General features: G+C 74.0%; 95 protein-coding genes, 1 tRNA gene and 3 pseudogenes (2 of these 99 running past the window's edge). 38 read left to right on the top strand and 61 right to left on the bottom strand.

Features of this window, described 5'->3' with window-relative positions; translation table 11 throughout:
* Nucleotides 1–372 carry the 3' portion of an alpha/beta hydrolase gene (locus ACZ7BZ_RS20395; RefSeq protein ID WP_470359514.1) on the top strand. The gene continues 1,305 nt to the left of window position 1, outside the view, so only the last 372 of its 1,677 coding nucleotides appear in the window; its start codon lies off the left edge, out of view; the stop codon is at nt 370–372.
* Nucleotides 373–448: 76 nt separating this feature from the next.
* Here the strand turns inward: ACZ7BZ_RS20395 and leuE are convergent, their stop codons facing one another.
* Complete coding sequence (gene leuE / locus ACZ7BZ_RS20390; RefSeq protein WP_470359472.1) at nt 449–1,105, bottom strand: leucine efflux protein LeuE; 657 nt, start codon at nt 1,103–1,105, stop codon at nt 449–451.
* Nucleotides 1,106–1,288: 183 nt separating this feature from the next.
* Here leuE and ACZ7BZ_RS20385 point away from each other — a divergent pair.
* A tRNA-Thr gene (locus tag ACZ7BZ_RS20385) sits at nt 1,289–1,362 on the top strand.
* Between the two features lie 79 nt (nt 1,363–1,441).
* On the opposite strand, the pseudogene ACZ7BZ_RS20380 reads toward ACZ7BZ_RS20385, so the two are convergent.
* Nucleotides 1,442–1,902 (bottom strand): annotated as a pseudogene (locus ACZ7BZ_RS20380) (tyrosine-type recombinase/integrase); the annotation flags it as partial.
* Between the two features lie 2 nt (nt 1,903–1,904).
* Between ACZ7BZ_RS20380 and ACZ7BZ_RS20375 the strand changes: the two are divergent.
* The 3 genes and pseudogenes from ACZ7BZ_RS20375 to ACZ7BZ_RS20365 all read left to right on the top strand — a co-directional run.
* A pseudogene (locus ACZ7BZ_RS20375) lies at nt 1,905–2,213 on the top strand (mobilization protein); the annotation flags it as partial.
* A gap of 18 nt (nt 2,214–2,231) precedes the next feature.
* A pseudogene (locus ACZ7BZ_RS20370) lies at nt 2,232–2,468 on the top strand (penicillin acylase family protein); the annotation flags it as partial.
* 4 nt (nt 2,469–2,472) lie between these two features.
* Nucleotides 2,473–2,946 (top strand): hypothetical protein, encoded by a 474-nt coding sequence (locus ACZ7BZ_RS20365; protein ID WP_470359471.1) that lies wholly within the window; start codon nt 2,473–2,475, stop codon nt 2,944–2,946.
* Between the two features lie 107 nt (nt 2,947–3,053).
* Here the strand turns inward: ACZ7BZ_RS20365 and ACZ7BZ_RS20360 are convergent, their stop codons facing one another.
* The 13 genes from ACZ7BZ_RS20360 to sbnA form a co-directional block, all read right to left on the bottom strand.
* Nucleotides 3,054–3,698 (bottom strand): LuxR C-terminal-related transcriptional regulator, encoded by a 645-nt coding sequence (locus ACZ7BZ_RS20360; protein WP_380461879.1) that lies wholly within the window; start codon nt 3,696–3,698, stop codon nt 3,054–3,056.
* Nucleotides 3,662–4,981 (bottom strand): sensor histidine kinase, encoded by a 1,320-nt coding sequence (locus ACZ7BZ_RS20355; protein WP_380461880.1) that lies wholly within the window; start codon nt 4,979–4,981, stop codon nt 3,662–3,664. Before ACZ7BZ_RS20355 ends, ACZ7BZ_RS20360 begins: the two co-directional genes overlap by 37 nt.
* A gap of 91 nt (nt 4,982–5,072) precedes the next feature.
* Complete coding sequence (locus ACZ7BZ_RS20350; RefSeq protein WP_470359470.1) at nt 5,073–5,555, bottom strand: MaoC family dehydratase; 483 nt, start codon at nt 5,553–5,555, stop codon at nt 5,073–5,075.
* Nucleotides 5,556–5,782: 227 nt separating this feature from the next.
* Nucleotides 5,783–6,859, bottom strand: coding sequence for a 2,3-diaminopropionate biosynthesis protein SbnB (sbnB, locus tag ACZ7BZ_RS20345; RefSeq protein ID WP_470359469.1), 1,077 nt, complete (start codon nt 6,857–6,859; stop codon nt 5,783–5,785).
* Between the two features lie 41 nt (nt 6,860–6,900).
* Nucleotides 6,901–8,622, bottom strand: coding sequence for a phytoene desaturase family protein (locus tag ACZ7BZ_RS20340; RefSeq protein WP_470359468.1), 1,722 nt, complete (start codon nt 8,620–8,622; stop codon nt 6,901–6,903).
* Between the two features lie 23 nt (nt 8,623–8,645).
* A complete protein-coding gene (fabG, locus tag ACZ7BZ_RS20335; RefSeq protein ID WP_470359467.1) occupies nt 8,646–9,374 on the bottom strand; it encodes a 3-oxoacyl-ACP reductase FabG in 729 nt (242 codons plus the stop codon).
* Nucleotides 9,371–10,534, bottom strand: a complete 1,164-nt coding sequence (locus ACZ7BZ_RS20330; RefSeq protein ID WP_470359466.1) for a beta-ketoacyl synthase N-terminal-like domain-containing protein — start codon at nt 10,532–10,534, stop codon at nt 9,371–9,373. Before ACZ7BZ_RS20330 ends, fabG begins: the two co-directional genes overlap by 4 nt.
* Nucleotides 10,534–11,808, bottom strand: a complete 1,275-nt coding sequence (locus ACZ7BZ_RS20325) for a beta-ketoacyl-[acyl-carrier-protein] synthase family protein (protein WP_380461886.1) — start codon at nt 11,806–11,808, stop codon at nt 10,534–10,536. The genes ACZ7BZ_RS20330 and ACZ7BZ_RS20325 overlap by 1 nt, the downstream gene beginning before the upstream one ends.
* A 47-nt stretch (nt 11,809–11,855) precedes the next feature.
* Nucleotides 11,856–12,104, bottom strand: a complete 249-nt coding sequence (locus ACZ7BZ_RS20320; RefSeq protein ID WP_380461887.1) for an acyl carrier protein — start codon at nt 12,102–12,104, stop codon at nt 11,856–11,858.
* A gap of 262 nt (nt 12,105–12,366) precedes the next feature.
* Nucleotides 12,367–12,570, bottom strand: coding sequence for an MbtH family protein (locus ACZ7BZ_RS20315; RefSeq protein WP_380462201.1), 204 nt, complete (start codon nt 12,568–12,570; stop codon nt 12,367–12,369).
* 46 nt (nt 12,571–12,616) lie between these two features.
* The gene (locus ACZ7BZ_RS20310; RefSeq protein WP_470359465.1) at nt 12,617–19,855 is read right to left on the bottom strand and encodes an amino acid adenylation domain-containing protein; all 7,239 of its coding nucleotides are present in this window, start codon (nt 19,853–19,855) and stop codon (nt 12,617–12,619) included.
* Nucleotides 19,852–27,852: an amino acid adenylation domain-containing protein gene (locus tag ACZ7BZ_RS20305; RefSeq protein WP_470359464.1), complete on the bottom strand. Its 8,001-nt coding sequence runs from the start codon at nt 27,850–27,852 to the stop codon at nt 19,852–19,854. The genes ACZ7BZ_RS20310 and ACZ7BZ_RS20305 overlap by 4 nt, the downstream gene beginning before the upstream one ends.
* Before the next feature lie 83 nt (nt 27,853–27,935).
* Nucleotides 27,936–28,967, bottom strand: a complete 1,032-nt coding sequence (gene sbnA / locus ACZ7BZ_RS20300) for a 2,3-diaminopropionate biosynthesis protein SbnA (RefSeq protein WP_470359463.1) — start codon at nt 28,965–28,967, stop codon at nt 27,936–27,938.
* 256 nt (nt 28,968–29,223) lie between these two features.
* On the opposite strand from sbnA, the gene ACZ7BZ_RS20295 reads away from it, so the two are divergent.
* The gene (locus ACZ7BZ_RS20295; RefSeq protein ID WP_470359462.1) at nt 29,224–36,480 is read left to right on the top strand and encodes an amino acid adenylation domain-containing protein; all 7,257 of its coding nucleotides are present in this window, start codon (nt 29,224–29,226) and stop codon (nt 36,478–36,480) included.
* 79 nt (nt 36,481–36,559) lie between these two features.
* Here ACZ7BZ_RS20295 and ACZ7BZ_RS20290 read toward each other — a convergent pair whose 3' ends face one another.
* From ACZ7BZ_RS20290 to ACZ7BZ_RS20210, 17 genes are all read right to left on the bottom strand, one after another.
* A complete protein-coding gene (locus ACZ7BZ_RS20290) occupies nt 36,560–37,267 on the bottom strand; it encodes an AfsR/SARP family transcriptional regulator (protein WP_470359461.1) in 708 nt (235 codons plus the stop codon).
* Nucleotides 37,268–37,454: 187 nt separating this feature from the next.
* On the bottom strand, nt 37,455–37,757 hold the full coding sequence (locus tag ACZ7BZ_RS20285; protein WP_470359460.1) for a helix-turn-helix domain-containing protein: 303 nt from the start codon (nt 37,755–37,757) through the stop codon (nt 37,455–37,457).
* Nucleotides 37,758–37,978: 221 nt separating this feature from the next.
* Nucleotides 37,979–40,204: an MMPL family transporter gene (locus tag ACZ7BZ_RS20280; RefSeq protein ID WP_470359459.1), complete on the bottom strand. Its 2,226-nt coding sequence runs from the start codon at nt 40,202–40,204 to the stop codon at nt 37,979–37,981.
* Between the two features lie 215 nt (nt 40,205–40,419).
* Nucleotides 40,420–40,878, bottom strand: a complete 459-nt coding sequence (locus ACZ7BZ_RS20275; RefSeq protein WP_470359458.1) for a 4'-phosphopantetheinyl transferase family protein — start codon at nt 40,876–40,878, stop codon at nt 40,420–40,422.
* 287 nt (nt 40,879–41,165) lie between these two features.
* Entirely contained in the window at nt 41,166–42,326 is a 1,161-nt protein-coding gene (locus tag ACZ7BZ_RS20270) for an acyl-CoA dehydrogenase family protein (protein ID WP_470359457.1), read from the bottom strand.
* Entirely contained in the window at nt 42,323–43,150 is an 828-nt protein-coding gene (locus ACZ7BZ_RS20265) for a hypothetical protein (RefSeq protein ID WP_470359456.1), read from the bottom strand. The genes ACZ7BZ_RS20270 and ACZ7BZ_RS20265 overlap by 4 nt, the downstream gene beginning before the upstream one ends.
* Nucleotides 43,147–44,091 (bottom strand): hypothetical protein, encoded by a 945-nt coding sequence (locus ACZ7BZ_RS20260; protein ID WP_470359455.1) that lies wholly within the window; start codon nt 44,089–44,091, stop codon nt 43,147–43,149. The genes ACZ7BZ_RS20265 and ACZ7BZ_RS20260 overlap by 4 nt, the downstream gene beginning before the upstream one ends.
* Nucleotides 44,092–44,093: 2 nt before the next feature.
* Entirely contained in the window at nt 44,094–44,357 is a 264-nt protein-coding gene (locus ACZ7BZ_RS20255; RefSeq protein ID WP_380461437.1) for an acyl carrier protein, read from the bottom strand.
* A 158-nt stretch (nt 44,358–44,515) separates the two neighbouring features.
* A complete protein-coding gene (locus ACZ7BZ_RS20250; RefSeq protein ID WP_470359454.1) occupies nt 44,516–45,799 on the bottom strand; it encodes a type III PLP-dependent enzyme in 1,284 nt (427 codons plus the stop codon).
* Nucleotides 45,800–45,801: 2 nt separating this feature from the next.
* Complete coding sequence (locus ACZ7BZ_RS20245) at nt 45,802–47,274, bottom strand: preATP grasp domain-containing protein (RefSeq protein ID WP_470359453.1); 1,473 nt, start codon at nt 47,272–47,274, stop codon at nt 45,802–45,804.
* A gap of 85 nt (nt 47,275–47,359) precedes the next feature.
* A complete protein-coding gene (locus ACZ7BZ_RS20240; protein ID WP_470359452.1) occupies nt 47,360–48,292 on the bottom strand; it encodes a 3-oxoacyl-[acyl-carrier-protein] synthase III C-terminal domain-containing protein in 933 nt (310 codons plus the stop codon).
* Between the two features lie 201 nt (nt 48,293–48,493).
* Entirely contained in the window at nt 48,494–49,060 is a 567-nt protein-coding gene (locus ACZ7BZ_RS20235) for a hypothetical protein (RefSeq protein WP_470359451.1), read from the bottom strand.
* 152 nt (nt 49,061–49,212) lie between these two features.
* Nucleotides 49,213–50,856 (bottom strand): hypothetical protein, encoded by a 1,644-nt coding sequence (locus ACZ7BZ_RS20230; RefSeq protein ID WP_470359450.1) that lies wholly within the window; start codon nt 50,854–50,856, stop codon nt 49,213–49,215.
* Complete coding sequence (locus ACZ7BZ_RS20225; RefSeq protein ID WP_470359449.1) at nt 50,850–51,791, bottom strand: ABC transporter ATP-binding protein; 942 nt, start codon at nt 51,789–51,791, stop codon at nt 50,850–50,852. Before ACZ7BZ_RS20225 ends, ACZ7BZ_RS20230 begins: the two co-directional genes overlap by 7 nt.
* 104 nt (nt 51,792–51,895) lie before the next feature.
* Nucleotides 51,896–52,489, bottom strand: a complete 594-nt coding sequence (locus tag ACZ7BZ_RS20220) for a TrmH family RNA methyltransferase (protein WP_465739580.1) — start codon at nt 52,487–52,489, stop codon at nt 51,896–51,898.
* On the bottom strand, nt 52,486–53,130 hold the full coding sequence (locus ACZ7BZ_RS20215; RefSeq protein WP_470359448.1) for a class I SAM-dependent methyltransferase: 645 nt from the start codon (nt 53,128–53,130) through the stop codon (nt 52,486–52,488). Before ACZ7BZ_RS20215 ends, ACZ7BZ_RS20220 begins: the two co-directional genes overlap by 4 nt.
* Before the next feature lie 158 nt (nt 53,131–53,288).
* A complete protein-coding gene (locus tag ACZ7BZ_RS20210) occupies nt 53,289–53,759 on the bottom strand; it encodes a carboxymuconolactone decarboxylase family protein (RefSeq protein ID WP_470359447.1) in 471 nt (156 codons plus the stop codon).
* A 187-nt stretch (nt 53,760–53,946) separates the two neighbouring features.
* Here ACZ7BZ_RS20210 and ACZ7BZ_RS20205 point away from each other — a divergent pair, with 187 nt between their 5' ends.
* Entirely contained in the window at nt 53,947–54,141 is a 195-nt protein-coding gene (locus ACZ7BZ_RS20205; RefSeq protein ID WP_380461447.1) for a hypothetical protein, read from the top strand.
* A gap of 17 nt (nt 54,142–54,158) precedes the next feature.
* Here the strand turns inward: ACZ7BZ_RS20205 and ACZ7BZ_RS20200 are convergent, their stop codons facing one another.
* Both ACZ7BZ_RS20200 and ACZ7BZ_RS20195 read right to left on the bottom strand, forming a co-directional pair.
* On the bottom strand, nt 54,159–56,963 hold the full coding sequence (locus ACZ7BZ_RS20200; protein ID WP_470359446.1) for a lysylphosphatidylglycerol synthase transmembrane domain-containing protein: 2,805 nt from the start codon (nt 56,961–56,963) through the stop codon (nt 54,159–54,161).
* A 57-nt stretch (nt 56,964–57,020) separates the two neighbouring features.
* Nucleotides 57,021–57,782, bottom strand: a complete 762-nt coding sequence (locus tag ACZ7BZ_RS20195; RefSeq protein ID WP_470359445.1) for an SDR family oxidoreductase — start codon at nt 57,780–57,782, stop codon at nt 57,021–57,023.
* Between the two features lie 166 nt (nt 57,783–57,948).
* On the opposite strand from ACZ7BZ_RS20195, the gene ACZ7BZ_RS20190 reads away from it, so the two are divergent.
* The 4 genes from ACZ7BZ_RS20190 (at nt 57,949) to ACZ7BZ_RS20175 (ending at nt 60,712) form a co-directional block, all read left to right on the top strand.
* A complete protein-coding gene (locus ACZ7BZ_RS20190) occupies nt 57,949–58,878 on the top strand; it encodes a helix-turn-helix transcriptional regulator (protein ID WP_470359444.1) in 930 nt (309 codons plus the stop codon).
* 37 nt (nt 58,879–58,915) lie between these two features.
* A complete protein-coding gene (locus ACZ7BZ_RS20185) occupies nt 58,916–59,182 on the top strand; it encodes a UBP-type zinc finger domain-containing protein (protein WP_465739573.1) in 267 nt (88 codons plus the stop codon).
* A 131-nt stretch (nt 59,183–59,313) separates the two neighbouring features.
* A complete protein-coding gene (locus ACZ7BZ_RS20180) occupies nt 59,314–59,583 on the top strand; it encodes a hypothetical protein (RefSeq protein WP_470359443.1) in 270 nt (89 codons plus the stop codon).
* A gap of 151 nt (nt 59,584–59,734) precedes the next feature.
* Nucleotides 59,735–60,712, top strand: coding sequence for a sigma-70 family RNA polymerase sigma factor (locus ACZ7BZ_RS20175; RefSeq protein WP_470359442.1), 978 nt, complete (start codon nt 59,735–59,737; stop codon nt 60,710–60,712).
* Here the strand turns inward: ACZ7BZ_RS20175 and ACZ7BZ_RS20170 are convergent.
* Complete coding sequence (locus tag ACZ7BZ_RS20170) at nt 60,620–60,973, bottom strand: hypothetical protein (protein ID WP_470359441.1); 354 nt, start codon at nt 60,971–60,973, stop codon at nt 60,620–60,622. The two genes, ACZ7BZ_RS20175 and ACZ7BZ_RS20170, sit on opposite strands and share 93 nt — an antisense overlap.
* 221 nt (nt 60,974–61,194) lie before the next feature.
* Here ACZ7BZ_RS20170 and ACZ7BZ_RS20165 point away from each other — a divergent pair, with 221 nt between their 5' ends.
* Nucleotides 61,195–61,686 carry an NUDIX domain-containing protein gene (locus ACZ7BZ_RS20165; RefSeq protein ID WP_470359440.1) on the top strand — a complete coding sequence of 164 codons (492 nt, stop codon included), beginning with the start codon at nt 61,195–61,197 and terminating at the stop codon, nt 61,684–61,686.
* Between the two features lie 67 nt (nt 61,687–61,753).
* Here the strand turns inward: ACZ7BZ_RS20165 and ACZ7BZ_RS20160 are convergent, their stop codons facing one another.
* The 4 genes from ACZ7BZ_RS20160 to ACZ7BZ_RS20145 all read right to left on the bottom strand — a co-directional run bounded on the left by ACZ7BZ_RS20160 (nt 61,754) and on the right by ACZ7BZ_RS20145 (nt 65,197).
* The gene (locus tag ACZ7BZ_RS20160; RefSeq protein WP_470359439.1) at nt 61,754–62,512 is read right to left on the bottom strand and encodes a Clp protease N-terminal domain-containing protein; all 759 of its coding nucleotides are present in this window, start codon (nt 62,510–62,512) and stop codon (nt 61,754–61,756) included.
* A 134-nt stretch (nt 62,513–62,646) separates the two neighbouring features.
* Entirely contained in the window at nt 62,647–63,393 is a 747-nt protein-coding gene (locus ACZ7BZ_RS20155; RefSeq protein ID WP_470359438.1) for a tyrosine-protein phosphatase, read from the bottom strand.
* A 150-nt stretch (nt 63,394–63,543) separates the two neighbouring features.
* Nucleotides 63,544–64,368: a VC0807 family protein gene (locus ACZ7BZ_RS20150; protein WP_470359437.1), complete on the bottom strand. Its 825-nt coding sequence runs from the start codon at nt 64,366–64,368 to the stop codon at nt 63,544–63,546.
* Nucleotides 64,369–64,525: 157 nt separating this feature from the next.
* Nucleotides 64,526–65,197: a hypothetical protein gene (locus ACZ7BZ_RS20145; RefSeq protein WP_470359436.1), complete on the bottom strand. Its 672-nt coding sequence runs from the start codon at nt 65,195–65,197 to the stop codon at nt 64,526–64,528.
* 398 nt (nt 65,198–65,595) lie between these two features.
* On the opposite strand from ACZ7BZ_RS20145, the gene ACZ7BZ_RS20140 reads away from it, so the two are divergent.
* From ACZ7BZ_RS20140 to ACZ7BZ_RS20130, 3 genes are all read left to right on the top strand, one after another.
* Entirely contained in the window at nt 65,596–66,489 is an 894-nt protein-coding gene (locus ACZ7BZ_RS20140) for an RNA polymerase sigma factor (protein WP_470359435.1), read from the top strand.
* Entirely contained in the window at nt 66,486–67,466 is a 981-nt protein-coding gene (locus tag ACZ7BZ_RS20135) for a hypothetical protein (RefSeq protein ID WP_470359434.1), read from the top strand. The genes ACZ7BZ_RS20140 and ACZ7BZ_RS20135 overlap by 4 nt, the downstream gene beginning before the upstream one ends.
* Nucleotides 67,467–67,850: 384 nt before the next feature.
* Nucleotides 67,851–69,452: a protein kinase domain-containing protein gene (locus ACZ7BZ_RS20130; RefSeq protein ID WP_470359433.1), complete on the top strand. Its 1,602-nt coding sequence runs from the start codon at nt 67,851–67,853 to the stop codon at nt 69,450–69,452.
* A 24-nt stretch (nt 69,453–69,476) separates the two neighbouring features.
* Here the strand turns inward: ACZ7BZ_RS20130 and ACZ7BZ_RS20125 are convergent, their stop codons facing one another.
* Nucleotides 69,477–70,220, bottom strand: coding sequence for an MBL fold metallo-hydrolase (locus ACZ7BZ_RS20125; RefSeq protein ID WP_470359432.1), 744 nt, complete (start codon nt 70,218–70,220; stop codon nt 69,477–69,479).
* Between the two features lie 80 nt (nt 70,221–70,300).
* On the opposite strand from ACZ7BZ_RS20125, the gene ACZ7BZ_RS20120 reads away from it, so the two are divergent.
* Complete coding sequence (locus tag ACZ7BZ_RS20120) at nt 70,301–70,903, top strand: CGNR zinc finger domain-containing protein (RefSeq protein WP_470359431.1); 603 nt, start codon at nt 70,301–70,303, stop codon at nt 70,901–70,903.
* 7 nt (nt 70,904–70,910) lie between these two features.
* Entirely contained in the window at nt 70,911–71,285 is a 375-nt protein-coding gene (locus ACZ7BZ_RS20115; RefSeq protein WP_470359430.1) for a VOC family protein, read from the top strand.
* A 52-nt stretch (nt 71,286–71,337) separates the two neighbouring features.
* On the opposite strand, the gene ACZ7BZ_RS20110 is transcribed toward ACZ7BZ_RS20115, so the two are convergent.
* The 6 genes from ACZ7BZ_RS20110 to ACZ7BZ_RS20085 all read right to left on the bottom strand — a co-directional run bounded on the left by ACZ7BZ_RS20110 (nt 71,338) and on the right by ACZ7BZ_RS20085 (nt 76,156).
* Nucleotides 71,338–71,547 carry a hypothetical protein gene (locus ACZ7BZ_RS20110; RefSeq protein ID WP_470359429.1) on the bottom strand — a complete coding sequence of 70 codons (210 nt, stop codon included), beginning with the start codon at nt 71,545–71,547 and terminating at the stop codon, nt 71,338–71,340.
* A 321-nt stretch (nt 71,548–71,868) separates the two neighbouring features.
* Nucleotides 71,869–72,393 (bottom strand): potassium channel family protein, encoded by a 525-nt coding sequence (locus ACZ7BZ_RS20105; protein WP_470359428.1) that lies wholly within the window; start codon nt 72,391–72,393, stop codon nt 71,869–71,871.
* Between the two features lie 147 nt (nt 72,394–72,540).
* Nucleotides 72,541–72,822 carry a Sec-independent protein translocase subunit TatA gene (gene tatA / locus ACZ7BZ_RS20100; RefSeq protein WP_470359427.1) on the bottom strand — a complete coding sequence of 94 codons (282 nt, stop codon included), beginning with the start codon at nt 72,820–72,822 and terminating at the stop codon, nt 72,541–72,543.
* A gap of 186 nt (nt 72,823–73,008) precedes the next feature.
* The gene (locus tag ACZ7BZ_RS20095; protein ID WP_470359426.1) at nt 73,009–73,578 is read right to left on the bottom strand and encodes a methyltransferase family protein; all 570 of its coding nucleotides are present in this window, start codon (nt 73,576–73,578) and stop codon (nt 73,009–73,011) included.
* Nucleotides 73,579–73,685: 107 nt separating this feature from the next.
* A complete protein-coding gene (locus ACZ7BZ_RS20090) occupies nt 73,686–74,321 on the bottom strand; it encodes a class I SAM-dependent methyltransferase (protein ID WP_470359425.1) in 636 nt (211 codons plus the stop codon).
* A gap of 278 nt (nt 74,322–74,599) precedes the next feature.
* Nucleotides 74,600–76,156 carry an MFS transporter gene (locus ACZ7BZ_RS20085; protein WP_470359424.1) on the bottom strand — a complete coding sequence of 519 codons (1,557 nt, stop codon included), beginning with the start codon at nt 76,154–76,156 and terminating at the stop codon, nt 74,600–74,602.
* Nucleotides 76,157–76,291: 135 nt separating this feature from the next.
* Between ACZ7BZ_RS20085 and ACZ7BZ_RS20080 the strand changes: the two genes are divergently transcribed.
* The gene (locus ACZ7BZ_RS20080; RefSeq protein ID WP_470359423.1) at nt 76,292–76,885 is read left to right on the top strand and encodes a TetR/AcrR family transcriptional regulator; all 594 of its coding nucleotides are present in this window, start codon (nt 76,292–76,294) and stop codon (nt 76,883–76,885) included.
* 39 nt (nt 76,886–76,924) lie between these two features.
* Here ACZ7BZ_RS20080 and ACZ7BZ_RS20075 read toward each other — a convergent pair whose 3' ends face one another.
* Complete coding sequence (locus ACZ7BZ_RS20075) at nt 76,925–77,242, bottom strand: cupin domain-containing protein (protein ID WP_380463254.1); 318 nt, start codon at nt 77,240–77,242, stop codon at nt 76,925–76,927.
* A gap of 140 nt (nt 77,243–77,382) precedes the next feature.
* Between ACZ7BZ_RS20075 and ACZ7BZ_RS20070 the strand changes: the two genes are divergently transcribed.
* Complete coding sequence (locus ACZ7BZ_RS20070; RefSeq protein ID WP_470359422.1) at nt 77,383–77,649, top strand: hypothetical protein; 267 nt, start codon at nt 77,383–77,385, stop codon at nt 77,647–77,649.
* Between the two features lie 176 nt (nt 77,650–77,825).
* Here ACZ7BZ_RS20070 and ACZ7BZ_RS20065 read toward each other — a convergent pair whose 3' ends face one another.
* Nucleotides 77,826–78,983 carry an acyl-CoA dehydrogenase family protein gene (locus tag ACZ7BZ_RS20065; protein ID WP_465739545.1) on the bottom strand — a complete coding sequence of 386 codons (1,158 nt, stop codon included), beginning with the start codon at nt 78,981–78,983 and terminating at the stop codon, nt 77,826–77,828.
* Nucleotides 78,984–79,191: 208 nt separating this feature from the next.
* Between ACZ7BZ_RS20065 and ACZ7BZ_RS20060 the strand changes: the two genes are divergently transcribed.
* Entirely contained in the window at nt 79,192–80,364 is a 1,173-nt protein-coding gene (locus ACZ7BZ_RS20060) for a TetR/AcrR family transcriptional regulator (RefSeq protein ID WP_470359421.1), read from the top strand.
* Nucleotides 80,365–80,472: 108 nt separating this feature from the next.
* Here ACZ7BZ_RS20060 and ACZ7BZ_RS20055 read toward each other — a convergent pair whose 3' ends face one another.
* Entirely contained in the window at nt 80,473–80,796 is a 324-nt protein-coding gene (locus ACZ7BZ_RS20055; protein WP_470359420.1) for a hypothetical protein, read from the bottom strand.
* Between the two features lie 262 nt (nt 80,797–81,058).
* On the opposite strand from ACZ7BZ_RS20055, the gene ACZ7BZ_RS20050 reads away from it, so the two are divergent.
* From ACZ7BZ_RS20050 to ACZ7BZ_RS20015, 8 genes are all read left to right on the top strand, one after another.
* Entirely contained in the window at nt 81,059–83,029 is a 1,971-nt protein-coding gene (locus ACZ7BZ_RS20050; protein WP_470359419.1) for an ATP-binding protein, read from the top strand.
* Nucleotides 83,030–83,084: 55 nt separating this feature from the next.
* Entirely contained in the window at nt 83,085–85,442 is a 2,358-nt protein-coding gene (locus ACZ7BZ_RS20045) for a hypothetical protein (protein WP_470359418.1), read from the top strand.
* Nucleotides 85,443–85,594: 152 nt separating this feature from the next.
* Entirely contained in the window at nt 85,595–86,248 is a 654-nt protein-coding gene (locus ACZ7BZ_RS20040; protein ID WP_470359513.1) for a DedA family protein, read from the top strand.
* Nucleotides 86,249–86,366: 118 nt separating this feature from the next.
* Nucleotides 86,367–88,289 (top strand): threonine/serine exporter family protein, encoded by a 1,923-nt coding sequence (locus tag ACZ7BZ_RS20035; protein ID WP_470359417.1) that lies wholly within the window; start codon nt 86,367–86,369, stop codon nt 88,287–88,289.
* A gap of 126 nt (nt 88,290–88,415) precedes the next feature.
* Nucleotides 88,416–89,501 (top strand): hypothetical protein, encoded by a 1,086-nt coding sequence (locus ACZ7BZ_RS20030; RefSeq protein WP_470359416.1) that lies wholly within the window; start codon nt 88,416–88,418, stop codon nt 89,499–89,501.
* Between the two features lie 244 nt (nt 89,502–89,745).
* Nucleotides 89,746–90,999, top strand: a complete 1,254-nt coding sequence (locus tag ACZ7BZ_RS20025; RefSeq protein ID WP_470359415.1) for a C40 family peptidase — start codon at nt 89,746–89,748, stop codon at nt 90,997–90,999.
* Nucleotides 91,000–91,410: 411 nt separating this feature from the next.
* Complete coding sequence (locus ACZ7BZ_RS20020; RefSeq protein WP_470359414.1) at nt 91,411–91,956, top strand: GNAT family N-acetyltransferase; 546 nt, start codon at nt 91,411–91,413, stop codon at nt 91,954–91,956.
* Nucleotides 91,957–91,997: 41 nt separating this feature from the next.
* Nucleotides 91,998–93,278, top strand: coding sequence for a GNAT family N-acetyltransferase (locus ACZ7BZ_RS20015; protein WP_470359413.1), 1,281 nt, complete (start codon nt 91,998–92,000; stop codon nt 93,276–93,278).
* An 81-nt stretch (nt 93,279–93,359) separates the two neighbouring features.
* Here the strand turns inward: ACZ7BZ_RS20015 and ACZ7BZ_RS20010 are convergent, their stop codons facing one another.
* Together ACZ7BZ_RS20010 and ACZ7BZ_RS20005 are read right to left on the bottom strand one after the other, a co-directional pair.
* Nucleotides 93,360–94,160, bottom strand: coding sequence for a TetR/AcrR family transcriptional regulator (locus ACZ7BZ_RS20010; protein WP_470359412.1), 801 nt, complete (start codon nt 94,158–94,160; stop codon nt 93,360–93,362).
* A 10-nt stretch (nt 94,161–94,170) separates the two neighbouring features.
* Nucleotides 94,171–94,320 (bottom strand): hypothetical protein, encoded by a 150-nt coding sequence (locus ACZ7BZ_RS20005; RefSeq protein ID WP_380462226.1) that lies wholly within the window; start codon nt 94,318–94,320, stop codon nt 94,171–94,173.
* 32 nt (nt 94,321–94,352) lie between these two features.
* Between ACZ7BZ_RS20005 and ACZ7BZ_RS20000 the strand changes: the two genes are divergently transcribed.
* Entirely contained in the window at nt 94,353–94,934 is a 582-nt protein-coding gene (locus ACZ7BZ_RS20000) for a GNAT family N-acetyltransferase (protein WP_470359411.1), read from the top strand.
* Nucleotides 94,935–94,937: 3 nt separating this feature from the next.
* On the opposite strand, the gene ACZ7BZ_RS19995 is transcribed toward ACZ7BZ_RS20000, so the two are convergent.
* Together ACZ7BZ_RS19995 and ACZ7BZ_RS19990 are read right to left on the bottom strand one after the other, a co-directional pair.
* The gene (locus ACZ7BZ_RS19995) at nt 94,938–95,417 is read right to left on the bottom strand and encodes a macro domain-containing protein (RefSeq protein WP_470359410.1); all 480 of its coding nucleotides are present in this window, start codon (nt 95,415–95,417) and stop codon (nt 94,938–94,940) included.
* A 9-nt stretch (nt 95,418–95,426) separates the two neighbouring features.
* Nucleotides 95,427–96,731, bottom strand: coding sequence for an MFS transporter (locus ACZ7BZ_RS19990; protein ID WP_470359409.1), 1,305 nt, complete (start codon nt 96,729–96,731; stop codon nt 95,427–95,429).
* Nucleotides 96,732–96,848: 117 nt separating this feature from the next.
* Between ACZ7BZ_RS19990 and ACZ7BZ_RS19985 the strand changes: the two genes are divergently transcribed.
* Nucleotides 96,849–97,907: a LysR family transcriptional regulator gene (locus tag ACZ7BZ_RS19985; RefSeq protein ID WP_470359408.1), complete on the top strand. Its 1,059-nt coding sequence runs from the start codon at nt 96,849–96,851 to the stop codon at nt 97,905–97,907.
* Between the two features lie 31 nt (nt 97,908–97,938).
* Here ACZ7BZ_RS19985 and ACZ7BZ_RS19980 read toward each other — a convergent pair whose 3' ends face one another.
* Nucleotides 97,939–98,544, bottom strand: a complete 606-nt coding sequence (locus ACZ7BZ_RS19980) for a YceI family protein (RefSeq protein ID WP_470359407.1) — start codon at nt 98,542–98,544, stop codon at nt 97,939–97,941.
* Nucleotides 98,545–98,758: 214 nt separating this feature from the next.
* Here ACZ7BZ_RS19980 and ACZ7BZ_RS19975 point away from each other — a divergent pair, with 214 nt between their 5' ends.
* Genes ACZ7BZ_RS19975 through ACZ7BZ_RS19960 form a run of 4 tightly spaced genes read left to right on the top strand, consistent with a single transcriptional unit; the run spans nt 98,759 to nt 104,154 of the window.
* Nucleotides 98,759–101,929 carry a DEAD/DEAH box helicase gene (locus ACZ7BZ_RS19975; protein WP_470359406.1) on the top strand — a complete coding sequence of 1,057 codons (3,171 nt, stop codon included), beginning with the start codon at nt 98,759–98,761 and terminating at the stop codon, nt 101,927–101,929.
* Nucleotides 101,926–102,129: a hypothetical protein gene (locus ACZ7BZ_RS19970; protein ID WP_380462219.1), complete on the top strand. Its 204-nt coding sequence runs from the start codon at nt 101,926–101,928 to the stop codon at nt 102,127–102,129. The genes ACZ7BZ_RS19975 and ACZ7BZ_RS19970 overlap by 4 nt, the downstream gene beginning before the upstream one ends.
* A 26-nt stretch (nt 102,130–102,155) precedes the next feature.
* Nucleotides 102,156–103,037, top strand: a complete 882-nt coding sequence (locus ACZ7BZ_RS19965) for an RNA polymerase sigma-70 factor (RefSeq protein WP_380462218.1) — start codon at nt 102,156–102,158, stop codon at nt 103,035–103,037.
* A 34-nt stretch (nt 103,038–103,071) separates the two neighbouring features.
* Nucleotides 103,072–104,154: a DNA polymerase III subunit beta family protein gene (locus tag ACZ7BZ_RS19960; RefSeq protein WP_470359405.1), complete on the top strand. Its 1,083-nt coding sequence runs from the start codon at nt 103,072–103,074 to the stop codon at nt 104,152–104,154.
* Between the two features lie 193 nt (nt 104,155–104,347).
* Here ACZ7BZ_RS19960 and ACZ7BZ_RS19955 read toward each other — a convergent pair whose 3' ends face one another.
* On the bottom strand, nt 104,348–104,716 hold the full coding sequence (locus tag ACZ7BZ_RS19955; protein ID WP_470359404.1) for a hypothetical protein: 369 nt from the start codon (nt 104,714–104,716) through the stop codon (nt 104,348–104,350).
* A gap of 104 nt (nt 104,717–104,820) precedes the next feature.
* On the opposite strand from ACZ7BZ_RS19955, the gene ACZ7BZ_RS19950 reads away from it, so the two are divergent.
* Nucleotides 104,821–105,618 carry a hypothetical protein gene (locus ACZ7BZ_RS19950; protein WP_470359403.1) on the top strand — a complete coding sequence of 266 codons (798 nt, stop codon included), beginning with the start codon at nt 104,821–104,823 and terminating at the stop codon, nt 105,616–105,618.
* Here the strand turns inward: ACZ7BZ_RS19950 and ACZ7BZ_RS19945 are convergent, their stop codons facing one another.
* The 5 genes from ACZ7BZ_RS19945 to ACZ7BZ_RS19925 form a co-directional block, all read right to left on the bottom strand.
* Nucleotides 105,619–105,834, bottom strand: coding sequence for a hypothetical protein (locus ACZ7BZ_RS19945; RefSeq protein ID WP_470359402.1), 216 nt, complete (start codon nt 105,832–105,834; stop codon nt 105,619–105,621).
* 105 nt (nt 105,835–105,939) lie between these two features.
* On the bottom strand, nt 105,940–106,944 hold the full coding sequence (locus ACZ7BZ_RS19940; RefSeq protein ID WP_470359401.1) for a TniQ family protein: 1,005 nt from the start codon (nt 106,942–106,944) through the stop codon (nt 105,940–105,942).
* The gene (locus tag ACZ7BZ_RS19935; RefSeq protein ID WP_470359400.1) at nt 106,941–107,963 is read right to left on the bottom strand and encodes a TniB family NTP-binding protein; all 1,023 of its coding nucleotides are present in this window, start codon (nt 107,961–107,963) and stop codon (nt 106,941–106,943) included. Before ACZ7BZ_RS19935 ends, ACZ7BZ_RS19940 begins: the two co-directional genes overlap by 4 nt.
* On the bottom strand, nt 107,954–110,041 hold the full coding sequence (locus ACZ7BZ_RS19930; protein WP_470359399.1) for a transposase: 2,088 nt from the start codon (nt 110,039–110,041) through the stop codon (nt 107,954–107,956). The genes ACZ7BZ_RS19935 and ACZ7BZ_RS19930 overlap by 10 nt, the downstream gene beginning before the upstream one ends.
* A complete protein-coding gene (locus tag ACZ7BZ_RS19925) occupies nt 110,007–110,783 on the bottom strand; it encodes a TnsA-like heteromeric transposase endonuclease subunit (RefSeq protein ID WP_470359398.1) in 777 nt (258 codons plus the stop codon). Before ACZ7BZ_RS19925 ends, ACZ7BZ_RS19930 begins: the two co-directional genes overlap by 35 nt.
* 262 nt (nt 110,784–111,045) lie before the next feature.
* Here ACZ7BZ_RS19925 and ACZ7BZ_RS19920 point away from each other — a divergent pair, with 262 nt between their 5' ends.
* From ACZ7BZ_RS19920 to ACZ7BZ_RS19910, 3 genes are all read left to right on the top strand, one after another.
* The gene (locus ACZ7BZ_RS19920; protein ID WP_380462439.1) at nt 111,046–111,453 is read left to right on the top strand and encodes a helix-turn-helix domain-containing protein; all 408 of its coding nucleotides are present in this window, start codon (nt 111,046–111,048) and stop codon (nt 111,451–111,453) included.
* A 2-nt stretch (nt 111,454–111,455) separates the two neighbouring features.
* On the top strand, nt 111,456–111,947 hold the full coding sequence (locus tag ACZ7BZ_RS19915; protein WP_470359397.1) for a hypothetical protein: 492 nt from the start codon (nt 111,456–111,458) through the stop codon (nt 111,945–111,947).
* A 144-nt stretch (nt 111,948–112,091) separates the two neighbouring features.
* Nucleotides 112,092–112,442, top strand: a complete 351-nt coding sequence (locus ACZ7BZ_RS19910) for a DUF2516 family protein (RefSeq protein WP_465739520.1) — start codon at nt 112,092–112,094, stop codon at nt 112,440–112,442.
* Between the two features lie 63 nt (nt 112,443–112,505).
* Here ACZ7BZ_RS19910 and ACZ7BZ_RS19905 read toward each other — a convergent pair whose 3' ends face one another.
* Nucleotides 112,506–113,017, bottom strand: the final stretch of a protein-coding gene (locus tag ACZ7BZ_RS19905) for a PP2C family protein-serine/threonine phosphatase (protein WP_470359396.1). 1,054 nt of this gene lie beyond the right edge of the window; the window shows 512 of its 1,566 coding nt (coding positions 1,055–1,566); the start codon falls outside the window, past its right edge; it ends in the stop codon at nt 112,506–112,508.

The following is a 113,017-nucleotide window of genomic DNA, read 5'->3' as shown; positions in this document are numbered from 1 at the left end:
CCGTTCCGCTCGCCGGAGGACGTCCAGCGGGCGGTGCCGGACTTCGAGAAGGCCTCGCCGCACTTCGGGCGCGACATGGCCTGGATGGCGCTGACCTGCGCCTACTGGCCGGTCCGGGCCACCGGCGCGGCCCACACCATCCGGGCCGCCGGCGCCGCCCCGATCGTCGTCGTCGGCACCACCCGCGACCCGGCCACGCCGTACGACTGGGCCCGGTCGCTGGCCGGCCAACTGGAGTCCGGCCGCCTGCTCACCTACGACGGGGACGGCCACACCGCGTACGGGGGGCGCAGCACCTGCGTGGACGGCGCGGTCAACCGCTTCCTGCTCACCGGGGAGGCCCCGGAGCAGGGCAAGCGCTGCGACCGGTAGCGGGCTCGGGCACCCGCCCCGGGCACCCGTCCTGGGGGTCCGTCCCGGGCGCCTGTCCTGGGGGTCCGTCCCGGGGTCAGACCGAGGAGACCGCCAGCTTCGCCGCGAAGCCCGCGAACAGGACGGCGACGCCGCTGGTCAGGGTCGCGGACAGGCGCTTGCGGCGGCGGAAGGCCGAGGCCAGCGTGGTGCCGGCGAATATCAGCAGGGAGAGGTAGAGCAGGCTGAAGGTCTGCAGGATCCCGCCGAGCAGGGCGAAGGACAGCGCGGGCTGCCCGTAGGACGCGTCGACGAACTGGGTGAAGAAGGACAGCAGGAACAGGATCGCCTTCGGGTTCAGCAGACTGATCACCAGCGCCCGCCGGAACGGCCGCTCGCTCTCCTCCGGCGCCGCCTCCGCGCCGGCCGCCCGGTCGGCCCCGGCCCGGCGCTCGCTCCACAGCTCCCGGGCGGCCCGCAGCATCCCGAACCCGATCCACAGCAGGTAGGCGGCGCCGCCGAACTTGACCACCGCGAACACCGCCGGGTTGGCCTTCAGCAGCGAGGCGGCCCCCAGCGAGGTCAGGCTGATCAGCGTGAGGTCGCCGACGAACACGCCCGCCGCCGCCCGGTACCCGGTCCGGACGCCCTTGCGGGCGGCGACCGACAGCACGTACAGCGAGTTGGGGCCGGGCAGCAGGACGATCACGAGGGCACCGAGGACGTACGTCGCCAGGTCGTTGACACCGAACACGGTGCGCTCCGGGGGTGGGAAGGGGCAGCAGGGGGGCGATCATCCTAACGTCGCACCGGAGACCGGTTGAAGCAGAAACCATCCGCCCCCACCCACCCCGGCCCACCACCCGACCGTCCCGGCTACGGATCACCTGCGAACCTGTGTAGACTGGCCCGCGTTGCCACCACACGTGGCAGCGGTGCCGCCTTAGCTCAGTTGGCCAGAGCAACGCACTCGTAATGCGTAGGTCGCGGGTTCGAATCCCGCAGGCGGCTCAGTGAAGGCCCAGGTCACATAGCCCGTGACCTGGGCCTTTTGTCGTTCCTTGACGTGTGGGCAGGCGTCGGCGGCACGCTACGAGATCGCTTGCGTGAGCGATGCGTGAGCGCGGTTGTTGATCTTGGATTGGCCCTTGGTCTTCTTGGCCTTGGACTTCGCCTTCTTCGCCGCCTCCCGCTTCGCCTTCTCGGCTTCGGCTGCGGCCTTGGCGTGAGCCTCGGCCTTGGTCTTCCGCTGAAGGGGGACGAGCTTCGCGGCAGCCTCGGCCGCGCCTTGGCGATCTCGGGTAGGACGCTGGTGTAAATGTCCGAGGTGATCTTGATGGAGGAGTGGCCGAGCATGTCGGACACCACCTTCATGTCGACCCCGCCCGCGAGCGCGAGGGTGGCCGCGCCGTGGCGGAGGTCGTGCAGGCGGATCGGCGGCAGGCCGGACGCGGTCACGAGCCGCTCGAACATCTCGGTGACCTTGCCGGGGTGGAGCCAGGAACCGTCCTCGTTGGTGAAGACCCGGCCGGTGTCCTTCCAGGCCGGCCCCCGCCATCCCCCACGCGAGCAACGCGGAGGAACTTCTCGCCTACCTCCAGGCCGATGGCGTCGAGGTCAAGATCCTCCGCTTCCCGTCCGGCGACCTTCGGGGCTACTCCGTCGCCCGCCCTGGCGACCTGAAGGCCAACGGGCAGCCGAACTACATCCCCGGCGGGAAGATCGCCCCCGACCTGTCCCTGCCGAAGCTCCAGGCCCTTCTCGCGGCCAGCAAGCCGGAGGAGCACCCCACCGCCCGCCGCAACAAGCCCGCCACCCGCTGGCAGCACGCCACCAACGCCCTCGACACCTTCACCACCGACCAGGACACCACTGCCGCCAAGCGCTCGCCGCCGTACTCGTCGTTCGGACCGAGCTGGCGGATGGTGGTCGGTTGGACCGGCCCGGGGTCGGCTTCGGCCTCGGTGGTCTACCCGGGCGGCCAGAGCGAGAACCCGGCCTCCCCGTGGTACCGGAACTTCGTCGAGGACTGGTGGAACGACAAGCTGCGCCCCATGCCGTGGGCGGACGACCAGGCGAAGGCCGGGGCGTTGTGGACACTGCGAGCGAAGGGCTGAGCTGATGGGCGAGATCGACACCCGGGCCGGATCCGCGATGCCCACGGGCACCCGGGAACGGCCGGCCGGCCGGGCCGGGGCTCCCCGTGCCCGTGCGGTGCTGGCCGCATCGGGCGGGGGCGTGCTGCTCGTCGCCCTGGGCACCGCGGCGCACCTGTGGTTCGTGCCGTTCGTCGTCGGCGGGGTCGTCGGCACATGGGGGTCGCTCCGGTCGGCGCGTGCCGGGACGGGTGTCCTGTGCGCGGGGGTGGCGGCGGCCCTCGGCTGGGCCCTGCCCCTCGCCCTGCGGTCGATCGACGCCGAGCCGGTGCTCGCGACGGCCCGGGTCGCGGCCGCCCTCGCCGGCCTGCCGCCCACCGGCTGGCTCATCCTGGCCGTGACGCTGCTGGTCGCTCTGCTCCAGGGAGTGCTCGGGGCCTGGTCGGGCAGGGCGCTGCACGGCCTGGCGGGCGCCCGGCGCACGAGCCCGGCCGGCTGAGCGGCCAGGTCGCGGGGGCGCGGGTTCGGCTCCCGAAGGCGGCCCAGCAGGCGGAAGGCCCGGTCAGCTGAGCTGGCCGGGCCTTCTGGGTTGCTCCGGGGCGGGGGTCACTGGTCGAGGTAGGCGAGGACGGCCAGGACGCGGCGGTTGTCTCCGTCGGTGGGGAGGAGGTTGAGCTTGGTGAAGATGTTGCTGATGTGTTTGGCGACGGCCTTCTCGGTGATGAAGAGGCCTTGGGCGATGCCGGCGTTGGAGCGGCCCTGGGCGACCCATTCGAGGACTTCGCGTTCGCGGGTGGAGAGGGCGGCGACGGATTCGTCGCGTTCCTTGCGGACGAGGAGCTGGGAGATGACCTCGGGGTCCATGGCGGTGCCGCCGTCGGCGACGCGGCGGATGGAGTCGAGGAACTGGGAGCCGTTGGTGACGCGGTCCTTGAGCATGTAGCCGACGCCGCGGCCGCCGCTGGCGAGGAGTTCGCGGGCGTAGAGGGGTTCGACGTACTGGGAGAGGAGGAGGACGGGGAGGTCGGGGGTGGTGCGGCGGGCGGTGAGGACGGCGCGCAGGCCCTCGTCGGTGAAGTTGGGGGGGAGCCGGACGTCGACGACGGCGACGTCCGGCTGGTGGTCGGTGAGGGCGCGGAGGAGGTCGGCGCCGTTGTCGACGGCGGCGGCGACCTCGTGGCCGTAGGCCTGGAGGAGGCGGATCAGGCCGTCCCTCAGGAGGAAGTGGTCTTCGGCGAGGACAATGCGCACGGGAGCTCCATGGTGACCATGGTGGGGCCGTTGACGGGGCTGCTGACGGCGAGGACACCGTCGAAGGTGGCCAGCCGTCGTTCGATGCCGCGCAGACCGGTGCCGCGGGTGGCGTCCGCGCCGCCGCGTCCGGTGTCCGTGACGGTGATGCGCAGCATGCCGTGATCGTACCGAATGTCGATCCAGGCGCGGTCGGCGTGGGAGTGCTTGGAGACGTTGGTGAGGATCTCCGAGATGGCGAAGTAGGCGGCTGACTCGACGGGCATCTCCGGGCGGCCGGGGAGGTCCACCGCGACCTCGGTCGGGACCGGGCAGACCATCGCCAGCGCCCGGACCGCGTCGGCGAGTCCGCGGTCGGCGAGGACCGGCGGGTGGATGCCGCGGACCAGGTTGCGGATCTCCTCCAGGGCCTTGGAGGAGGACTCCCGGGCCTCGATCAGCAGGGCGCGGACCGCGTCCGGGTTGGTCTCCAGGAGGTGTTCGGCGGCGTCCAGGGTCATGCCCATCGCCACCAGGCGGGCCTGGGCGCCGTCGTGGAGGTCGCGCTCGATCCGGCGGATCTCGGCCATCTGGGTGTCCACCGCGGTGCTGCGGGTGGTGGTGAGGTGCTCGATCCGGCTGGCCATCAGCTCCTGCTCGCTCGGGGCGAGCATCGAGCGGGTGTAGAGGGCGTGCTTGCGCACGGCCCGTGGCGCGACCCAGAGGGCGAGCGGGAGCTGGAGCAGGCCGAGCACGCCGGCCAGTACCGCGGTGGCCTGGCCGTCGATCGGGATGAACTGGTACCAGAGGCCGTCCCACTCGAGCGACAGCGGGACGCCGAAGAAGGCCAGGAAGATGCCCCAGAAGCCGCTGAGCACCAGGGCGATCGGGCCGAAGGCGAGCAGGCCTCCGACGATCGGGTCGGTGAGGACCCAGGTGAACTCCCGCTTGGTCTGCGGGTCGCTCAGGATCCAGCGGTAGCGGGCGACGGCCCCGGAGGCGCCCTCGGGGGCGGGCGGCAGCGGCCCGGGCGGGCCCGGGATGCGGACGCCCGACCAGTCCTCGGCCAGCGCGCGCTGGCGGGCCGCCAGGGCGCGCACCCGCTCCATCGACCGGGGCACCAGGCCGAGGCCCCGGCCGACCAGGGAGATCGCGGTGGAGAGCCCCAGGGAGCGGCCGAAAGCGGCGGCCGAGAGCCAGCAGAGCGTCAACGCGCGCCCCAGCCCGATGAATCCGGCGGAGGCGGAGAAGCCCCTGATCTCGACGGGTGCCGGGTCCGCCCCGAGCTGCATCGTGCGGTCCATGGACACGCTCCTCTCTGGTGCCTTCGCGTTGCCCGGCCGTGGTGGCCGTGGAGACCATTCTGGGGGCGGCGGGAGGTGGAAATCGGTAGTACTAACTCCCCTCTTCGTCCACGGGGGTTGGGTCGGCAAGGAAGAGCGAGAGGGTGTCGGCCACGCAGGCCGCGCGGGACTCGCCCTCGATCTCCACGGTCATCCGCACCGCGGCCAGGTGGCCGACCGGGGTCTCCCGGACGCTGGTCACCCGGGCGCCGCCGCGGACCCGGGCGCCGACCTTGACCGGGTGCGGGAAGCGGACCTTGTCCAGGCCGAAGTTGACGCCCATCGTGACGTCCTCGATCTCGAAGATCGCGCGCATCATCGCGGGCAGCAGGCCGAGCGTCATGTAGCCGTGGACGATGGTGGTGCCGAACGGTCCACCGGCCGCGCGTTCGGGGTCCACGTGGATCCACTGGAGGTCGCCGGTGGCGCCGGCGAACCGGTCCACGTTCTCCTGGGTGACTTCGAGCCAGTCGCTGTAGCCGAGGTGCTCGCCGGCCGCCTCGGTGAACTCGGCCAGGGTGGCAAAGGATCTCATGGGGTGATTCTCCGCCCCGGCTGCTGACGCTCAACTGACGTGCTGCTGACGGGGACGGGCGCGGGGACTGACGCGGGGACGGGGACGGGGACGGGCGCGGGGACGGGGACGGGCGCGGGGACGGACGACGAGGACGGACGACGGACGCCCGCCCCGGGTGCGGGGCGGGCGTCCGGGGCGGGCGTCGGGTCGCCGGGCGTCCGCCGAGGGACGTCCGGTGGCGCAGGTCAGCCGTAGCGCTTGAGCTCGTGGAAGAAGTCCGGGACGGTGTGCAGCCCCTCGGCGGCCCGGACGCGGTCGTAGACGTGCTTGGCGACGGCCAGGTCGAGCACGCCGAGGCCGAACGGGGAGAAGACCACCGGGCGGTCGGCGGGCGGGGTGATCGCCCCGGTGAGCACGTCGTACAGCGTGCCGGCCACGAACTCCCGGTTGCCGACGCGCTGTTCGGCCAGGTGCGGGGAGGTGCCGGCCTTCAGGCAGTGGTCGATGTCGTCGACCACGTTCCAGGCGTCGAGGACGATCTCCGGGGAGAGGTCGCGCAGCGAGACGTGCAGCACGAGCGGGTGGTGGGCGAACCAGTCCGGGTCGGTCACGTGCGGTTCGCCGGCCACGGTGGCGAAGACGACCAGGTCGGCGGAGCGGACCAGGTCCTCGGGCTTCTCGTGGACGGTGACCGCCAGCTCCTCGCCCTCGGCCCGGCGCAGGTAGTCGGCGAAGCCGTGGGCGTGCTCGGCGGAGAGGTCGTGGATGCCGGCCTCGGTGAACTCGAAGCCGTTGGCGGCGAGGTAGGTGTGGATGTAGCGGGCGATCAGCCCGACGCCGAAGAAGCCGACCCGGCGCGGGCGTTCGCCGCGGGCGTCGGCCAGCCGGGCGGCGGCCAGGGCGGCGGACGCGGCGGTGCGGGCCGCGCTGATGATCGAGCTCTCCAGGCAGGCGAAGGGGTAGCCGGTCCGCTCGTCGTTGAGGATCAGCACGGCCGAGGCGCGGGGCAGGCCGGCCGCGACGTTCCCCGGGAAGCTGGAGATCCACTTGACGCCGTGCACCCCGACCTCGCCCTGGACCGAGGCGGGCAGGGCGATGATCCGGTCGGCGGGACGGTCCGGGAAGCGCAGGAAGTACGAGTCCGGGTTGACCGTCCGCCCCTCGCCGTGCAGCCGGTAGGCGGCCTCGACGGTGGCGATGACGTCCTGCTCGTGGCCGTGGAGGGCCTCGTGCACCTGGGCGCCGGAGACCACGGAGAAGGTCGGCGCGGCGGCGGTCGGAACACCCGGGGCGGCGGTGTCTGCCGTGGTGGCACTGGTCATGGGAACACTGCTCCTGGTGGGGCGAGGGCGGGAGGGGAGGTTCAGCCGATCCGGGCGAGACCCTTGGCGCGCCGACGGGCGAGGCCGCGGGAGACCAGCAGGGGGTCCCAGCCCGGACCTCGGTCGGGCAGCCGGGCGGGGTCGCCGAGCACCGTCCCGGCGAGCACCTCGTTCAGCAGCGGGCGGCCGAGGATCTGCCCGGCGGCGACCGTGCCGCCGCCGGCGACGGCGGCCAGGCCGCTGCCGTAGCGGGTGCTCTGGCCGACCACGAAGAGGCCCTCGACGTCGGTGCGCACGTCGGGCCGCTGGTTGCCGTTGCCCCAGTCGGCCATGCCGTACGGGGTGCCGCCGGAGCTGAGGACGTAGCGCTCGTGGCTGAGCGGGGTCGCGGTCTCCAGGTGGGTGACGCGGTCCCGGAAGGGGCCGATCACCTTCTCGGCGCCGGCCACCATCAGCTCGGTGAGCTGCTGCTTGCGGGCCTGGTAGGCGGCTTCGCGGCGGTAGCGGGTGCCGTCCGCCGGGCCGCCCCGGACGCCCCAGAAGCCGTATCCGGGCGGGCTGAGGGTGAGCACCTGGAAGTTGGTGTGGCCGGGCGGGCAGACGGCGCTCGCGCCCGGGTCCTTCTGGGAGGCGAAGGAGAACATCAGCTGGGGCAGTCCGTCCACCGTGCCGCGGCGCTCCCACTCCTCGAGCGTCGCGGCGTGCGCGGCCTCCATGTCGTCGCTGCCGTGCCACCAGATGTTGGCGTTGGGCAGGCCGGACAGCTCGGTGTCGAGGGCGACGTACACCGCGACCATGGAGCCGCGCATGGTGGCCTCGCGGGTGCGCTCGACCACGTCGGCGGGGAAGGCCCGCTCGCCGCCGCACAGGTCGAGCACGGTGCGGCGGTAGTCGGCGTTGGAGATCACCAGGGGGGCGGATATCCGGGTGCCGTCGGCGAGTTCCACGCCGGTGGCGCGGCCCTGGTCGATCAGGATCCGGCGCACCTCGCAGCGGGTGCGCAGCTCGCCGCCATGGGCTTCCAGGGCCTCGACGAAGGCCGCCACCAGCACCTGTCCGCCGCCCTCCGGGTAGTACGCCCCGCGCATGTAGTGGTCGAGCATGGCGGCGTGATCGGCGAAGGCGATGCCGTCCGGCATGGTGCCGTAGTTGCCGGCCTGGGCGGCGAGCAGCGTACGGCCCTTGGGGGAGAGGCGGCAGTGGTCCAGGGCGTCGGCGAGGGTGCGGGTCCGGCGGGCCCAGCGCATGGTGTCCGGGGACTCGCGGAACAGGTCGACCAGGTGCCGGCCGAGCAGGGCCTCCCGGATGGCCGCGGCCACCGTCTCGGAGAGGTGGACGAAGCGGTCGATCCCCTCGGCCTCCTCGGGCAGCGCGGCGCGCAGCCGGTCGCGGTAGGCCGACCAGCCGGCCGGCACGTCCAGGGTGGCGGTGGGGGTGATGATCCGGTCGAAGCCCTGCTCGTTGTCCATCGGGCGGAACGTCACCCGGTCGCGGACGCCGAGTCCGGACAGGATCGCCGGGAGCATCCCGTCCGGGCCGCAGTCACCGACGTAGTGGGTGCCGACGTCGAACTCGTACTTGCGCCGGCGTCGGAAGACGTGGGCGTTGCCGCCGGCCACGTCGTGCTGTTCGAGTACCAGCACGCTGCGCCCGTCGGCGGCCAGGTAGGCCGCGGCGGACAGGCCGCCGAGGCCGCTGCCGACCACGATCGCGTCATAGCGGTCCCTGCCGCCCCTGACCGTCGGACCCTGCACTTCCGGCATTCCCGCCCCCACTCGTCGGACCATCAGAACGTGCCGCCGCCGTGGATCTCGAAGACCGACCCGCTGATGTACGCCGCCCGGTCGGACAGCAGGAAGGAGACCAGGTCGGCCACCTCCTCCGGCTTGCCGGCCCGGCCGAGCGCGACGCTCCCCAGCATCCGCGCCAGCGCGGCCTCGGACATGTCGCCGACCATGTCGGTGGCGATCAGACCCGGGGCGACCACGTTGGCGCGCACGCCGCGCGGGCCGCACTCCTTGGCCAGGGACTTGGTGAAGCCGATGATCCCCGCCTTCGAGGCGGCGTAGTTGGCCTGGCCGACGTTACCGTAAATCCCTGACACGGACGACAGGTTGACGATCGCTCCGCTGCGTCGCTTGCTCATCGCGAAGGCTGCCGCGCGGCACACGTGGTAGACCCCGTCGAGGTTGGTGCGCAGCACCTGGTCCCAGTCGGTCTCGGGCATCAGGATCACCGGGCGGTCCCTGGTGATCCCAGCCGAGGTGACCGCGGCGTCCACCGGGCCGAGTTCGCGCTCGGTGCGGGCGAACCAGTCGCGGACCTCGGCGGAGTCGGCGACGTCGCACCGGGTGGCGGTGATCCGGGTGCCGGCCTCCCCGGCCTCCTTGACCAGGCGCTCCGCGGCGTCGGCGTTGGAGTGGTAGCAGAAGGCGACGTCGTAGCCGTCCCGGGCGAGGCGCAGCACGATGGCCCGGCCGATGCCCCGGGAACCGCCGCTGACCAGGGCGATCATGCCGGGACTCCGTTCGTGGTGGTGGCCGGGGCGGGGTTCAGCAGTCGCAGCACCGCGCAGCCCACCGCGCCGTCCCGGTCGACGGCGGTGACCAGGGCGATCCGGCCCGCCGTGGCCGGCTCGGCCTCGGCGACGCCGAGCAGTGCCTGGATCTGGAAGGTGGCGGCGGCCGCGCTGGTGTCACCGAGCAGGGCCATGGACGGGACGGCGGTGAGCGCCTCGGCCGGCAACAGCGCTTCCAGCGCCGCCCGTTCGGCCCGGCCGGCCGCGGTGGGCGCGGCGCTGGGCACGGCGGCCCAGACCTCCTCGGGGGCGGCGCCGGCCCGGGTGAGGGCGCGTCGCACGCAGGCGGTGACCGCGGCGCCCGGGTCGTCGTCGATGTCGACCCGGGTCTCGACCGCCAGCACGGCGGCCAGCGGCGGGTGCTGGGCGGTGCCGGCCGGTTCGACCACCAGCAGGCCGCAGCCCTCGCCGAGCAGCGGGGAGGGGTCGCCGGGGGCGGCGGCGGCGTGCTCGATCCAGGCGTGCGCGGCGGAGAACTCCTCGGCCGAGCCCACCAGGTACTTGGTCGCCCGGCCCTGACCGAGCAGCCGGCGGGCGTAGTTGAGCGCCAGCAGTCCGCTGACCCGGCCGCCCGCGACGGTGGTGTTGGGGCCGGTGAGCCCGTGCCGGATCGCGGTGGCGCCGGCGGCGTGGTTGAGGCTGCCGAAGGGGATCCGGCCGGCGTCCACGTGGAAGGGCAGCGCGTTGGTGTACGACTGCTTCAGGAAGTTGGTGACGTTCTCCAGGCTGCCCATCGAGATGCCGAGGACCACGCCGGTGCGCTCGTCGGTCGCCACCACCCGGTTGCCCTCGGCGTCGTTCAGCAGGCCGTCGGAGGCGACCAGGGTGAGGGCGGTGAGCCGGTCCATCTTGGCGGTGCCGGTCGGGCCGAGCAGGCCCTTGATGTCGAAGCCGGGCACCAGGCAGACCTCGGGCGAGGGCAGCGGGCCGTAGGCTTCGGCCGGTTCGACGGCGGTCCGGGTGCCGGAGCGCAGGCCCTCCGTGAAGGCCTGGCGGGTCAGGCCGTACGGCGAGACGGCGGACCAGCCGGTGATCACCGGGGTCTCGGGGGCCAGGTGGGCCTCGGCGGCCTCGGGGGCGCGGGTGGTGGTGGTCATCAGCGGACTCGCTCTCCGTACGTGCCCAGGATCAGGATGGCGTTGTTGCCGGCGAAGGCGCTGGAGTTGTTCTCCACGATCCGGACCTCGGCGTCGACCGCCCGGTTGGGGACGACGTCCAGCGGGCACTCCGGGTCGGTCTCCCGGTGGTTGATGGTCGGCGGGATGAACTGGTGCTCGATGGCGAGGCTGCAGGCGATCGCGCCGAGCGCGCTGGCGGCGCCCATCGAGTGGCCGAGCATCGACTTCACGGCGACGGTGCGCGGCGGGGTGTCGCCGTACACGTCCAGGATCGCGGCCGACTCCGTGCGGTCGTTGGCCTTGGTGCCGGTGCCGTGGGCGGAGATGAAATCGATCTCGTCGCGCTCGACGCCGGCGTCGTCCAGGGCGAGCCGGATGCCGCGGGCGATGCCGTCCCGGTTGGGGGCGGTGGCGTGGGCGGCGTCGCAGCTGAGGCCGTAGCCGAGCACCTCGGCGTAGATCCGGGCGCCGCGGGCGAGCGCGGACTCCAGGCTCTCCAGGACCAGGATGCCGGCGCCCTCGCCGGTCAGGATGCCCTGCCGGTCGCGGTCGAACGGCCGGACCACGTCCGGGGTCAGCGCGCCGAACCGCTTGAACAGGGCGAAGGCCTTGCGGCAGACGGCGTCGGCGCCGCCGCACAGCGCGATGTCCACCTCGCCGGAGCGGATCGCGTCCAGGCCGTAGCCGATCGAGTAGTTGCCGGCCGCGCAGGCGGTGGTGATGGTGGTCGGCTCCACGTTCGGCATCCGCAGCTCGCGGGCGATCACCGTGGTCAGCCGGCCGGCGTTGATCCGGCGGGACAGCACCGGGTCGATCGCCTTCGGGTGGCCGGCGGCCAGCTCCTGCTCGACCAGCAGCCCGATGTCGTGGGACTCGCCGTCGGTGGTGCCGACGCTGATCACGGCCTGGCGCTCGCCGAGGTCCGCCTCGGTCAGTCCGGCGTCGTCCACCGCCATCCGGGCCGCGGCGACGGCGAACTGGCCGGCCCGGCCCATCTCCTCGAGCGGGACCCGGCGGATCCAGCGCTCCGGCTCGAAGTCCGGTACCTCGCAGGCGGTGTTCTGGCCGAAGCCCTCGGTGTCGAAGCGGGTGATCGGCCGTGCGCCGGAGCGGCCGGTCCGCAGCCCCTCGGTGTACTCCGCGACGCCCGTGCCGATGCTGGAGATCGCCCCGAGGCCGGTGAGGACGACCCGGCGGCGCCCGGCCGGGGTGCCGGACCGGGGGGCCGCTGGTGACTGTGCGGTGGAGTCCATGGGACCTCTCCTTGAGCGTTGGGTGACGGGAGGGAGGTGCGGGTGGGCTACCAGCCGGCCGCGGCCGCCGTCACCTGGTAGGTGGTCTCCACGTTCACCATCTTCGGCAGCTCGTTCATGTCGATGACGATGGAGTACTCCATCTCCAGCGCGCTCAGCACGTCGATCAGCTTGAGCGAGTCCGCGCCCAACTCGTCGACGAACAGGGCGGAGTCGGAGAACTCGGTGTGAACGTCGATGTTCTCGGCGATGATTTCCCGGATACGGGTGAGGCGCTCCGGCGCAACCGTCGTCATTCTCGTTTCCTCCGTTTTCCAGACACCCGGAATGAGCTTCCGGCCAGAAAACTAATCAGCGCCGATGACGGGTCGATGACGTCCAACTGACTCTTCGCTGACGGAGGTTGGCCGCCGCTGAAAGCCCAGGTGGGGAGGGTGGCCGGGGACGGAACGCGACCGCCCGCCGCACCGCGTGGACGGGGGCTCCACGGGTGCGGCGGGCGGCGTCGGCGGGGCCGGCCGCCGGGGAAAGCGAATTCCCCGGCGGCGGCCTACGGGTTCAGCCCTGCCGTTGCAGGCTGAGCGGGCGCAGATCGGTCCAGTTGGCCTCGATGTGGGCGACGGCGGTGGCCCGGTCGGTGGCGTCCAGCGTCACCGACCAGCCGGAGGGGATGGCGGCGAAGGACGGCCAGAGGGAGTGCTGGCCCTCCTCGTTGACGAGGACGAGGAAGGTGCCGTCTTCGCGGTCGAAGGGGTTCGCCATGCTGGTGCGCTCCTGTCGGTGGTTCGGTGGGTCGGTGGTCGGCGGGTCACTGGTGGTCGGTGGCGGAGAGGGCCGCTTCGAGGACGGCGCCGATCGCGGCGGCCGGTCCGGGGCGCAGCAGCTGCTGGTGGCCGGCGTCCACGTCGTGCGCGTGGACGGCCGAACCGACGTACGGCGCCCAGCTCTTGAGCTTGAGGGCGCGCTCCTCCGGGGTGGGTCGGCGGGGGCCGCCGGTGGCCACGAAGAGGGTCATCGGGCAGTCGTCGAGGCGGTTCGGGGTGAACCGCTGGAAGAGTTCGAGGTTGTTGCGCATGACGGCCAGCAGGCGTTCCAGCAGGTCGGGCCGGAGGCCGGCCAGCGGGCCGGGGGTGCGGGCGAGGTGGGCGGCCACGCTTCGGGGGGTGAGCGGGGCGGAGTCACCGGTGTCGACGGGCTCGGCGCCGGCTTCGGCCAGGAAGTCGGCGAGGAACTCGGCGTCGCTGGGGCGGACGCCCCGGGCGTCGTCGGGGTAGGCGTCCAGGTTGGCCAGCAGGGCCACCGGTTCGTCGGCGGCGCGCAGCCGGACGGCCATCTCGTGGGCGACCACCCCGCCGTAGGACCAGCCGAGCAGGTGGTAGGGGCCGTGCGGCTGGATCGCCCGGATCCGGGCCACGTACTCCTCGGCGACCCCGCCGAGGTCGGTGGGCAGCGGGCCGTCGCCGGACAGCCCGTCGGCCTGGAGGCCGTACACCGGGCGGGCGGGGTCGAGGTGCTCGGCGAGGGCGGCGAAGGGCAGGGCGAAGCCGAGGCCGCCGTGCACGCAGAACAGCGGGGGACGGTCGCCGGTGGGACGGATCGGCAGGACGGGGGCGAGCGGGTCCAGGCCGGTCGCGGAGCCGGAGGCGGGTTCGGCGGTGGCGGCCAGGGCCTCCAGGGTGCGGTGCTCGAAGACCGCGCCGAGGGTGAGCGGCAGGCCGGCCCGGGTGGTCGCGTTGACCAGTCGGATGGCCTTGAGGCTGTCCCCGCCGAGGGCGAAGAAGGAGTCGTCCGGTCCGGCGGCCGGCAGCTCCAGCACCTCCTGGACGGCCGCGCAGAGCAGGCGTTCGGCGACCGTCCGGGGCGGGCGGGACGAGGCGGGGGCGGCGACCGGCGCGGGCAGGGCGCGGACGTCCAGCTTGCCGTTGGCGTTCAGCGGCAGCTCGGGCAGCGCGGCGTAGGCCTCCGGGACGAGGTGGCCGGGCAGCGATCGGGCCAGGTGGCGCCGCAGTTCGGCCGGCCCGGGCGCCGGGCGGCCCGCGGCGGGCACCAGGTAGGCGACCAGCCGGCGCTGGCCGGCGGCGTCGGCGGGGGCCAGCACGGCGGCCCGGGCGACGGCCGGGTGGGCGGCCAGCAGGCGTTCCACCTCGCCGAGTTCGACCCGGTGGCCGCGGATCTTGACCTGCTGGTCGGCCCGGCCGACGTACTCGATCCGGCCGTGCCGGTCCCAGCGGACCAGGTCCCCGGTGCGGTACATCCGGGTGCCGGGAGGGCCGTACGGGTCGGCGGTGAAGCGTTCGGCGGTGGCTCCCGGCCGGTTGAGGTAGCCGCGGGCCAGGCCCGGGCCGGACAGGTACAGCTCGCCGACCACGCCGCGCGGCACCGGTTCGAGCGCCTCGTCCAGGACGTACGCGCCGGTGTCGCCGATCGGCAGGCCGATCGGGACGGTGCCGTCGGAGCGGCCGAGGTCCTGGCCGGTGGCGAAGGTGGTGGCCTCGGTGGGGCCGTAGACGTGGAGGACGGTGGTGCCGGGCAGGGCGGCGCGCAGCCGGTCCAGATGGTCCCGGGAGTGGGCCTCGCCGCCGGTGAGCAGGGCGCGCAGCGGGGCCAGGGCGCGCGGGCGGGTGTCGGCCAGGGTGTTGACCAGTTGGGTGGTGAGGAAGGCGACCGTCACCCCCGCCCGGGCCAGGAAGTCCTCCAGTGCCCCGGGGTCGGCGGGGCCGGGCGGCTGGACGGCCAGCCGGGCGCCGTGGGCGAGCGGGCCCCAGATCTCGAAGGTGGAGGCGTCGAAGGCCACCGGCGCGAAGTACAGGAAGGTGTCCTCGGCGGTGGGGGCGAGCTCCGGCAGGCCCAGCACCAGGCGCACGGCGGCGCGGTGGGTGACCGCGACGCCCTTGGGGCGGCCGGTGGAGCCCGAGGTGTGGATGACGTACAGCAGGTCGTCGGGGTGGACGGTGACCTCGGGGGCGGTGGCCGGCCGGGCGGCCAGGTCGGCCTCCGTCGCCGGGTCGTCCAGGACCAGCGGTCGCACCTGCGGGGGCAGGTCGAGGCCGGTCAGGGAGCGCTCGGTGAGCAGCAGTCGGGCGCCGCTGTCCGCGAGCATGTGGTGGACCCGCTCAGCGGGGTACGAGGGGTCGATCGGCAGGTAGGCCGCGCCGGTGCGGGCGATCGCCAGCAGGGTGCGCACCACGGCCGGGCCGCGCTCCAGGCGCAGGGCGATCAGCTCGCCGCGGCCGGCGCCGTGGGCGGTGAGCAGCCGGGCGAGGCGGTTGGCCTGGGCGTCCAGTTCGGCGTAGCTGGTGTGCCGGAGCCCGTCCGGTCCGGCGTGGACCAGTGCGACGGCCTGTGGGGCGGCGGCGATCCGGCGGTCGACCAGGGCGGTGACGGTGCCGGGAGGCCCGGTCTCGCCGAGCCGGCCGGTGCCGAGGGCGAGCAGTTCGGCCCGCTCCTCGGGGGCGATCAGGGGCAGCCGGGAGAGCGGGGTGGCGGGGGCGGCGAGGGCGGCGGCGAGCAGCCGCAGGTAGCACTCGGTGATCCGCCGGGCGGTGGCGGCCTCGAAGAGGTCGGTGCGGTACTCCAGGGTGAGCCCGAAACCCGGGCCGTCCGGCTCCTCGGTGACCTGGAGGAAGAGGTCCCACTTGGCGGTGCCGGTCGGGACGGGTTCCGCGCTGACGGTGAGTTCCGGATCCGGGGCGGGGGCCGGGCCGGGGCGGTGGTGGCCGATCATCACCTGGAACAGGGGGTGCCGGGCCGTGGAGCGCTCCGGGTTGAGCACCTCGACCAGTTTCTCGAACGGCAGCTCCTGGTGCTGGTGCGCGGCCAGGTCGGACTCCCGCACCCGCTCGGCGAGTTCGCGGAAGGCCGGGTCGCCGGAGGTGTCGGTGCGCAGCACCAGGGTGTTGACGAACATGCCGACCAGGTCGTCGAGCTGCTCGTCGGTACGGCCGGCGATCGGGCTGCCGAGCGGGATGTCGGTGCCCGCGCCGAGCCGGGTGAGCAGCGCGGCGAGGGCGGTGCGCAGCAGCATGAAGGGGCTGAGCGACCAGTCGGCGGCGGTGCGGCGCAGCCGTTCGGCCAGCTCCGGGGGGACGACGGCGTGGTGGGCCGCGCCGCAGTGGTCGGTCCGGGGGCCGCGCGGGTGGTCGAAGGGCAGGGCCAGCTCCGCCGGGAGGTCGCGCAGCCGCTCCGTCCAGTAGTGGAGTTGGCGGGAGGTGCGGCTCTCCGGGTCGTCCTCGGTGCCGAGCAGTGCCTGCTGCCAGAGGGTGTGGTCGGCGTACTGGACGGGCAGCGGGGGCAGTTCGGCGGGCCGGCCGTCGCGGCGGGCCAGGTAGCAGGCGGTGAGGTCCCGGGTGAGCGGGGCGAGCGACCAGCCGTCGGCGGCGATGTGGTGCAGCACCAGGGAGAGCACGTGCTGATCCGGGCCGAGGACGAAGAGCCGGGCGCGCAGCGGCAGTTCGCGGTCCAGCCGGAAGCTCACGGCGGCCTCGTCGGCGAGTGCGGCGGGCAGGTCGGCCTCGGTGCTGCGGCTGACCGGAAGGGCGACGGTGGCCTCGGAGGGCGTGAGCACCCGCTGTTCGGCGGTGGGTTCGGCGCTCCGGCGCGGGAAGACGGTGCGCAGCGCCTCGTGCCGGGCCACCACGTCCTGGAGGGCGGCGGCCAGGGCCGGGGTGTCGAGGCGGCCGGAGAGCCGGACGGCCAGCGGGATGTGGTACAGCCCGGCGGGGGCGCCCAGTTGCTCGACGAACCAGAGCCGCTGCTGCGCGGGGGAGAGCGGGAGGACGGCCGGGCGGGGGCCGGCGGTGAGCGGGGTGCGGCGCGGGCCGGCGGCGCCGGGCAGCCGCCGGGCGAGCCGGGCCGGGGTGGGGGCCTCGAAGAGGTCCCGGACCTGGAGCTCGGCGCCGAGTTCGGCCCGGACCCGGTTGACGATCCGGGCGGCGAGCAGCGAGTGGCCGCCGAGGGCGAAGAACTCGTCGTCGGCACCGACCTCGGGCAGCCCGAGCACCTCGGCGAAGACCGCGCAGAGCAGTCGTTCCCCTGGGCCCTGCGGGGCCCGGGCGGAGGTGGCGTAGACGGGGGCGGGCAGGGCACGCCGGTCGAGCTTGCCGTTGCCGGTCAGCGGCAGCGCGGGGAGGGTGACCACGGCGGCGGGCACCATGTGCTCGGGCAGTCGTTCGGTGGAGAACTTCCGCAGCTCGGCGGAGAGTTCGGCATGGCCGACGGCCGGTTCGGCTCGGTCGGCGGCAGCCGGCACGACATAGGCGACCAGTCGCTGGTCCCCCGGGCGGTCCTCCCGGGCCAGGACGGTGGCCTCGGCGACCAGCGGGTGCCGGCCGAGGACGCTCGCGATCTCGCCCAGCTCGATGCGGAAGCCGCGCAGTTGGACCTGCTCGTCGATCCGGCCCAGGTACTCCAGAGTGCCGTCCGGCCGCCACCGGCCGAGGTCGCCGGTACGGTACATCCGGGCGCCGCCGCCTTCGAACGGGCAGGCGACGAAGCGCTCGGCGGTCAGTGCGGGCCGGTCGAGGTAGCCGCGGGCCAGGCCCGGCCCGGCCACGTACAGCTCGCCGGGCACCCCGGCCGGGACCGGTCGCAGGGCGCCGTCCAGCAGGTACGTCCGCAGGTCGGGGACGGCGCGGCCGATCGCGCTGCCGCTCCCGGTGGGCGCGGCGGTCAGCTCGTGCGCGGTGACGTGCACGGTGGTCTCGGTGATGCCGTACATGTTGACCAGCCGCGGCGCGTCCTCGGGGTGCCGGGCGTACCAGTCGGCCAGCTTGCCGTGGTCCAGTGCCTCGCCGCCGAACACCACGGTGCGCAGGGCGAGTTCGCGCGGGCGTTCGGCGTCGGCGCGGATCAGCTGGTAGAAGGCGGACGGGGTCTGGTTGAGGATGGTCACCCGCTCGGCGGCGAGCAGCTCCAGGAAGGCCTCGGGGGAGCGCGAGACGTCGTACGGGACCACGACCAGCCGGCCGCCGTACAGCAGGGCGCCCCACAGCTCCCAGACCGTGAAGTCGAACGCGATCGAGTGGAACAGCGTCCAGACGTCCCGCGGGCCGAAGCCGAAGCGCCGCTCGGTGGCGTCGAGCAGCCGGACCACGTTGCGGTGCGGGACCACCACGCCCTTGGGGCGCCCGGTGGAGCCGGATGTGAAGATCACGTACGCCGGGTGGTCGGGGCCGACGGAGGTGGCGGGTGCGCCGGTCGGGGCGACGGCGAGGGCCGCGGCGGTCTGCGGGGCGTCGAGGTCGATCCGGGGGAGGCCGTGGGTGTCGGGCAGCAGGCCGGTGGCGGTGAGCAGCAGGGCGGGGCGGGCGTCGGCCAGGGCGTGGCCGGTCCGTTCGGCCGGGTGGGCGGGCTCCAGCGGCAGGTAGCCGGCGCCCGCCTTGAGCACGGCGAGGACGGCGACGACCAGGTCGGTGCCGCGCGGCAGCGCGACGGCGACGAAGGACTCGGGGCCGGCGCCGTGCGCGATCAGCAGGTGGGCCAGCCGGTTGGCGCGCTCGTCCAGTTCGCGGTAGCTGAGTTCGCCGTCCGGCGCGGTGACCGCGACGGCCTCCGGGGTGCGGGCGGCCTGCTCGGCGAACAGTGCGGGGACGGTGGTGTGGCGGACCGGCGGGGTGCGCTCGGCGGGGGTGCCCTGCGGGGCGGCCGCGTCGGGGACGCCTTCGGGGACGCCTTCGGGCGCGCCGAGGTGGGCGAGCAGGGTGTCCGGGTCCTCGGCGACCGTCGCCAGGACGTCCACCAGCCGGTCGAGCAGCCGCTCGGCCTCGTCCGCTCCGAACACCGAGGCCCGGTGACCGAGTCGGAGGTCCAGCCGGTCGCCCGGGAAGACCGTGAGGCTCAGCGGGTAGTGGGTGGCGGAGAGGATGCGGGCCGCGCTGACGGTGCCGCCGGACTCCCGGTACAGCGCCGCCTCGTCCATCGGGAAGCTCTGGAAGGCGAGCACGGTGTCGAACAGCTCGCCGCGCACCCCGGAGGCGGCCTGCACCTCGGCCAGCGGCAGGTGCTCGTGCGGCATCATCGCCAGCTGCTGCGCGGCCAGCGCCGCGAACAGCTCGCTCGCCCGGCGGTCCGGGCGCAGTTCGGCGCGCACCGGCAGGGTGTTGGCGAACAGTCCGATCATCGACTCGACCTCCGGCACCTCGGCCGGGCGGCCGGAGGTGACCGAGCCGAACACCACGTCCTGGCGGCCGGTGAGCCCGCCGAGCAGCAGCGCCCAGCAGCCCTGGACCACGGTGTTCAGGGTCAGGCCCCGGCCGCGGGCCCAGCCGGACAGCGCGGCGGTGTGCCGCTCGCTCAACAACCGCTCGACGGTGGCGGGGAGTTCGGCCGATGGTCCGCTCGGCGGCAGCACCCGGACCGGCCCGTCCAGGTCGCCCAGCAGCTCCGCCCAGGCGGCCCTGGCGGCGGTGTGGTCGCGGCCGTTGAGCCAGGTCAGGAAGGACCGGTACGGCGCGGGCGCGGGCAGCGCGGCGGCGCCGGCCGGGTCGCCCAGCAGGCCCAGCTCCCGCACGGCGAGCGGGAATGACCAGCCGTCCAGGACGATGTGGTGCACCGACCAGAGGAAGCGGTGGCGCCCCTCGCCGAGCCGGATCAGGGTGAACCGCATCAGCGGCGGCCGGGCCAGGTCGAACCGGCGCAGCCGGTCCTCCTCGGTCAGTCGCCGGGCCTCGGCCTCCCGCTCGGCCTCGGGCAGGTGGGTGAGGTCCCGCAGCTCCCACTGCGGCTCGGTGTCCTTGAGCACGACCTGCACCGGTTCGCCGTTCTTGCGGTGGCGGAAGCAGGCCCGCAGGTTGGGGTGGCGGTGCAGCAGGGCGGCGGAGGCGGCGCGCAGCCGGGCGGCGAGCCGCTCGCCGTCGGCCGCGCCCGGGCCGTCCAGTTCGGCGACCAGCTGGAGGGTGTACAGGTCGGGCGCGGTCCGGTCGTAGGAGGAGAGGAACAGCAGGCCCTGCTGGAGCGGGGAGAGGGGCAGGACCTCGCTGATCTTCCCCTTGGTGTCGGGGGCGGCCGGGGCGGGGATGCCGGATGGGCTCGTTCTCAGGCCGGTCGTCACGACAGCTCCTCGTTCAACTCGATTTCCAGATCGGCCAGTTCGTCGTCCGAGAGCTCGATCAGGCTGCCCGCCGGCTCGGCCGGGACCGGCTCGGCGGCCTCCGCTCCGGCCTCCTCCGCGATCCGGGCCAGGGCGGCGGCGGTCTTGTGGGTGAAGACGTCCCGGGTGGTGAGGGCGAGGCCGGCCTTGCGGGCGCGGCTGACCACCTGGATGGAGCGGATGCTGTCCCCGCCGAGGGTGAAGAAGTCCTCGTCGATGCCGACGGTGGCCGTTCCCAGCACCTCGGCGAGGATGGTGCAGAGGATCCGCTCCGGTTCGGTGCGCGGGCCCCGGCCGGCGGTCTGCTCGGCGGTCGCGTCGGGCAGGGGCAGGGCCTTGCGGTCGAGCTTGCCGTTCGGGGTGAGCGGCAGGGCGTCCAGGACCAGCCAGGAGGCCGGGACCATGTAGTCGGGCAGCAGTTCGGCCAGCCGGTCGCGGATCCGCTCGGGGTCGACGCCCGGGCCGGTGAGGTAGCCGACCAGCCGGGGGTTGCCGGAGGCGTCGGGCAGGACGGTGACGGCGGCGTCGGTGACCGGGTCGAGGGTGCGCAGCACGGCCTCGATCTCGCCGGTCTCCACCCGGCGGCCGCGGATCTTGACCTGGTGGTCCCGGCGCTCGATGAACTCCAGCTGTCCGTCGGGGCGTTGGACGACACGGTCGCCGGTGCGGTACATCCGGCTGCCCCGGCCGGCGAACGGGTCGGCGATGAAGGTGGCGGCGGTGCGGGCCGGGTCGTGGAGGTAGCCGCGGCCGACGCCGGCGCCGCCGACGTACAGCTCGCCGGGCACGCCGACGGGTACCGGCTGGAGCTCGTCGCTGAGCACGTACAGCCGGGTGTTGCGGACGGCCCCGCCGATCGGCACCCGGGTGCCGGGCCGGTCGCCCGCGCGCAGCACGGCGTGGGTGACGTCGTCGGAGCACTCGGTCGGGCCGTAGGCGTTCATCATCGGGACGTCGGGGTAGCGGTCGTGCCAGCGGCGGCAGAGGTCGGCGGGCAGTGCCTCGCCGGTGACCACCAGCCAGCGCAGCGAGGGCAGCCGGGGCGCGTCGCCGTCGAGGTCCCAGGCGTCCAGGGCGGCCCGCAGCAGCGAGGGGACGACCTCCAGGACGGCGATGGCCTCGTCCTGGACCAGCGCGAACAGCGCGTTCGGGTCGGCTGCGGTCTCCGTCCCGGTGACCCGGACGCTGCCGCCGACGACCAGCGGCGCCAGCATCTGCCAGACCGAGACGTCGAAGGTCAGCGGAGCGTTCTGGACGACCGCCTCGCCGGCGGCCAGGTCGAGGTCCCCGACCTTGGCCCAGAGGTGGTTCATCATCCCGGAGCGCTGGACCATCGCGCCCTTGGGCCGGCCGGTCGAGCCGGAGGTGAACATCACGTACGCGAGGTCCGCCCCGGTGCCGACCGGCTCGGGCAGGGCCGGGGCGGTGAGCGCCCCCTCCAGGCTGAGGGCGGTCGCCGAGGTGCCGTCCGGCGCGGTGCAGCCGGCGCCGAGCAGCAGGTGGGAGGCGCCGCTGTCGGCCAGCAGGGCGGCGTTGCGGGCGGCCGGGGCGGCCGGGTCCAGCGGGAGGTAGGCGGCGCCGGCACCGAGGACGCCGAGCACCCCGGTGATGAACGGCGCGCCGGGTTCGGCGAGCATCGCGACCACCGAGCCGGTGCCGGCCCCGGCCCCGGTCAGGGCCGCGGAGAGGCCGCCGGCCGCCTCGACCAGCTCCCGGTAGCTCAGCGCGCCGCCGTCGTCCGTGACCGCGACGGCCTCCGGGGTGCGCCCGGCCACCGCCCGGACCCGCTCGACCACGCCGAGGCTCTCCTCGGGGAGCGAAGGGTCCCAGTCGCCGAGCAGTCCGCCGAGCTCGCCGGGGGTGGCGGTGCCGGTGAGGTCGGTCGGGGCGGTGACGTCGATCCGGGCCAGCGGCAGGTCCGGCCGTTCGGCGACGGTGCGCAGCAGGTGCAGCAGCACGGTCGCGAGCCGCTCGACCCCGGCCCGGTCGAACAGCTCCGGGTGGTGGTCCAGGCGCAGGCTGAGCGCCTCGCCGGGGTGCACCACCAGGCTGAGCGGGTGGTGGCGGGCGTCCAGGGCCTCGGCGCGGACCACCCGGGGGCCCCCGTCGCCGGCGGCCAGGTGACGTTCGTCCAGCGGGAAGTTCTCGAACAGCACCACGGTGTCGAAGGCCTCGCCGGTGAGCCCGGCGGCCTGGTGGATGGCGGCGAGTCCGAGGTGCTCGTGCGGCAGCAGCGCGCTCTGCTGCTCCTGGAGCGCGTGCAGCAGCTCGGCGAGGGTGGTGCCGGGGTCCAGCCGGGCCCGGACCGGCACGGTGGTGAGGAACATGCCGATCATCGACTCGACCTCCGGCACCTCGGCCGGGCGGCCGGAGGTGACGGCGCCGAACAGCACGTCCTGGCGGCCGGTGAGCCGGCCGAGCAGCAGCGCCCAGCAGCCCTGGACCACGGTGTTCAGGGTCAGGCCCCGGCCGCGGGCCCAGGCGGCCAGCGCGGCGGTGTGCTCGGGCGGCAGCTCGGTGCGGACCGACTCGGGCAGTGCGGGGACCCGGGACGGGTCGGCGGGGACCACCAGGGTCGGGCCGTCGAGCTCGGCCAGTGCCCCGCGCCAGGCCGTACGGGCGGCCTCGCGGTCCTGGGCGGTGAGCCAGGAGAGGTAGTCGCGGTAGGGGGCCGGGTCGGGCAGCGCGGCGGGGGCCGGGGCGGCGGGCGCGCCGTCCGGGCCGGGCGTGGCCGGGGAGGCGGGAGCGCTGAGCGCGAACAGTTCGCGGACCAGCAGCGGCATCGACCATCCGTCGACCAGGATGTGGTGGCTGGTCCAGACGAAGCGGTGCCGGTTCTCGCCGTGGGTGAGCAGGGCGAAGCGCAGCAGCGGCGGGTCGGCGAGGTCGAAGCGGCGGGTGCGTTCGGCCTCGGTGAGCCGGGCCAGCTCGGCGGCCCGGACGGGCTCCGGGAGTTCGGTCAGGTCGGTGGCCAGCCAGGGCAGCCGGGCGTGCCGGGGGATGACCTGGACGGGTTCGCCGGCGGCCCGGGCACGGAAGGCGGCGCGCAGGTTGGGGTGGCGGTCGAGCAGGGCCTGGCCGGCGGCGCGCAGGGCGGCCGGGTCGAGTTCGCCCTCGAGGTCGGCGACGATCTGCAGGGTGTAGACGTCGACGTCCTGCTCGGTCGTGGCGTCGTGGTCGGCGTGGAAGAGCATGCCCTGCTGGAGCGGGGTGAGCGGCAGGACGTCGGTCAACGCGTTCCCGGCGGCGCGGAGTTCGGCCTCGTACTCGTCGATCTCGGACTGGTCGAGCCGGACCAGCGGCAGGTCGGAGGGGGTGTGGCCGCCGGGGCCGGGGTGGCGGGCGAGCAGCTCCAGGGCGCGGAACCAGGTCCGGGCGATGTCCCGGGCGGTCTCCTCGCTGACGGTGCGGCCGGCCCAGGACCAGTTGGCGACCAGGTGCGGGCCGTCCGGCCGGTCCTCGGTGGCCGGGGTGACGTCCAGCAGGTGCGGCAGCGGCAGGTCGGGGTGGGCGCCGGTACCGACCACGCCGTCCCCGCCGGCCGGCTCCCAGTGGCCGCTGCGCCGGGCGTCGAAGCGGCCCATGTAGTTGAAGCCGAGCTGCGGCCCGGGCCGGTCGGCCAGCAGTCGGGCGGAGTGCGGGTTGAGGTGGCGCAGCAGGCCGTAGCCGACGCCCCGGTCGGGCAGGGCGCGCAGCTGTTCCTTGATCCGCTTCAGGGCGGTGGCCAACGCCGGCCCGCCGGACCACAGTTCGTCCCAGTCGGGCGTGCCGGGGTCGAGCCGGACGGGGAAGGCGGCGGTGAACCAGCCGACGGTGCGGGAGAGGTCCAGTCGGTCGCTGAGCTGCTCGCGGCCGTGGCCCTCCAGCTCGATCAGGGTGCCGGTGCGGTCGGAGTGGCCGTGGCGTCGGCGCCAGTCGGCGACGGCGATCGCGAGGCCGGTCAGCAGCACGTCGTTGACCTCGGCGTGGAAGGCCGCCGGGACATCGGTGAGCAGCGGGCCGGTGATCTCGGGGCCGAGTTCCAGGCGCAGGGTGCGCCGGGTGCCGTACACATCGGTGGCCGGGTCGAGCCGGCGGCTGCCGATCAGCGGGTCCGGGCCGTCCAGGATGCCCTGCCAGAGGGCGAGTTCGGAGCCGCGGACCTGGGTGCGGGCCTGCTCGGCGAGCAGCCGGGACCAGGCCCGGTAGGAGGTGCCCACCGGGTCCGGGGCCGGGGCGCGGCCTTCGGCGAGCGCGGCGCAGGCGTCGGCCAGGTCGGGCAGCAGGATCCGCCAGGAGACGCCGTCGACGACCAGGTGGTGGGCGCCGAGCACCAGGTGGGCGCTGTCGGCGCCGGGCGCGGCGGGGATCAGGACGGCCTGGAGCATCACCGCGTCGGCGGGCGAGAGCCGGGCGAGGGCGGCGGTTGCCTGCCGCTCGGCGAAGGCGAGCACATCGGGGCCGCCGGGCTGGCCGGCCTGGTCGGACTGCTCCGGCTGTACGGAGGGCTCCGCGGTGGTCGCCAGCCGGGTGCCGGCCAGGGCTCCGGTCGGCAGCACCTCCAGCTGCCAGAGTCCGGGGGAGGGCTCGGTGGCCCGGGTGCGCAGCGCGTCGTGGTGGTCGACCAGGGCGTGCAGGGCGGCGTCCAGCCGCTCGACGTCCAGATCGACGGGGACCTTGACCACCACGTACTGGCCGTACGAGGACACCGGGCCGTCCAGGCTGCCGGTGTCCTGGCTCAACTGGGCGCTGATCGGGGTGAGGTCGTACGGGCCGGTGCCGTCCTCGCGGTCCTCCGCGGCGGGCTCGTCGGCGGTGCCGCCGCCCGCGATCCGGGCCAGGGCGGCAGCCGTCTTGTGGGTGAACATGTCCCGGGTGGTGAACAGCAGTCCGGCCTTGCGGGCACGGCTGACCACCTGGATGGAGCGGATGCTGTCCCCGCCGAGGGCGAAGAAGTCCTCGTCGATGCCGACGGTGGTGGTGCCGAGCACCTCGGCGAGGACCTCGCACAGGATCCGCTCGCGCTCGGTGCGCGGGCCGCGGCGCTCGGCCTGCTGGGTGGGGTCGGGTTGGGGCAGGGCCTTGCGGTCGAGCTTGCCGTTCGGGGTGAGCGGCAGGGCGTCCAGGACCAGCCAGGAGGCCGGGATCATGTAGGCGGGCAGCAGCTGGGCGAGTTCGGCCCGCACCTGGTCGGGCCGGACGCCCGGACCGGTGAGGTAGCCGACCAGCCGGGGGTTGCCGGAGGCGTCGGGCAGGACGGTGACGGCGGCGTCGGTGACGGTGTCCAGGCCGCGGAGCACGGCCTCGATCTCGCCGGTCTCCACCCGGCGGCCGCGGATCTTGACCTGGTGGTCCCGGCGCTCGATGAACTCCAGCTGTCCGTCGGGGCGTTGGACGACACGGTCGCCGGTGCGGTACATCCGGCTGCCCCGGCCGGCGAACGGGTCGGCGATGAAGGTCGCGGCGGTGCGGGCCGGGTCGTGGAGGTAGCCGCGGCCGACGCCGGCGCCGCCGACGTACAGCTCGCCGGGCACGCCGACGGGTACCGGCTGGAGCTCGTCGCTGAGCACGTACAGCCGGGTGTTGCGGACGGCCCCGCCGATCGGCACCCGGGCGTCGAGTTCGTCGTCGACCGCGATGACGGCGTGGGTGACGTCGTCGGAGCACTCGGTCGGGCCGTAGGCGTTCATCATCGGGACGTCGGGGTAGCGGTCGTGCCAGCGGCGGCAGAGGTCGGCGGGCAGCGCCTCGCCGGTGACCACCAGCCATTGCAGTTCCGGGAGTTCGGGTGCGTCGCCGTCGAGGTCCCAGGAGTCCAGGGCGGCCCGCAGCAGCGAGGGGACGACCTCCAGGACGGCGATGGCCTCGTCCTGGACCAGCGCGAACAGGGCGTGCGGGTCGGCCGCGGTCTCCGTCCCGGTGACCCGGACGCTGCCGCCGACGACCAGCGGCGCCAGCATCTGCCAGACCGAGACGTCGAAGGTCAGCGGAGCGTTCTGGACGACCGCCTCGCCGGCGACCAGCTCCAGGTCGTGGACCTTGGCCCAGAGGTGGTTCATCATCCCGGAGCGCTGGACCATCGCGCCCTTGGGGCGGCCGGTCGAGCCGGAGGTGAACATCACGTACGCGAGGTCGGATCCACAGCCCAGCGAGGGGAGTTCGGCCGTGCAGTCGGCGTCCGAGGGCTCGGTCAGCGGCAGGACGGTGGCCGAGGTGCCGTCCGGCGCGGTGCAGCCGGCGCCGAGCAGCAGGTGGGAGGCGCCGCTGTCGGCCAGCAGAGCGGCGTTGCGGGCGGCGGGGGCGGCCGGGTCCAGCGGGAGGTAGGCGGCGCCGACCGCCTGGACGGCCAGCACCCCGGTGACGAACGGCACGCCGGGCTCGGCGAGCAGCGCGACAACCGATCCCCGGCCGGTGCCCGCCGCGGTCAGCCGGGCGGCCGATCCGGCGGCACGCGCCAGCAGTCGGCGGTAGGAGACCCGTTCACGTCCGTCCCGCACGGCCGGCGCGTCGGGCCGCTCGGCCGCGACCGCGCGCACCCGCTCCACCAGGTCCTGGTCGGGGGCGGCCGTGCGGTCCCAGTCGCCGAGCAGTCCGAGCGGCTCGCCGTCCGCGCCCAGGCCGATCCGGCCGACCGGGAGGTCCCCGGGCATCGTGGCGAGGGCGCCCAGGAAGGCCGCGAACCGGGCCAGGTGGGTGGCGAGTTCGGCGGCGGTGTAGAGCGCGGGATTGCCGTCGAGGTGCAGTTCCACCGTGCCGTCGTCGCCGTTGAGGACGGTCAGGATGAGATCCTTGACGATGCCGGTGGAGAGGTTGACCACCAGGCCCCGGCAGTCCGGGCCGAAGGCCAGTTCCGGGTCCTGGGCGAGCACGTTGATGAACGGCCCGAAGGAGCGCTGGTCGTCGATCCGCAGCCCGATGTCGCGGCGGATCCGGTCACCGCGGTAGCGCTGGTGCTGGAGCGCCCCGGCGACCTCGCGCCAGGCCGCGCGCAGCAGTTCGGTGCGGGTCAGCTCCGGCCGGATCCGGACGGCCAGCGGCAGGTAGTTGGCGAGCATCCCGGGGATCGCCCGGCTGACCGCGCCGACCCGGCCGGTGACCGGCAGGGTGAGCAGCGGCGCGGCGACGCCGGTGACCCGCTGGGTGTAGGCGGCCATCGCGGCGACCATCAGCACCGGCAGGGTGACCTTGCCGTCCTGGGCCAGGGCGTGCAGCGCGGTGGTGGTCTCCGGGGAGAGCCGGACGCTCTCCCGCAGCGCGACCCGGGCGGGGGCCGGCTCCTGCTCGGAGAGCGAGACCAGTTCTGGCCGCGGGCCGTACCGCTCGGAGGTGAGGCGGTCGGTCCAGTGGTCGCGGTCCTTGCCGACCATCTTGGAGTCGAGGTAGCGGCGTTCGGCCTCCAGCAGCTGGTGGAAGGGCGGCATCGCCCCGTCCTCCGGCGCCCCGGCCTCCGGCTCCGGCGCCCCGGCCCCGGCGCCCAGTCGGTAGTAGAGCCGGGCGAGCTTCGGGTAGAGCAGCCCGCGGCTGAAGCCGTCCGCGAGGATGTGGTGCATGCACAGGTAGAGCAGGTGGTGTTCGGGGCCGAGCCGGATCAGCGCGCCGCGGAACAGCGGGAAGTCGTTGATCTTGATCGGGTCGGCGTGGTCCGCCCGCATCCACCGTTCGGCCGCCGCCAGCGGCTCCGGGTCGCCGGTGAAGTCCATTCGCTTCAACGGGAGTTGGGCGAGCGGGCGAATGATCTGGCCGGGCCCGCCGTCCTCCTCGACGAACTGCACCCGCAGGGCCTCGGCCTCGTGGCCCAGCTGCCCCAGGGCCCGGCCGAGCAGCTCGGGGTCGAGCGGCCCGCGCAGGTCGATGTAGTCCGCCATGTTGTAGGCCAGCGGCCCGGCGGCGAACTGTTCGTCGAACCAGATCTCGGCCTGCGCCGCGGTGAGGGGCAGGACCGCGCCCCGGTTCGTCGTCCTTGCGTCGTGCTCCGTCATCCCTGCCCCAGCCCGCTTCGAAGTCTCTGGCAACTCTCGCTCCACCGGATCCGTGGTGACCCTTCGGACCCGGTCCGCCCGGCTCAGCCCGTCACGGCGTGCAGCCCGGTGTCGAGGCCGAGCCCGCCGCGGGCGACGCCCGGCAGCAGGCCCTCCGGACCGATCGAGCGGGCCACCCATTCGTCGTGGTAGACGGTGTCCAGGTAGCGCTCGCCGAGGTCCGGCGCGATGGTCACGGCCGTCACCCGCGTCCGCACGCCGCCCACGCCGTCGCCGTGGTGCTCGTCCAGCCAGCGCACCGCCCCGCTCACCGCGGTGCCGGTGGAGCCGCCGAACAGGAAGCCCCCGCGCATCAGTTCCCGGCAGGTGCGCACGGTGTCGCGCTCCTCGACGTGGATCGCGGGATCCACCAGCGAGTCGTCCAGCAGCGGCGGGCGGACGCTGGTGCCCAGGCCCGGGATGTGCCGGGGGGCCGGTGGGGTGCCGAAGGTGACCGAGCCGACGCTGTCCACCGGGACGACCCGCACCGAGGGGCGCCGCTCCCGGAAGTACCGGGCGCAGCCCATCAGGGTGCCGGTGGTGCCGGCGCCGACGAACAGCACGCTGAGGTCCGGGAACTGGCGGGCGATGGCGGGCGCGGTGGTGCGGTAGTGGGCCATCCAGTTGCCCGGGCTGAGGTACTGGTTGAGCCAGACGCGCCGCTCGTCCTCGGCCAGCAGCGCCCGGACGTGCCGGATCCGCGCCCCGAGGAAGCCCTCCTCCGGGTGCGGCTCGGTGATCACGTGCACCTCGGTGCCGTAGGACTCCATGATCCGCCGGGTGGCCTCGTTGCAGCGCGAGTCGGTGACGCAGACGAACCGGTAGCCGCGCGCCGCGGCGAGCACGCTCAGCGCCACGCCCATGTTCCCGGAGGAGGACTCCACCAGTGTCGAACCGGGCTGCAGCGCGCCGGACTCCTCGGCCCGGGCGACCATTTCCCGGGCCGCCTTCAGCTTGATGGACCCGGCGAAGTTGAATCCCTCCACTTTCAGGAAGAGGCGGTGCCCGAAGATCGGCTGAAGATTCACGAAGAGGTCACTGACCTCGAATTCGTGTGACGCGGAAATGACCGGCACGGAGAACTCCTGGCCTTCGGTAAGGAATTAGCCTCGACGGCAAGCCTCCCGCCGATCGCTGACGAGGAGCTGACGGAGGGCTGACGGATTGCTGACGGGCCCCGCGCGGCGTTCGACCACGCAGGTGGCGGTCGTGCGTCAGCCGTCCGTCAGCTGCCGGTCAGTTGCCCGTCAGCGCCATCGGAAAACGTTTGTTAATCCGTACGTGCACCGCACCTGCATCGCACTTGTGCGGGCCTTCCGTGAGGAGCCCGGTTTGAATCGGCCGTCCGCCATCAGTGAAGTCCTTCCACTCTCGCCGCTGCAACAGGGACTGCTCTTTCTCTCGGAGTACGACCGCGCCGGGACGGACGTCTACACCATTCAGCTGGTGCTCGACTTCGAGGAGCTGACCGAAGCCGGGGCCGCCGCCCTGCGCACCGCCGCGGGCGCGCTGCTGGAGCGGCACCCCAACCTCAAGGCCTGCTTCCGGCCGCGCCGCAACGGCGAGGTGGTGCAGGTGGTGCCGACCGCGGTCGCGCTGCCCTGGCGGGAGGTCGCGGTGCCGGGCGCCGGGGCGGAGGCCGACGCCGGGTTCGAGCGCCTGGCCGAGGAGGACCGGCTGCGCCGCTTCGACCTGGCCCGCCCGCCGCTGCACCGGCTCACCCTGGCCCGCGCCGGGGACGGGCGCTGCCGGCTGCTGTGGACCGTCCACCACATCCTGCTGGACGGCTGGTCGATGGTCACCCTGCTCGGTGAACTCGCCGAACTGGCCGGCGGATCCGGGGCGTCCGAGCCGCCGACCCGCTACCAGTCCCACCTCGCCTGGCTCGGCTCCCAGGACCGTGCGGCCGCCCGGACCGCGTGGGGAGCGGCGCTGGCCGGGGTGACCGAGCCGACCCGGCTGGTGCCGGCCGGCCGCAGCCGGGGCGAGGGCGCGGACGCACTGCCCCGCTCCGTCCCGCTGGACCTCGACCCGGCGGTGGCGGAGCGGCTGACCGCCTTCGCCCGGGCGCGCGGTCTGACCGTCAACGCGGTGGTGCAGGGCTGCTGGGCGCTGCTGCTGTCCCGGCTGACCGGCCAGTCCACCGTGGTGTTCGGAGCGGTCAGCTCCGGCCGCCCGGCCGGGCTCGCGGACGTCGAGCGGATGGTCGGGCTGTTCGCCAACACCCTGCCGGTCCGGGTGGACGTCGACCCGGAGCGCACCCCCGCCGAGCTGTTCGCCGCCGTCCAGCGGGCCCAGACCGGGCTGCTGCCGCACGAGCACCTCACCCTGGCCGAGGTGCAGCAGCTCACCCCCGTGCGCGGCGAACTCTTCGACACCGCGCTGATGTTCCAGAACTACCCGATGGGCAGTCTGGGGGTCGCCGGCGACTCCAGGGTGACCGGCGTCGACATCCGTTCGGCCACCGACTTCCCGGTCACCCTCACCGTCTTCCCCGGCACGCCCTTCGGCCTCGCGGTGAACCACCTGCCCACCATGGTCGACGCCGCCGAGGCGGAGCTGATCGGACGGCGCTTCGCCCGGCTGCTGGCCGCCGCCGTGGTCGCGCCCGACCGGCCCTGCGGCCGCCTCGACGTCCTGGACGCGACCGAACGGGCCCGGATCCTGGAGGACCGCAACGCCACCGCGACCCCGCCGCCGGGCCCCTGGCTCGCCCCGCTGCTGGCCGCCCAAGCCGCCCGCACCCCGGACGCGCCCGCCGTGCGGTGCGCCGGTCAGCGCCTGAGCTACCGCGAACTGCACCGTCGTGCCGACGAGTTGGCCGAGCGACTGGTTGCCGCCGGGGCCGGCCCGGAGCGGGTGGTGGCGATCGCCCTCGACCGCTCGACGGACCTCGTGGTGGCCGCGCTGGCCGTCCTCAAGTCCGGCGCCGCCTACCTGCCGCTGGACCCGGACCACCCGGTGGAGCGGCTGCGGCTCATGATCGAGGACGCCGCCCCGGTGGTCACCCTCACCCACCGCCGGGTGCGCGAACTGCTCCCGTTCGCCGGTGAGTCGTGGGTCCTGGACGATCCGGACGGCCTGCCGCCGGCGGCCGCGCCCGGCACGCCGCGCGAGCCGTCCGGCGACCACCCGGCGTACGTCATCCACACCTCGGGCTCCACCGGGCGCCCCAAGGGCGTGGTGGTGCCGCACGCCGCCCTGGTCAACCTGGTCCGGGACATGGCCGAGCGCTTCGCCGTCACCGCGGCCGACCGGCTGCTCGCCGTCACCACCTTCGGCTTCGACATCGCCAACCTGGAGCTGTTCGTCCCGCTGGTCACCGGCGCCGAACTGCTGCTCGCCGACCGGGAGACCGTCCGCGACCCGGCCGCGCTGGCCGGGGCCGTCACCGGTCTCGGCGCGACCGTGCTGCAGGCCACCCCCAGCCTGTGGCAGTCGCTCGCCGCCGACCACGCCCCGCGGCTGGCCGGGCTGCGCGCCCTGGTCGGCGGCGAGGCGCTGCCCGAGCCGCTGGCCCGCACCCTCACCGCGCACTGCGCCTCGGTGACCAACGTCTACGGCCCGACCGAGACCACCGTCTGGTCCACGGCCGCCGTCCTGGACGGGGAGCGGTCGGGTCCGCCGCCGATCGGCGCCCCGATCGCCAACACCCGGGCCTACGTGCTGGACGGCGCGCTGCGGCCGGTCCCGGACGGCACCTACGGGGACCTCTACCTGGCCGGCGCCGGCCTCGCCCGGGGCTACCTGGGCCGGCCCGGCCTGACCGCCGAGCGCTTCACCGCGGACCCGTACGGCCCGCCCGGCAGCCGGATGTACCGCACCGGCGACATCGCCCGCTGGGACACCGGCGGCCGGGTGCTGGAGTACGCCGGGCGCAGCGACTTCCAGGTGAAGATCCGCGGCCACCGGATCGAGCTGGGCGAGATCGAGTCGGTGCTGGCCGCGCAGCCCGGCGTCCGGCAGGCCGTCGTCACGGCCGGCGCCGACCGGGCCGGGGACGTCCGGCTGGTCGCCCACGTGGTGCCGGCCGGCCTCGACCTCGACCGACTGCGGGAGCGGGCGGCGGAGGTGCTGCCCGTGTCGATGCGGCCGGCGGTGTACGTGCCGCTGGACGAGCTGCCGCTGACCCCCAACGGCAAGGTCGACCGCAAGGCGCTGCCCGCCCCGGCGGAGGAGCGCGCGGGCACCGGGCGGGCGCCGGTGGGGGAGCGCGAGGAACTGCTCTGCGCGGTGTTCGCCGAGGCCCTCGGGCTGGAGCGGGTCGGTGCGGACGACGACTTCTTCGCGCTGGGCGGCCACTCGCTCTCGGCGACCCGGGTGGTCAACCGGCTGCGCTCCGAGCTGGGCGGGGACGTTCCGCTGCGGGCGCTGTTCGACGCCCGGACGGCCGAGGGGCTGGCCCGGACGCTGTCCGGCGGCGGACCGGCCGATCACGGACCGGCCGGCGAAGGACCGGCCGGCGGGGGGCGGGCCGGCGAAGGACCGGCCGGCGGGTCGCCGGTGCCCACGGCCGCCGGGGGGCGGGCCCGGCCGGTGCTGCGCGCCGTCGAGCGGCCCGCGACCGTGCCGCTGTCGCACGCCCAGGAGCGGCTCTGGTTCCTGGACCGGATGGACGGTCCGACCGGGGCCTACAACATCCCGCTGGCCGTCCGGCTGACCGGTCCGCTGGACCGGGCCGCGCTGACCGCCGCCGTCCGGGACGTGCTGGAGCGGCACGAGAGCCTGCGCACCGTCTTCGCCGAGGCGGACGGCCTGCCCTCGCAGCTGGTGCTCACCGTCGCCGAGGCCGAACTCTCTGGCGGCGCACTGGAGTCAGTGGAGCTGCGGGCGGCCGAACTGCCCGGCACGCTGGCCGCCGAGGCCGCCCACCCATTCGTGCTGTCCGCACAAGTCCCTTTGCGCGCAAGGCTGTTCGTCCTCGGCCCGACCGACCACGCACTGGTGATCACGGTGCACCACATCGCCGCCGACGGCTGGTCGCTCGGCCCGCTGGTGCGCGACCTCGCCACCGCCTACCGGTGCCGGGCCGAGGGCCGGGCGCCCGACTGGCTGCCGCTGCCGGTGCAGTACGCCGACCACGCGCTCTGGCAGCGCGCCCTGCTCGGCGCCAAGGACGACCCGGACAGCCTGGCCGCCGCCGAACTCGCCCACTGGCGCGAAGCGTTGGCCGGCATCCCGGAGGAGCTGGAGCTACCCGCCGACTTCCCGCGCCCGGCCCGGGCCGGGCAGCGCGGCGCGGAGGTCCGTTGCGCACTGCCCGCCGAGGCGCACGCCCGGCTCGCCGCCCTCGCCCGGGACGGCGGCGCCAGCCTGTTCATGGCCGTCCAGGCCGGGCTGGCCGCCCTGCTCACCCGGCTCGGCGCCGGCACCGACATCCCGCTCGGCAGCCCGGTGGCCGGGCGCACCGAGGAGGCCGTCCGGGAACTGGTCGGCTTCTTCGTGAACACCCTGGTGCTGCGCACCGACACCTCCGGCGACCCGGCCTTCCGCGAACTCCTCGGACGCGTCCGGGAGACCGACCTGACCGCCTACGCCCACGCCGAACTGCCCTTCGAGCAGCTGGTCGAGGGGCTCAACCCGGTCCGTTCGACCGGCCGCCAGCCGCTCTTCCAGGTGGTGCTGGCCTTCGAGAACGCCACCTTCGGGAACGCCACCTTCGGGAACGCGACCTTCGGGAACGCCGCCTCGGGGAACGCCGCCGCCGGCAACGCGGCGCTGCCGTCGATGCCGGGCCTGACCGCCGAGGTGCTGCCCGTCGACACCACCGCGGCCAAGTTCGACCTGTCCTTCCAGGTCCGCGAGCGCACCGCGGCGGACGGCGGTCCGGCCGGGCTGGAGATCCTGCTGGAGTACCGCGAGGACCTCTTCACCGCCGCCACCGCCACCCGGCTGGCCCGCTCGCTGGCCACCCTGCTGGACTCCGCCGCCCGGACCCCCGACGCCCCGCTCAGCGCCCTGGAGCTGCTCACCGCCGAGGAGCGGCGCGTCCTGCTGGCCGAGTGGAGCGGCCCGCCGGCCCCGCCGCCGGCCGCCGGGTGGTCCGGCGCCGCCACCCTGCCCGCGCTGCTGGAGCGGGCCGCGGCCGAGCACCCGGACCGCCCGGCGCTGATCGCCCCCGACGCCGTCCCGGCCGGGCCCGGCACCGTACGCCTGGACCACCGCGAGCTGAACGCCCGCGCCAACCGGCTCGCCCACCTGCTGCTGGCCCGCGGAGCCGGCCCCGGGGACGTCGTGGCGCTGGCCCTGCCGCGCTCCCCGCAGCTGGTGGTCGCCCTGCTGGCGGTACTCAAGACCGGCGCCGCCTACCTGCCGGTGGACCCGCGCTACCCGGCCGAGCGGATCGCCCACCTGCTCGGCGACGCGGCGCCCGTCCAGGTACTGGCCGTCGACGGGGTGGAACTGCCCCCGACGGCCGCCGTCCCGCTGCTGCTGGACGCCCCCGGTACGCTCGCCGAACTGGCCGGGCAGCCGGACACCGACCCCGGCGACGCCGACCGCACCCGGCCGCTCACCCCGCAGGACACCGCGTACGTCATCTACACCTCCGGCTCCACCGGCCTGCCCAAGGGCGTCGCCGTGCCGCACGCCGGAGCGGTCAACCTGGTGGCCGCCCTGCACGGGCTGCTGGGCCCGGGCCGGCGGGTGCTGCAGTTCGCGTCCTTCAGCTTCGACGCCAGCGTCTGGGAGCTGGGCGCCTCGCTGTGCACCGGCGGCACCCTGGTGTTCGCCACCGAGGAGAGCCGGTTCGCCGGGGACCGGTTGGCCGCGCTGCTGGCCGAGCACCGGGTCGACCACGCCATCCTGCCGCCCCCCGTCGCGGCCGGGCTGCCGGACGACGCGCCGCTGCCGGACGGGCTGCTGCTCGCCGTCGGCGGCGAGGCCTGCCCGCCCGCCCTGGTGGACCGCCTCGCCGGGCGGCTCGACCTGCGCAACGCCTACGGCCCGACCGAGGCCTCGGTCTGCGCCACCTGGAGCGACCGGCTGCTCCCGGGCACCGGTTCGCTGCCCACCGGCCGCCCGCCAATCGGCCGTCCGCTGGGCGGCCACCGGGCGTACGTGCTGGACGCGGCGCTGGCCCCGGTGCCGGTCGGTGTCACCGGCGAGCTGTACCTCGCCGGGGCCGGGCTCGCCCGGGGCTACCCGGGCCGCCCGGTGACCACCGCCGAGCGCTTCGTCGCCGACCCGTACGGCGAGCCCGGCACCCGGATGTACCGCACCGGGGACCTGGTCCGCTGGCGGGCCGACGGCACCCTGGAGCACGTCGGCCGGGCGGACCACCAGATCAAGCTGCGCGGCTTCCGGATCGAGCCCGGTGAGATCGAGGCCGCGCTGACCAGGCACCCGGTGGTGGTCCAGGCCGCGGTACGGGTGCGCAGCACGCCGACCGGCGGCCGGCAGCTGGTCGGGTACGTGGTGCCGCTGCCCGGAGTGGCCGCCGTCGACGTCCCGGTGCTGCGGGCCTTCCTCGGCGAGTCGCTGCCCGCGCACATGGTGCCGGCCGCCCTGGTGACGCTGCCGGCCCTGCCGCTGACCGCCAACGGCAAGCTGGACGTCCGGGCACTGCCGGAGCCGGGGGCCGAGCCGGTGGCGCCGGGACGGCCCGCGGACCGGGTGCGCCCGCCGCGCACCCCGGCCGAGGAGGTGATCGCGGCGGTCTTCGCGGAGGTCCTCGGGCTGGACCGGGTCGACGCCGACGGGGACTTCTTCGCGCTCGGCGGCGACAGCCTGCGCTCGGTGCAGATCGTCGGCCGGGCGGCCAAGGCCGGGCTCACCCTCTCGCTGGCCGACGTGTTCACCCACAAGACGGTGGCGGCCCTGGCCGCGGCCGCCCGGCCCACCGAGCGGGGGCCGCTTCCGTCGGCACTGCTGGAGCCGTTGCTGGCGATCCGGCCCGGCGGCACCGCCGAGCCGCTGTTCTGCGTGCACGGCGGCGTCGGCTTCGGTCTGCCGTACGCCGAACTGGCCGCGCACCTGGACCCGGACCGGCCGGTGTACGCCCTGCAGTCCGACGGCATCGCGGCGCCGGCCGGGCAGTGGCGCAAGCCGGTCGGGGTGCGGGAGCTGGCCACCGAGTACCTGGCCCGGATCCGGCGGGTGCAGCCGCACGGCCCGTACCACCTGCTGGGCTGGTCCTTCGGCGGGCTGGTCGCCCACGAGATGGCCGTCCAACTCCGGGCGGCCGGCGAGCCGGTGGCCTTCCTGGCGGCGCTGGACGTCCAGCCGGTGCACCCGGGCGACCCGAACCCCACCGACCAGCAGATCCGGTCCGCCTTCCTGGACCACCACGCCGCCGGGGCGGGCGTGGACGAGGCGGAGCTGTCCCGGCTGATGACGGTGATGCGTCACCACACCGACATCGCTAGGGAGTTCACCCCCGGGCGGTTCGACGGGGAGTTGCTGCTCTTCGTCGCGGACGGCGCCGGGGACGGCGTCGCGGACGGTCTGGCGGTCGAGCGCTGGCAGCCGCACCTCGGCGGGCCGCTCACGGTGCACCGGGTGCCCTGCGACCACGAGGAGATGCTGAACAGGGAGGCGGCCGGGCGGATCGGTGCGATCACCGACGCCGCCCTGCGCCGCCTCGGATGACGGGGGCGGCGACGGGCAGGCCGGATGCCTGCCCGTCGCCGCCAGCCTGACCTCGGGGTGAGCCGCCCTCACCCCGGGATCAGAGGGAAGGATCCTGCATCAGGATGGCCTGGTACAGGTGGTGGAGCCGCCGGCTCGGCTTGAGCCCCAGCTCGTCGTCCAACCACTTGCGGGTGCGGTGGAAGATGTCCACGGCCTCCGACTGGCGGCCGCAGCGGTACAGCGCGATCATCAACTGCTCGCTGAAACGCTCCCGCTCGGGGTACTGGGCGAGCAGCTGCTTGAGTTCGGCGACCACCGCACCCGCCTCGCCCGACTGGAGCTGCGCCGCGATCAGGTCCTCGCGGGCGGTCTTGCGCTGTTCGTCCAGCCGCAGGGCGACGGCGCGGCACCACGGCCCGTCGCTGGTGTCGAGCAGGGCCGGTCCGCGCCACATGGCCAGTGCCGACCGGAGGGTTTCCATCGCTTCGTACGGCCGGTGTTCGACCAGCCCCGCGCCCTTCTCCGCCGTACGCAGGAAGCGGTACGCGTCGACCGCCTCCTCCGGAACGGTCAGCGTGTACCCGTTGTCGACGGTTCTGATGAGTTCCTGGTCCGGTCTCTCCAGGCCCAGTTCGGCCAGTGACTTCCGCATGCGCTTGACGTTGGCCTGGAGGGCGTTGCGCGCGTTCTTCAACGGCGCCTCCCCCCAGAGTTCGTCGATCAGTTCGTCGAAGGCGACCACCTGACCGGCGTTCAGGGCGAGCATGGTGAGCATGACGCGGTTCTTCTTCGCCCGTAATCCCACGGTGCGCTGACCGTCGCCGATGAGAAGCGGGCCCAGTATGGAGATGTGCACAAAATTTCCCCGTTCTTAGCGATGAACTCCAGCCACGAGCTTGTCCGTTGAGTCCTCGACGAACCACTACCATCAGGGGTCGACTTGTTTGAAGGGGACTGAAAAAGGGGAGAAGCCCGGGTATCATTCGCGCCGGTCAAGTATCGGACACGGGTGGCTGATCCGGCCATGTACCTTCGTACATGAGTTGGTGGACTTGGGCCACCAGGCCGGCCTGGAGCCGGGACTCCACGCCCAGCTTCGCCATCACGCTGGCGACATGGGCTTTCACCGTACGTTCCGTGACGTGCAGTCGGTCGGCGATGCCGCGGTTGGAGTGACCCGTTCCGATCAGGTCGAAGACCTGCCGCTCCCGCCCCGAGAGAGTGCTCACCCGGGCGAGTTCATCGCGCCAGCGCGTCGCGGCGAGGCCGCCGTCACCGTGCTGGCCCACCACCACACCGCCCCCGCTTCCGTGGCGCGTCCCGTCGCCGGTGCGGCCTCGGGGGCTGCGCACTTCGACGAACGCATTAGCGATTCTACAACTCTCGTAACAAACCATCACGGCACGTGCGACGTCAAACGCCTTGTCGTGGGTCGGGGCTCCCGTCGTGCGCGAACGAAGCGGCCGGGGCGGGAGCGATCCCCCGCCCCGGCCGTCCGGCCGGTCGTGACCGGTTGTTACGGAAGGGTCGATCGGGCCGCCGCGGAGGCCGCCGCCGCGGCCACGATCGAGGGCAGGCGAGGGGGGCGGGCGGGCGACTGACGGGCCAGCCGGGAGGGCCACCAGGTCTTCCAGCCGAGCAGGGTGATCATCGCCGGCAGCACCACGATCCGGATCACCGTCGCGTCCAGCAGCACCGCGCAGGCCATGCCCACGCCCATCTGCTTCATCTCGATGTAGTTGAGCGAGGCCAGCAGCGCGAACACGCAGACCATCACCGCAGCCGCGCTGGTGACCACCCCGGCGGTGCGGGTGATGCCCTGCTCGACCGCTTCCCGCAGCGACAGCCCTCCGCGCGCCGCCTCCCGGATCCGGCTGACCACGAAGACGTGGTAGTCCATCGACAGCCCGAGCAGGATCACGAACAGCATCAGCGGCATCCAGGCCACCACCCGGCCGGTGGACTCGAAGTGCAGCAGGTCCTCGGCCCAGGTGTGCTGGAAGATCAGCGCGAGCACGCCGAACGAGGCCGCGGTGGAGAGCAGGTTGAGTGCCACGGTGATCAGCGCCAGGACGATCGAGCGGAAGGCCAGCGCCATCACCAGGAACGTCAGCGCCAGCGCCACCCCGAGCACCCAGGGCATCTTGTCCATCACGTTCGCCCGGTAGTCCACGTCATAGGCCACGTCACTGCCGCCCACCGCGAACTGCGCGCCCGCGACGGAGCCGAGGGTCTTCGGGGTGAGGTCCTCGCGGAGCCGGGCCAGTGAGGCGCGGGCCTGGTCCGAGCCGCTGTCGAACCGGGTGCCGATCGCCACGGTGGCGACCGTGCCGTCCGCCGAGGTCCGCACCACCGGTGCCGGGTCGTGGACGAAGAGGTCGTCGGTCAGCGTCCGTCGGACCAGTTCGTCGACGGCCGGGCCGAGTTCGGCACGTTCGCCGGGCGGCACCCGCACCGCCACCAGGTGGGTGTCGGGCTGGCTCGGGAAGGACTCGGTCAGCCGCTGGTACGACTGCATCGCCGGGATCGACCGGGGCAGGTCGTCGATCCCGGTGGCCTTGAGCTTGAGCCCGAGTGCGGGCAGCGCGAGCAGCAGCAGCGCCGCCACCGAGGCCACCAGGGCGATCACCGGGTGGCGCAGCGAGGGCTTGAGCATGGTCGACCAGAGCCGGGGCTTGACCCCGCCCTTCTGGGTGAGCCGCCACACCAGCGGAACCCGGGGGGTGTCCAGGTAGCGGCCGAAGCGGGACAGCATGGCCGGCAGCACCGTCAGCGAGGAGATGATGGCGATCGACACCACGATCACCGCGCCGGTCGCCATCGACTCGAAGGCGATGTGTCCGGCCAGGTAGAGCGCGCCCATCGAGACCAGCACCACCACCCCGGAGACCAGTACCGAGTGCCCGGAGGTGGCGGCCGCGATCTCGATCGCGTCGATGTTGTCGCTGCCCAGCGCCCGTTCCTCGCGCTGGCGTTTGAGGTAGAACAGCGAGTAGTCCACGCCGATCGCCATGCCCATCAGGACGATGAACGGGGTCACCGGACCGGAGTCCGGGACGACCTGCGAGGCGACGCCCCACAGCCCGAGCCCGGCCAGCACCGAGGACAGGCCGAGCACCACCGGTACGCTCGCGGCGACGATCGCGCCGAAGACGAAGACCATCACCAGCAGGGTGACCGGCAGGCTGAGCACGGTCGCCTTGCCGAGGTCCCTGCTGAGCATGTCGTCCAGCCCGGCCTTGATCGAACCGGAGCCGACCAGCTCCATCCGTACGTCGCCGTGGTCCTGCCGGGCGGCGTCGACGGTGTCCAGCAGCGGCTGCACCCGGTCGGCGGCGGTCTCCGGATCCCCGTCGAGGGTGACCGGTACGAGCAGGGCGGTGCCGTCCGGGGCGGACTGCGGCGCGCCGACCGAGGCGATTCCGGTGAGGCGGCTCAGGCCGCGGGTGGCGTTGTCCACCGCCGCCTGGGCCCGGACCGGGTCGAGCCGCCCGCCGTCCCAGGAGCTGACCAGCAGGTTCTCCACGGCCCGCTCCTGGAGGCCGCCGGTCCGGGCGATCGCGGCGGCCCGGCCGGACTGGCCGATGGAGAGGTCGGAGTTGGTCGCCTGCCGGGTGCCGGTGAGGCCGCCGACCACCAGCGCGCCGACCACGAACGCCACCCAGAGCGCGATCGCCCACCAGGGGTGGACCGCGCTCCACCGGGCCGCCCTGGTGATCACGTTCCTGCCTTCCACGATCACGTTCCCCTCCTTCTCGGCGCAGTCGCCCGGCCCGGGCACCGGCCGGACCAGGGGTCCGGCCGTGCGGCACGGTGTGCGTTCGTACCGAGAAATCTAATGACGATCCGACCCGCGGCCACGGGTACAACTACGCCGATTCGAGGGGGAGTTTCTTCTACTTGACACCCGGCCTCGCCGTCCCGCTGTCACCGCGCCGGACCGGAGTCCGCGGGTGCTCATGGATACCACAGGCCCCACGAAACGGCGAAGGGTTCGGCGCCCAACAGCGCGACGGACCCCGCGTACAGCTCCGGCGCCTCCGGCAGCGGCAGGTCGGCGACCCGCCAGGGGCCGGCCAGGCCCGCCGGGGCGGGGGCGTCCGGGACGTCCGGGATCCGTACCGTGGCCTGGGTGGCGTCGTGGGCGACCGGGAGGGCCAGGCCCTCGGTGAGCCGGCCGCCCGAGGCCTTCACGCAGGCCTCCTTCCTGGTCCACAGCCGGGCGAACGCCGGACGGCCGCCCAGGGCCACCAACTCCCGCTCCTGGGAGGGGAAGAAGCGCCGGGACAGCCGGTCCACGTCCCGGCCGGAGCGGACCGTCTCGACGTCCACGCCGACGGGCCGCGGGGCCACCGCGAGCAGCGCCAGCTCCCCCGAGTGGGACAGGCTGAAGTGCACGCCGGGCGCGTCCGCCACGGCCGGCTTGCCCCAGCGGCCGCGGCTGAAGCGCAGCCGCTCCGGCGGGCGGCCCAGCCGCTCGCCGAGCAGGATCCGGGTGGCGGCGTGCGCGACGACGAAGCGGCGCCGCAGCCCGGGCAGCCGGCCGCTGCGGGCGCGGGCCCGCTCCTCGGGGTCGAGCAGCCGCTCCAGCGCCTCGAGCTCCGACTCCGCTGCGGGGTCCGGCCGTTCGGACCCCGCAGCGGAGTCCGGACGTCCTCCGGTCAGCGGGATGCGCCAGATCTCGACGGCCTGTCCGGTCCCGTTCAGAGCCGGTCCACCTTTCCGGTGTGCAGCCCCTGGAAGAGGTTGAGCTTCTGGATGTTCCTGGTCCCCTCCATGAACTCCACGCCCCGGGCGTCCCGGGCGAGTTTGTCCAGCAGGGGGTGGTCCAGCCGGGCACCGGGGCCGAAGAAGCCGGGCGCGCGCAGGGTGACCTCCTCGGCCACCTGGCAGGCCCGCGCTTTGGCCGCCGAGGCGAGGTACCCGTCGGAGGGCCGGCGGTCCACCGCGAGGGCGGCCCGGTAGGTCAACTGCCGGGCCGCGTCGATCCGTCGGCCCAGCGCCTCGTAGGCGTCCCGCTCGGCGCCGCACAGTTCCTTGCGGTTCTCGCCGATGTAGTCGTGCGCGGCCCGGGCGATCCCCAGGGCGATCGCCGCGACGGTCGGCCGCAGCCGGTTGAAGACCGAGACGATGCCCCACATCCCGCGCCGGGTCGGCGACAGGTGGGCGCCGAGCACCCGCTCGGCCGGAACGTGCACCCGGTCGAAGGTGACCCGGCACAGTTGCACCCCGCGCAGGCCCAGGGTGGGTATCGGCTCGGCCCGGTAGCCGGGGTCGGCGGTGTCCACCAGGACGGCCAGCACGCCGAGCCGCTCGGTGCCCGCGACCCGCGCGAAGACGGCGCCCAGCTCCGCGCGGGCGGCGTTGCCGACGTAGCGCTTCTCGCCGTCCAGCAGGTAGGAGCCGTCGCCCAGCGGGGTCAGTGTGGTGCTCATCTCGCCGATGGCGGAGCCGCGGTCCGGTTCGGTGAGGGCGAAGGAGGTCCAGCACGGGCGGTCGGCCAGGCGGCCGTAGACCCAGTCCCGCTGGGCCGGGCTGCCGAGCACGCCCAGTAGCACCCCGGTCATCGACGCGCCGGGGGAGCCGAGCAGCATCCCGGCGTCGCCGCGGGCCAGCTCCTCGCTCACCACGGCCCGCTCCAGGGTGGCCAGGCCGTGGGCGGGGCCGCTGCCGGGCTCGGTGCCCGCGCGCTCCCAGCCGGGGGGCGTCAGGTGGCCGGCCAGGAAGCGGACGGCGGGCAGGTCCAGGTAGTGGTGGACGGCCTCGGGGTCGCGGTCCAGTTCGAGGGCGCCCGCGCGCAGGTCGTCGGCCCACTCGCGGACGTGGCGGCGGGCGCTCCGGAGCTGGCTCGGCAGGATGGTCATCTGACGCCTCCGGGCGCGTCGAGGTGCTGGGCCGGGCGAGCGTCGGTGCGCTGGGCCGGGAGCGCGGCGAGGAAGGGGGCCACGGGAGCGTCGGCGAGGTGGTCGACCGGAGCGTCGTGGTGGTGGGCGACGGGACCGGGCCGGCCGCAGTAGACGTCGGCGAGCAGCTCGGAGGCGTAGGCCTCCCGGCCGGGTCCCTCGGCGGTGAAGCCGTGGGCGCCGAGCAGCCGCAGCAGGGCGCGGTCGACCTCGGTGATCTGTGCCTGCAGCCGGGCGAGGGCGCGGGTGTCCAGCGGGTGGGCGGGGGAGCACGGGTCGCACTCCCCGTCCGCCTCGGCCAGGTCGTCGAGCACGCCCGCGATCTCCAGCTGTTCGATCAGGGCGTCCGCGAGCGCGCCCTTGACCAGCTGCTGCAGCAGCAGCGAGGTGCCCTCGACCCGGCGGGCGGCGAGGTAGGCGACGCAGGCCTCGCGCAGCCGCTCGGAGTGTCCGAGCCGCAGCCAGGCCAGTCCGGTGTCCCAGGGCCGGGGGCCCGGATCGGGGTCGGGGCCCGGATCGGCATCGGGGCCGGCCGGGGTCCGGGGAGCGGGGGCGGGGTGCAGCACGGCGAGCCCCGGCAGCGGGCCCGGCGCCTCCTCGGCCGGCAAGTCTCCGTAGCCGTCGAGGAGTTCGCGCGGTACCACGGCGTGTCCGCGGGGGCCGCGCGGTGGCGCGCCCGGGGAGAGCGCGCGGGACAGCAGGGTGAGTGCGGGCACGAGGCCGTCGGTGCGCGCACCGGCCCTCGCCTCGCGCCAGTGCTCCTGGACCTCGGCCGGAACGGTCATCTGTGTCTCCACTCCCCCGTGTCGAGCGTGCAGTAGGCCAGGGCGTCGCGGTCCCGGTCGTAGTCGGCGACCACCACCTGGCGGTGGTCGGCGTCGGTCCCTGTCGCGGTGCCGGTGCCCGGTCCGGCGTCGGTTCCGGCGACGGTGTCGGTCCCGGCGACGGTGTCGGTCCCGGCGACGGCGTCGAGCAGTGCGGACCAGCTCCCGGTGGCCGGCCGTCCGGCCGCCCCCTTGGTCAACGGGCCCTGGTGTTCAGGTAGTTCAGGTCCTCCGGCGAGACCGGCGCCGGCCACCAGGGCGGCGCCCGCGGGCCAGTGCGCGAACAGGGCGGATCCGGGCCGCCCGAGGGCCTGCCCGCCCAGCGGGCGGTCGCCGCCGTCCCAGTGCAGCAGTAGCGCCACGGCGGCGTCGCCGTCCAGGCCGGCCGGGGAGCCGGCGGGCAGCGGGAACGGCTGGGTGCCCTGGTCCACGGCCAGCAGCAGCAACCGCGACCAGCCGCACCGCCGGGCGTACTCCACGGCCACCCGCAGCGCGCTGAACGGCGCCAGCCGGCCCTGGTCGGACAGCGCGAAGGCGAGCGGACCGCCCGGCAGCCGCCGCTGGACGCAGGAAGCGACCAGCTCGGTGTGCTCGAAGTCCGGTGCGGCGTAGGCGATCACCGCCACCTCGGGGGCGTCCCCGGCGTCCAGCGGCCCCAGCACGTCCAGGGCGCCGTAGGCCAGCTCCACCGAGGTGCGCCGCCCGGCGGCGGCGAACTGGGCGCGGTCGAAGGGGGCCCGGTACGGCGCCCCGAGCTCCGCGTAGAACTCCTCCCGCGCGCCCTCCGGCCGGTACGGGGCGCCCGGGCCCGTGGGGGCGTACCGGGCCGCCCGGACCAGCCGGGGAAGGGCAGCCGGGCCGACCGGCTGCGGGCGCCGGGCCGCTGCGGTCGCGCGGAACATGCTCAGGCGCCCGCTTCCCCGGCGACGAATCCGGCCAGCGCGCCGACCGTCTCGAAGTGGGTCATGTCCAGTTCGTCGGCGTCGAACTGGAGGTCGAGGATCTCCTCGATGGTGATGAGGAGTTCGAGCGCGCTGCTGGAGTCCAGGCCCAGCTCGTCGAAGAGGCGGACGTTCTCGTCCGCGCCGGAGACGTCCTTGTTGAGGACCTCCGAGAGGCCCTTGCGGACGGCGTCGACGAATTTGGGGTCGGTCGTGGTGTCGCTCACGGAGTGCTCCTCGCTGTGGTCCCGGCCGCCGGTCGGCGGGCGGATGCGGTCGTGCGGTGTCGTGCGGTGTCGTGCTGCGCCGTGCCGGGCGTCCTGCGGTCACGCGGTCACGCGGTCACGGCCGGTTCTGCGTGGGGTCCCGGGTGGTCCCGGGCGGCTCAGTCGTCCTGCGGGACCGGCCGGTACAGCCGCTGCCCGGCCAGCAGCGCGCCCACGTCGTCGCGCTCGCGGACCAGGTGCGCCCGCCCGTCCAGGACGAGCACCTCGGCCGGGTAGCCGTGGCTCAGGAAGTGCACCGGGGAGGCCGTCGGACCGTACGCACCGGAGCGCTGCACGCCGATCAGCTCGCCGGCGCGCAGCGGCGGCATCGGGACCTTCTTGCCGATCACGTCGTTGGGCGTGCACAGCGGCCCGGTGATGTGCCACGGCTCGGAGGCGGGCTCGTCCATCCGTTCCAGCGCGGCCATCGGGAAGTTGCGCTTGACGTACGAGCCGATGCCGACCGCCGCCATGTGGTGGTTGGTGCCGCCGTCGGTGACCGCGAAGTTCTCGCCCATCGAGGTCTTGGTGTAGCGCACCCGGGTCACGTAGGTGCCGGAGGCGGCGACCAGGAAGCGGCCCAGTTCCATGATCAGCCGGGTGTCGGGGTGCCGCTCGGCGAAGTCCTCGACCAGCGGGTTGAGCCCGGCGGCCAGCACGGCGAGGTCGAGGTCCTTCTCGTTGTCGAAGTAGGCGATGCCGAGGCCGCCGCCGATGTCCACCGTCTCCAGCGGGAAGTCCAGTTCGGCGGAGAGCCGTTCGGCCAGGTCGAAGATCCGCCGGGTGTTCTCGACGACCGACTCCTCGGACAGGATCCGGGTGCCCAGGTAGACCTGGACGCCCATCAGCCGCACGTGCGGGTACCGGGTGGCCAGCCCGCGACCCTCGGCCAGCAGCTGCTCCTCGTCGGTGCCGAACTGGCGCGGCTTGCCGCCCATGGTCAGGCCCGAACCCTTGACCTGGAAACTCGGGTTGACCCGCAGCGCGACCCGCGCGGTGACCCCGCGCTCGGCCGCCAGCTCGTCGATCAGGCCAAGCTCCTCCACCGACTCGCAGACGATCGCGTGGATGCCCTGGTCCAGGCAGGCGGCCACCTCGGCGCGGCTCTTGCCGGGGCCGAGGAAGATGATGTCCTGCGGGCTCACCCCGGCCCGCTGGGCGGTGACCAGCTCGGTCAGCGAGGACACCTCGGCGCGGGCGCCGCAGCTGTGCAGCAGGGCGCAGACCGAGATGTTGGGGTTGGCCTTCAGTGAGTAGAAGACCTCCAGCGCGGGGTGGAGCGCCTCGCGCAGGCCCCGGAAGCGGGTGGTGATCTCCTCGCCGTCGTACAGGTACAGCGGGGTGCCGAACTCCTCGGCCAGCTCGGTGATGCCGAGGCCCTGCACCTCGAATGCGACGCTCACGATCAGCTCCGTTCCGGGAAGGCCGCGAGGCGGCGGGTGATGTCGGTGTCCAGCTCCGCGATCTCCTCGTCGGAGGCGCCGACCAGCACGCCGTACAGCCGGCCCTCGAAGCCCTCCGGGCTGTCCGCGGCCGTGCCGTGCGCGGCGTTCACGGTGGCGTAGTTGTTGACGAACAGGCCGCGGGGCCGCGCGCCCCGGCCGTCGGGCCGCGCGCCGTCGGGCGCCGAGCCGTCCGGCTCGGCCCGTACCGGCTCGTCCAGCAGCAGGCCGTCCAGCCGTTCGGCCAGCTCGGCGAAGGGCAGCGGACGGGTGAGCCGCAGCGGGTAGTGACGGGCGACGGCGACGTCCTCGGGGCCGGCCAGCCCGCCCTCGTGCACCACGTTCTGGTAGGTGGACATGTTGTTGCGGGCGTTGATCTCGATCACCGGGTAGAGGCCCTCGTCCGGGTCGACCATCGCGTCCACCCCGACCACGCCGTAGTAGCCGTCCGCGGCGAGCCGCTCGCCGAGTCGCAGCGCCGTCGCGGCGATCTCCGCGACCTGCCGGTCGGACAGCCGGGCCGGGATGCGGTGGCCCTTGTGCACTCCGCCCTCGGTGAGCAGCTCCTTGACGAAGTCGAAGTGCACCGAGCCGTCCCGGCCCACGGTGAACTGGTAGTTGAGGTCGCAGCGCTTGGCGACCCACTCCTCCACCACCAGCGCCGTGCGCGGCACCCCGGCCCCGTCCTGGGCGGCCCGGGCGGCCTTCTCGGCCTGCTGGACGGCCATCCGGTGCAGCCGGCCCAGCCGGGCCGCGGAGTCCAGCACCACGATGCCCTTGCCGGACACCCCGAAGGCGTCCTTGAGCACCACCTTCCGCCCGGCGTCCAGCAGTTCGCCGGCGGCGGCCACCGCCTCCGCCAGCTCCTCCAGGGTCTCGCAGGCCCAGCCGCGGGCCTGGCGGATGCCCAGCTCGTCGGCCAGGCGGCGGCTGTACACCTTGCTGTTGACCCGCTTGCAGACGGCGGCTGCGGGCGCGGCCAGCGGGAGCCCGGTGCGGGCGGCCAGCTCCTCCTCGACGGCGGAGATGCCGTGCGCGGTAAGCCGGGCGCCGTCGGCGGTGAGACCGGCCAGGGCGTCGAGCAGGGCCGGGTCGGCGAGGGCGTCCTCGCTGACGGTGCGCTGCGGGTCCTGGCCGGCCACCACGTGCACGGTGGGCAGCTGGAGGCCGAGGCCCTCCAGGTAGCCGCGGTAGCCGTCGTCCGGCGCGGTCTTCAGTACGACGTGGTCGTCCTTGCCGCCGAGCAGCAGGGTGAACTCGTCCATCCGGTTGACCACCGCACTGCCGGCGTGCGAGGCCACCCGGGGCAGGGCGGGCTCGCCGAGCGCCCAGTGGTTCTCCACCTCGAAGTTGCCCAGGAACACCAGCGGGGTGTCCGGTGAACCGGAGACCGCGCGCTTGAGTCGCGCGCCGAAGCCGGCGGAGGGAAGGTGCATGTCGACCTCGTCCATTTCTCGTGTGCGCTCGGTCCGGGAAGGAGCCGTCGGTGCTCGACGGCCCCGTTCGTACCGGACGGTCTCGTCAGTGCTCGAACACCATGGCGGCGAAGGTCGCCCCGAGCCCCACGCTGGTCATCAGGTAGCGGTCGCCGGGGCGCAGCCGCCCCAGCTCGGTGGCCTTCTGCAGGTTGATGAAGGGGTCGGCGCAGAAGCAGTGGCCGGTCTCGCCGACCAGATCGAGGAAGACCTTGTCCAGCGGCAGCCCGAGCTCCTTGCAGACACCGATCCAGGACAGCCGGTTGACGTTGTGCGGCAGCACCAGCGCCAACTCGTCCAGCTTGCAGTCGGCTTCGGCCAGCGCCGCGTCGATCACCTCGCACAGGCCCGGCCCGTACAGCTCCTGGAACTCCTTGGCGGCGGTCCCGCTCATGATGAACTCGTCGCCGAACTGCGGGTAGGTGCGGGCCGCGTAGCCGATCATCCGGTCCGGGCCGGAGCGGTCCGCGCTCACCAGGAATGCCACGGTGCCCTCGCCCATGACGGTGACGTCCGGGATGGACTGGGTCTGGGCGGTGCAGGCCTTCTCCCCGGCCACCACCAGGGCCAGCGCGTCCGGGTCCGGGTCGGCGGAGAGCAGGGTGCCGGCCAGGTCCAGGGCGAGCAGGCCGGAGGCGCAGGCGTGGTGCGAGACGACGAACGCGGCGGCGTGCTCCAGGCCGAGTTCGGCTTGGAGCGGACCGAGCGAGGTCATCGGGTACGGCAGCGGCGACGGCATGGTGCGTGCCTGCAGGACGTACTTGACGCGCTGTTCCTGGCCGCGCAGCTCGACCAGCTTGGTGGCGGCGCGCAGCAGCAGCTCGGTCTCGGTGGCCGCCGGGTCGCGGCACACCTCCGCGAGCCCGTAGAAGCGCTGGTAGCGCCGCAGCTGAACGTCCGTCAGTTGGAGTCGCTGCTGGAAGCGGGCGATCGGGATGGTGTCGGGAAGGCAGCTGGAGACCGCCGTGATCGACGTCATGCCCACTACGGTGGCGGGCGGCGCTGACGCTCAGCTGACGCCGGGCTGACCGTCTCCGTGGCCCGCCGCCCGCCTGCCCTCGCCCACCGGTGGCAACGGTGGCAACCGTGCCCATCGGTGCCTACCGCTGCCTACCGCTGCCTACCGCTGCCTACCGCTGCCTACCGCTGCCCACCGCTGCCTACCGGCGCCTATCGGCGCCTATCGGTGCAGGACGGTGCCGCCGCCGATGACCCAGAGGCCGGCCGGGACGGCGCCGCACTCGGTGACCTCGGTGTGCATCGCGGGGTCGGTCCGTTCCCAGCCGACCCGGCGCTCGCCCTGCCCGTCGGCCGGGTAGAAGGTCAGGCCCGCCTCGGGATGCTGCCCGGGCTGGAAGGGCTGCGGCTCGCCGCCGAGCGGGGTGAGCACCATCTGTGAGATCGGCCCGGTCACCGTGACGGCGCCGTTCCCGGCGACGGTCAGGCAGTCGACGTCGAACTCGGCCCGGATGGTGCCCTCCCGCTCGAACACGTGCTGCACCACGACGTGCCCCCGGGCGCGGCCGTCGACCGTACGGGCATCGACCCGGGCGGTGAGCCGCTCGCCCGGGTTGGGGCCCGGGCCGTGCTCGTTGAGCAGCGTCCAGCCGTGCAGGGCGAGGTGTCGGGCCGGTGCGGCTGCGGACGCGGGTGCGGACGTGGGTGCGGCTGCGGCGGTGCCCGCCGTCCCGGCGGCGAGGGCCGTGACGGCGGTGGCGAGTGCGACGGCGGCGGTGAGCTTGCGCATGGTCGGTCCTGGTGTGTCTCGGAGGAGTTCGGGCGGTCGCCCGGCCCCTCCAAGCTCCCAGTCGACCACCGGCCGCGGCCTCCGCCGCGGGGAGGGACCGGCTCCCCCCGACGGGGGAACCGCCCCTCCTCCACCCGGCGCACCGAGGGGTGTCACCGCGCCGCGTGACGTATCGCGTCCAGGGCGAGCGCGGCGGCGGCCAGGGCGGCGGCCAGCCCCGCGACCGCCGCCGGCGCCGGGGCGCGCTCCCCGGAGACGCCGAGGAAGTCCAGCCCGGAGACGTGGTTGACCATCCCGTACCAGAGCATCGGGTAGACGGTCTGGAACAGCCGGGGGCCACGGCTGAGGCTGCCGCAGAGCAGCGCCAGGGCGGGGACCAGCAGGGCGCCCGCGAGTGCGCCGAGAGCCGCCCGGGACTGCCCGGCGCCGGCCAGCCGCAGGGCGGGTACGGCGACCACCGCCAGCGCCGGGACGATCCCGGCGAGCAGTCCGGCCAGCCCCCGGCGCAGCGGGGACGGACAGGCGGCGAGCAACTGGTCGATGCTGCCGCCGTCGGCCCGGTGGCCCATCCGGGCCCAGAGCAGCATCGGCCAGAGCATCGCGAACGGCAGCACCGCGTGGCTCGGCCCGTCCGGTGCGACGCCCGCCGCGGCCACGGCGAGCACGGCCGCTCCGGCCCACCAGACCCGTTGGCCCCGCACCAGGATCCGCAACTCCCCGAGCAGCGCGTCGTAGCCGATGCGCCCCTGCCGGGGAGCGGTCAGCCGGGCCGGTGCCGACCCGAAGACCGGCCCGGGCGGGGACACCGCCGCGCCCCCGCACGGCCCGCTCGGCCCGCCAAGCCCGCTAGGCCCTCCAGGCCCTCCAGGCCCTCCAGGCGCGACGGCCCCGGCCGCCCCGACGCCTCGCCGGGCCGGCGCCCCGATGCCTCGCCGGGCCGGCGCCCCGTCGAAGCGCCGGAACCAGAGCGCCCCGAGCAGCGCGATCCCCACCGCCGCACCGACCAGCAGCACCCCCGTGGCCGCCGGGCCGAACGCCTCACCGGGCCCGAGGCCGGGCCAGTCGAAGGTGCCGAGCACCCGGTCGTCGGCCGTCAGGCCCACGCCGAACTCCACCCCGTCGACCGGCCGCCCGCCCGCCGCGAGCACCTCCCGGATCGAGGCGGTGATCCGCCGCATGCCCAGCAGGTCCGGCCCGCCACCGGCCTGCGCGCCCAGCACCACCACCAGCCAGACCGTGAACCAGACCGCCGCCCCCAGCCCGCCGCGCAGCCCGGGCACGGTGTCGAACAGCACCGCGCACCCGGCCACCGCCGCCAGCAGCGGCAGCGTGATCAGGACGTACGGCAGCAGCAGCCGCACCACGTCCACCTGGTCCGAGTCGCCCTTGAGCAGCTGCACCGCGAGCGCCGTCCCGGCCAGGGCCAGCAGCATCGAGCCGAACAGCAGCAGGTTGCTGACGAACTTGCCCGCCAGGTACCCGGTCCGGCTCAGCGGGGTGGCGGCGAGGAGCCCGCCGACGCCGCTGCGCTCGTCCCGCCCGATGGTGCCCCGGGCGATCCCGAAGCCGGCCAGCGAGAGCCAGACCGCGCCGCCGAGCGCCGTCACCGTCCCCACGTAGCCGCTGGTGTAGCGGCCGTGCAGCTCGGTCACCTGGAACACCTGCCAGCGGGATTCGCCCACCGGTGCGGCCAGTAGTCCGAGCGCGAGCGTGCCGAGCAGCACGACCAGGTAGCCGGGCCGCCGCCGACGCTCCCGGAAGTCGGCCAGGGCCAGCGCCCAGGTGCGCGTCACCATGCCGGCACCTCCTCGGTCCGTCCCGGCGCGGCCCGGTCGGCGGTGAGCAACAGGTACGCGTCCTCCAGCCGGGGCGGTACGGGCTGCGCCCCGGGCTCGGGCGCGTGCCGGGACAGCACCCGCGCCCGGACGCCCTGCGGGGTGCGGGTGGTGCCGCCGAGCAGGAACCGCGAGCGCAGCAGCGGGAGCCGGTCGGCGGCGACGGTCAGCTCCCAGACTGAGCCCTCGGCGCCGCGCAGCAGCTCCTCCGCGCTGCCGTGGTGCAGCAGCCGCCCGTCGCCCATCACCGCGATCCGGTCGGCGGTGGCGGCGACGTCCGGGACGATGTGGGTGGACAGCACGACGATCCGGTCGGCACCGAGCCCGCTCAGCAGGGTGCCGAAGCGCAGCCGCTCCTCCGGGTCGAGCCCGACCGTCGGCTCGTCCACGATCAGCAGCGCCGGGTCGTTGAGCAACGCCTGGGCGATGCCGACCCGTTGGCGCATCCCGCCGGACATCGCCCCCAGCCGCTGCCCGGCCGCGTCGGTGAGGTTGACCAGTTCGAGCAGTTCCTCGATCCGGGCCCGGGCGGAGCGCCGCCGCAGCCCCTTGGCGGCGGCCAGGTAGGCGAGGAACTCGCGGGCGGTGAGCTGCGGGTAGACGCCGAAGTCCTGTGGCAGGTAGCCGACGGTGCGGCGCAGTGCTCCGGGCCGGCGGGCGATGTCCACCCCCTCCCACAGCACCCGCCCCGAGGTGGGCCGGGTGACCGTGGCCAGGATGCGCATCAGGCTGGACTTCCCGGCGCCGTTGGCCCCGAGCAGGCCGAGCACGCCGGGCCGGAGCGTCAGCGAGAAGGAATCCACGGCGCGTCTGCCGCCGCGGTACTGCTTGGTGAGGTCGAGGATCTGGAGTTCGGTCACGTCCTGAATGCTTCCGCTCGGGCCGCCGCGGCACATCTGCCGTTCGGCAGATATCCCAGGGCGGATCCGGGCGGATCCGGGCGGAAAACGCGGAAGGGGTGGGCCTTTCGGCACACCCCTTCAGGTCATCTGACCGCGCGTCAGTCGTCGTCCCCGAGGTCCCCGAGACCATCGAGGTCGCCCCCGGCGTCGCTCCCGTCCGGCGTGCCGCTGATCGCGTACCCCTGGCGGCGCGCCTCGTAGCAGGCCACCGTCGCCGCCGCCGACACGTTCAGCGAGCCGACCCGGCCCAACTGCGGCACGAACACCACCTGGTCGCAGAGCGCCAGCGCCTCGGGCGTGATCCCGCGGTCCTCGTGCCCGAGCACGAAGGCCACCGCCGGGGTCAGTCCGGCGGCGAACATCGGCACCGCGTCGTCCGCCAGCTCCAGCCCGACCACCTTGAAGCCGTCGGCCTTGGCCGCCGCGACCGCCTCGGCGACGGTCTCGAAGTGCTCCACCTTCAGGTACTTGTCGGTGCCCATCGCGGCCTTCTGCGCGCCGGAGGAGCGCACCGACGGGGTGTCCCCGGTCAGGTACAGCTTCTCGGCGCCCATCGCCGCCCCGGTCCGGACCACCGAGCCGACGTTGAACGGCGACTGCAGGTTCTCCAGGATCATCGCGAGCCGGAACTCGTTGCTGCGCCGCCACGAGCGGTGCAGTCGCTTCAGTTCGGTCCCGCGCAGCTGCTTCACGACGTCGTTCCCCGTCCACTCTCGGTGCCCTCGCCCGAATCCGGGCGGGGCCGCGCTTCCAGAATCCGGAACCCGTTGACCGACGCGACCCGGGAGGTCGGGTAGCCCTGCTCGTTGAGCCACTTCTGCAGCGAGTCCGAGCCCAGGTGCTTCTGCACCACGAGGAACGCCGAACCGTCCGGGGTCAGCCGGCCGAGCCAGTGCGTCAACAGCCCGCGCAGCTCGGCCTTGCCGATCCGGATCGGCGGGTTGGAGTAGATGGTGGCGAACCGGAGGTCCTCGGGGACGTCGTCCGGCAGCGCGGCCTGGACGTTGCCCAGCCGCAGCGCCACGGCGTTCAGCCGGACCAGTTCCAGCGCGCGCTCGTTGACGTCCACCGCCCAGACCGGCAGCCGCTTGCGGCGGCTCGCCCAGGTCAGCGCGATCGGGCCGTAGCCGCAGCCGACGTCCAGGATCGGGCCGCGCACCCGCGGCGGCGGGGCGTGCTCCAGCAGGATCCGGGTGCCCTGGTCGAGCCGGCCGTGCGAGAACACCCCGGTGTCGGTGGTCAGTTCGAGGGTCAGGTCCGGGAGCGAGACCGTGATCGGCCGGCGCTCGCTGGCGACCTCGGGTGCACTGGAGAAGTAGTGCGAGCCGGACATGATTTCCCTGTCGTTCGTGCGGGCCGTCGTCGGTGCGGGCCTCGGGGCCGCGGGGGCCACCGGTGGGTGCGGTCGGGCCCTGGGCCTGGCACCGATCGTACCCCCGGTGGCCCGGGGCCCGTTCCGCACGGGCACGCGCTGACCAGCGGGCCCGCCGGTCAGCGCGTGCCCGGGGTCCTGCGGGTGGCGATGTTGATCCGGTTCCAGGTGTTGATGGTGAAGCACACCGAGATCAGCTGGGCCAGCTCCGCCTCCGCGAAGTGCGCGGCCGCCCGGGCGTACACCGCGTCCGAGACCCCGTCGCAGATCCGGGTGATCTCCTCGGCCAGCGCCAGCGCGGCCCGCTCCCGCTCGCTGTACACCCCGGCCGGGGCCTCGTGCCAGACCGGCAGCAGGTAGATCCGCTCGTCGGTCTCGCCGGCCTCGCGGGCGTCCTTGGTGTGCATGTCCAGGCAGTACGCGCAGTTGTTGAGCTGCGAGGTGCGCATCTGCACCAGCTCGACCAGCGCCGGGTCCAGACCCTCGCGGGCGGCGGCGTCCAGGGCGATCATCGCGCGGAACACCTTGGGGACGGTGCGGGCGTGGTCGAGGCGGCGGGCGGGGGTGGCGGTGGTGTCGTTCGTCGTCATGGGTAGAACCCTAGGAGCGGAATGAACCCCTTCAATGGGTCATTCATCTGCGGGATCCGTGGGTCAATTCAGCCCCGGACAACACGCCGGAGCGGCCCCGGCGCATCGCGTCCACGCTCCCGGCGGCGGATACTGCCAGTACCGCCATCCGGGCCCTGGGAGCCTCCCGACAGTGAGGACGGACGCCATGCCGCAGAATCACGAGGACTACCTGATCGACGAGGCCGTCGAGGCCGTCGAGCCCGACGAGGACGCCCCCACCGGCGACGAGTACGACGAGGTCGCCGAGCGTCGCGCCGTCGGCGCCGACCCCGCCACCGACGTCGCCGACGCCGCCGAGCAGAGCCGGGTCGTCCAGCTCGACGAGGACGACTACCGCTGAACCCGGTGTCCGGCCCCTTACAGCGCCTTGCGGCGCTGCAACCAGGTCATCGCCGCCCAGCCCGGCAGCACCGGCAGGATCAGCGTCAGCAGCCGGAACAGCGCCACCGCCGCCAACGCCCCGCCCTTCTCCATCGACGCGGTCTGCTCCAGCCCGAACACCAGCGCCGTGTCCACCGCGCCGGCCCCGCCCGGGGTCGGCGCCGCGTTGCCCGCCGCGTTGCCCACCAGGAACACCACCGCCACCGGGGCGAAGGACGGTACCCGGCCGATCGCGCGGATGCAGCAGTACAGGCAGGCGATCAGGCACAGCGACACCAGCAGCTGCCCGGCCACCCCCACCGCCAGCCGCCCCGGGTTGCGCAGCAGGTCCAGCAGCCGCGGCAGCACCTCGGCCGTCAACGGCCGCAGCCGCGCCGCCAGCCACCGCCGAGCCGGTGGGATCGCCCACACCACCGCCAGCAGCACCGCCGCCACCGCCAGCCCGCCCACCACCGCGGGCAGCGCGTCCAGCTCCGAACCGCCGGGCTGCAGGTCCAGCAGGTAGACGAAGGCCCCCAGCTGCAACAGGTGCAGTACCAGCCCGATCAACTGCCCCACCCCGACGCTGGACAGCGCCTGCGCGGTGGGGATGTTGGCCCGCTGCAGCAGCCGGGTGTTCAGCGCGATCCCGCCGACGCCCCCGGGCGACACCAGCTTCACGAACGCCCCGGCCACCTGCGCCAGCACCACGTTGCGGAACTCCAGCCGCTCCGGTACGAACCCGACGAAGCCCATCGCCGCCGCCACGTGGCTGCACCCGGCCGCCACCAGCGCCAGCACCAGCCACCACGGATCGGCGTCCGCCAGCGCCGCGACCGGGTTGTCCTCGGTCGCGAAGAACTGCGGGATCAGCAGCCACCCGGCCACCACCCCGCCCACCACGGCCAGCAGCGTCCGCGGCCGCACCCGCTCCAGCCGCACCGGCCGCCCCAGCACCTCCGGTCGCCCGCGCGACACCTCAGCCCGGATCTCCTCCAACAGCCCCCCGGCCGGTGCGGTGGGGTGCGTGCCGGTGGGGACGGTGGCGCTGCCCGTGCCACCGTCCGGCCCGGCGGTCGTCCCGGCGAGGTGTTCGACGGTCGTGCGGTCGGCCGTGTCCGGGGTGTTCGCCCCGGTGTCCGGGGCAGCCGCGTCCGCTGCCGCAGCCGCCGCGCGGTCCGCCCGCCCGTCGCCGTCCGCCTTCGCCTCCGCCCGCAGCCGTGCCCCCGCGTCGCCGTCCGGCGCGGCCGCCCCCGCGGCCTTGCCGCCCGGCCGGTGCTTGAGGGCCTGCCGGGTGGAGCGGGCGAGGGCGATCGGCTGGAGGAGCGGCAGGGCGTCGCCGAGGGTGTCGGGGCCGAGGACGGCGGTGGCGGTGCGGACGGCGCGGGCGGCGCCGGCCCGGAGCGCGAGGGTGGTGAGCAGCTGGGCGATGTCGCAGCGCAGGACGAGTTCGCTCGCCGCGATGTCGCCGTCGGCGAAGTCGACCAGGTGGATCGCGCCGCCGTCGTCGACCAGCAGGGAGGACGGTACGAGGGCGCGGTGGGCGATCTCGCGGCGCTGGAGCAGGGCGAGCTGGTGCCAGGCGTCGGCGAGCAGGCCGTCGGTGACCTCCGCGTCGTCGAGCTGGTCCAGGGGCCGGCCGGCGAGGTGTTCGTAGGCGATGAGGGCGGTGTCGTGGCCGAGGCCGGCGGTGGCGGCGATGCGGCGGGTGCGGACTCCGGCGGCGAGGGCCGCGTAGGTGACCAGCGCCTCGTGTTCCAGCCCGGTGCGCGGTGAGCGCAGGGCGCGGGGGTGCGGGGCGGTGCGCAGCCGCAGGCGGCGCCAGGCGCGCTGGACGGCGGCGGCGGTGACGGCCTGCCGGTCGAGGAGCTGGACGTCGAGTTCGGGCCGGCCGTCGGCCTGCCGGACCAGGTAGCGGTCCGGCCCGGCGGGGAGGGCCTCGACGGGCCGCAGTCCGCTGTCCCGCAGAGCCCGCAGGACCTCTCCGGGCCGGGGTCGCGGGTCCGGGGTGCCGACGGCGTACAGGGTGCCGTGGGCGCCGGTCCAGCCGATGAGCAGGCCGAGCAGCAGCGCGGTGGGGGTGGCGTAGCCGCTGGCCAGTCCGGCGATGCCGGAGAGCGCGAGGACGGCCCACGGCAGGCGCCGTTCGCGGCTGCCGGAGGCGGTCATGAAGGCGAGGACGGGCGCCAGGTAGCCGTAGACGGGTTCGGTGTGTCCGAGCGCGTCGGCGGGCAGCCGCTGGGTGAGTGCGGTGAGCAGCGAGGCGGGGGCGAGGTCGTCGGCCCACAGTCCGAGGGCGAGGGTGGCACCGTACGAAGTGACGGCGGCGAGCAGCCCGTCGGAGACCTGTTGGAGGGCGCGCCGCCGGTCCGGGCCGAGCAGGCGGCGGGCGGCGAGCCCTACCGGCAGCAGCAGGACGGCGGCGGTGGTGAGCCCGCCGGCCAGGCCGGCCAGCGGCCGGGGCACCAGGGCGGCGGCCTCGGCGACGTCGGCGGCGAAGCCGCCGGTGGTGGCGCGGGCGTAGTCGGCGAGCAGCAGGGTGAGCACGATCGCGGTCAGGCCGGTGAGCAGCCGGATCAGGGCGACGGGCTGCCGGATCCGGCCGGTCTCGGCGAGCGGCCTGGCCCGTCGGCGCGGTCCGTCCGGCTGCCCGGGGGCGCCCGCGCCGCTGCCGGGGGCCTGCCCGGGTATGCCTCCGCCGCTGCCGTCGGGTGTGCCCCCGCCGCTGTCCGGCCGCCCGGCCGGGGCCGTACCGCGGCCCCCGCCGGTGTCGCCGTTCGTTCTCCCCGTCACGATCGCCACGGGTGGCATGCTCCCATGCCGTCCGGTGGGCCGAGGGCGTGGATCCGCGCTGCCCGGTCATGCCTGCCGGGTCGGCAGCACCACCTGGTGGCGCAGGTTGACGTGCCGGGGGCGGCTGACGGTGTAGGCGATCAGGTCCGCGATGTCGTCCGCGCTGAGTGCCGGGATCGCGGCGAACATCTCGCCGAGGCCTTCGCGCAGCTCCGGGTTGTCGATGTGCCCGCCGAGTTCGGTGTCGGTGAGGCCGGGCTCGATCGTGCTGACCCGGACGTCGTGCGGGCCCAGTTCGGTGCGCAGGGCGGTGGACAGCTGGGTGAGCGCGGCCTTGGTGGCGCCGTACACGGCGTAGGCGGGGAAGGAGACGTGTGAGGCGATGGAGGAGACGTTGACCAGGTCGGCGGTGCGGCCGTCGGCGCCGGCCGCGGTGAGGTCGGCGGTGAAGGCGCGGATGATCCGCAGGGCGCCGGTGAGGTTGGTGTCGATCATCCGGGTCCATTCGTCGATCCGCCCGTCGGCGAGCGGGTTGGCCAGCATCACCCCGGCGTTGTTGATCACCAGGTCGACCGGGCCGTAGGCGTCGTGGACGGTCTCGGCGGCGGCGTCCACGGAGGCCTGGTCGGTGATGTCGGCGGTGACGGCGAGGGCCCGTCCGCCGGCCGCGGTGATCTCGGCGACGAGGGCGTCGAGCCGGTCGGTGCGGCGGGCGAGCAGGGCGACCCGGGCGCCGTCGGCGGCGAGCAGCCGGGCGGTGGCGGCGCCCATGCCGCTGGCGGCTCCGGTGACGACGGCGGTGCGGGTGGCGAGGGCGGGGTAGCTCATCGGGGACTCCTGGAGGGGGTCGGCGGCTTGACGTCCACCACTCTGCGGCGGTTCCGCGCGCCCACCCAGGGCTGAGCTCCACCCGGGAACCGCCTTCCCGGGCAAGGCTTTCCTGGGAAAGCCAGTACCACCCTGGGGTCGCCGCCCCGGGGCTACCCTGCCTGGCATGGAGAACACCCTGGGGGACTTCCTCCGCTCGCGCCGGGCCCGGATCCAGCCGGAGGAGGTGGGCCTGCCCGCGCACGGCCGCCGACGCGTGCAGGGCCTGCGGCGGGAGGAGGTGGCGCAGCTCGCAGGGGTCAGCGTGGACTACTACATCCGGTTGGAGCAGGGCCGCGGCGGGAGTGCCTCGGACGCGGTGCTGGACGCGGTGGCCCGGGTGCTGCGGCTGGACGAGGTGGAGGCGGCGCACCTGCGGTCGCTGAACCGCCCCCCGAAGGCGGCACCCGCCAAGGTCCGGGGGGACCGACTGGTCCGTCCGGGGACGCGGCTGCTGCTGGAGCTGATGACCGGGGTGCCGGCCTTCGTGCTGGGCCGCCGGATGGACGTGCTGGCCTGGAACGCCCTGGGCGACGCGGTGAACGGTTTCTCCGGGCGTGCGGGCCGCAAGCCCGGTGCCCCGCCCAACCAGGCCCGGGACGGCTTCCTCGACCCGGCCACCCGCGCGCTCTACCGCCAGTGGGACGCGGTAGCCGCCGAGACCGTCGCCCAACTGCGCCGGGACGCCGGGCTGTACCCGGACGATCCCGCCCTGGCCGCCCTGGTGGGCGAACTGTCGGTGCGCAGCGAGGAGTTCCGCCGGCTCTGGGCGGACCACCTGGTGCGGGAGAAGACCAGCGGGGTGAAGCTGTTGCGGCACCCGCTGGTCGGCGAGCTCGACTTCGGGTACGAGACCCTGGCCGTCAACGGGTCGCCGGACCAGGTGCTGGTCGTCTACACCGCGCCGCCGGGCTCGCCCACCGCCCAGAAGCTCGCCCTGCTGGCGAGTTGGACGGCCTCCGGCACGGTTCCGGATGCCTCCGGGGTCTCCGAGACGCCTGAGGCCTCCGAGATGTCCGAGGCCTCCGAGACGTCCGAGGCCTCCGAGACGTCCTGAGCGGGCGGCCCGGCCCGGGCCGTCATAGCCTTCCACCATGAGTGCCTGCGAAGACCTCGCCATGGCCCCCCGGGACATCGAGCCCGCCCCGCCCACCGACGGCTGCGCGGACTGCCTGGCCCGGGGCAGCCGGGACTGGGTGCACCTGCGGGTCTGCCTGGACTGCGGCCACATCGGCTGCTGCGACAACTCGCCGCAGCGGCACGCCACCGCGCACTTCCACAACACCTCGCACCCGGTGATCCGGTCCTACGAGCCGGGGGAGGACTGGCGCTGGTGCTACGTCCACGAGCTCATGGGCTGAACCGTCCGGGCCCGGTCCTCGACCTCACCGGTGGCACCGATGCCCGACCCCGGTAAAATTCGGACATACACACCCGAGCGGCCCCTCCGGCCGGCACCCGCCCGGCCGCGGTCGCCGAAGGGAGGCCGACGATGACCAAGCTAACGGCGAGCGGCACCGCCCAGCTCCGCCAGGGCACCCAGGAACTGCTGGAACGCCGCGGCATGGCGACCTCGCCGGGCCGGCTCGGCCCGAAGCCCAGTTCCGGCGCGGTGTCCTCGGCCGCCGGGAACCCCGCCGCGGACGCCTTCCGCCACGGCGGGCGCGACGCGGCGTCCGCGCTGCCGCACTCCGTCCCGGCGATGCACGCGGAACTCAAGGGCCACCGGCACCGCGGTGCGGAGAAGCACTCCGCCCACTGACCCACGGCCCCGTCGGGGCGGACGCCACCGAACCCGGCGCCCGCCCCTGACGCGTGCTCAACCACCTTTCCCGGCAGCCCCGGGGGCTGTCAGTGCCGTGCGCTACGTTCGTCCCGTTCACCAGCACGCGGCGGGACGACGGGGGCACACCATGTCCGATGTGATCACGGAGGAGCCGGTCGAGCTCCAGCTGGAGCGGCACCGCACCGAACTCACCGGCTACTGCTACCGGATGCTCGGCTCGGTCTTCGAGGCCGAGGACGCGGTGCAGGAGACCATGGTCCGGGCCTGGCGCGGGCACAAGGGCTTCGAGGGGCGGGCCGCGCTGCGCTCCTGGCTTTACCGAATAGCCACCAACGTCTGCCTGGACGCGCTGAACGGCCGCAACGGCCGGGCCCGTCCGATGGATCTCGCCGGCCCGGTGACGGTGGCCACCGCCCATGGCACCCAGCTGCCCGAGGTGACGTGGATCGGCCCGGCGCCGGACGGCCGGGTGCTCCCCGAGACGGGGGACCCGGCGGAGGTGGCCGCCCAGCGCGAGTCGGTGAAACTGGCCTTCGTCGCCGCGCTGCAGCGGCTTGCGCCCCGGCAGCGGGCGGTCCTGATCCTGCGCGAGGTGCTCGGCTGGAAGGCCGCCGAAGTGGCCGAACTGCTGGGCGTCACGGTCGCCTCCGTCAACAGCGCGCTGCAGCGCGCCCGCGCGGTGCTCGCCTCGGACGCCTCCGCCGCTCGCCCGGCCCCCGCGCTGGACGACGCGCACCGCGCGCTGCTCGACCGCTACGTCCGCGCCTTCGAGGCGTACGACATGGACGGCCTGGCCGAGTTGCTGCACGAGGACGTCACGCTCAACATGCCGCCGTTCTCGATGTGGCTGCGCGGTCTGGGGGAGGTCCGGGCCTGGATGCTCGGCCCGGGGCACGGCTGCAGGGGCTCCCGGCTGCTGGCGGTGACGGCCAACGGCGGCCCGGCCCTGGCCCAGTACCGGCCGAGCCCGGAGGGCGGGCACGAGCCGTGGGCACTGATCGTGCCGGAGGTGTCAGGGGGCCGGATCACCGGGCTCACCAACTTCCTCGACACCGACGTGCTGTTCCCACTGTTCGGCCTCCCGGCCCGGCTCCCCGCCGAGTGACTCGAGTGACCCGGCCGGGTCACTCGGGTCGAACGGGTCGAACGGGTCGAGCGGATCGGCCGCTCCCGGCAGCAGCGCCGCGAGCCCGCTGAACGCCAGCAGTTCGCGCAGCGGGCCGGCGGTGTTCAGCAGCACCACCCGCACCCGGTGCCGGGCGGCGGCCAGCCGCAGCCGGGCGAGGGCGTCGACGACGGCTAGGTCGGGGGCGGTCAGGGCGCCCAGGTCGCAGCTCAGTACGGCTTCGTTCGCGGTGCTCTCCATGCGGGTTGGACCGTTGCCGGGCGCCGGACTCATCGGTCCGGCCCGCAGCGAGGTGCGGCCCGAAGTGAGGTGCGGCCCGAAGTGAGGTGCGGCCCGCAGTGGGGTGGCGGAGTGCGGCGATGACGGCTCGCGACGCGATGACGGAGCACGGCGCGATGACGGAGCACGGCGCGGTGGCAGAGTGGGGGCGGACCGAACCGCCCTGCCCCAGGAGGAACACCGTGACGGCTGAGCCCTTGAGACCCCGCGAGGAGTGGCTGGCGTCCCTGCCCCGGATCTACGCGGGGGCGGGCTGCCTGCTGCGCGACGAGTCCGGCCGGATCCTGATCGTGAAGGCCGGGTACCGCGAGCACTGGCAGTTCCCGGGCGGGACGATCGACCTCGGCGAGGGCCCGGTCGAGTGCGCCGAGCGGGAGTTGGAGGAGGAGACCGGCATCGTGCAGGAGGCCGGCGACCTGCTGGCCATCTCCTGGACCCACCCGTCGGACGAACTCGACCACCCGGCCCAGCACTTCATGTTCGACTTCGGCACCGTCCCGGACGGCACCCCGGTGACCGTTCCGGCCGGCGAGCTGGACGCCCACCGCTGGGCCCCGCTGGACGAGGCGCTGGAACTGCTCGGTCCGGCCCGTTCGGTCCGGCTGCGGGCGGCGCTGGAGGCGGCCGTCGACGGCCGGGTCCGGATCGTCACCACCCGCGTCTCCGGCTTCTAGGCGGTAATCGGCAAGTACCGTGCCCCGGGCGGGAGTCCCGCCCGGGGCACGGTAGGTGCGGAGCGTCTCACCGCTGCTCGGGCGCGGCGTCCCGGGCGGCGACGATGGCGGCGATGGCCTCCGAGACGAAGGTCTCGGTCTCGGTCTTGTCGACCTTGAGCCCGGCGAGCACGCCCTCGCCGTTCTCCAGCTCCAGCAGGGCGAGCAGGATGTGCTCGGTGCCGACGTAGTTGTGTCCGAGCTTGAGCGCCTCGCGGAAGGTCAGCTCCAGCACCTTCTTGCCCCGCGCGTCGTACGGGATCAGTGCGGGCACCGTCTGCTCGACGGCGCTCGGCAGTGCGGCGGTGGCCGCCGTCCGGAGGGCCTCCGGGGTGACGCCCTGGGCCGTGAGGGCCTTGAGGCCGATGCCTTCGGGCTCGGCGAGCAGGCCGAGCAGGATGTGTTCGGCGGTGATCTCGGGGTTGTTCGCCCGCCGGGCCTCCTCCTGCGAGGCCACCACGACCTTGCGGGCCCGGGGCGTGTACCGGGCGAACCCCTGGCTGGGGTCGAGGTCGTTCGGGGCGCCCGGGTCCTTGGGGACGAAGCGCTTCTGGGCGGCCTGCTTGCTGACGCCCATGCTGCGGCCGATGTCGGTCCAGGAGGCGCCGGAGCGCCTGGCCTGGTCCACGAAGTGGCCGATGAGGTGGTCGGCGAGGTCGCCGAGGTGGTCGGCGGCGATGACCGCGTCGGAGAGCTGGTCGAGCGCGTCGACGTGGACCTTCTTGATCGCGGCGATCAGGTCGTCGAGGCGCAGCGGAGTGGTGTTGGGAACAACGGGATTCTCCATACGTCAACCGTAGGTTGTCGATCCGAGGATCGTCAACCATCGGTTGACGCTTACCGGCGGGTAGTTTGCGTCCGCATTCCGTGGAACGTCTCATCGAACGTTCTGCCGGACGGCGGCACCGCCGGTCGGAGGCCCTACGCCCCCGTCAGCAGCCGGTCCCGGACGGCGGCGATCTGGGCGGGCGTGACCCCTGCCGCGAGCAGGTAGCCCGCCGGGTCGAGCCCGTCGAGCCCGTCGAGGGCGTCCGCCAGGGCGGCCTCGGCGGTGGTCCCGGCCTCGGCCAGCGCCGCGTCGATCCGGCGGTACGGGTCCGGCAGGCCGAGCATCCCGTACAGCGGGCGGACGTTGGGGGCGCTCAGCAGGTAGTCCTCGGCGATCGCGGCCCGGTCGACCCCGGCCAGGGCGAGCAGCAGCAGGGCGGCCAGGCCGGTCCGGTCACGGCCGGCGCCGCAGTGCACCACCAGTCCGCCGGGTCGGGCCCCGGCGATCGCGGTGACCAGTGCGGCGGCGGCGTGCGGGCAGTGCTCCAGGTACGGGCGGAAGGCCAGCGGGGTGCCGTCCAGTCGGCCGTGGGCCTCCCACCAGGCGGGACCGGCCAGTTCGTCCAGCGGGACGCGGACCAGCTCGACGCCCTCGGGGAGCGGGAGGAGCGGCTTGTACTCCTCGGCGTTGCGCAGGTCGACCACGGTGCGGACGCCGTGGTCGAGGAGGGCGTCCCAGCCCTCGCGGGTCAGGCGGTCCAGGTTGTCCGCCCGGACTATCGCGCCGCGGACGGTCGGCTTGCCGGAGGCGGTGGGCAGACCGCCCAGGTCGCGGACGTTCAGGCAGCCGTCCCAGGCGAGGGTGCGGTCCTCGGTGGTGGTCAGCGCGTCGGTCCGCATGGTGGGCTCCCCGTTTCCTCGGTCGGGGGTACCGTTACCCCCTCGTTATCAAGACTCCCGGGAGATCCCGATGGTTCCTGATCGTTCGAACCCAGGGCACCCGCAGTTCGCTCGGTGGACGGATGGTTCGTACCGAGGCTCGACGGGGGCTCAGGCCGCGGTGGGTGCCTCGGTCTCGGCGGCGACCAGCTTCTCGATCGGGTCGGTCGCGATCTGACCGACCATCGAACCGGCCACGATCGCGCCGATCAGGAACACGGTGGACAGCCAGGCCATGGTCGACACCGGCAGGGTGAAGGCGCCGACCACCCGTGCCGCGCACTCGGCCAGCAGCGCGGTGCCCCAGATCCCGGCGAACACCCGCTCGTGGCGGCGGAAGGCCCGCGAGGCCGCCGCCCGCCCCTCGACCAGCCGCTGCCAGGCGGCGGTGCGGTCGCGCTTGCCCTTGGTGACGAAGGGCATCAGCATCGGGGTCATCACCGGCCGGCCGACCGCCGCCGAGACCAGGATCGCCAGCGCCACGGTGCCGCTCAGTCCGCCGTCCTTGGCGATCATCATCCGGGCGTCGCCGGTGACGAAGGTGAGCGCCAGGCCCGCCAGGTTGACCGCCAGCATCAGCGCGGCCCACAGGTTGAGGCTGCGTTCCTTCAGCAGGCCCAGGAGGGTCCGGCCGGCCGGGAAGACGCTGCTCCAGGCGAGCGCGGCGAACTCGCTCAGGCCGCAGGCCGAGTGCAGCAGGTAGTAGCCGGCCAGCGGAGCGAGCACGTCGAGGGCGAGCGGGCGCAACCCGGCGACCAGCGGGTTCGGCGCCCCGGCGTCCTGGGCGTTCCGGACCTGCTCGGCGTTCCGGACCTGCTCGGCGTTCCGGACCTGCTCGGCGTTCCGGACCTGCTGGGCGTTCCGGACCTGCTGGGCGTTCCGGACGGGCGGGGCGGGAACGGCGGCGGTGACGGCGGTGACGGTCCGGCTGCTCATGGTGGGTTCCTCCCCGGCTGGTGACCGCGGGCCCCTGCCCGCGTCGTGCCTCCAGTTTTTCGGTCCGACCCGCCGTCAGAGCAGTGTCGTCCGTTGCCGGATCCGCATGACAGGTGTCACGGCGCCGCCCATGACAGGGTCGCTGACCTGCATCGTTCTAGCCGAAGGTCCACAGCTCCCGCCCCAGGGTGTCCCGGCAGCGCACCGTCCGGAACCGCTCGTCCCCGGCCGACAGGAACCCCCGGGCGGCCCCGGCCAGCACCGTCCGGGCCACGCCGTCGCCCCGGGTCCAGGCGCCGGTCAGCACCAGCGCCCCGGCAGCCAGCTCGGCGCGCTGCACCCGGGCCACCGAGGCGGTCAGCAGCGCGGCGTTGACGTCCTCCAGCTCGGCGGGGGAGAGGTACGCCCCGCCGGTGGGGGAGCGGTCCGCCGCGGCCCGGCGGCGCAGCTCCGGCAGGCCGTAGTCGCGGACGGCGGCGACGGCGTCGTCCAGCGGCAGCCGCCAGCGCGGCCCGGGCAGCACCTCCCACCAGACGTCCTCGCCGACCGGCAGCACCTCGCCGATCCTGGCCCGCCAGACCTCGGAGCCGTACCGGGTGCGCGGGTCGGGCAGGGCCGGGCCCGCCCGGTCGGCGCGGCGGACCAGGCCGAGCGCGAAGGTGAACGCGACCCGGTCGGAGGCGGGCCGCTCGACCAGATCGACGAGCAGCCAGTGGTCCTCCTCCGGCAGCAGGAAGGTCGGGTGCCGCCCGGTGAGGCCCAGGCTGCGCAAGGCGGGCGCGAGGTGCTCGCGCAGGCCCTTGGCGTGGAGCTCGTGGGCAGTGGTCATCGCGGTCTTCCCTGCTGGTCGTACGGAGCCGGCCGTGCGGAGTGGCGGTCCCGAGCCGGCCGTGCGGAGCCGGCTGTGCGGAGCGGCCGTCCGGACCCGGCCGTGCGGTCGCCCCGGGTTCCGGTCCCTCTGCCGGTCCCGGGCCGACACCCGCCCGAACGGGCTCGGGCGGGTGTCGGTACGAACGGGCGCGGTGGGGTCGCGGGGTCACGGCGGCGTGGCGGGCCCGGCGTCCGGGCAGGTCGGGGCCCGGATCGATTCGCCTACCGACAATGTAGGCGGGGGCGGTGTTCCGGGGCTTCGGGCGAACGGCAGCCGTCGGCGGGACCTTGGCCCCGTTCGGTCCGGTCCTTCGACCGGCGCCGACCCGATCCCCTGGATGGCGCATCATGTGGCGGGTGCAGAGTGCAGAACGCCCCGGAGCGGGCACCGGCAGCCACCTCGGCCGGTCCGGACCAGTACCTCCCGCCGGCCCACCGGGCGGGGGCGCTGCTCCCACCGACCTGACCGAGGCGGTCCGCGCCGCCCAGGAGGGGGACGAAGAGGCTTTCCGGCTGTTGTTCCGGACCGTCCAGCCGGGCCTGCTGCGCTACCTGAGAGTGCTCGTCGGCGGACGGCCGGAGGACGTCCAGGACGCCGAGGACATCGCGTCCGAGACCTGGTTGCAGATCTCCCGCGACCTGCGCGGCTTCTCCGGCGACGGCGACGGTTTCCGCGGCTGGGCCGCCACCATCGCCCGCAACCGGGCGATGGACCACCTGCGGGCCCGGCGCCGCCGCCCGGTCGCCGATCTCCCCTTCGAGTACCTGGTCGAACAGGCCGCCGGGGACGACACCGCCCGCGCCGCGCTCGCCACCGTCGGCACCGCCGACGCCCTGGCGCTGATCTCCCGGCTGCCCCGCGACCAGGCCGAGGCGGTGCTGCTGAGAGTGGTCATGGAGCTGGACGCCGAGAGCGCCGCCCGGGTGCTCGGCAAGCGGGCCGGCAGCGTCCGGATGGCCGCCCACCGGGGACTGCGCCGACTGGCCAAGCTGCTGGACCAGCCGTTCTCCTCCGGAGCCGGGATCCCGGCCGCCCGGCCGGCCGAACCGGGGACCGGGAACGCCGCCGGTCGTCCCACAGGACGCCCCGCCGGACGACCGGCCGGACGAGCTGCCGAAGCGCCCGCGCAACGACCCGCCGAAGAGCCCGCGGAACGACCCGCGGAACGACCCGCGGAACGACCCGCGAAAAAAACTTCTCCGCAGGGTGTGACAGAACACCGGGCCGCGACGCTGAAGGACATGAGATGAGCACCAACCGATCCCGTCGGATCGACCGTGATGCCGCCGAGCAGCTGCTCGGCGGTGCCGTGGGCGGCCCGTCGGCCGGGCAGGACGCCTCGCTCACCGGACCGGACGGTCCCGGGCAGCTCGCCCGGGTCCTGGCCGCGGCCGCCGCTCCGGCGACGTCCGCGGAACTGGCCGGGGAGGAGGCCGCCCTGGCCGCGTTCCGGGCGGCGAGTCTCACGCCCGACCCCGTAGTGACCCCCGTCCGGAGACGATCGATGGCAACCGCCGCGCTGGCCAGGGCCTTCAGCACGAAGGCCGCTGCCGCCATGCTCGGCGCCACCGCGCTGTGCGGGGTCGCGGTCGCCGCCGGCACCGGCAACCTGCCCGCCCTCGGCGGCGGCCCGTCCGAGCCCGAGCACGCGGTGGCCACCCCGGGCACCCCGCCCGGCACCGGCCCGTCCTCCTCCGCACCCCAGTCCGGGGTCTCCAGGCCGTCCACCGGCGCCACCGCGGACCCGCACACGGCCGTCCCGTCCGCCCCCGCCACGGCCGGCGGGCACACCGGCCTCCCCGCCCCGCCCGCCGCGCTGCTCCCGCTCTGCCAGGGCTTCGAGGACCGTACGGGCAAGGGTGAACGCCCCGGCAAGCTGGCCGTCGACCCGCTCTTCGCCCCGCTGATCGCGGCGGCCGGTGGCGCCGACGCCGTCCAGGACTTCTGCGCCGGCACCCCCGGTCACCAGGGCGGCGACCACCAGGGCGGCGACCAGCAGGGCACCGCCACCGCCCAACCGAGCGCCCCCGGCCGGAGCGGTTCCGGCAAGGGCGGCGACGGCGGCAACGGCAACACCGGCGGCGGAAACAGCCAGAACGGCGGTGGCAACGGCACCAAGCCCGGCAAGGGCGGCGTGGTCCCGCCCCCGACGGGCGCCCCCACCCTGCCGGACATCCATCCGAGCAGAACCGTCCCCTCCGAGGACGACCCGTCGGCCCGGAGATGACCCCCAGAACTCCGGGTGGGCGGCGAGCGACTCCCCCCGGGCTCGCCGCCCACCCGGACCGCACCACCCCGCAGTAGCCGCAGGACGCACAACCACCCGAAGACCCCGGGTGGACGGTCGGCTCCCCCGTGCCCACCGTCCACCCGGCCGGCCCCGGCCGGACCGGCAGGCGCTCACCCCGGACGCGCCGCCGGCCCGGCCGGCCCGGAACGTGCGGCCCGCCCTCCCGCAGTCAGGGCGGGCCGCACCCCGATCCGGCGGTCGGGGGACCGCTGCCCGGTCCCCCGGCCGCCACCCCCTCGGGCCCTGGGCCGGGGCGGCTATCGTGCACAGGTGCACGAGGCCGCCCGGGACCCCGGAGGCTGCACGTGAGGGGAGATCCAGGTGATCGGACGGGCGCTGAACGGGCGTTACGAACTCGTCGAGATGCTCGGCGTCGGCGGCATGGCCACCGTCTGGCGCGGCGTCGACCGGGTGCTCGGCCGCCAGGTGGCCGTGAAGATCCTCAACGGCGGCCTGGCCGACGACCCGCGCTTCGCCGAGCGGTTCAGCCGCGAGGCGCAGCACGCCGCCATGCTGGTGCACCCGAGGATCGTCATGGTCTTCGACTCGGGTGTGGACCAGGGCACCCCGTTCATCGTGATGGAGCTGGTGAACGGCCGCTCCCTGGCCGCGGTCCTGGCCCAGCAGTCGCAGTTGCCGGTGGAGCGCGCGGTCGGCATCGCGGCGGCGGTCTGCGAGGCGCTGGCGGTCGCGCACGCGGCGGGGCTGGTGCACCGGGACATCAAGCCCGGCAACATCATGATCACCGATGACGGCGGCGTGAAGGTGGTGGACTTCGGCATCGCCCGGGCCGGCTCGTCGAGCAACCTGACCCAGACCGCGAGCGTGCTCGGCACGGCCGCCTACCTCTCGCCCGAGCAGGCCACCGCCTCCGCCCTGGACGGCCGTACCGACCTGTACGCGGTCGGCTGCGTGCTGACCGAGATGCTCACCGGCGAGACCCCGTTCACCGCCGAGGCCCCGGTGGCGATCGCCTTCAAGCACGTCAGCGAGCAGCCCCAGCCGCCGTCCGCACGGCGCCCCGGCCTGCCGCCCGAGCTGGACGCCGTGGTGCTGCGCCTGCTGGCCAAGGACCCGGCCCACCGCCCGGCCGATGCCACCGCCGCCCGCGCCGAACTCCTCTCCACCGTCCCGGGCCTGGCCGTCGGCGACCCGACCGCCGAGCTGCTCGCCACCACCTCGGCCGCCACCCAGCTGCTGCCGCCGGTGGCCCCGGCGTTCCCGGACCAGCAGCACACCGCCCTGCTCCCGCCCCAGGTGCCGCGCCACCCGGCCCCGGCCGCGACCTCGGTGATGGCCCCGCTCCCGGCGATGCCCCCCGCCGGGCACCCCGCCGCCCCGCGGCCCGCCGCGTCCGCCGCGTCCGCCCGGAGCCGCCGCAAGCCCCTCGTCCTCGGCGCCCTGGGCATAGTCGGCCTCGCCGGGGCCGTCGCCCTGGCCGTGACCGCCTTCGACGAGCCGACGGGCAACGCGGCCGCGGCCGCGCCCGCCACCAAGCCCCCGGCCGCCACTGCCGGCAAGCCGTCGGCGACCGCCCCCGCCATCCCGTCCGCGCCCTCGACCGGCACCCCCGTCCCCACCACCCCGGCAGGGCTCCCGGCCGCGACCCAGCCCGTTCCGCGCAACCAGCCCGCGGCGCTCCAGCTCCAGTCCTTCCGCCAGGCCGTCGCCCAGGCTCCGATCACCAAGGAACGCGACAAGCAGGCGGACCTGCTGCGGACCCTCGACGACGCCCTCGCCCGGGTCAACGAGGGCAATCCCGACGACGCCGCCCAGGAGCTCAAGACCGCCCAGAAGACCATCAAGGACCTGGCCAAGAAGCACGCCGTCGACGCCCCCACCTACGCCAACTGGAACGCCCGCCTGGGCGCCCTGTTCGCGACCCTGCACGCCTCCGCCACCGCCGACAACCAGGACGACTAGTAGGGGACCGGGCGTCAGGGCCCGTCAGGAGAACCGCAGCCGGTCGCCGAGTCCGGCCGCTTCGAACGCCGCCTCCAGGTCCGCGCGGCCCTCGGTGAAGTGTCCCCAGCTGTCGAAGTGCGCCGGTACCACGCGCCGAGCGCCCAGCAGGGCGGCGGCCTCGGCGGCCTGGGCGCTGTCCAGGGTGAGCAGCGCGCCGTCGAAGGGCCCGGGGCGGGCGGCGCCGGCGAACAGGACGGCGGTGTCGACCGGACCGAACCGGTCGGCGATCTCCTTGACCAACGGCAGCGAGGCGTTGTCGCCGCTGATGTAGACGCTCGGCAGGTCGGGCGCGGTCAGCACGAACCCGATCACCTGGCCGAGCACCGCCTCGGCCCCCTCCGGCCCGTGCAGCGCGGGCGCCGCGGTGACGGTGACGGTGCCGCCGTCCGGTCGGGCCAGTTCCACGGAGTCCCAGGGGGCGAGCCCGCGCGCGGTGCCGCCCAGTCGGTCGGCGCCGCTGGTGGTGGTGAGGACGAGCGGGACGGTCGGCAGGAATGCGCGGCCTGAGGTGTCCAGGTTGTCCGGGTGCTCGTCGTGGGAGAGCAGGACGGCGTCGACCGGGCCGATGTCGGCGGGGGTGACGGGGGAGGGCGCGGTCTTGGTCAGGGCGCGGCCGCCGCCGCGCGGGTAGTCGCCGGGCTCGTCGAAGGTCGGGTCGGTGAGGAGGCGGAGGCCGCCGAACTCGATGAGGGCGGTCGGGCCGCCGAAGACGCGGATGGTCGACATGCTGGTTCACCTCACGGAGAAAGCTACGGTTTGACGTGATGAAACCTAACGCTCCCTCACGGATGAGCGCAAGGTTTACCATGAGAACCGTGAACGCCGCCCTCACCGCCCCGCCGCCCGCGCCCGGCTCGGAGCAGCACGTCGCCCTCGACTTCGCCAACAGCGACCTCGCTCTCACCGCCGGCCGCCTCGACCTGCTGGCCACCCCCGCCGACGCCGCCCGGTGGCTGGCCGAACGGGGCCTCGCCCCCGCCGGCGCGGAGGTCTACGAGTACTGCACGGGGCGCCTGCGCGAACTGCGGGCCCACCTGCGGGTCCTGCTCGCCGCCCGCGTCGACGGCACCGTGCCGCCGCCCGAGGCCGTGGACGCGCTCAACACCGCACTGACCGCCACCTCGTCGGCCGCCCTGCTGCGCTGGGACGAGCCGCACGGCCCGTACCGCGCCCTGGCCCACCCGGCCGACCGGGTCGCCGTGCACGCCATGGCCGTCATCGCCGCCGACGCCGCCGAGCTGCTCGCCGGCCCGGATGCCGAACGCCTCGCCGCCTGCAGCGCCAGCCCGTGCCTGCGCTTCCTGGTCCGCACCCACGCCGCCCGCCACTGGTGCTCGACCCGCTGCGGCGACCGCGTCCGCGCGGCCCGGGCCTACGCCCGCCGCAGCAAGGCTGACGTCACGTCATAATGGCGCCGTGCTGACGATCGGATCCCTCGTCCTCGGTGTCGCCGACATGCCCCGCGCGGTCGCCTTCTGGTCGGCCGCGCTCGCCTACGTGCCGCGCGACGGCGTGGTCGAGGACGACTGGACGGTGCTGGTCCCCGCCGACGGCGGCACCGCCGTCCAGCTCGCCCTGGGCTACAGCGAGTCCCCCGTCCAGGACCACCCCCGCGTCCACCTCGACCTCTACGCGGGCGACGCCGTCGCCCAGGCCGCCGAGGTCGACCGCCTGCTCGCCCTCGGCGCTCAGCCCGTGGACTGGGACCTCTACCCCGAGGACCCGGACTTCGTGGTCCTCGCCGACCCCGACGGCAACCGCTTCTGCGTCATCGACACCACCCGCGGTTGAACCACAGGGTTGTCCACACCCTGTGGAAAAACCTGTGGGGGAGCGGGACGGCTCACAGGAGGGCGGCCTCCTCCGTCCACACGCCCTCCTCCGCCCACACGCGCTCCTTCGCGCTCTCCCGCCAGTCCCTCCGCGCCGCGATGATCCGCTCCGGCTGGCACCCCTCCGCCGCCTTCGACGCCGAACTCGCCCCCGGTGAGCTGCTGGTGAACGCCTGGAAGCACGCCGACACCCCCGGGTCCGGTACTGCACCGACGAGCACATTCGTACGCTCCTCGCCGAAGTGCAGGAGCGCGGCCGGAAGTTCGGCTTGATCTTCCCCTCGGCCGCCACCGGCAAGACCCGACGGCCGGGTCCTGGTCCGCTTCAACCCGGTGCCCGCGTCGACGCTGTTGGACCTCCTCTCCCTCCTCCTCGACGCCGAGCGCGACCGGGACGCCACGTGCGGTTCCTGATCCCAGCCGCCTTCGCCGTCCTTCTCGCGCCGGCGATCGCGACCGTCGCCCCGGGCGTCGTCACCGCCCTCCGTGCCACCCCGCCGCCGCCCGACGAGGACGGCTGAGGCAGGCCCCCCGTGCCGGATTCACCCGTCGCGCCGGATCCGCCGTTCCACGTTCCCGCGGATCGCCCGGGACGCCGTCCCGGCCGCCGCCGCGAGGAACACGAAGTTGTACCCGATCTGCAGCACCACCAGGAGCCGTGCCGTCTGCCCGGCCGGAGTGATGTCCCCGTACCCCACCGTCGCCATCGTCACGACCGTGAAGTACAGCGCGTCCAACCGCGTCTCCAGTCCCGCGAACTCGGCCTTGTGCGAGCCCAGCGCGTAGTACGACGCGGAGAAGATGATCATCGCCAGGAAGATCAGGAAGGCCAGCCAGACCACCGGCCGCTTCGCGGTGCCCCGCATCGCCCCGACGATCTTCGCGATCATCAGCCAGGTCAGGCCTACCATCGCCCCCACGAAGACGGCCCAGCTCAGCACCGGACGACGGTCGCCGAACCACTCCAGCGGCAGCGTGAAGTACCCGACCGTCAGCAGCGCGAACGCGCCCAGCAGCCACGCCGCGGCCCGGAGGTCGGTGGGCGGGGGAGGAGGGTTCTCGGACATCCCGCCCAGCCTGCTCGACCCGGGCGCGCCGCGCCCGCCCGACTACTCCGCCCGGGCAGGGCGGAACGGAGACGGAACGGAGGTGGAACGGAAAGCGTCGAGCCCCCCGGTGGATTCACCGGGGGGCTCGACGGAAGCTCGGGCGACTCAGGCGGTCGTCTCGGTGTGCTTCGTCTCGGTGGCCTTCGTCACGTTGGTCGGCGTGACGGCCGGGCGGTCGGCGGCCTGCTGGGAGGCGGCCGTGCTCTGCGCGGTGCCGGCGTCCGCCTGGTCGCCGTCCTCGCGCATCGCCTTGGTCTCCGCCTTCAGGATGCGCATCGACTTTCCGAGGCCGCGCGCCATCTCCGGCAGCTTCTTCGATCCGAACAGCAGGACTACGACCGCCAGCACCACCAAGATGTGCCAGGGCTCAAGACCGTTCCGCAGCATCCCTGGCCACCGGTCCCTTCTTGTCTAGAGTCACGGGGGGCGCGAGCGCCCATGCTCGCCAGTATGCCTGGCCCTCACACCGAACGGATACACCGGCCGGGAAACGCTGGCCGAAAACCAGGTGCCGTTCGAGCGGACCGCGAGGGCCCGTCCGGTGATTCCCGCCGTTGCCCCGTCAGTAGCCCATCAGTAGACGAACGGCACCAGCCGCTTGGAAACCCGCTGGTAGTCGGCGTACGCCGGACCGAAGGCCGCCAGCAGCAGCCGCTCCTCGGCGGAGATCCGCCAGCCGTACGCGCCGAGCAGCATCGCCGTGACCAGCAGGGACGCCGCCCAGCCGCCGGTGCCGAGTGCGTAGCCGGCCCAGACCAGCAGGCTGCCCGTGTAACCCGGATGGCGGATCAGCCGGTACGGGCCGGCGCGGACCACGTGCTGGGTGTCGACGGTGCGCAGGGTGCGGGTGTAGTAGCGGCCGAGGGTCCGCATGCCCCAGGCGCGCAGGGCCAGCCCGGCGGCGACCAGCGCGACCCCGAACCAGCGCGGCCCGGTGGGCAGCACGCCGATGTCGGCGCGTTCGAGCAGCACCACCACCAGCACGGACGCGACGTAACAGGTGAGCAGCAGCCGGGTCGAGCCGCGGTCGCGGTCGTCCGCGCGCCAGCTGCCGGCCGCGCTGTCCTCGCGGCGGCGCAGCAGCAGCTCGTAGCCGACCCAGCAGAGGAGGCCGAGCAGGGAGAGCAGGGACGGCAGGGACATGAGGGGGCTCCTGACGGTCGCGGACCACCCCTCCACGGTCCTCCGGGCGCGCCCCCGCGGCACGCACCCGGGGGTGGACGCGTCGCAGTCCACCCCCGGGTGGACGGTCACCGCGGCCGTCGTGCCAGCAGGTAGCCGCGCCGGGTGTCGGCCTCCTCGGGCAGGCCCTCCCGCTCCAACCGGGCCTCGACGGCGAACCCGGCCTCGGCGAGGCGGGCGGCGACGTCGTCGGTGCGCAGGAAGTGGAAGTCCACGTCGACCGGGTGGCCCCACCACTCCTCCAGGTGCCGCACCTCCCGGCCCAGGTGGAAGGAGACCAGCAGTACCCCGCCGGGCCGCAGCACCCGCAGCATCTCGGCGAAGGCGGGCAGCAGCTCGCCCGGCTCCAGGTGGATCACCGAGTACAGGGCCACGGCCGCCGCGAACTCTCCGTCGGCGGCGGGCAGCGCCAGCAGGTCGCCGGTCCGGAACTCGGCCTCCGGGTGCTCGCGCCCGGCCAGCTCCACCATCCGCGGCGACAGGTCGATCCCGACCACCCGCGCGCCCCGCTCAGCCAGCCACCCGGCGACGTGCCCCGGCCCGCACCCCAGGTCCGCCACCACCCCGCCGCCCGCCTCCTCCACGACGGCCCCCAGCAGCGCCCGGTCCACCACCTTGTGCGCCAACTCGCTCCCGATCCGCCCCAGGTACTCCTCCGCCACCGCGTCGTAACTCCCGCGCACCCGCCCATGTCCAATCCCCATCCCCCCACCCTGGCACGCCCTCTGAAGCGCCCTCCCTCCAGGGCGGGGCCCGAGCCACCGTCGCCGCCCAGGAAGTCGGCCATCCCGACTTCCTGCGTCCGCACTCACCGGCAATGGATCTCCTGGTCGGGCCGCCGGCCGTTCAGATGCCCGGCACCAGCTGTGCCCGCCGTGCCCGGGTGCCCGGCCGGTGTCGGACGTGGGTACGGCGGAGAGCCCCCGCCCGGGATCGGGTGGGGGCTCTCGATGACTCGCGTGGATCGTCGGGCGCTGGCAGGTCAGACCGTGGCGGGCTCCGGGGTCACCGGGGCGGCCGGGCTGGTGGCGGGGAGGTGGCGCAGGAGGCGGTAGGCGAGGAAGGCCGCGCCGAGGGCGAAGAGGAGGCCGACGACGGCGGCGACGTGCAAGCCGTCGGTGAAGGCACGGCGGCCGGTCTCCAGCAGATCCGGGCCGAGCCGTCCGGGCAGGTGGGCCGCGACGGAGACGGCGCCGCCGAGGGTGTCCTGCGCGGTGCCGGCGGCCGGGCCGTCGACGCCCGCCGGGAGGGCACCGTCCAGCTGGTGGCGGTAGACCGCGGCTCCGGCCGCGCCGAGCAGGGCGATGCCGAGCGAGCTGCCGAGTTCGACGGCGGTCTCGGAGGTGGCGGAGGCGGCGCCGGCCTGTTCGGCGGGGGCGGCGGAGACGACCATCTCGGCGGTCATCGTCATGGTGCCGACGGTGCCGGCGGCCAGGACGCCCGCCGCGGTGAGGATGAGTGCCAGCGGCGAGTGCGGGCCGACCTGGGTCATCATCGCGAAGCCCGCCGCGCCGACCACGAAGCCGCCGCCCATCAGGGCCGCCGGGCGGACCTTGCCGGCCAGCGCCGAGCTGATCCCGATCGCCGCGCCGACGCCGACGCTGGGCACCAGCGACCAGAGCGAGGCGGTGAACGGGCTCATGCCCTTGACCAGCTGCAGGTACTGCGAGGTGAAGAGGGCGAAGCCCATCATCGCGAACATGGCGAGGGTGTTGACGCTGATCGCGCCGCTGAAGGTGCGGATCCGGAACAGGCTCAGGTCGATCAGCGGGTTCGTGGCGGTGCGCTGGCGCCGGACGAAGGCGGCGGCGAACAGCAGTCCGGCCGCGGCGGCGAGGGCGGGCAGCGGGCTCCAGCCGTCCACGGCGAGCGTCTTGACCCCGTAGACCAGCGGGAGGATCGCGGCGAGCGAGAGCACGGCGCCGGGCAGGTCGAAGCGGCCGGCGGGGGCGGTGGTGCGGTACTCGGTCAGCAGCACGGGCGCGGTCAGCAGCACCAGGACCATCACCGGGACGGCGACCAGGAAGGCCGAGCCCCACCAGTAGTGGTCGAGCAGCAGTCCGCCGGCGACCGGGCCGAGGGTGGCCCCGGTGGTGAGGACACCGCCCCAGGCACCGAGGGCGATCTGCCGCTGCTTGGCGTCGTGGAACATGTTGCGGATCAGCGCGAGGGTCGAGGGCATCACGGTGGCCCCGGCGATGCCGAGCAGGGCACGGGCGGCGATCAGCTGTTCGGCGCTGCCGGACCAGGCGGCCAGCAGCGAGGCGCCGGTGAAGCCCGCGGCGCCGACCATCAGCAACCGGCGGCGGCCGATCCGGTCGCCCAGCGCGCCCATCGTGATGAGCAGCCCGGCCAGCAGGAACGAGTACATGTCCATGATCCACAGCTGCTGGGTGCCGCTGGGGGCGAGCTCGGTGGAGATGTACGGGACGGCGAAGAACAGCACGCCCATGTCCATGGCGAGGACGAGGGTCGGGAGCAGGAGGACGGCCAGGCCGATCCATTCGCGACGGCCTGCGCGGCCGGTGGTTGCGGTCATGGGGAAGACCGTACGGATGTGTCAGACACTTGTCTAGTACATATGTCTAAAACGATAGTCCAAGACGAACGTGCGAGACGAACGTACGAGACATACGTGCAAGACATCCGTGCAGATCCTCCGTAGGATCGGGGCATGGGAAACCGCGAAGACCTGATGGCCGGCGCCAAGCGCTGCCTGTACGAGAGGGGCTACGGACGCACCACGGCCCGCGACATCGCGACCGCCTCGGGTGTCAGCCTCGCCGCGATCGGCTACCACTTCGGCACGAAGGACGCGCTGCTCAACGCCGCGATGATCGAGGCGATCGGCGAGATGGGTGAGGCCCTGGGGGTGGTCGTGTACGGCGCCAACCAGGTGTCGGAGGACCCGGAGACGCGCTTCGCGGCCGCCTGGAACGGCCTCCGGGACGTCTTCGTCGAGCACCGGGGGCTCTGGGCGGCCCAGTTCGAGGCGCTCGCCCTGGCCGGGCACAACCCCGAGCTGGCGAAGGCCTTCGAGGAGGCGCAGAAGGACGGCCGGCTCGGCCTCGCCGCGGTGTTCCAGGGGGTGACGGAGGTGCCGGACACCGAGGAGGAGCTGGCCCGCGGCACCTTCTACCAGATCTTGCTGGCCGGTTACGTGGCCCAGTGGCTGGCAGCGCCCGAACTGGCCCCGAACGGGCAGGAGTTCCTGCGCGGCCTCCGGCTGGTCAGCGGCACCGTCCTGGGGTCGCCCGCCGCGCCCTGACACGCGTCAGGGCCCGTCCCGTGGACCAGGCCGGGGGCCTTACGCCGTGACGGCCGTCAGCAGCACCACCGAGTCGACGTGGGCCACCAGTCCGTGCCGCTCCTGCGGTACGGGCTCCAGTCCGCCGACGGACAGCTCCACCTGCCGCCCGGCGATGGTCAGCGCCACCCGGCCGCGCAGCACCTGGACGCTCCCGGCGGTGGGCGGGGTGTGCTCGTCCAGTGCGGTGCCGGCCGTCAGTGCGATCACGGTCTGCCGCAGCACCCCGTCGTGCAGCACCAGGTGGGCGCTGCGCCCGTGCGGGCTCTCGGCCGCCCGGGCGGAGTGCTCCACGGCGAGCTGTTCGAGATCGGGCATCGCGCCGCCTCCTCCTCGGGCCGTGTGCCCAGGTTCGCGGACGCACCGGCGGCGCGCACCCCGAGCGGCCGGATGCGGCCCGCTCGCGGATGTGGCCCGCCCGAGGTGCAGCCCCCGCCGACTGCCCGCATCGTGGAGGCATGGCGACCAACCAAAGGATCTTCGACGGGTTCCAGGTCAACCGCTCGCTGCTGGCCGGCGGGGTGGCGTTGACCGGTATCGGCTCGGTACTCGGCGCGGCCGGTGCGGCGCTGGTGTGCGCGGCGCTGTTCACCGCGAGCCGCGACTGGGTTCGCAACCTGGAGACCCCGCCCACCGCGCTCGCCCAGCGGGCCCTGCACGAGGCGAAGGTGGCCTCCTCGGCCGGCTGGGAGGCCTGGCGCGCGGAGCACGGCTCGCCCAACTGAGCCGCCCGGCCGCGCGCACCCGTCCGAGCGCACCCAGAGCGCACCCAGAGCGCACCCGTCCGAGCGCACCCAGAGCGCACCCGTACGGGCGGACGCGGCGGGCCGCCATGGGGGTGCGGCCCGCCGCAGCTTCAGGCGGCGGCTTCACGCCACCGCTTCACGCGGCAGCGACTCCCTCACAGCCCCAGCGACTTGGCGATGATGCTGCGCATGACCTCGCTGGTGCCGCCGTAGATCCGGAACACCCGGTTGTCGGTGTAGAGTCGGGCGATCGGGTACTCCAGGATGTAGCCGTAACCACCGTGCAGCTGAAGGCACTTGTCGATGACGGTGGAGGCCGACTCGGTGCAGAACAGCTTCGCGGCGGCCGCGTCGGCGACGCTCAACTCGCCGTCCTGGTAGAGCTCCAGCGCGCGGTCCACCATCGACTGCTGGGCCAGCACCTGGGCCTGGCAGTCGGCCAGGGTGAACTTGGTGTTCTGGAACTCGGCCACCGCCTTGCCGAACACCTTGCGTTCCTTGACGTACTGCACCGCGAACCGCACCGCCGCCGCGGCCGCCGCGTACGCGCCGACGGCGATCGCCAGCCGCTCCTGCACCAGGTTGTGGGTCAGGTAGGAGAAGGCCTTGCCCTCCTCGCCGAGCAGGTCCTCGACCGGCACCTTGACGTCGACGAACGCCAGCTCGGCGGTGTCCGAGGTGCGCAGGCCGATCTTCTGCAGCTTGCGTCCGACGGAGTAGCCCGGCGAGGTGGTGTCCACGCACAGGATGGAGAGCCCGGCCCGGCGGTTCTCCGGGTCGTAGGGAGCGGTGCGGGCGACCACCAGGACCAGGTCGGCCAGCACGCCGCCGGTGATGAAGGTCTTGGCGCCGTTGAGGACGTAGTGGGTGCCGTCCTCGGAGAGCCGGGCCGTGGTGGTGATGCCCGCGAGGTCGGAGCCGGCGCCCGGCTCGGTCATCGCGATCGCGGTCATGATGTCGCCGGAGACGAAGCCGGGCAGCCAGCGCCGCTTCTGCTCCTCGTTCGCGTACTCCAGCAGGTACGGCAGCACCAGCCCGGTGTGCACGCCGGAGGAGCCGAAGCTCACGCCCGCCCGGGCGGTCTCCTCGGCGATCACCGCCTGGTACTTGAACCCGCTCTCGCCCGCGCCGCCGTACTCCTCCGGCACCTCGATGCCGTAGACGCCGAGTTCGCCGAGCTGGCGGTAGAAGTCGCGGGGCGGGTGGCCGTCGGCCTCCCAGCTCTCGTAGACCGGGACGACCTCGTTGGCGATGAAGTCCCGGATGGTCTCCCGGAAGGCCTCGTGGTCCTCGTTGAACACGGTGCGGCGCACGGCGGCGCTCCCTTCGGCGGTGCCGGCCGTGGGGCCGGCGGAGGCGGAACGTACCAGGTGGTGGCCCGACAAGTTAATCCTCGGTAGCCTCGACTGTCCAGCGCCCGCGGGCCCGGAAAACGGGCTTGGAGCGGTCGGCAAGTGAATCCTTGCTAGCCTTCGGGCGGGGTCCGGACGGGCCGCGGGGCGAATCCGAGGGAGGCAGGCCATGGTGGTCCGACGGCCACCCGGGCGGCGCGCCCAGATCCTCGCCGTGGCCGCCGACCGGTTCCACCGCAGCGGCTACCACCAGGTGTCGATGACCGAGGTCGCCGCCGGGGTCGGCATCACCGCGCCCGCCCTCTACCGGCACTTCCGCGGCAAGCCCGAACTGCTCGACCGCGCCGTCCGGTTGGGCCTGGACGCACTCGGCGACGGCTTGCGCACGGCCGGCAGCACCGCCGAACTCGGCACCGCACTGGCCGCGGTGGCGGTCGGCCACCGCCCGCTCGGCACCCTGGTGCAGCGCGACGCCCGGCTGCTGCCACCGGCCCGCCGGGCCGAACTGCGCCGTGAGCTGCGTGCGGACGTCGCCCTGATGGTCGCCGTGCTGCGTACCGAGCGGCCCGAACTCTCACCCCAGGACGCCGAGTTGCTCTGCTGGTCGGCGCTCTCCGGCTGCGCCGGGCTGTCCTACCAGTCGGCCGCCCCGCAGCCCCGCCGGGCCGAGCCGCTGCTGCGCGAACTGGTCGCGGCCGTCCTCGCGGTCTCCCTGGACGGCACGGCCGCCGGGCCCGAGGTCGGGCCCGCCGCCGGGGCGGCACCGGTGGTTCCGCAGCCGAGGACGCAGGCCCGCCGGGAGGAGCTGCTCGCGGCGGCCGTCCGGCTGTTCCACCGACGCGGCTTCGACAACGTCAGCACCGACCAACTCGGCGCCGCCGTCGGCATATCCGGGCCAAGCGTGTACCGCCACTTCGACAGCAAGGCCCAGCTGCTCGCGGCCTCCCTGGTGCGCAGCCGGGAGCGGCTCTGGCACCAGGTGGACGGTGCGATCGCGACGGCCGCGAGCCCGGCGGAGGCGCTGGCGGCCGGTCTCGGCGCGTACGTCGACTTCGCGCTGCGCAACGGCGACTACCTGGGCGCGATGCTCAGCGAGACCGAGCGGCTGGCCCCGCCGGACCGCCGGATCGCGGTGGACTTCCGGCGCGACTTCCTGCGCACCTGGGTCGAGTTGCTGCGACAGGTGCGCCCGGAGTACGACGCGGTGGCCGCCCGGATCCGGGTGCACGCGCTGTTCTCGCTGGTCAACGACGGGGTGCGGAACGGCCCGCACAGCACCCGGCCGGACCTCGGCGACTGTCTGCGGCGGCTCGGCCGGGCGGTGCTGGGGGTCGACGCGTAGGACGTGCGCGGGGCGAAGCGCACGGGGCCGGGTGCCCGCCACCGTGGGAACGGCGGCGGGCACCCGGCCCCGTGGGGTGCGACCGGGCTCGCGCCCCGGCCGGCCCGGCTAGTAGAGGACGTGCGGGTAGTAGACCCGGGCGTCGAAGTTGCCGTTGCCCTGCAGGGCGCCGACGTTCCCGCCGTTGCCGGCCACGGCGAGGCCGTTGTTCTGGTTGCTCGCGCCCGAACCGGTCGCGGTCTGCTGGGTGTTGACCACGTTGCCGTGCACGGTGCCGACGATGTTGCCGGAACCGACGTTGTTCACCACGCTGCTGTTGGAGTGGTCGATCGCGCCGGCGACGTCGTCGGCGTGCGCGGTGGCGGCACCGACGCCGACGAGGAGGAAGGCCCCGAGGGCGGTGACGGCGGCGGCTGCGCGGATACGGGACACGCTGGTCTCCCTGAGCTGGAAGTGCGAATGTGGCGCGATCCGGAGTGGCCGCTCCGTAGCGCCGTTGCCTGACGTCGCACGATCAGCATTCACCAGTGACGTGGACGAACTCCACCAAACGGGTGGCAATTCCCTCGATGGTGGGGGAGTGGTCCATTCCAAGTTGACGATAATCCGTCATTTCACCGGCGAAAACCGGGGTGATGACAGCTGCTTGGAAAGAAATGGTCGACAGATAGTCGCACTGGCACACTGGGTGCCCATGTCTGAAGGTGCCCCAACCGAACCCACCCCCGCCGACGACCTGCGCACCACCGAGGTCGACCTCGGCGGCCTGGTGAACGTCCTCGCCACCCACCTCTACTCCACCCCGCTGGTCGCCCTGCGCGAACTCGTCCAGAACGCCCACGACTCGCACACCCGCCGGCTCCTTGAGGACCCGGACGGTGACCACCACCCGCTGATCCGGGTGCGCGCCGACGCGGCCCGGCGGACCGTCTCCATCGAGGACACCGGCGCCGGCCTCACCGAGCCGGAGATCCACTCCTACCTCGCCACCGTCGGCACCGGCTACACCCGGATGCTGCGCGAACTGACCGGTAACCAGGAGCTGATCGGCGCCTTCGGCCTGGGCTTCCTCTCCGCCTTCTCGGTCGCCGACGAGGTGACCGTCACCACCACCTCGCACCGCGAGCCGAAGCGGGGCCACCGCTACCGCAGCCGCGGCGGCGAGCACTACCAGGTCGAACCGGTGCCCGCCCGGCCGCAGCCCGGCACCGTGGTCGAACTGGCGCTCAAGGCCGAGCACGCCCACCTCGCCGAGGAACAGGCGCTGCGCGAAGTCCTCGGCCGCTACTGCGTGTTGCTGCCCATCCCGGTCTACGTCGGCGAGGACGAACACCCCGTCAACTCCGTCCCGGTGCCCTGGCGCGAGCAGTCGTCGGGCGACCCGTACGCCGCCCGGATGGCCTTCGCCGCCGCCTTCGGCCGCCGCTTCGAACCGCTCACCGCCTTCCCGGTACTGCCCGTCCAGGCGGAAGGGGCCGGGGAACGGGAAGGAACCACGGCAGGCGCCACCGACGCGGTCGGCCTGCTCTGGGTCCAGGACGGCGGCACCTACGGCAGCAGCGACAACCGCGACCTCGCCGTCTACCTGCGCGGCATGCTGCTCGCCGAGGACGCCCGCGACCTGCTGCCCGGCTGGGCCGGATTCATCGGCGGAGTGATCGAGTCCAGCCGGCTCACCCCCACCGCCAGCCGCGAGGACCTCCAGCGCGACGAGCACTACCGCGCACTGCAACGGGCCCTCGCCGACGCCGTGGTGGACGGCCTGTACGAGACGGCCCGGCTGCGGCCCGCCGCCTGGCGCCGCATCCTCACCCGGCACGGCCAGGACCTGCTCGGTGCCGCGCTCTGCGACGAGCGGCTGTTCACCCTGCTCGCCGACGACGTTCCGGTGCCCACCTCGCAGGGCGACCTCACCGCGGGCGGCCTGCGGGCGGCCGGCGGGGGAGCGGTGCACGTCGCGCTCGGCAGCGGCGGCGGCTTCGAGGAGATGCTGTACCGGGCGATGCGGGTCCCGATCGCCCGCGGCGACCGCTACGCGGTGCTGCCGTTCCTGCGCCGCTACGCCCAGCTGCGCGGCTGCCGGGTGGTCGAGCTGGGCAGCGAGCAGGGCAACCGTGAACTGTTCCGCGACCCGGAGCGCCCGCTGCCGCCCGAGGAGGCGGCCTGGCTGTCCGGCGCCCTCGCCGACCCGGGTGAGCAGCTCGTCCCGGCCCGCTTCGACCCGCCCGGCCTGCCGCTGGTCCTGGTGCCGGACCGCGAGGCCGAGCTGAAGGCCCGGATCGAGGACGACCGGGCCGACGCCCGGATCCCGTCCGCCGCGCTCCGGCTGGCCCGGGCGTTCACCGCCCGCACCGACGGCGAGGTCAGGGCCCGGCTCTACCTCAATCTGGACTGCCCGGCCGTCCGGGACCTGCTCGCCGCCTACCGCACCGGGCACACCGGCAGCGCCACCGCGGCCGGGCTGCTCCGCTCGCTCAAGGTGATCATGGCGGCGGCCTCCGCCGGCTCCGCCGAGGGGGACCTCGGCGCCGCGCTGGTCGGCATCGGCACCGCCGTCTCCGCCCTGACCGCGGCCGTCCCGGCCGGCCTGCCGGACGTCCCGGACAGCCCCGGTGCCCTGCCGGACGCCCCGGACAGCCCCGGCGCCCTGCGGGACGACGCATGACGGGCGGACCGGCCGACGACAGCAGACCCATCAGCACGACGCAGGGGGAACGGACATGACCACCGACATCTGGGCCTGGGTGCGCGACACCCACCAGCAGCTGCGCGAGGCCGGCCACGAGCGGCTGGCCGACGCCGTCTACGAGCTGCCCGAGCACGCCACCGAGGGCCGCAACGAGCAGCTCGACGCGGTCTACCCGGAGGCGCTCGCCGCCGCCCGGGCCCTCGGCCTGCCCTGGGTCGAGGTCTACCTGCGGCACTGGCGGATGCAGAACCTGCTGAACGAGCGCCAGCAGGGCGAGTCGGTGCTGCCCGAGGCGGTCGACCTGCTGGAGTTCGCCCACCGGGAGGAGACCGTCGGCTGCCCGCAGTCGGTCTGCGTGGTGCAGGACTTCGCGATCTGCCACGCCCGGGTCGACGGCCCCGGGTACGTGGCGGAGCGCCTGGAGGTGGTCGGCGAGACGCTGGACCGGATCGAGCCCGGCCGGGCCTGTTACGACTGCCTCTCCCGCGAGTACTCCGACGCCCTGGAGGACGACGGTCGGGCCGCCGAAGCGCTCGCCCACCTGGACTCCGCCGCGGCCCGGATGCAGGCCGCGGGACAGCCGGTCTCGCTGCGCTTCCACCGGGCCCGGGCCGGCGCCCTGCACCTGCTGGGCCGGCACGAGGAGGTGCTCGCCCTGCTGGACACCACCGATCAGGCCGCCCGGGCCGGGCGCGAGGAGATCGACGAGAGCGACCGGCGCTGGGGTGCCCTGCTGCGGGCCCGCGCGCTCGCCTCGCTCGGGCGGACGGCCGAGGCGCTCGCCGTGCTGCCCGAGCGGGCCGAGGCCGAGCGGCACGCCGGCCTGCGCGAGACCTGGACGCGCACGGTCGAGCTGCTGGTCGAGGCCGGCGCCTGGGAGAACGACGCCGAGCTGGGCGCCGCGCTCGCCCGCTGGGTCGGCTACCTGGACGGCACCGGCTCGCACCGCCCGTGCGTGGACCTGTTGCTGGCGGCCGGTCGGCTGGCCGTCGCCCGCGGCGCCCGCACGGTGGCGCTCACCCTCGCGGCCACCGGGGAGCGCAAGCTCACCCGGTTGCGCCGTACCGAGGGCGTGGCCGAGGAGGTCGCCGCCCTGCGCGCGGCCGCCGAGGCGCTCCCGGTGCCCGAGCTGCCGGTGGGGCCCGGCGAACTGACGGCGTACCTGGCCGAGGCCGGGGTGCCCTTCGAGACGGGCGCCGACCTGCTCTCCGTCGCCCTGGACCGGTACCGGGGTGAGCCGGCCGGCGCCACCGCGCTGGTCGTGCTGCTCGCCGACGTGCTCGGCCGGCTCGGCCACGCCCGGGCCGCCGCCGACCTGCTGTGGCAGCGGCTGGACGCCGACCCGGGCGGCGAGGAACTGGTCGGCACGCTCGGCCAGGCCCTGATCGAGGCCGGTGACGACGAGGGGGTGCGCCGCCTCGCCGACCGGCTGGCCGCGACCAGCCCCTCCGACGCCCACTGGATACGCGCCCGCTGGGCCGCCGCCGAGGGCCGCTGGGCCGAGGTGCTGGAGCAGTGCGGGGCGATCCTGGCGCTGGAGGCGAGCCGGATCAACACCCGCCGACTGGCCGCGGCCGCCGCCACCGAACTGGGCGACCACGCCACCGCGCAGCGCCTCTACCAGGAGCTGCTGGAGCACGCCCTGCCCGCCGAGGAAGCGGGGGAGGAGCAGGCCCACCGGACGGTCCAGGAGGCCGACCTCTGGCACCTGATCACCGCGGCCAGCGCCACCCGGGACTGGGCCGTGGTCCGGTCCACCGGCGCCCGCATCGGCATCGAGTTCGACGAGCCCGAGGGCCCGGTGGACGAGGAGTGGCAGCTGGTCACCGTTCGCGCCACCCGCACCAACGGCACGACGGTCGACCTCCCCGCCGTCCGGACCGGCCCGGCCACCGCCCGGATCCTGCCGGTGCTGGGCGAGGACCTGACGCTCAACCACGGCGACACGGTGGTCTTCGCCCCGGCCCTGCTGGAGCGCCCGCCGGCCGACGACGCCCCCGAGCCGGAGCGGGCCGGCTGGCGCCCGGTCTTCGCCCAGCTGACCCTGCTCGACCCGGCCGGCTTCACCACCTACTGGATCGACGGCGCCTGGCCCGGTGACGAGGCCTGGGCCCGGTTCCGGGACGGACTGCGCTCGGCCGGCTTCGCGGTCTGGGCGTACAGCGGGGAGCAGTACCGGATCACCGACCCGGCACGGGACGGCGAGGAGCTGCCCGGCATCTACGCCGCCCTCGGCGTCCCGCCGACCGCCACCGCCGGGGACGCCGACGCGCTGCTGCACCGGCTCACCGCCGACTGGGCGCACCCGCTCGCCTGGCTGGACCTGGCCGAGGCGGCGGGTGCGGACCTCGACCCGCACACCGGGATCGTCCGGCGCTACGGCCTCTGAGCCGCCCGGTTCCGCCTGGCCCGGCCCGGCCCTCGCTGACCAGCACGGGCCGGGCCGGGCCGGGGAACCATCCCGCACCCAGGTGAGTCTTTGTCATTGCTTTACCATTGCATTGCCAAGACTCGACCTCCAGGAGCGCCAGCACCGTGACCGTGACCAGCCTCGCCCTCGGCCCGTCCTGGCTCGATCCGACCACCCTGATCTCGACCTTCGGCCTGATCGGCATCCTGGCCGTCGTCTTCGCCGAATCCGGTCTCCTGATCGGCTTCTTCCTGCCCGGCGACTCGCTGCTGTTCACCACCGGCCTGCTGGTGGCCGGCGGCACCTACCTGCACCAGCCGCTCTGGTCGGTGTGCGCGCTGATCGTGCTGGCCGCGGTCGCCGGGGACCAGGTCGGCTACCTCTTCGGCCGCAAGGTCGGCCCGGGCCTGTTCCGCCGCCCCGACTCCAGGGTCTTCAAGCAGGAGAACGTCGAGAAGGCCGCCGCCTTCTTCGACCGGCACGGCCCCAAGGCGATCGTGCTGGCCCGCTTCGTGCCGATCGTGCGCACCTTCACCCCGATCGTCGCCGGGGTGAGCAGGATGAACTACCGCAGCTTCGTGCTGTTCAACGTGGTCGGCGGGGTGCTGTGGGGCGCCGGGGTCACCGTGCTCGGCTACTTCCTCGGGCAGATCCCCTTCGTCCGGGACAACATCGAGGCCATCCTGGTCGGCATCGTGCTGGTCTCGGTGGTCCCGGTGGCGGTCGAACTGCTCCGGGCCCGCCGTTCCGGCGCGGCCGCCGCCGACCGCCGCCCAGCCGGGTAGGCGCCCGGCGTCGCCGCCGTGGGACGTCCCGTACATGTGCGTCGAGCTGTTCGATCAGGCAAGGTGTACCCGAGATCGAACGGTGGCCGGCGGCCACCAGGGGCGGCGAGGAGCGGAAGTGCCTAAGCGGGGCCGACCGGGTGCGGGCAAGCGGGCGAGGGGAGGCCGGGCGGTCCGCCAGGTGCGGCAGACCCCGCCGGAGCCGGTGCACCCCGCCGAGGCGCCGCCCACCGAGGGCCTGCTCGGCCACCCCGCGCCGGTCGTCGAGCCCGTCACCGTGGTGCCGCTCGTCCCGCCCGCCCCGGAGACCAAGGGCCTACTGTCCCCCGAGCCGGCGCCCGAGTCGGAGGCACGGCCGGAGCCGCACCCCGAGCTGACCATCGACCTGCGCCCCCGGGACGCGAAACCCGAGCACCCGGCCCCCGACCGCCCGGCGTTCACCGACCGCCCGACGGCTACCGACCGCCCGACGGCTACCGACCGCCCGACGGGGACCGGTCGCCCGGCCCGCCGCCGCTCGGTCGCCGAGGACACCCTCACCCCCGAGGAGTGGCGCGCGGCCGGCTACACCCCGCCCACCGGCATCCCGATCCCCGACCTGACCGCCGGCGCCCCCGGCGAGGCGCCCTGGCCGGACCGGATGCGCACCCTGCTGCGCACCCCGATGTCCGAGCGACCCGCCTTCGAGCGGACCGCCCGCGAGATGCACCCCTCCGCGGCCATCACCCGCAACGTCCCGCGCATCCTCGACCTGACGCTGCGCATCGGCGAGCTGCTGCTGGCCAGCGGCGAGGCCGCCGAGGACGTCGAGGCGGCGATGCTCGGCATCGCGCACGCCTACCGGCTTGACCACTGCGAGCCCCAGGTGACCTTCACCCTGATCGGCATCTCGCACCAGCCCTCGCTGGTCGAGCCACCGGTCACCGCCGACCGCGTGGTGCGCCGCCGCACCTCCGACTACACCCGGCTGAACGCGGTCTACGGGCTGGTGGCGGACATCACCGCGGAGAAGGTGACGGTCAACGACGCCTACCGCCGGCTCGCCGCGATCCGCCGCAACCGGCACCCGTACCCGTCCTGGCTGCTCGCCCTGACCACCGGTCTGCTGGCCGGTGCGGCGACCTTCCTGGTCGGCGGCCGGGTCGACGACAAGGCCTGGCTGGTATTCGCCAGCGCCTTCGTCGCGGCCGTCCTCGGCGACCGGCTGGCCTCCGCGCTGGCCAAGCGCCGGCTGCCGGAGTTCTACCAGTTCGTGGCGGCGGCGATGCCGGCCGCCGCGTCCGGGATCATCCTGTCCTTCAACGACTGGGGCCTGCGCGGCTCGGTGGTGATCACCGGTGGCCTGTTCGCCCTGCTGCCCGGCCGGGCGCTGGTCGCCGCCGTCCAGGACGGTCTGACCGGCTTCTACATCACCGCCGCGGCCCGGCTGCTGGAAGTGATCTACCTGGTGGCGGGCATCGTGATCGGCGTGATCATGATCCTCTACCTGGGCGTCGGCTTCGAGGCGAAGCTCAAGCCGGACGAGAGCCTGGCGGGCATCAGCTACCCGCCGGTCCAGATGACCGCCGCGATGGTGCTCACCCTGTCCTTCGCGATGCTGCTGCAGACCGACCGCCGCACCCTGGCGCTGGTCACCGTCAACAGCGGCATCGGCTGGGCCAGCTACGGCGCGCTGGTGTACAACGCGCACGTCAACCCGATCGCCGCGACCGGGGTGGCGGCCGGACTGGTCGGCCTGTTCGGCCAGCTGATGGCGCGCTACCGCAACGGCTCGGCGCTGCCGTACGTGACCGCCGCGATCGGCCCGCTGATGCCCGGTTCGGCGCTCTACCTCGGGATGCTCGCCTTCGCCCAGGGGCACTCCAGCACCGGACTGGTATCGGTCTTCCGGGCGGCGGCGATCGCGATGGCGCTGGCGATCGGGGTGAACCTCGGTGGCGAGATCGCCCGGCTGTTCCTGAAGCTGCCGGTCGGCGCCGAGCTCCCCTCGCTCTACCCGGCGGTGCCGCGCCGGGCGGCCAAGCGCACCCGTGGGTTCTGACCGCGCGTCGGGACCGGTGGCGGAGGCCGCGGCGGGCGGGGCGCGGGCTTCCGAGTCGGCGGGCCGTCGGGCTCCGGGCCATGTCATGGCAGGCAGGACGCAGGACCAGGAACGAAGGTAAGACCCATGACGACACTGCTGGACAGCTACCGCGAGCACATCGTCAACACGCAAAAGCAACCGCTGTTCCTGCTGCTGGTCGGCTTCATCACCGCCTTCGTCTTCATCCGGTTCAGCGTGCGGATGATCCGCGCCAAGGTGCGCTGGTGGCCCGGCAACGTCACGCCAGGCGGGCTGCACATCCACCACATGGTGTTCGGCCTGGGCTTCCTGCTGGTCGGCGGCATCGGGGTGTTCGCCACCTACGGCGGGACCCCGTGGATCGACTGGTTCGGGCTGGTCTTCGGCATCGGCTGCGGACTGGTGCTGGACGAGTTCGCGCTGATCCTGCACCTGGACGACGTCTACTGGAGCGAACAGGGCCGCAAGTCGGTGGACGCGGTGATCTTCGGCATCCTGTTCACCGCGCTGCTGCTGATCGGGTACGTGCCGCTCGGCGTGGTGCCCGGCGAGGACACCCGGTGGGGCCTGATCACCGTGATCTCGGTGAACGCGCTGGCCTCGGTGATCACCCTGCTCAAGGGCAAGGTGTGGACCGGCCTGCTCGGGATCATGGTCCCCGGCCTGTCCTGGATCGGCGCGATCCGGCTGGGCCGCCCCAACAGCCCGTGGGCCCGCTGGCGCTACGCCAAGCGCCCCCGCCGCCGGGCGCGTGCGCTCCGGCGCGAACGCCTGCTGCACCGGCGCGCGGACCGTGCGCGTACCTGGCTCTTCGACCTGATCGCCGGCGCGCCCGACAAGGTGCCCGCCAACCACCCGACCGCCCACCGGGTCGCCGAGCGGATGTCCGCCCGGGCCACCGCCCACCTCGACGCCCATGCCGCCCGGGCGCTGGCCCGCCGCCGGGCGCGCCTGGCCGACCGCCGCTCGGCGGCCGCCGCCGGGGCGGTGGCGCACCCGTCCACGCCGCACCCCCAGCCCGCCGAGGGGGCCTCCGACGGCGTCCCGGTCCGCGCGGCCGGGGCGCAGCGGCGCCGCCGTACGGTCCACGCCGGGCGCAGCCGGACGTACGCGGTCGGCCCGACCGGGCTGGAGCGCCGGCCCGGGCGACACCCCCGCCTGCGGACCAAGACCCGCCGGATCCGCCGGTAGTTCGTATACCCTGTGCGTCCGACCGGAGTTGACTCCCGATCGGATCATCGGATGGTCACCCGGCTGGCGGAGTGCGTTCGAGGTGTGAAAACCCGCGGAGTTGAGAACATGATCGGCGAGTGACCGTTCTGTCACGTGATGGGATGATTCGTCGGATCCCCGCCGCCTCGACCGCAGCCCCGGAGGCCGCGCGCCGCCCGGCCTCCGCCGCCGTCCCTCCGAACCCGATGAGAAGGGATGTCTCGTGGCGCGCAGGATCCTGCCGACCCTCCTGTTGTCCCTCACCGCCCTGCTCGGGCTGCTCCCCGCCGCCCCGGCCGCCGGCGAACCGCCCGCCGCCGGCCCCCCGGCCGGCCAGGACCCGTACCCCTCCACCGAGGAGATCGACCGCTCCCGTGCCGAGGCCGACGGCAAAGCCGCCTCGGTCACCGCCCTGGAGGCCGCGCTCGCCGGCGCGCGGGCCGAACTCGACCGGGCCGGACGCAGCGCCGAACAGGCCGTCGAGGCCTACAACGGCGCCCAGCTCGCCCTCACCCGGGCCCGCGCCGAGGAGAACGCCGCCAACCGGCGTGCGGCCGCCGCCGAGGCCGAGCGCACCGAGGCGGCCGAGGACGCGGCCCGGCTTGCCGCCGAAACGTACCGTCAGGGCGCCGGCGCCGAACTGTCCGCGCTCAATGCCCTGCTCGGCGCCCACGGCCCGCGCGAGGCGGGCGACCGCGCCGCCGTGGTCGGCGTGGTCAGCGAGCGCACCCGGCAGATCCTGGACGCCGCCACCTCCACGGCCGCCGCCGCCCGCAGCGCCTCCGCCGCCGCCCGCGCCGCCACCGGGGCCGCCGAGAAGGCCGCGGCCGAGGTCGGCGCGGCCAGGACCAGGGCGCAGCAGCGGCTCGCCGCCCAGCAGGGCGAGGTGGCCGCCGCCGGCAGCCGCCGGGAACGGCTGCTCGCCGAACTCGCCGCCGCCCGGAACACCACCGTCGAGCTGGAGCGCAAGCGCCGCGAGGCGCTGGAGGCGATCGCCGCCCGCGAGGCGGAGGCGGCCGCCCGGGCCGCCGCCGAACAGGCCGCCCGCGAAGCCGAGGCCGCGGCCGCCGCCAAGGCCCAGGCGGCACCGCCCGCCACCCGCCCATGGTCGGCCGAGGGCGCGGCCGCCGCCATCGCCTTCGCCCGGTCCAAGATCGGCCTGCCCTACATCTGGGGCGGCGAGGGCCCGGAGGGCTACGACTGCTCCGGGCTGACCATGATGGCCTGGCGCGAGGGCGGCAAGCAGCTCAACCACTTCGCCGCCGACCAGTACGCCCAGTCCACCCCCGTCACCTACCGCCAGCTCCGCCCGGGGGACCTGGTCTTCTGGACCGACACCGGCCGCTCCGCCGATATCCACCACGTCGGCCTCTACATCGGCGACGACCAGATGATCGAGGCCCCGCGCGTCGGCATGCCGGTCAAACAGGCCAGCCTCTGGATCATGGGCACCCCGGACTACTACGCCCGGCCCTGACCCCCGGTCAGCTCGGCGAACGGGGCGAGCGGAACCACGCCGTCCGCGGCCTCCGCCGGCTCCGGGTCGAGGGTGACCGAGGCGTCGGCGTGGAGCCGGGTCAGGGCCGGGTACTCGGCGACGAAGGTGTCGGGTGGCCGAGTTGCTCGGCGGCGGCCCGGGCGGTGGGCTGCAGGACGCGCTCGCCGGGCAGCCGGATCCGCAGGCCGCGGACCCTAGCCCGGTCGGCGTCCCGCCTGCTCAGCCCGCCCCGCCTGCTCAGCCCGCCCCGCCGGACCGCGCGGACAGCAGTCCGGAGCGCAGCAGTGCCGGGACCGGCAACCGGGGCCTCCGGCCGTCCCGCGCGGGCCCCGGGTCGATGTCCGAGGCCCGCGCTAGCGTGGCCGCTCCGACCACTCCTGAGGAGGCGCCATGCGCTTGCGGAACGTCGAAGCCGGCGATCTCGACCTGTACGTCCGGATGCGGTGCGACGAGGGGATGATGGCCGAGCTGGGCGGCCCGCTGCCCCGGGAGAAGGTGGCGGCACGGCTGCGCACGGACGCCGGGCTGGCGGCGGCGGACACCGCCTGGATCAAGGTGATCGTGCTGGACGACGGCGCCGGGGGCGGCGAGGTGGCGGCCGGGGTGGTCAACCTCTGGCAGGACGAGGAGGACGGTGCCACCGTCTCCGAGATCGGCTGGATGGTGCTGCCCGGCTTCCAGGGCCGTGGCCTGGCCAAGGCGGCGGTGCGCCGGGTGCTGGACGCCGCGGCGGCGGACGGCCGGTGGGGCGCGGTGCACGCCAACCCGGGGGTGACCAACGGCCCGTCCAACGGGATCTGCCGCTCGCTCGGCTTCCGGCTGCTCGGCGAGCGGGACGTCGACTTCGCGGACCGCGTCCTGCGCACCAACCACTGGGTGGTGACTCCGGGCGAGCACACCCGGGGAGCGGGCACGGGCCAATCGGGCACGGATTAATTGGGGTGCCGCCCCGGCGCCACCGCCCGTACGGTGGGCCGATGGGCAACAAGACCGATCACACGGTCGTGGAGACCGTCAGCGGACTCCAGGTCCGGGCCGTTTCCGTGGACGAGGTGGAGGAGTGGAACCGGGCGCTCAACTTCGGCTTCCTGCGTCCGCACGCGGGCATCGCGCCCGACCTGCGCCGCAGGCAGTGGGAGCCGGGCCGGATGCTGGCCGGCTTCGACGGGGACCGCCAGATCGCCACCTACCGCAGCTTCGACACCGAACTGACCGTCCCGGGCGGGGCCGTCGTCCAGGCCGATGCGATCACCAACGTCACGGTCAGCGCCACCCACCGCCGCCGGGGCCTGCTCAGCGCGATGATGCGGCGCGACCTCGCCTCGGCCGCCGAGCGCGGCTGCGCGGTCGCCGTCCTGGTCGCCGCCGAGTACAACATCTACGGCCGGTTCGGCTTCGGCCCGGCCACCTGGGGCTGCGGCTGGAAGATCGACCTGAGCCGCACGAGCGGGCTGCGCGAGGGACTGCCGGGCGTGCCCGGCGGCCGGATCGACTTCGTGACGCCGGCGGAGCAGCGCGAGCTCGGCGCCGCGCTGTACGAGCGCTGGCGGCGCACCCAGCCAGGCGCGATCGTCCGCGGCGAGATCTGGTGGGAGCGCAACACCCATGTGATCCAGGTGCCCGGCGACGACTTCAAGGAGCCGTTCACCGCCGTCCACCGGGACGCCGACGGCGAGGTCACCGGCCTGGTGATCTACCGGGTCGACAACAACTGGGACGGCGCCTACCCCGACGCCACCCTCACCGTCGACGAGTTCATCGCCCTCGACCTGCCCACCGCCGTCGAGCTGTGGCGCCTGGTGCTCAGCGTCGACTGGGTGCGCAAGGTCAGGGTCAAGGGCCTCGCCCCGGACGACCCGCTGCCGCTGCTGCTCCAGGACCCGCGCGCGGCCGTTCCGCGCGAGGACAACGGCGACCTCATGTGGCTGCGGCTGCTGGACGTCGAGGCCGCCTTCGGCACCCGGTCGTACGGCGCGCCCGGCCGGGTGGTGCTGGAGGTCGAGGACCGGCTCGGCTACGCCTCCGGCCGCTTCGCGATCGAGGTCGCCGAGGACGGCACCGGCGGCTGCGTCCGGACCACCGACGACGCCGACCTCGCCCTCGGCGCCTCCGAGTTGGGCTCGCTCTACCTGGGCGCCGAGACGGTCCCGAGGCTGGCCGCGGCCGGACTGCTCACCGAACTGCGGCCCGGTGCGGCGGCCGCCGCCGACCTGCTGCTGCGCACTCCGCTGCGGGCCTGGACTCCGACCGAGTTCTGAGTCGCCCGGCAGCACGGCGGCGGCCGGCCCGTGAACCCGCGGGACAGCCGCCGCCGTACCTCAACTCATCACCGCCGAGCCCTACTTGACGGCCGTCTTCCCGATCGTCGGCAGGATGAAGTCCTGGATCAGCCCCTTGGCGTCCCGCACGATCGGCCGGAACACCCGGTAGCGCGAGAGGTTGATCACCCGGGCGGCCATCGGCGTCGACCGCCGGACGAACTCCCTGGTCCGCTCGGTGTCCTCGGTCCGGTCGAAGACCCAGTAGAGCACCACGACCATCAGGTGCAGCCAGAGCACGTCCGGCAGCAACTCGACCAGTTCGGCGTCCAGCTTCGGCGCCAGCTCCGACCCCTGGAGGACGTCGCGGAACAGTTCGACGGCCGTCGCCCGGGCCGGGTGGGACTCGTTGGAGAACGGGCTCAGCGAGCTGGTCGGGTCCGCCGCGGTGCGGAAGAACTGCGCGGCGAACTCGTGGTACGGCGCGGCGGTGTCGAGCCAGGAGGTCAGCGCGATCTCCAATCGCTCGCCGAAGTCCCGGGTACCGGCCATCCGGATCCGGGCCTCGGCCGCGTGGTCGTGGGTCATCCCGTCGTAGAACCCCTGGATCAGGAATTCCTTCGCCGAGAAGTAGTAGTAGGCGTTGCCGACCGACACGCCCGCCTCGGTGGCGATGGCGCGCATCGTGGTCTTCTCGTAGCCCCGCTCCTGGAACAGCCGCATGGCCGTCTCCAGGATCAGCGCCCGGGTCGCCTCGCTCTTGTCGGTCTTGGGCTGGGCCCGGCCGCCGGGCATGGGCCCGCCGTCCGGGCCGGGTGCGGCCGGGGCGCCGGCCGCACCCTTCTCGTCGTCTGGTCGGTTCGTCGCTGCCAGGTCGTCCACGGGCACGAGCCTAGCCGGAGACGAGGTTCCACCCGGTGTCGGTGCTGTCGGTGCTCGCGGCACCGGATGCCCCCTCCGCATCCGGTGCCGCGCACACCGCCCCCATGATTTCGAACGCGTTCAAAAGCTGGGTGGAACTGTAGACGTATCGGTTGAACATGTTCAACTCCATCTCTGTGGGAGGCTCGTCACATGACCGGTTCAGGACGGATCACCATTCGGCACGGCGGAGCGCAGGACGCCGTACGCGTCGCGGAGCTGCACGCCGAGAGCTGGCGCACCAGTTACCGAGGGATCGTCCCCGACGAAGCGATCGGGGACGGGCTGGCCGCCCAGCGGCGCGAGCTGTGGGAGCTGCGCCTGACGGTCGACTACGGGACGCCGGAGAACACGCCCGTGTTGCTGATCGCCGAACGGGCCGGCGAGCCGGCCGGGTTCGTCTATCTGGTGCCGCAGCCCGACGGCGGGGTGCTGGTGGACAACCTGCACGTCCGCCCGGGCCTCACCGGCGGTGGCATCGGCCGCGAACTGCTGGCCGCCGCCCGCGCCGAGGTGGCCGAGCGGCACCCCGGCGCCGGGCTGTACTTGGAGGTGCTGCGTGCCAACACCCGCGCGGTCGCCTTCTACGAGCGCGAGGGCGGCGTGCGGATCAGGGCACAGGAGGGCGTGTTCCCGGGCGGCCATCTGCTGCCCGAGTACGTGTACGCCTGGCCGGCCGCGACCGAAGCCGGGACTGAAGCCGCCAGCACGCCCGGGAGCGCGCTGAGGCCGTAGACCTCAGTCGACGTCGTAGACCGTCACCGGCACGCCGCGCGCCGTCAGCCGGGCCGCCACCAACGGCTCGACCTTCGCCCAGCGCCCGCCCGCCAGTCCGCAGCCGATCCGCGGCATGTGGACGGAGGCGCCGAGTTCGAGCGCGCGCTCGCCCAGGGCGGCCAGCCCGGTGTCGATGGCCTCGTACCGCACGGGCACTCCGGTGGAGCGACCCGTTCGGATGCCGCGCTGGCCGACCAGGTTGGCCACCCAGACGTACGGCTCGACCCGCACCAGCTGCAGGCCGCCGAGGCCGAAGTCGTTCTTCGCCCGCTCCCGGTGCCAGCGTCGGAACGCCGCCTCGGGCTCGGGCCAGCGTCTGGAGAGCGCGAGCACGAAGCCCTTACCCCAGCCGCCCAGGTCGTTGCATACATGCGCGATCACCTTCACGCCCTTGCCCTGGGGCGCGGTGGCATCGCCTCGGACGTAGGTGATTTCCGCCATGCCTAGAAGTTAGACGGAGGCACTGACAACCCGCTCGGCATTTTCCCGCGCACCGGGTCCGCCCTCGGGACCGCCGTCGGGTCCGCTCCCGGGGCCGCCCGCGGGAACGCGCAGGTGGCGCCGCCCGGCCAGGGCGATCAGCAGGGCGAGCACGGCCGCCCCGGCGGGCAGGGCGTAGCCGGTGCCGGGCGCGGTGTGCTCGGCGAGCGCTCCGGCGAGCGCCGCCCCGGCCGAGATGCCGACCACGATGCCGGACACCGCCACCGCCATTCCTTCGTTGAACTGCCGCTGCGGCAGCAGCTCCTGGACCAGCGTCATGCCGGTCACCATGGTCGGTGCGGTGGCGGTGCCCGCCGCGAACAGCGCCGCCCCGAGCGTCGGCAGCCCGGCCCCGCCGAGCCGGGCGACGAGCGGCAGCAGCAGCACCCCGGCCATCGCGGCCGCCCCGAGCAGGAAGCGGACGCCGGGTGCCCGACGCGGGGTCAGCAGCCCGAACGCCAGCCCCGCCACGCAGGAACCGGCCGCCACCAGGGCCAGCAGCGGGCCGGCCGCCGCCCGGTGGCCGAGTGCGTCGGTGTAGGCGACGGTGGTGATCTCGGTCGCGCCGAAGACCATGCCGGTGGCGAGGAAGGTCAGCGCCAGGACCCGCAGCCCGGGCGCCCGCAGTGGGGAGCCGTGCCGGAGCCCGGCCGGAGCCCGGGCGGGGAGCGGCGGTTCGGTGCGCCGCTGGGCGGCGAACAGCAGGGCGCCGGTGGTGCCGAGGGTGCCGGCGGTGAGCAGTCCGGCCTCCGGGGCGAGTGTGGTGCAGAGCAGCATCGCGAGCACCGGCCCGGCCATGAAGCACAGTTCGTCCAGGGCCTGCTCGAAGGAGTTGGCCAGGTGCCGGGCGGCCGGGTCGTCCCGGTGCAGGTGCGCCCAGCGGGCCCGGGCCATGCCGCCCAGGTTGGGCGCGGCGGCGCAGGCGGCCCAGCAGGCGTACAGCGTCCAGTCCGGGGCGCCGAGCCGGACGCAGAGCAGCAGGGCGGCGAGCGGGACGGCGTTGTACAGCGCGGCCGGCACGGCGACCCGCGACTGCCCGTAGCGGTCCACCAGGCGCCCGAGCAGCGGCATCCCGATCGCGCCGGCGGCCAGCCCGGCCGCCGAGACCGTCCCGGCCAGCGCGTACGAGCCGCGCCGCTCGGCGAGCAGCACCACCAGCGAGACGCCGTTCATCGACAGCGCGAGCCGCCCGAGCACCCCGGCCAGGGTGAAGGCGATGGCGCCGGGGGCGGCGAACAGCCGGCGGTAGGAGGCGAGGAGGGCACGCGGGGGCAATCGGGCTCCTGGGGCACAGGGCGGAAGGGGGATGTGCCAAGCCTCGGGCGATCGCAGGGCGGGCGTCCAACACCCGTTCCGCCCCACCCACAACACCGTGTTGTTAATCTGCCGCCCATGCCCCGTGACCTGCACCCCCGACTGCTCCGCGGCTTCGTCGCGACCGCCGAGACGCTGCACTTCGGCCGGGCCGCCGAGCGGCTGTACGTCGCCCAGCAGGCGCTCAGCCGGGACATCCGCACCCTGGAGGGCCTGCTCGGCGACGCCCTGTTCACCCGCACCACCCGCAGCGTCGAACTCACCCCGGCCGGGCACCGGCTGCTGCCCCGGGCGCGCCGGCTGCTCGCCCTGCACGACGAGATCCTCGCCGAGGCCCGCTCCGGCGCCGCTGCCGCCGCCCGGCCGCTGCTGCTCGACCTCAACAGCGACGTCACCGGCCCGGACCTCACCGCCGACCGGGTGCTCGAACGGGCCCGCGCCGCCTGGCCCGAGGGCGAGCTGCTGGCCCGCTTCCACGGCGGGCTGGCCGCGGCCGCCACCGAACTGCTGGCGCACCGGCTGGACGCCTCGTTCGGCCGCTTCGCCGGGTTGCCCGCCCAGCTGCGCGGTCAACTCGCCCAGTTTCCGGTGCGGTTGGAGCGCGTCTCGGTGATGATGGCGGACACCCACCCGCTGGCCGGCCGCCCGGTGCTGCGGCCGGCCGATCTGGCCGGGCACCCCGTCGACATCTGCGCGGGCAACCCGGCCACCACCGAGTGGGCCGACCTCGGCGCCCGGCTGCTGCGCGAACACGGCCTGACCGCGGCCGAGCCGTACGTCCCGCCGGTGGGCCTGGACGAGACCGCCCGCTACCTGGCCAGGCACGGCGACCCCATGCTGACCACGGTCGGCGGGCCGAGGATCCCGGGGGCGGTGAACGTGCCGCTGGTGGAGCCGGTGCCGCTGAGCCTGGTCAGCCTGGTCCACCGGCCCGGCGAGCACCACCCCGGGCTGCGGGCGCTGGCCGACGCGGCGGGTGCACTCGGCGCGGCCGAGGACTGGCTGGCCCGCCCGGTGGGCAGCTGGCTGCCCCCGGCGGACGCGGCGCTGGTCGCAGCCGTACGGAACACCGCCGCGCAGGGCACTGCCGTACGGAACGCCGCCGCACAGGACACCGCCCCTGCCTCGGGGGGATAGGCAGGGGCGGTGGCTTGGGGGAGCGGCCGGGTCAGGCCGCCTTGACGGCCGAGATGTCGAAGCTGAGCTTGACCTTCTCGCCGATCAGCACGCCGCCGGTCTCCAGCGCCGCGTTGTAGGTCAGGCCGAACGCGGTGCGGTCGACGACCGTCCGGCCCTCGAAGCCGACCCGCTCGGCACCGTAGGCGTCGGTGGCGCTGCCGGTGTAGTCGAGCTCCAGGACCACCGGGCGGGTGGTGTCCTTGATGGTCAGCTCGCCGGTCATCCGATAGGAGTCGTCGCCGATCGCCTCGGTGGAGGTGCTGCGGAAGCGGATCTCCGGGTAGGTCTCGGCGGCGAAGAAGTCGCCGGTGCGCAGGTGCTCGTCGCGCTGGGCCTGGTTGGTGTCGATGCTGCCGACCTTGATCACCAGGTCGGCCGAGGAGTTGCCCGGGGCGGCGCCGTCCAGGTGCAGCTTGCCGTCGTACTCGGTGAAGCGGCCCTTGACGTTGGTGACCATCGCGTGGCGGACCGAGAAGCCGATCTCGCTGTGGGTGGCGTCGATCGTCCAGTCGCCCGTGAGGTGGGAGAGGTCCGGGCCGGCCGGGGTGGGGACGGTGGCGGGTGCGGCGGTCTTGGTGCGGTTGAACAGGCCCATGGCTCCTCCTCGGATTCGAAGCCATTTGTTTAGGCTTCAACTTCTTGGCTCTACCGTACGACTCTTTCGTTCAAGTTTCAACCACAACCCCCGACGAACCCTCCCGATCACCCGAACGGCCCCCGGCCCGGCCCGCCCAGCCGCCCGACGGCCACTGTCCGACCACCCGGCTAGGCTGCGAAGGACGGTTCCCACCCGCCCCGAGAGGCCCCGCATGTTCGTCCTGCACGCACTCTGGCGGGCGGACGGACGGCTGGCGCTCTGGGCCGAGGACGCCCGCGCCCACCCCGGGGCCGCCGAGCCCGGCCCCGACCGGCCCACCCCGCGCGCCCACCCCTACGCCTGCCCGGCCGCGAGCCTGGCCGCCCTGCTCGGCGGCATCGGCCCCGGCCTCGGCTGGCTCGCCGGCCAGGCCCCCGAACGCTGGGCCACCCTGCTGCTGCCCACCGTCGGCGCCCTGCCCGCCCCCTCACCCGACCTGCCCGTCGCCCCGCCGCGCGGCGGCGCCGTCCTCACTCCGTGGCGGGTGCCCGCGCTGCTCTTCGACGCCGGCGCCGCCGCCCAACTGCTCGGCGAGGTCCACGACCCGGACTGGGCCGTCGCCGACGCCGACCTGCCCGGCACCGGCCGGGTCGAGGTGGTCTACGGCCCCTCGCTGCGCTGGCTCACCGGGGTGCACGACCTCGCCTGGCGGACGGTCGGCCGGGGCCGGGTGCTGCCCCTGCCCGTCCTCGACGACGGCCGCCCCCGGGCCCGCTGGCAGCCCGACCCCACTCCGGCCGGCCGCCGCGAGGCCGCCGCACTCGCGGCCGGCTGTCCACCCGTCCTGCTCGGCGAGTGGCCCACCGGCGTCGGCACCGGCGAGGCACTGCTGGACGCCGCCCTGGCCGCCCTGGTGGACGCCGAGGCCCGCGCCGCGCTGACCGAAACCCCCTTCCCCGACCCCGGCCGGGGCGCCGCCGGCCACTGGCTGCACGCCCTCACCACCCCCTCCGGCGAGGTCGAAGCCCCGCCCGAGGACCTCGCCGAGCTGCGCCGCCGGATCGACGACTGGTACGCCACCGCCCAGCCCGCCGATCCCGCCCTGCGCCTCTGTTTCCGCCTGGTCGAACCGCTCGGCCCCGCCGACGACGACCCCGACGGCCGCCCCTCTGACGATTCCTGGCGGCTGGAGTTCCTGCTCCAGGCGGTCGACGAACCCTCCCTGCTGGTCCGCGCCGCCGACGTCCACGAGGGCGGCCCGGCCCACGCCGCCCTCGCCCGCAAGGCCGGGCGGAGCCCGCAGGCCCCAGGCCCGACCGACACCCTGGTCGCCGAACTCGCCCGCGCCGCCCACCGCTGGCCCGCCCTGGACGGGCTGCGCCACCGTTCCCGCCCGTCAGCCCTCCCGCTCGACCGCTCCGGCGCCCTCGACTTCCTGCGCACCGCCGCCCCCGCACTCGCCGAGGCCGGCTTCGGCGTCCTGCTGCCCGCCTGGTGGCGCCGCCGCCCCCGACTCGGGCTCGCCCTGCGCGCCACCACCCCAGCCGCCCCCGGCACCCTCGCCGTCACCAGCCAGGTCGACCGGGACGCCGTGGTCGCCTTCCGCTGGCAGGCCGCCCTCGGCCCGGACGGCACCCCGCTCACCGAACGGGAACTCGCCGAACTCGCCGCCGCCAAACAGGGCCTGGTGCGGGTTCGGGGCACCTGGCTGGAGGCCGACCCGGACCAGATCGCCGCCGCGCTCGCCTTCCTCACCGAACAGCGCGACGGCCTGCTGGCCGCCGCCGACCTGCTGCGCCTCGCCCTCGACCCGGAGGCCACGGTCGCCGGACTGCCGGTCACCGGCGTCCGGGTGGACGGCCCGCTCGGCGACCTGCTCGCCGGCGCCGGCGCCACCCCCGCCCGATCCTCCGCCCAACCCCCCGCCCTGCCAGCGGACTTCCACGCCGAACTGCGCCCGTACCAGCGGCGCGGACTCGCCTGGCTGGCGACCATGTCCCGGCTCGGCCTCGGCGCCGTCCTGGCCGACGACATGGGCCTCGGCAAGACCGTCCAGACCCTGGCCCTGCTGGCCTCCGAACAGGCCGAACAACCCGGCGGGTCCGAACCCGCCCCCACCCTCCTGGTCTGCCCGATGTCCCTGGTCGGCAACTGGCAGCGCGAGGCCGAACGCTTCGCCCCCGGCCTGCGCCGCCACGTCCACCACGGCGCCGGCCGCCTCGCCGCCGGCCAACTCGCCGAAACCGTACGGGGTGTGGACCTGGTCATCACCACCTACGGGCTGGTGCAGCGGGACTTCGCCGCGCTGCGCGCGATCCGCTGGCGCCGGGTGGTCGCCGACGAGGCGCAGCACATCAAGAACACCGGCACCGCCCAGTCCCGGGCGATCCGGGCACTGCCCGTCACCGGGCACCGGATCGCCCTGACCGGCACCCCGGTGGAGAACCGGCTCGCCGAACTGCACGCCGTCCTGGACTTCGCCAACCCCGGTCTGCTCGGCCCGGCCGAACGCTTCAAGGAGCGCTACGCGATCCCGGTCGAACTGCACCGCAGCCCCGAACGCACCGCCGAACTCCGGCGCCGTACCGCCCCGTTCGTGCTGCGCCGACTCAAGTCCGACCCGGCGGTGGCGGCCGAGTTGCCCGCCAAGCAGGAGATGACCGTCTGGTGCAACCTCACCGCCGAACAGGCCGGCCTCTACCAGGCGGTGGTCGCCGACCTGCTCCAGCGGGTCGAGGGCATCCGGGGCGTGGAGCGGCGCGGCACGGTGCTGGCCGCGATCGGCAAGCTCAAGCAGGTCTGCAACCATCCGGCCCAACTGCTGCACGACGGGTCCCCGTTGGGCGAGCGATCGGGCAAGGTCGCCCGGCTCGCCGAGCTGCTGGAGGAGGCGCTGGCCGAGGGGGACCGCACCCTGGTCTTCACCCAGTACGCCGAGTTCGGCACCATGCTCCGCCCGTACCTGGAACGCCGACTCGGCGAGGAGGTGCTCTACCTGCACGGCGGCGTCCCCCGCACCCGCCGCGAGGAACTGGTCGAACGCTTCCAATCCCCGGGCGGCCCAAGGGTGTTCCTGCTCTCGCTACGGGCCGGCGGCACCGGCCTCAACCTGACCGCCGCCAACCAGGTGATCCACCTGGACCGTTGGTGGAACCCGGCGGTCGAGGAGCAGGCCACCGACCGCGCCTTCCGGATCGGCCAGCGCCGCGACGTCCAGGTCCGCCGCCTGGCCTGCGTCGGCACCGTCGAGGAGCGCATCGACGAACTCCTCACCGCCAAACGCCGGTTGGCCGAAACCGTGGTGGGCGCCGGCGAACACTGGCTCACCGACCTGCCCACCGAAGCGCTGCGCGAACTGGTCGCCCTCACCCGCGAGGACGCCGTTGCCGAGGAGGACGCATGACCGACCAGCCACCGCCCCCCAGGACCCCGATGGTCAACGTCGCCGCCTACTGGCGCGGCGACTTCACCCTGCGCCCACAACCCCCGGCCGACGAACCCGACGAACCCTCGCTGCACCGCCTCGGCCGCTCCGGCATCACCGTGCACGGCCGCGACCTCGCCACCCTGCTCGCCCCCGCCTACCAAGCCTTCCGCTCCTAGGACTTCCCTGCGGTAGCGTCCGGAGGGTGACCGACACCCTCGACACCCGGCTCGCCGACTTCGAACAGCACCGGCGGATGGTCTTCGGCATCGCCTACCGGATGCTCGGCAGCGTCGCCGACGCCGAGGACCTGGTCCAGGACACCTGGCTGCGCTGGAGCCAGGTCACCGACCCGGTCGCCAGCCCGGCCGGCTACCTGGCCCGTACGGTCACCAACCTCGCCCTCAACCGCCTCGACTCGGCCGCCGTCCGCCGCGAGGCCTACGTCGGCCCCTGGTTGCCCGAGCCGCTGGTCTCCGAGCCCGACGCGACCGACGGCGTCGAGCGCGCCGAGAGCGTCTCGCTCGCCCTGCTGGTGGTGCTGGAGAGCCTCTCCCCGCTGGAGCGGGCGGTGTTCGTCCTCAAGGAGGCCTTCGGCTTCTCCTACCAGGAGATCGCCGAGGCCCTGGACCGCACCGAGGCCGCCTGCCGCCAGGTCGGCAGCCGGGCCCGGGCGCACGTGCGCGCCCGCCGCCCCCGCTTCGACGCCCCGCCGGAGCTGCGCCGTCGGGCCACCGACGAGTTCCTGGCGGCCTGCGTCGGCGGCGACCTCAACCGGGTGCTCGCCCTGCTCGCCCCCGACGTCACCAGTTGGAGCGACGGCGGCGGCGTGATCCGCGCCGCCCTCCGCCCGGTCACCGGCGCCGAGAACGTCGCCCGCTTCATCCTCGGCGTGCTCCGCCAGCTGGGCGAGACCGCGCAAGCCCGCCCGGTCCTGGTCAACGGCCAGCCCGGCCTGCTGATCACCGTGGACGGCGCCGTCGACTCCGTCTCCGTCCTCGACTTCACCGAGGGCCCGGACGCCACCCTCCTGGTCTCCGCCGTCCGCGCCGTCCGCAACCCCCACAAGCTCACCCACCTCGCTTGACCCTCGACCAGGTCGAGCCCCGAGAGTCATCGGCATGGAGAGCGAGCTGCACAGCATCGGCGAACTGGCCCGCGCCAGCGGCCTGGGCGTCGGCACCCTGCGCTACTACGACGGCGCCGAGGTGCTCACCCCCGCCTGGGTCGACCCGCAGACCGGCTACCGCTGGTACCGGCCCGGCCAACTCGCCGACGCCCGGCTGCTGGCCCGGCTCCGCCGGGTCGGCCTGCCGCTGGCCGACATCCGCGCCGTCCTGGCCGGTCACGGGGCCCAGCGGGTCCTCGACGCCCACCTGCGCCGGCTGGAGGACGGGCTGACCGACGCCCGTCGCGAGCTCTCCCTGATCCGCACGACGATCGAGCAGAGGGAGCACCCGATGACCACCACCCCCGCCGAACTGCGCCTCACCGTCCGCGCCGACGGTCTGGCCGCCGCCCTGGACGCGGTCCGCTTCGCCGTCTGCGGCGACCCCGAACTGCCCTCCCTCGCCGGAGTCCTGTTCGAACCGGACGGCCCGGTCCTGCGCCTGGTCGCCACCGACCGCTACCGGATGGCCCTCGCCGAACTGCCCGCCACGGGCGCACCCCAGCGGCCGACCCCCGGCACCACCGTCCCCACCGCCCTGGTCGACGCCCTGCGCGCCCTGCTCCCCGACGGCCCGGCCGAGGTCACCCTCGCCCTGGGCGGCGGCACCTTCCGCGCCGAGACCGGCGGCCACCGGATCGAGGGCACCACACCCGACCTCGACTACCCCGACCACCGCGCCGCCACCCGCCTCGATCCCCAGCACCGGATCACCCTGCCCGCCGCCGACCTCCGCGCAGCCATCGAAACCGGCGCCACCCGCACCCTCCCCTCCGGCCCGCACGGCGCCGACTGCCAGGTCACCGTGCTGACCCTCACCGAGGACGGCCACCTCACCGTCACCGACGACCCCACCCCCGACGACCGCCACATCGCCCTCAACCGCGACTTCCTCCTCGACGCCCTCCAGGCCGCGAACCCCGAACAACTCCTCCTCGAACTCGGCGGCCCCATCGCCCCGCTCGCCATCCGCACCCCCGGCCGCGCCGGCACCTACTCCGTCCTGATGCCCATCCGCCTCCCCGAACCCGTCTGAGGCAACGCCTGCGCGGACCCTCCGCACGAGGATCCGGACCCCCGACGGCGGCCGACCCCCCCCGGAACCGCCCCCGGCGCCACCCACCCTCCCGAGAGCCCACCTGTCCGGTCTCAGTAGAGGTAAACCATGCTGGGGCTGTGGCCAGCGGTGGTTCAGATTGAGTGAGACGCGGTGTCGGCCGTCGTCTCACTCAATCTGATACCTGAGCGCCCTGGGTTGCCTCGCGCTCGGCGGTGAAGTCGTCGAGAAGCTGGAACAAGACCTTGATCGCGTGCTGCTCGTCCTCGGGCGGCAGGTTCGAAATGTCGTCCCAGCCGTCCGGGAGTGCGATGTGCAGGACCTGCCCTGGCCAAGCGTGACTGCAATCGCGGCCTCGGCGGGCGACGAGCCAGTCGTGCCAGCCGGCGAGTCCGTATCCGCTGTGCCGGACGGCGTGCTGGTCATAACCGGTCAGGAAGGCAGTCAGCAGGTGGAAGGAGGTCTTGCCGACGAACATGCCTGGCCGTTGGCCGACACAGGCGAAGTACTCGCGTTCGCTCATCTCCGAGAGCTGTTTCATGTACGCGAGCCTAATGATCGTGTAGACAGCGCCCGCTGCTCGCCGTCTCGTGGGTGGTCGCCCTTCCACTCGCTCTGTCGGGCCCTCGTGGAAGACTGCGGCTCATGTCCCTCACCGACCTCACCCTTGACCAGTGGCGGTCATTCGATCTGGCGACCGCCCGCCGGGTCGCACAGCAGGCAGCTGATCTGGCGGGTGGCCGCGTGCTCGCAGTTGAGGCCGTCGAGCATCTCGGCACCCGGATGCACTCAGTACGGATCGAGCGGAATGCACAGGAGTTTGCTCTGGTGCCGGGTGGCGCCGTGACGCTCGGCTTCGACCTCGACATCTGGCAGCCGACGGCCGAGCAGGCCGCCGACTACCAGGAGAGTCTGGAGCAGGGCTTCGGATACGGCCCCGATCTGCGGTCCCATCTTGCGCAGCTGCTGAGTCCGCGCCGCCGCGTCACCCTGGCAACGGTGCTCATGGCGGTGGAGGACGAGAACCTGACCGAGCTACCCGCCGACATGCCAGCCGTGCTCGCGGCTCGCGGCCTGCGGATGCCGAGCTCCGACGAGTGGGAGCACGCCTGTGGAGCCGGCGCGAACACCCTGTTCCGATGGGGCAATGACTGTCCCCTCGACCGGATCCCATACGACGACCACACCGGTCCGCAGCATCGACCGAACGCCCTGGGCCTGCACATCGCTTACGACACGTACCGGACCGAGCTGACGAGTGACAGCACTGCGGTGCACGGCGGCGACGGCGGCGAGTCGGCTTGTGGCGGTTACGGTCACCTGCTGGGCTGGCTGCCCCTGGCCACTGCCAATCGCAACCCCTTCCTCGCCGAGTTCGTCTATGGGCCGGAGGGCGAAGACCTGTGCGAGGACTTTTCCACCCGGCCTGTACTCGCTCTTTGATCAGCGGCAGATCCAATAGCTGCTGCCGGCGGGGTGCCTGCGTCGTTCACCGGTTGGGCGAGTCACCACAACGTCACCGCCCTCGTACGAGACTCGGTCTCCCACCGCGACGAACACCGGTTGGTCCAGGCCGACATGGAAGTCGGAGTGGAGCAGGAACTCACTGAGCAGCAGCATCCGTGGCACTGGGGTGACCCCGTCGAACTTCACGCGCATGGGCCGAGCATCCCCGATGATCCAGTGTCCCCGCGACAGACTTTCGGTCCCTCTCACATGCCGTGAGCCTCCAGCGGGACATCGAGCATGCAGGCCGCCTGGGAATCACCTTGCGTGAGATGGCGTCCGCCGGAGGATCTTGTACATCACGAGGCTTGGTGGCTGCCCGACGGCCGATTCTCCCAGCTCTGCGAACCGCAGCAGTTGACGCTCTCCGCGATCAAGCCGGTCGGTAATGCGTTCGGCGACTCGCGTGAGCTGCGCTGTGAGCCAGGGGATTGTCGTGGACCGAAGGCGGCGTTCGGCGGGGAACCTGTGCTCGAACTCGTCCTGGAACAGCTGCCTATCGGAAAGGTTGCCAAGCGCTTGGCGGATCCGGAACGGCGATGAGAAGAGCGCCGTGAGTTCAGCGAGGTCTGGTAGGCACGCAGCGTTCTCCTTGCCGAACCCGGTACGTCCGGGAGAGTTGACCGGCGCGATGAGTCGGCGAAGGCGTTCAACTCTGCGGTCCATGTATCGGCGCCCGGACAGCTCGCGGTACAGCTCTGCGCATTCGCGGTGAGCCGCCACGACGTGCCGGAGGCCTCGCCGCCGACGGAGCCGATGTAAGAGCCGTTGGGCCTCGATGATCTCGGGGGCCCGGTCGAGACTGAACTGGCCAGGGGCGGCGCCGACAAAGATCCCGGACATGGAATGCGGGCCGTCCACCCAACGGCGGTGCCTGACGCAGAGGTAACCGAGCTCTTCGATCCCCCATACCTCGACTCGCCAGTCATTGCGGCCGGAGCGAGCGGCGACACAGAGGTGGCAGGCCCATAGCCGTGTGACACCCTCGGGACCGTAGAGCGGCCACGACTGCGAGGAGGCAAGCTCCGGTAGTGCCTGCCGCAAGGCGGACGTTGTCTGCCCGCTTCGGACAGCCAGGAGATCGGTCATGCCCAGGCGCGATTCGGCAGAGTACGAGGGGCGGAGTATGAGCTTGGCCGGGATTTGGTTGAGCAGGGCCAGCCGGGCGAGGTAGGAGTTCAGGGTCTCGTTCGGGAAGGGACTGGTGGTCAACGGTAGGGGTTTGGCCCGTCCGAATCCGAAGAGGTGCTCGGGAGGGTTCATGCCGACCCTCGATAGGCGCTTTCGCTGGCGTGGTCGACGCGGAGACGGTGCAGTTGCTGGCGGGTGATCCGTTCGCTGCCGTCGAGGATCGCGGATACCGAGGCTGCCCGGACGAGGTGGGAGAGGCTGCCGATCATTCCGCCGGTCCGCTGGTGGAGGTAGGTGTGCAGCTTGGCGAGGGTTCCCGGAGTATGGCGGTGCAGTCGGAGAGTGCTCTCCATCGTTGCCACCAGGGCCTCCCACTCGTGCCCCAGCGGAAAGGGTCCGGTGTGCACGAGGGTGCACCGTCCGGCGATCTGACCTCCGCGAATGCCGGTGAACAGCCCGGAGTGTTCGACGTCGATTCCCGCATACACGAATGTGGCCGGCAGATGCTCGGTGAAGTACTTCAGATGGTCGGACAGCTCCTCGCCCGCGATGGTCGCCAGGTTCATCAGGTGGATCTCATCGACAAGAACCAAGTCGGTGCGGGCCTCGATGAGAACCTGGCAGACGGAGTTGGTGATGTCCTCGGTGTTCTGTCTGGGGGTGATCGTGGGGAGCCCGAGGAAGCGGGCGAACTCCAACGCGAGTTTTCGGGGCGAGCCCTTGGGCGGCGCGGTGACGTAGACGACGGGGATGCGCCGCCCGTCCGGGTAGCGCTGTCGTACGCGGAGCTCGTGCAGTCGGCCGAGCTGCCGAAGGGCAGTGGTCTTCCCGGTAGTCCTGTCGCCGGAGATGATCAAGCCTCGACGGGCGCCGTGCTCCCGTCGGTTGATCAAAGTGAGCAAACGTCCCTGGTGGGCGACCTCCTTGATGGTGGAGGTTCGCACGACCTGCAGCTCGGAGTGATAGTCGATCCGGGCCTCGTCGTAGTCGGCCCGCTCATCGTCGTCCATGGACTCCCAACGACTGGTAGACACCAGGTCGTAGCTAGCCGGGTCTTTCTCCACGAACCGCCGCCATCCGGCCAGCGTGGTGGGCGGTTCAACGCGGTCTTCCTCCAGGGCCAGGTTCTTCTCCGAGGCGTTCACCACCATCGTTTCGCCTCCTCGCGGGCGTCGAAGATGCCCAGCGGCACCACCTCGGCCAGCTTCTCGTCCGTCTCGTCGTTGTCGGCCAGTTCGGGGGCCGGCTGCGGCCGGGGCTCGGGACGCGGCCAGGCGGCTGTGCCGGTGGCCCGGGTGCGGGCGGCGACCTTGCGGTCCCGGCGTTCGGCGGCACCGTCCTTGCCGCGGCGGGCGCGAGCCGGCGGGTTCTGCGGTCCGTCGGCTGCCCGGTCGAGCAGCTCGACCGCGGCCTGGGCGACCTCGTCCTCGTTGGGCTTGCGCTGGTGGCGCTCGCTGAGCACCTGGTGGGCGCGGTCCCAGACGAGTTCGCCCATCGGGACCGGAGCGGTGCGAAGGTGGCGCCAGGCCGCGGTGATCCAGCCGGTGCCGCGGTGGTTGCGTACCCAGACGCAGGAGATGTCGTAGGGGTCGTAGTGCACCTGCCAGCGGCGGCCGTCCGGCCCGGCGCCCGAGGGCTGTCGGATGAGCGCGGACGAGTCGTAGGTGCGGTTGTTGATGCGCACGCCCGTCGGGCCGACGACCCGCCACTCGTAGGGCATCAGCTGGATGTACTCGTCGGTGCTGAGTGGGACCGGGACGTATCCGGCCGCCGACACCAGCGCGGCGTACTTCTCGTTCGGGCTCAGCGGACGGCTTGCCGTCAGGGGATCCCGCAGCCCGTCGTGTGGGCGATGCTGCCACTTCGCGGCAACCCATTCCTGGAGCATTTCCTGGAGTTCGTGGATGGACCACACTGCCTCGGCGGCCGGGTCCTTGCCGCGCATCTCGACGCAGCGGCCCTTGTGGCCGGCGACGTACTGGGCGAACATCGTCGCCACCGAGCCGAGGGTGCGTTCGATGTGCGGACGGTCGGTCGGGGTGTCGGGATGAGCGAGCTGGAACGAGATCCCCAGAGACCGGCATGCCTGGCGGAAGGTGTCGGAGAGGAATGCCTTCCCGTGGTCGCTGACCACCGTCTCGGGCACGATCACCGGGACCGCCGCGGCCTTGGCCAGGCGCTCGTCCAGCGGAAGCAACGAGGAGTGGGGTAGCACCGAGCGCGACATCCGTAGAGCGTCCGCCCACCCGGGCCGCATCGGCTCCGGCGTCATCGCCCGCGCCAGCAGCAGCGCGGCGTCCACCGCCTTGGTCGAAGGCCGCAGCACCACCGCGGCCAGCGTCCTGGTGGCCAGGTCCACCAGCCCTGTCAGCTCACACGTGTCCACCTCGCCGTCGTCGTGGACGACCAGCACGTCCAACGGCGTGGAGTCGATCTCCATCACCTCCCCCGGGCGCGCGGCGGTCAGCTGGCCGAACACCCGCTCCGGCCGCTTGGCCAAAGAGCGGCGGGTGCGGGCCGAACCGAGGGTGTGCCGACCTGTCGAAACCGCCTCCAGCAACCGGTAGAACGTCGCCCGCGAGGGCATCGGGACCGTCCCGTCGCCGTGCTCCGCGATGAGTGCCCGCTCGACCCGGCGCCGCAGCACCTGCCCGGAGACCGTGGACCGCTCCGTCTGCCCGGCCACCACCTTCTCGATCGCGGCCACCACCCGGGGATCGGCCCGCCCGGTCCCCGTGGCTGGCTTGCGCAGCCGACCGTCCACCAAACCGGCCACTCCCTCGCGCTCGAACCGCGAGCGCATCCGGCGCAGAGTGCTCAAGGCCACCTCCTTGCCGGCGGCTCGGAGTTCGGCGAGCTTGGTCAGCTCGCGCTGCCGCAGCGAGCGCACGGCTGGGTCGTACTCCGCGCGGACCGGCCCGCGCGGATCGCCTCCCTGATGTCCGGTCAGCATCTCGACCAGGTGCCGCTGCCACCAGTCGGCCCTCTCGACCGCCGCTTCCGGCAGCCCGTCCAGCACGTCGGCGGCGGGCAACAAAGGACGCGCCGGCCCGGTGCTGAGCACCGTGAATCCGTCCGAGGCCAGCAGATGCGGCAGCAGGACCACGCTCGCGATCTGTCCATCGTCGACCAGCCGCACCGACGTGCCCGACAGTGCGGCGACCGTGTGCTCGCGGCCGTCGAAACGGACTCGGTCACCAACCGACAGCAGCTGCGGGCGGGACACCATCGCTCGTCACCACCTCCCGGACAGTGCGGCCCGGCCCCACCGACGAGGCCGCCGACAGCAGCGTGGTCTCCAGCTCGACCGCCAGCTCCTGGCGCCAAAGGAGGTGGTAGAGCACCGGCAGGACGGCCACGGGATCTCCGACCACTTGGGCGCCTTCCAGCAGGCCGCGTTCGAGGGCGAACGCGGCCCTCAGCCGATCCGCGACGGACTCGCGCATGACCCGCGGATGACGGTAACCGCTCAACCACCGCAGATTCGCCATTAGCACCGGACCCATGACACCGCACCGCTGGAAGCCCCAGCCCACCCGAGCGCAGGCCGCCGCCGTCGCCGCGAACTTCGCCGCGTCCCCAGGTTCGATCCGCTCGTCCGGGCGAACGTCGATCACCAGCCCGCTGCCATCCGTGCGCCGCACGAAGTAGTCCGGCGTGTGCTCGACCCGACGCCGACGGCCTGCCACCCGCCACGACAACCGGAACGGCTGCGAGACCACCGAGGACACCTGCGGATCAAAATCCAGCCGCATCAGGTGATCCCGCTCCACCCAGGACTCAAAGCCGACGTGCACAGCTCCGGTCGCAGCCCAATACCAACCTGTGAAGTTGCGCTGCCCCTTGAACGACGAGAAGCCGCGTACCGGCATCCCGTCCTCGAACCGGGCCGACCACATCACCTCAAGCGGCCCGCGACACATCTTCCCGCGCGCATCGGCGTACTCCAGGCAGAAGTCCTCCGCCTCCACCAGCCACTCCCTGCTCGGCGCTGACCTGGCAGAACGACCGTAGAGGACGGACACGAACCTCAGGCCAGGAAGACCGAGACAGATCAGAAGTTGGCCGAGGTCGACTGAGACAGGCGATCACTTGGTGCAGATCGACCGAGACTGGCTCGCCTTCACGGAGACCGGACACCACCCCCCATCAACAGCCCCGCGCAGCGGCCCCCCGCTAGCCACCGCTAGCACCCTGCTTGCAATTGCAAGCACAATCCCGCAAGCTACCCCCATGGCCTCCCTCAACGTCGGCTCCCTCGGCGAGTACATCCGCGAACAGCGCCGCAACGCGCAGTACTCGCTGCGCCAGCTGGCGGAGGCCGCCGGTGTGTCCAACCCGTACCTCAGCCAGATTGAGCGAGGGTTGCGCAAACCGAGCGCGGAGATCCTGCAGCAGATCGCGAAGGCGCTGCGGATCTCGGCGGAGACGCTGTACGTCCAGGCCGGGATCCTGGAGGAGCGGCGGGGTGAGGGCCTGGAGCTGCGGGCCTCGATCCTGGCCGATCCGCTGATCAACGAGCAGCAGAAGCAGGCGCTGCTCGCGGTCTACGACGCCTTCCTCAAGGAGAACGCCGCTTCGGCCTCCACCCCGACGACCGACGGCGCGGCCACCCAGAACACCCACCGGGAGGACCGGTAAGCATGCCGATCACCGACGAGATCAAGAAGACCCTCACCGACCCGACCCCGCTGTACGCCCTGGCCGGCGCCGGGGACCTCGCGTACGAGAAGCTGCGCGAGGTGCCGGGCAAGGTCGAGGCGCTGGCGGCGGACCGCCAAGGCGCGCAGGAGTTGGCCGCCGCCAGGCTGCACGAGGCGCAGGAGCTGCTGGCCGGCGCGCCGGCCAAGGTCACCGAGGCCGTCACCGCGTTCCCCACCGACCTGAAGGTCCTGCAGGAGCGGGCCCAGGGCTTCGCCCTGCAGCAGGTGGCCCGCGCGCTGGAGCTGGCCGTCCGCGCCAAGGAGACATACGACGAGCTGGCCGAGCGCGGCAAGGTCGTGGTCGACAAGGCCCGGCCCCAGGCCGACCCCGCCCAGGCCCTCGAAGCCGAACTCGTGGACAACACCGCTCCCACCCCCGCCCCGAAGAAGCCCGCGAAGGCCCGGAAGAACACCCCCGACGCCACCGACTGACCTCACCCCGCCGCCGCCCGGAGCACCCGCCCGCCGCCCGGGGCACATCCACCGGCGGCGGGACGTTCACCCCTTGCGGGCGGCCGCCGTGCCAGGATGGGCGGCGGCCGGGGCGCAGCAAGCCGAGAGACGTAGGAGATCGCGATGACCGGAGTGTTCCAGATCCTGGCCTTTTCCTACCTGAACCCGTTCTGGTGGATGGCCGTGGCCATCCTCGGCTACAAGTTCTTCGCGCTGGTCGACGCGGCCACCCGCCGGGAGGACGCCTACCGGGCGGCGGACAAGAAGACCAAGGGCTTCTGGCTGGCCGTCCTGGGCATCAGCTTCGGCTGGGACCTGCTGTTCGGGGCGAACTTCCTCGGCAGCATCGGCACCCTGGCCGGCCTGGTGGCGTCGATCGTCTACGTGGTGGACGTCCGCCCCGCGATCCGGGCCCTGACCGGCGGCACCGGCCACGGCGGCCGGAGCAACACCGGCCCGTACGGCCCCTGGTGAACCGAGTGGAGCACCGCAGCCCGGGAGGGGAGTTCACCCCACCCGGGCTGCGGTCTGTCCGCCTCAGCCCAGGATCAGCTGCTCCGGATTCCGTTCCAGCAGCAGCACCGCGACGTCGTCGGTGAGCGCCCCGCCGTTCAGCTCCTCGACCTCGGCGATCGCGCTGTCGACCAGCCGCCCCCGGGTGAGCCCGGCGGCCTGGTGGTCGGCGATCAGGTCGGCGAGCCCGTCCTGGCCGAGGCGACGAGACCCGGCCCCGACCCGGCCCTCGATCAGCCCGTCGGTGTAGAGCAACAGCCTCCAGCCGGGCTGGAGTTCGAGCTCTTGGGCGGGCCAGGCGGCCGCCCCGTCGTGGCACGGCAGCAGGCCGAGCGCGGGCCCGGCGAGGTCGGCGGGCAGGCTGGCCGGGGCATGGTCGCGGCCGAGCAGCATCGGCGCCGGGTGTCCGGCGAGGTAGAGGCGGGCCCGTTCGCGGCTGCCGAGCGCGCCGGGTTCGATGCTCGGGCCGACGCCGGGCCCGCTGCTCCGGCTTCCGTCAGGCTCGCTGCTCCGGCTGCCGCTGGGCTCGATGACGA

It is taken from the genome of Kitasatospora sp. NPDC036934 (assembly GCF_055608425.1).
This window is presented reverse-complemented; position numbering and strand designations above follow the sequence as displayed.

What these genes read in the sequence shown, in the direction of transcription:
- ACZ7BZ_RS20170 (WP_470359441.1), bottom strand. Translation starts at nt 60,973, where the DNA reads ATGGAGAGCACCGCGAACGAAGCCGTACTGAGCTGCGACCTGGGCGCC.
- ACZ7BZ_RS19950 (WP_470359403.1), top strand. Translation starts at nt 104,821, where the DNA reads ATGTCCCTCACCGACCTCACCCTTGACCAGTGGCGGTCATTCGATCTG.
- ACZ7BZ_RS20160 (WP_470359439.1), bottom strand. Translation starts at nt 62,512, where the DNA reads ATGGAGAATCCCGTTGTTCCCAACACCACTCCGCTGCGCCTCGACGAC.
- tatA (WP_470359427.1), bottom strand. Translation starts at nt 72,822, where the DNA reads ATGCTGCGGAACGGTCTTGAGCCCTGGCACATCTTGGTGGTGCTGGCG.
- ACZ7BZ_RS19985 (WP_470359408.1), top strand. Translation starts at nt 96,849, where the DNA reads ATGCCCCGTGACCTGCACCCCCGACTGCTCCGCGGCTTCGTCGCGACC.
- ACZ7BZ_RS20185 (WP_465739573.1), top strand. Translation starts at nt 58,916, where the DNA reads ATGAGTGCCTGCGAAGACCTCGCCATGGCCCCCCGGGACATCGAGCCC.
- ACZ7BZ_RS20330 (WP_470359466.1), bottom strand. Translation starts at nt 10,534, where the DNA reads ATGACCACCACCACCCGCGCCCCCGAGGCCGCCGAGGCCCACCTGGCC.
- ACZ7BZ_RS20125 (WP_470359432.1), bottom strand. Translation starts at nt 70,220, where the DNA reads ATGTCGACCATCCGCGTCTTCGGCGGCCCGACCGCCCTCATCGAGTTC.
- ACZ7BZ_RS20075 (WP_380463254.1), bottom strand. Translation starts at nt 77,242, where the DNA reads ATGCCCGATCTCGAACAGCTCGCCGTGGAGCACTCCGCCCGGGCGGCC.
- ACZ7BZ_RS19940 (WP_470359401.1), bottom strand. Translation starts at nt 106,944, where the DNA reads ATGAACCCTCCCGAGCACCTCTTCGGATTCGGACGGGCCAAACCCCTA.
- ACZ7BZ_RS20135 (WP_470359434.1), top strand. Translation starts at nt 66,486, where the DNA reads ATGAGCACCAACCGATCCCGTCGGATCGACCGTGATGCCGCCGAGCAG.
- ACZ7BZ_RS19915 (WP_470359397.1), top strand. Translation starts at nt 111,456, where the DNA reads ATGCCGATCACCGACGAGATCAAGAAGACCCTCACCGACCCGACCCCG.
- ACZ7BZ_RS20210 (WP_470359447.1), bottom strand. Translation starts at nt 53,759, where the DNA reads ATGACGACGAACGACACCACCGCCACCCCCGCCCGCCGCCTCGACCAC.
- ACZ7BZ_RS20365 (WP_470359471.1), top strand. Translation starts at nt 2,473, where the DNA reads ATGGGCGAGATCGACACCCGGGCCGGATCCGCGATGCCCACGGGCACC.
- ACZ7BZ_RS20020 (WP_470359414.1), top strand. Translation starts at nt 91,411, where the DNA reads ATGCGCTTGCGGAACGTCGAAGCCGGCGATCTCGACCTGTACGTCCGG.
- ACZ7BZ_RS20145 (WP_470359436.1), bottom strand. Translation starts at nt 65,197, where the DNA reads ATGACCACTGCCCACGAGCTCCACGCCAAGGGCCTGCGCGAGCACCTC.
- ACZ7BZ_RS20050 (WP_470359419.1), top strand. Translation starts at nt 81,059, where the DNA reads ATGTCTGAAGGTGCCCCAACCGAACCCACCCCCGCCGACGACCTGCGC.
- sbnB (WP_470359469.1), bottom strand. Translation starts at nt 6,859, where the DNA reads ATGACCAGTGCCACCACGGCAGACACCGCCGCCCCGGGTGTTCCGACC.
- ACZ7BZ_RS20195 (WP_470359445.1), bottom strand. Translation starts at nt 57,782, where the DNA reads ATGAGCTACCCCGCCCTCGCCACCCGCACCGCCGTCGTCACCGGAGCC.
- ACZ7BZ_RS19955 (WP_470359404.1), bottom strand. Translation starts at nt 104,716, where the DNA reads ATGAAACAGCTCTCGGAGATGAGCGAACGCGAGTACTTCGCCTGTGTC.
- ACZ7BZ_RS20015 (WP_470359413.1), top strand. Translation starts at nt 91,998, where the DNA reads ATGGGCAACAAGACCGATCACACGGTCGTGGAGACCGTCAGCGGACTC.
- ACZ7BZ_RS20105 (WP_470359428.1), bottom strand. Translation starts at nt 72,393, where the DNA reads ATGTCCGAGAACCCTCCTCCCCCGCCCACCGACCTCCGGGCCGCGGCG.
- ACZ7BZ_RS20230 (WP_470359450.1), bottom strand. Translation starts at nt 50,856, where the DNA reads ATGGTGACGCGCACCTGGGCGCTGGCCCTGGCCGACTTCCGGGAGCGT.
- ACZ7BZ_RS20235 (WP_470359451.1), bottom strand. Translation starts at nt 49,060, where the DNA reads ATGCGCAAGCTCACCGCCGCCGTCGCACTCGCCACCGCCGTCACGGCC.
- ACZ7BZ_RS20030 (WP_470359416.1), top strand. Translation starts at nt 88,416, where the DNA reads ATGACGACACTGCTGGACAGCTACCGCGAGCACATCGTCAACACGCAA.
- ACZ7BZ_RS20155 (WP_470359438.1), bottom strand. Translation starts at nt 63,393, where the DNA reads ATGCGGACCGACGCGCTGACCACCACCGAGGACCGCACCCTCGCCTGG.
- ACZ7BZ_RS20215 (WP_470359448.1), bottom strand. Translation starts at nt 53,130, where the DNA reads ATGTCCGGCTCGCACTACTTCTCCAGTGCACCCGAGGTCGCCAGCGAG.
- ACZ7BZ_RS20120 (WP_470359431.1), top strand. Translation starts at nt 70,301, where the DNA reads ATGAGAACCGTGAACGCCGCCCTCACCGCCCCGCCGCCCGCGCCCGGC.
- ACZ7BZ_RS20260 (WP_470359455.1), bottom strand. Translation starts at nt 44,091, where the DNA reads ATGTTCCGCGCGACCGCAGCGGCCCGGCGCCCGCAGCCGGTCGGCCCG.
- ACZ7BZ_RS20095 (WP_470359426.1), bottom strand. Translation starts at nt 73,578, where the DNA reads ATGTCCCTGCCGTCCCTGCTCTCCCTGCTCGGCCTCCTCTGCTGGGTC.
- ACZ7BZ_RS20225 (WP_470359449.1), bottom strand. Translation starts at nt 51,791, where the DNA reads ATGTGCCGCGGCGGCCCGAGCGGAAGCATTCAGGACGTGACCGAACTC.
- ACZ7BZ_RS20205 (WP_380461447.1), top strand. Translation starts at nt 53,947, where the DNA reads ATGCCGCAGAATCACGAGGACTACCTGATCGACGAGGCCGTCGAGGCC.
- ACZ7BZ_RS19935 (WP_470359400.1), bottom strand. Translation starts at nt 107,963, where the DNA reads ATGGTGGTGAACGCCTCGGAGAAGAACCTGGCCCTGGAGGAAGACCGC.
- ACZ7BZ_RS20320 (WP_380461887.1), bottom strand. Translation starts at nt 12,104, where the DNA reads ATGACGACGGTTGCGCCGGAGCGCCTCACCCGTATCCGGGAAATCATC.
- ACZ7BZ_RS19995 (WP_470359410.1), bottom strand. Translation starts at nt 95,417, where the DNA reads ATGGCGGAAATCACCTACGTCCGAGGCGATGCCACCGCGCCCCAGGGC.
- ACZ7BZ_RS20325 (WP_380461886.1), bottom strand. Translation starts at nt 11,808, where the DNA reads ATGGACTCCACCGCACAGTCACCAGCGGCCCCCCGGTCCGGCACCCCG.
- ACZ7BZ_RS20340 (WP_470359468.1), bottom strand. Translation starts at nt 8,622, where the DNA reads ATGCCGGAAGTGCAGGGTCCGACGGTCAGGGGCGGCAGGGACCGCTAT.
- ACZ7BZ_RS19980 (WP_470359407.1), bottom strand. Translation starts at nt 98,544, where the DNA reads ATGGGCCTGTTCAACCGCACCAAGACCGCCGCACCCGCCACCGTCCCC.
- ACZ7BZ_RS20045 (WP_470359418.1), top strand. Translation starts at nt 83,085, where the DNA reads ATGACCACCGACATCTGGGCCTGGGTGCGCGACACCCACCAGCAGCTG.
- ACZ7BZ_RS20150 (WP_470359437.1), bottom strand. Translation starts at nt 64,368, where the DNA reads ATGAGCAGCCGGACCGTCACCGCCGTCACCGCCGCCGTTCCCGCCCCG.
- ACZ7BZ_RS19970 (WP_380462219.1), top strand. Translation starts at nt 101,926, where the DNA reads ATGACCGACCAGCCACCGCCCCCCAGGACCCCGATGGTCAACGTCGCC.
- ACZ7BZ_RS20085 (WP_470359424.1), bottom strand. Translation starts at nt 76,156, where the DNA reads ATGACCGCAACCACCGGCCGCGCAGGCCGTCGCGAATGGATCGGCCTG.
- ACZ7BZ_RS20070 (WP_470359422.1), top strand. Translation starts at nt 77,383, where the DNA reads ATGGCGACCAACCAAAGGATCTTCGACGGGTTCCAGGTCAACCGCTCG.
- ACZ7BZ_RS20080 (WP_470359423.1), top strand. Translation starts at nt 76,292, where the DNA reads ATGGGAAACCGCGAAGACCTGATGGCCGGCGCCAAGCGCTGCCTGTAC.
- ACZ7BZ_RS20355 (WP_380461880.1), bottom strand. Translation starts at nt 4,981, where the DNA reads ATGGACCGCACGATGCAGCTCGGGGCGGACCCGGCACCCGTCGAGATC.
- fabG (WP_470359467.1), bottom strand. Translation starts at nt 9,374, where the DNA reads ATGATCGCCCTGGTCAGCGGCGGTTCCCGGGGCATCGGCCGGGCCATC.
- ACZ7BZ_RS20265 (WP_470359456.1), bottom strand. Translation starts at nt 43,150, where the DNA reads ATGACCGTTCCGGCCGAGGTCCAGGAGCACTGGCGCGAGGCGAGGGCC.
- ACZ7BZ_RS19960 (WP_470359405.1), top strand. Translation starts at nt 103,072, where the DNA reads ATGGAGAGCGAGCTGCACAGCATCGGCGAACTGGCCCGCGCCAGCGGC.
- ACZ7BZ_RS19920 (WP_380462439.1), top strand. Translation starts at nt 111,046, where the DNA reads ATGGCCTCCCTCAACGTCGGCTCCCTCGGCGAGTACATCCGCGAACAG.
- ACZ7BZ_RS19910 (WP_465739520.1), top strand. Translation starts at nt 112,092, where the DNA reads ATGACCGGAGTGTTCCAGATCCTGGCCTTTTCCTACCTGAACCCGTTC.
- ACZ7BZ_RS20315 (WP_380462201.1), bottom strand. Translation starts at nt 12,570, where the DNA reads ATGGCGAACCCCTTCGACCGCGAAGACGGCACCTTCCTCGTCCTCGTC.
- ACZ7BZ_RS20175 (WP_470359442.1), top strand. Translation starts at nt 59,735, where the DNA reads ATGTCCGATGTGATCACGGAGGAGCCGGTCGAGCTCCAGCTGGAGCGG.
- ACZ7BZ_RS20190 (WP_470359444.1), top strand. Translation starts at nt 57,949, where the DNA reads ATGGAGAACACCCTGGGGGACTTCCTCCGCTCGCGCCGGGCCCGGATC.
- ACZ7BZ_RS20240 (WP_470359452.1), bottom strand. Translation starts at nt 48,292, where the DNA reads ATGACGTCGATCACGGCGGTCTCCAGCTGCCTTCCCGACACCATCCCG.
- ACZ7BZ_RS19930 (WP_470359399.1), bottom strand. Translation starts at nt 110,041, where the DNA reads ATGGTGTCCCGCCCGCAGCTGCTGTCGGTTGGTGACCGAGTCCGTTTC.
- ACZ7BZ_RS20245 (WP_470359453.1), bottom strand. Translation starts at nt 47,274, where the DNA reads ATGCACCTTCCCTCCGCCGGCTTCGGCGCGCGACTCAAGCGCGCGGTC.
- ACZ7BZ_RS20270 (WP_470359457.1), bottom strand. Translation starts at nt 42,326, where the DNA reads ATGACCATCCTGCCGAGCCAGCTCCGGAGCGCCCGCCGCCACGTCCGC.
- ACZ7BZ_RS20090 (WP_470359425.1), bottom strand. Translation starts at nt 74,321, where the DNA reads ATGGGGATTGGACATGGGCGGGTGCGCGGGAGTTACGACGCGGTGGCG.
- ACZ7BZ_RS20180 (WP_470359443.1), top strand. Translation starts at nt 59,314, where the DNA reads ATGACCAAGCTAACGGCGAGCGGCACCGCCCAGCTCCGCCAGGGCACC.
- ACZ7BZ_RS19975 (WP_470359406.1), top strand. Translation starts at nt 98,759, where the DNA reads ATGTTCGTCCTGCACGCACTCTGGCGGGCGGACGGACGGCTGGCGCTC.
- ACZ7BZ_RS19945 (WP_470359402.1), bottom strand. Translation starts at nt 105,834, where the DNA reads ATGCGCGTGAAGTTCGACGGGGTCACCCCAGTGCCACGGATGCTGCTG.
- ACZ7BZ_RS20000 (WP_470359411.1), top strand. Translation starts at nt 94,353, where the DNA reads ATGACCGGTTCAGGACGGATCACCATTCGGCACGGCGGAGCGCAGGAC.
- ACZ7BZ_RS20060 (WP_470359421.1), top strand. Translation starts at nt 79,192, where the DNA reads ATGGTGGTCCGACGGCCACCCGGGCGGCGCGCCCAGATCCTCGCCGTG.
- ACZ7BZ_RS20350 (WP_470359470.1), bottom strand. Translation starts at nt 5,555, where the DNA reads ATGAGATCCTTTGCCACCCTGGCCGAGTTCACCGAGGCGGCCGGCGAG.
- ACZ7BZ_RS20005 (WP_380462226.1), bottom strand. Translation starts at nt 94,320, where the DNA reads ATGTTCAACCGATACGTCTACAGTTCCACCCAGCTTTTGAACGCGTTC.
- ACZ7BZ_RS20305 (WP_470359464.1), bottom strand. Translation starts at nt 27,852, where the DNA reads ATGACGGAGCACGACGCAAGGACGACGAACCGGGGCGCGGTCCTGCCC.